The sequence below is a fragment of the Bacillus coreaensis genome, from assembly GCF_050586445.1.
Classification (GTDB): domain Bacteria; phylum Bacillota; class Bacilli; order Bacillales; family Cytobacillaceae; genus Robertmurraya_A; species Robertmurraya_A coreaensis.
The window spans coordinates 57,672-173,014 of the sequence record NZ_JBOCCY010000007.1; the positions used below are offsets into that span (position 1 = coordinate 57,672).

Genomic DNA, 115,343 nt, shown 5'->3' on the forward strand with positions numbered 1-115,343 from the left:
GATTATTGGAGGCACTTTAGGCCCAATCGTTGCAGGTGTTTTAGCAGACAAATACAGTTTGTACGCTCCATTATGGCTGGCAAGTGGAGCTGCCATTGTATTCTTCCTATTATCTTTTGGCTTAAAGGAAACAGCCCCTGTTAAAGTGTCGGGTAATAAGGAAATGAACGAGGTAAACGTACACATTTGATAAAAATCTATTATAAAAGGTCGTGATCCAATAAATCACGGTCTTTTCTTTTGGGGAAAAAAAGAGTTCGCTTAAAAAATATGTTGGAAATTGTTGATGGAAAAATTGAAAAAATTCTATAGTTTTGTTGACAACACTGAATATTTAAACTATTCTAAATTTAATAAGAATGTAATCGCTTTCAAACATCCTATAATCAAAACCTATCAATTACTACTCTACAGAGATTTTCATTTCCTCCTTACCTAAAATGGTATATACCAAAGTTACTTACAAAAGCAAAAGACAGAACATTGAATTTTACTATATAATGTAAATAGAACGATCAAAGTATTTAACCATTTGAAGCAGGTGAGGGAATGTATAAAGGGGAAGAAGAAACACCTTTTTATCAACAGTTAAAAAATAAAATCATTGATGATATTGAAAGTGGAAAACTAAAACATGGAGATAAGCTCCCATCTGAGAGGGAATTAGCTGAACAATATGGAATCAGTCGGATGACAGCAAGACATACGCTTTCCATTTTAGAAAGAGAAGGGGTAGTGGAACGAAGAGTTGGTGCAGGAACCTTTATTTCTAATTATAAAATTGAAATGGATTTCATTACTTTTAATAGCTTTACAAGGACGATGTTGGGTAAGGGGTTAACACCAAGTACCCAAGTGCTTTCAATTAAAAAGAGTGCAGCAAAACCAGGTATTGGAAATAAGCTACATATCCCAATTGGTGAAGAAATTGTTATCCTGAAGCGTTTGCGAAATGTGAATGGAATCCCTATTTCTATTGAAGAATCCTTTATACCTTATAAATACTGTCCAGACATTGATCACCGAATTACAAATAAACATTCGCTTTATCAAATGTTAGAAAATGATTATGGAATTACGTTAGTTAAGGCCAAAGAGTATATGAAGGTGAAACTAGCAGAAGAAAGTGATAGTAAATTACTTAGAATTCGATCTGAGAGTCCATGTGTATTACGTGAAGCGGTTGCCTACGATGATCAGGGCCATCCAATTGAATATTCAACATCACTTACTAGAAGTGATATTGTTAGGTTTTATTCTGAGTTACATCTGAAATGACGGTCATTTCAGATTAGTTAAAATGGTATATACCAATAGAAGGAAGAGGAGGGGAAAGTGATGAGAGTCATTGGGATTGGAGATAATGTGGTGGATAAGTATATGTACAAGAAAATTATGTATCCTGGAGGAAATGCACTTAACTTAAGCGTCTATGCTAAGCAACTAGGAGTAGATACTGCTTATTTAGGTGTTTTTGGTGATGATAAAGCAGCAAATCATATTATTGAAACGCTAAATCATTTGCAGATCGATATCTCTCATTGTCGACAGCATCCTGGGGAAAATGGATTTGCTGCCGTTGATCTTGTTGATGGGGACAGAGTATTTATCGGTGGGAATGATGGAGGTGTACAAAATACTCATCCTATCATTCTCACACAAGAAGATTTGAATTATATCCAAACATTTGAATTAGCACATAGTAGTATTTATAGCGGAATGGAAGGAGAACTACACAAGTTAAAGGAAACTGGTATTCTCGTTTCCTTCGATTTTTCAACCGATTATAATGAAAGCGTTTTAAAAGAGGTTTGCCCTCATGTAAATATTAGCCTTCTCTCGTGTGGTCAATTAAAAACAGATGAAATAAAAGACTTGTTATCATTCGTGTGTTCTTTAGGAAGTTCGATGGCTATTGGGACGATGGGTTCGAGAGGAGCAATGGTATTTAACGGGACAAACTTTTTTGAACAGAAGCCCCATTATGTCAAACCAGTGGATACTCTTGGCGCAGGAGATTCTTTTTTCACGGCTTTTATCCTTGAGTACATAAAAGGGAAAAAGATACAGGTGGAGGAGGAGCAGTTGATCAAACAAAGCCTTGAAGCAGGAGCGAAATTTGCTGCTCAAACTTGCTTAGTAGACGGAGCTTTTGGGTTTGGTATTGAATTCTAAATTCTTTTTAAAAGAATTTAAGAATCATAGATAGATAAGAGATGGGGGTGGTGAGGTTTTGGAAGACTAAAACCTTAAAGATTTTATGCTCAAAACAATAAGGAGGGTCAATGAATGAGAACAAAATTATTAATTGTATTTATGCTTATGTTAGCATTGGTCATTACGGGTTGTTCCAGTTCTATCTCATCAAATGAAGAAGAATCGGATAAGATTGTCTTAAAATTTTTGCATAAATGGCCTCAACCACAATATGCCCCTTATTTTGAGGAAGTAGTAAAAGAATTCGAAAATCAAAATCCAGATATTAAGATTAAGATGGAAGCGATCGCTGACGAACCGATCAAAGATAAACTACGGGTTATCCTTGGGGGAAGTGAGGTTCCAGATATTATGTTCTCTTGGTCAGGTGAATTTGCTAGGAAATTTGTTCGTGCCGATGCCGCCTTAGATCTCACCCCGTATTTAGAAGAAGACACAGCCTGGAAAGACAGTTTTATTCCGGCTTCCCTACAGCCATTTTCGTCTGATGGGAAAAATTACGGAATTCCTTTGAGATTCAATGGAAAGTTCTTTGTTTATAATAAGGAGATTTTTGATAAGCATGGTCTTCAAGCACCTAAAACATGGGATGAATTTTTAGATGTTCTTGATACCTTAAAAGAAGAAGGCGAAACACCACTGATGCTTGGGAATGAAAGCCCTTGGGCAGCGATTCATTACTTAACGGGACTGAACCAAAAAATGGTGGATCAAGAAGTTCGAATGAACGATTATAATCCTCGTTCAGGAGAGTTCACTGATCCTGGGTACGTAAAAGCGATGGAAATGCTAGCAGAATTGAACGAAAAAGGCTATTTTATGGAGAACGTAAACTCTAGTTCCCACGATATGGTGAAGCAAATGTTCTTTGCAGGAAAAGGGGCTATTTTCTACGTGGAATTGGAAGAATTTCAAGATGTTGAAAACGCATTGAAAGGGAACTGGGGATTCTTCCCTATGCCGTCTATAGCTGATGGAGATGGAAGTCAAAATTATATAACTGGTGCTCCAGATGGATTTATTGTTTCTTCGAAAACGAAACATCCAAAAGAAGCAGTGGAGTTTTTAAAGTTTTTAACAAGTAAAGAAAACTCATTAAAACTTGTGAAGGATATTGGTTGGCCGAGTCCAATTGAAGGAGCTACGAACCCAGACACGGCTCTAAAGCAAGTGGCTGAAGGTGTGGATTACATGAAGCAAGCGGAAGGAATGGCCGAGTGGTTGGATACAGATGTTCATGCGAAAGTCGCAGACGTGTATCTATCAAACATTCAACTACTTCTTGACGGCTCCAAATCTCCAGAGGATATTTTTAAAGAAGTTCAAGCTGTAGCTAAACAAGTGCAGAGTGAAGTGGAATAAATAGAACAGGGCAGGTAGTCATTCTTTATTACTTGCCCCCTCATAGGAGGGAGAAGGATGAAAGAAACATATAGAAACGGCCGAACGGCATTCCTTTTTATTTTACCAGCACTCCTTCTAATCCTGTTTATTGTATTTCTACCGATTGTCCTTAATTTATACAATAGTTTTTTTAGGTGGAATTCCTTTGAGGCAGGAAAAACGTTTGTCGGCTTCGAGTATTATGTAAGGCTTTTTAAAGATCCCGTGTTTTTTACCGCATTAAAAAATAATTCCCTTTACGCGATTGTTTCATTGATCTGCCAGGTCGGTGGGGGAATCATTATAGCAGCTATATTAGAAGATAAACTGATTAGAAGGTTTCAACCCTTTTTTAGAACCGTATTCTTTATTCCCTCTGTTATATCGATTGCGGTAGTAGGCTTAATGTGGCAGCTGATTTATAATCCGGAAATCGGATTAGTGAATGGTGTGTTAAACGCTATTGGACAATCAGAGTGGGTTCATTCCTGGTTAGGAGATAGTAAAACAGCGATATATGCAGTAGTAGCCGTGTCACAGTGGCAATATACAGGATATATGACCATGCTTTTTCTTATTGCTATGCAGAAAATCCCGATGGAATATTATGAGGCAGCGATGATTGATGGTGCATCAAAGATTAACTCATTTTTTCATATCACACTACCACAAATAAAGGAAATGATTTTGGTCGGTAGTGTCATTACTGTAATTGGAGCTTTCAAGGTTTTTGATGAGGTCTATGTGATGACGTTTGGTGGACCGGGAAGATCAACAGAAGTTCTAGGAACGATGTTGTACCGTTCAGCTTTTCGTAACGATGAAATGGGTTATGCATCCACGATTGGGACAATTATATTTATCATCACGCTGACCCTATCTCTCATCCAAATGAAGTTGGGAAAATCGGGACAGGAGGTGGAATAAGCGGATGACAATACTAAAAAATAGAATCTTTCAAGTGATTATCTTGGTGTGGTTTAGTTTGTTTTCCTTAGTAATTATCTTCCCGATTATTTGGCTAGCATTAAGCGGGTTAAAAACAAATAGTGATTTCTTTTTAAATACCTGGTCCCTTCCTGAAGAGTGGATATGGGAAAATTACAAGGCTGCATGGGATGCTGGAATCGGTAAGTACTTTTTTAATAGTGTGTTTATAACCGTGGTATCGGTCGTTACCGTATTACTGTTTGGATCAATGGCAGCTTATGGTTTAAGTAGATTTCGCTTTAAAGGACAGAATATACTATTAATCATCATTTTGAGTGGGTTAATGCTTGCGCCTCAAGTAAGTTTGATTCCTCTATACAAACTGCTTCAAGGGGTTGGACTTTACAATACGTATGGGGCGTTAATTATTCCATATGTGGCTTTCCAACTGCCATTTGCAATTTTTTTAATGAGATCGTATTTTTTATCGATTCCTAGAGAACTTGAAGAGGCAGCTATTATTGATGGATGTAATCGATGGAAAGTGTACTGGAATATTGTTATTCCAATGGGAAGACCAATTATTGCTTCTTGTGCGCTTTTAACTGCCATGAATGTTTGGAATGAGTTCATGTTCGCATTGGTTTTCATTGAGGATTCAAGCCTTAGAACCATTCCAGTTGGATTGATGAATTTAAGAAGTCAATTAAACACGAACTTCGGAATTCAATTGGCGGGATTAGCTATTTCAGCACTACCGATGATTATCGCCTATATTATCTTTCAAAAACAATTTGTCCGTGGGATATCGGCAGGTGGAGTGAAAGGATAAAAATTTATATTCGTCTATATTGGTATTTTTTACTAATATAGACGAATATAAATGGTATATACCAATAGGAGGGTTGCAAATGAAGAAGATTTCCAGAAAACAGATTACTGGTATGAACTTCCATTATCTACATTACCCTTTTGAATACTTTTTGGATGCTATGGTGCATTTTGAATTCCAGCAAATTGAAGTGTGGGGTGCCGCTCCGCATATGTATGTCGAGGATTTTTCGATACAGGATATTCGTCGAATTAGAGGGGAAATTCATCAACGAGAATTATCAGTCGTATGTTTTACTCCTGAACAATGTATGTATCCAATCAATCTAGCTGCAAAAGAAACAGAAATAAGAGAGAGAAGTATCCGTTATTTTCAAAAGTCAATTGATGCGGCAGTGGAATTAGAAGCTCCTATGGTATTAGTTACGGCTGGTTGGGGATATCGAAATGAAAGAAGTGAGGAGGCATTAAAAAGATCAAAAGCCTCTCTAGGCATTCTATCAAATTATGCTGAAAAAGAAGGAATCGTGTTAGCGTTAGAGCCATTACAAAAAGTGGAGTCGAATATCGTAAACACATTACCGGATTTAAAAGAATGCCTTAATGAGATTTCTTCTCCTTATTTAAAAGGGATGGTGGATACTATTCCTATGTCCGTTGAAGGGGAGAATTTAGCAACCTATTTTGATCAGTTGGAACTCGCCCATATTCATTTTATTGATGGAAAACCAACCGGGCATTTAGCCTGGGGAGATGGAAACCTTCCATTAGAAAGCTATATTCAAACATTAGTTCAGCATGAATACAAAGGTGCGCTTACTCTCGAATTTACTTCAACAGAGTATTTGCTGAATCCAAACGAAGCAATCGAAAAATCTCTTGAAACGTTAGCTCCTTATATAAATTAATTCATAAAAAATGTGGAGGGATTGTCATGTTAAAATTTGATTCAAATCTATTTTTACAGTTAGTCGGAGAGGAAGGAATGGCAAAGAAAGGTGAAATTGAAAGAATTGTAGATGATATTTCAAATAAGGGCTTTAAAAATATCTTTTTGATTGGATCTGGTGGAACCGTTGCGATGATGTATCCTTATGAATATATTTTTAAATCGAACTCGAGTTTGGATGTTCATGCGGAGATTGCAGCTGAATTAATAGTCATGAACAATCGTCATTTAACCAAGGACTCTGTTTGCATATTTGCTTCTGTCACTGGTACAACGAAAGAAACCGTAGCTGCAGCAGAATTTTGTAAAGCCAAAGGGGCGACGACCATTGGTTTAGTTGCCATTCCGGATACCCCCCTAGCAGATGCTGTGGATTATTGCATTTCGACAGGCAGGGAAAAGCATTCATTTGACACGTTCTTTGTTCACCTTCAGCTACTTACTGCTCGTTTCATTCATAATCATGGTGAATTCCCTGATTATGAACAATTTACTCAAGAGTTATCACTTCTTCCACAAGGAATCGTTCATGCTGTTGAAGCATTTGACCCTCGTGCAGAGCAATTTGCCATTAAGCACAAAGATACCGGATACCATATGTTAGTTGGAGCAGGAAATCTTTGGGGTAATACTTACTCCTATGCCATGTGTATCTTAGAAGAAATGCAGTGGATTAAATCAAAATCGATTCATGCGGCAGAGTTTTTCCACGGGACATTAGAGCTGGTCGAGGAAGATACAAGTGTCATTTTGTTTAAGGGGGAAGATGAAACAAGACCTCTGGTAGATCGAGTAGAAAGATTTGCTGAAAAAATTACAAAAGAATTATTTATCATTGATACAAAGGAATATCCGTTAGAAGGGATTAGTGAAAAGTTTCGAAAGTTTTTTGCTGTCAATGTAAACTGGGCATTAACTGGTCAGATTAGTGTGTATCTAGAAAGAGAAAGAAATCATCCTCTAGAGCTTAGAAGATATTACCGCAAAATGGAGTACTAAGGGGTGGAAGCGATGTTTAACTTTGACAGTGATCGATTTTTACGTATTCAAAATGGGGCGATCGGATTAAAAGACGAATTAGACGAAGTAATAGATGAGTTAGTCACAAAAGGTATAAAAAATGTATTCTTTGTTGGTACAGGTGGAGCTGCTATCTTAATGTATGCGGCAGAATACATTTTAAAGAATCACTCAACCTTACCGGCTTTTACAGAAATATCGTCTGAATTAATGGTTACGGATCACCAGCATTTAGGTGAACAATCTTTGGTTATTCTTCCGTCTTTATCAGGAACAACGAGAGAAACGGTGGAAGTGGCAAATTTTTGTAAGGAAAAGGGTGCCAAGACTATTTGCTTGGTAGGTCATGCGAATACACCTCTTACTAAAGCGACGGATTATTCTTTTGTCAATTTTGCAGAGGATGACACATCTTGTGAATCATTCTACCTTCAATCGTTCCTCATCGCTTTTCGGTTAATGTATAAGAGACAGGAGTTCCCTGAGTATCATCAATGGATGGAAGAGCTGAAAATGTTACCAGAAGCTTTATTGAAGGTAAAGGAAGCTACGGAAAATCGGGCAAAAGAGTTTGCACAAAAGCATAAAGACACTCCGTATCATATCCTTTCTGGAGCGGGAATTGATTGGGGGCAAACCTACTATTATGCCATGTGTATTTTAGAAGAAATGCAGTGGATTAAGACTCGCCCTGTTCACGCCTCTGATTTCTTCCATGGAACACTTGAGTTAGTAGAAGAAGATACAAGTATAGTATTGTTAAAAGGAGAAGGAAGAGTACGTTCTCTGACGGAAAGAGTGGAACGCTTTGCGAACCACTTTTCAAAGGAATTAACCGTGTTTGATACAAAAGATTATCCACTCGAAGGAATATCAGAGCAATTTAAACCGTTTTTATCGCCAATCGTATTGGCAACTCTACTAGAAAGAATAAGCTGTCATTTAGAAGAAGTCAGAAATCATCCTCTCACGACAAGAAGATACTATAAAAAAGTTCCTTTCTAATCATCCTAAAACTGTAAACATTCTTGTGTTTACAGTTTTTTATTATTCATATTTCTTTATCTTATCGAAAAATTCTGTTAAAATCATCTACTAAAGCTAGAAAGTAAAAAATGTAAGGGGTTAATCGATGTTAAATTCAGATTTGGATACACGTTTAGAACCAAGAATTAAGGAATTATATCAATTACATAAGGAACGGTCAGCTAATATTGACTGGAGTTACCATGAATTCATACCGTGGGACAAGGCGATGTCCTTTAAGAGAGTTCCTTGGGATAAAAGTCAAGTGACTCTTCCTGAAGCCGTTATTGTAGCAATTGAGACAGCATTACTAACAGAAGTGAATTTGCCTTGGTATACATCTCATTTGGATTATACTTTTAAAAACTCTATGGAAGTCATTAGTGATTTTGTTCGCACATGGACGGCAGAAGAAGACCAACACTCTAGTTTACTTGAAACCTATTTATTGGTGACGCGTAACGTAGATCCGAAACGGTTACATGAACTAAGAAAGCGAATGGTTGAAAGTGGTTGGTTCCCTGACTTCACGAACCCATTAGCAACGATGGCTTATACTTCTTTGCAAGAGTTAGCTACTTTAGTTTTTTACAATAATGTCGCAAAAATTGCTAGTCCTCATGATAAAGATTTGGCAACTTTGTTAAGAAGACTAGCGAAAGACGAAGCTCTTCATTATGCGTTCTATCGTGATACGGTGAAAGCACATCTGGAACTTGATCCTAATTTCCTTGTATTTTTCGAAGATGTGATTATCAATTTCTCTATGCCAGGTGCCGTTATGCCAGATTTTAGTGAGAGAATGAAAACAATCGCGCTAGAAGCGAATTACGGTCCATTACAGTATTTTGATCAAGTATTAGACGTGGTTGTAACGTATTGGGATATCGAAAACCTTCAGCCTACTACTGAGGAAGCGAAACAATCACAAGCAAATATTATGAAATATCATGGGCGCTTAAAGAGAATTAAAGAACGTCAATTAGCGAAAAAATAAAAGCAAGAGGTAAGGAAGGATAAAAAAATGACAACACAATGCGAGATTTGTAAAAAAGAAACAAATAACAGAGTTAGTTATTTGGAGTTAGAAACTTGGGAGTTTGAGTTTCTAAAGAAGGAGAAAAAAACCTTCTATTCAATCTGCTTCCCTTGCTTTGACAAACATACCAATCAATTTATTGATAAAGACACGGATCTAGAAATAAGAAAAAAACGTTTGTTATCCGTAAGTAAAGAAATTCAAGAAGAAATAGAAGAAATTCTCACTGTAGAAGTGTAATAGACGTAACCAGTTTCTATGACGAAACTGGTTTTTTTTGTGTTGTTTTTCCTCATGAACAATATGAACAAAATGATTAATAAGTTTTTAATGTTGTTTAAATGTATAATTCAAAAAATGTTCAAAAGTTATGTAAAATTAGGAAAACGCTTACAAAGGGGGATTCAAAATGTTTTCTATTAAAAAAATCTCAGCTTGTTTTTGTGCAGGAGTATTGGCGCTCAGCCTAGGTGCCTGCAGTAGTGGTGAACAAACAGCAGGATCTGACAAGAAGAAAAAAAGCTCAGGGTACCCTACAAAAGCTATTTCGGTGGTAGCACCATCAGGAGCAGGTGGTGGTTGGGACTTAACGGCCCGATCGTTGACAAAGGTGTTAGCAGAGACAAAGATTGTGGAACAACCGTTAACGGTTGAAAATAAACCGGGTGGTGGCGGAGCTGTTTTTATGGCAGAATATGCGACCCAACAAGTAGAAAATAATGACATGCTATTTGTTAATTCCCCACCGATTATCATTAATAACCTGAAAAAAGAAGGAAATAGTCCATTCGGGTACAAAAATACAACTCCTCTCGCACAGTTAACGAAGGATTATGGAGCGATTGTTGTAAAAGCAGACTCAAAGTTTACCGACTTAAAGTCAGTTTTGGAAGAAGTAAAGAAGGATCCTAGTAAACTAACATTTGCAGGCGGTTCTGCCCCAGGATCTATGGATCACTTAATTTCAATTCTCCCCGCTTATAAATATGGTGTGGATCCGACAAAAGTGAAGTACGTGTCCTATGATGGTGGGGGAGAAGCGATCACGGCATTGCTTGGTGGAAATGCAGATGTAATTGGAACGGACGCTTCTAGTGTAAAAGAATTTTTAAAGTCAGGAGATGTACGAGTGTTAGCTGTCACTTCAACCGAGCGTATTGGTGGTGACTTCAAGGATGTGCCAACAGCGATTGAACAAGGAGTCGAAGCTGAGTTTACCATTTGGCGTGGAGTATTTGGTCCTGAAAAAATGTCAGAGGAAGCGAAAGAATATTGGGAGTCATCCTTAGAAAAGCTTGTGAATGCTCCAGAATGGAAGAAGGAAGTAGAAACACAAGGCTGGGAAATGGAATACAAAAACAGCTCCGATTTCACAAAGTTCTTAGAGGAGCAGGAATCACAGGTTCAGCAATTATTAACAGCGTTAGGTATGGAGAAATAGATAGTTAAGGGGAGGAGGCTTCCTTCTCCCCTTAAGCTTTTTGAAAGGGGAGTACCAATGGATATTAAGTTCGATCGTATCGCTTCTGTCTTGTTTCTAGCAATTGGAGTTCTGTTTATTATCGGCAGTCGAAATCTCGCTAGCACTTCATATGGAAGTTCTGTAGGCCCTGATATTTTCCCTTCCATACTCGGTGCCTTACTTGTCCTATTAAGTATTCGTTTATTTTACGAAACGATTATGACAAGGAACCCTCAGGGTGAAAAGGAGAAGTTGCAATACAAGCCATTTTTTATCATCTTTGTTGCAACACTTTTTTATATTTTGACATTAGAAACAATAGGGTACGTCATTACTACCTTTATCTTTTTATTTGTCTGTTTTCAGACAATGGAACGTACAAAATGGGTGAAGTCTCTTATCATATCTGCTTGTTTTTCAGGAATTGTGTATTTTTTATATGTACAAGTGTTAAAAGGAACTCTTCCTGGCTGGCCAATTTGGTTTTAGCTATGAAAGGGGTATAGAGAGGAGAAGGGAAGCATGGACACACTTGACTATTTATTTCAAGGTTTTGGAACAGCACTAATCTGGTATAATATCGCGTTTGCATTTGTCGGCGTGCTAATAGGAACAGCTGTTGGTGTGCTGCCTGGAATTGGTCCAATGAGTGGGGTAGCACTGCTAATCCCAGTCACCGCATCCATTACAGGTGGACTTCCTCCAGAGCAAGCAGCTACGAGTGCAATTATTCTACTAGCTGGGGTATATTACGGAGCGATGTATGGTGGTTCGACCACATCAATTCTACTAAATACGCCAGGGGAATCATCATCAGTTGTTACGACATTAGATGGATATCAAATGGCGAAAAACGGAAGAGCAGGAAGTGCACTATCGATAGCAGCGATTGGTTCATTTGTTGCTGGTATTATCACACTTGTGGCCCTCATTGCATTGGCCAAACCACTGTCAGCTGTTGCACTAAAATTTGGACCTGCTGAATATTTTTCTCTCATGTTATTAGGTCTAGGTGCTGTTAGTGGTTTAGCCGGAAAATCTGTTACAAAGGCATTGATAATGACCATTTGTGGGTTACTTCTTGGAACGATCGGAATTGATAATGTCTCAGGTATTGCTAGATTTACGTTTGATGTTCCGTGGCTCTATCAAGGTATTGAATTTTTAACGATAGCTGTTGGATTGTTTGCTCTAGGAGAAGTTTTCAAGACGATCTTAGAAAAAGAAGAAGATGAGGTTCATATTGCAAAAATCAATAATTTACTGCCTTCCAAGGATGAATTCAAGGAATCAGCTGGACCGATTGCTAGAGGTTCGATACTCGGCTTTTTTGTAGGAATATTACCTGGAGCTGGTGCGACGCTCGCTTCCTTCTTTTCTTATATTCTGGAAAAAAAGATTTCTAAGAACCCTTCTAAGTTCGGTAAGGGATCCATTGCAGGGGTTGCAGCGCCGGAGTCTGCAAATAATGCAGCATCGGGTGGTGCAATGATCCCGCTATTAACGCTTGGTATTCCTGGCTCAGGTACCACTGCAATATTAATGGGAGCACTGATGATGTATAACGTCCAACCTGGGCCGCTATTATTTGAAGACCACCCACAGGTAGCCTGGGGACTAATTGCTAGTATGTTTATCGGGAATATTATGCTATTAATCTTAAATCTTCCATTGGTAAAAGTGTTTGCAAAAATTATTCAAACACCAAAGCAATTCTTAATACCAATTATTATCGCTATCTCCATTTTTGGTGTGTATGCCGTTCAAGTTTCCACATACGATTTATTGCTGTTATTAGGATGTGGAATTCTTGGGTACTTTTTGAACAAAAACGATTATCCGATCGCACCACTAGTACTAGGGTTGGTGTTAGGGCCGATGGTTGAAAATAATCTACGAAGAGCGTTAACCATTTCTAATGGAGATTTCAGTGTGTTTTTAACAAGACCAATTTCTCTAGCTTTTCTACTCATTACACTCCTTTGGCTAATCATTCCTTTCCTAATGAAGAGAAGAGGGAAAGAAGTCATTATTAATGTAGAAGGATAAATTATTTGAAATAGTTCGAAAACTCCTTTTAATAAGGAGTTTTTTTACTATAATGAGAATAGAGGTGTTTGGATGCGTTTACATACAAAGTTAATGCTAGGAATTTTTATTGTCATTATTGTGATTGGAGGGTTATTTGGGTATACCTTTAAACAAATCATGGAAACGAATCTAAAAAATGAAATGGGTTCAAAAGCCTTATCAGTGGCCCAATCTGTCGCAAATATACCGGAAATACAAGATGCTTTTCAGACAGAAGATCCGGCATCTATTATTCAACCCATTGCAGAAAAAATCCGAAATCAAGTAGGTGCGGAATTTATTGTTATCGGGAACCTAGCTGAGGTTAGATATTCCCATCCGAACCCTATTCGTTTAGGACAGAAGATGGTTGGGGGAGATAATACTCGTGTTTTTAAAGGGGAATCAATTATCTCAGAGTCAACGGGGACATTAGGGCCTTCACTCAGGGGGAAAACACCTATTTTTCACCATGGAGAAGTCATTGGTGTGGTATCAGTTGGGTATCTCCAGACGGATATAGAGATGAAGGTGGCAAAAATACAAAAAAAGATATTTGTGGTTACTTTCCTGATTTTAATAGGTGGCCTACTAGCGGCTCTTTTAATCTCTTTAAATATTAAAAAAGCCATGTTTGGATTAGAACCAAAAGAAATTGCCTGGATGTATCAGGAGAAACATGCCATTTTAGAATCAATTCATGAAGGAATTATTGCAATAGACACAGATGGTAGGATCACAGTTGTAAATGAAACCGCTCATAAAATTTTACGTGTACCCAATGAGGTCCTACTCCGGGGTAAGAAAATTGAAGAGGTTTTAGAGAACACAAAACTCCTAAGTGTGGTTCGGACAGGAATGGCGGAATATGACCAAGAAATGATGATTTTTGGTTCGGTCTATTTGACTAATCGAATTCCTATCCATAATACGAAAGGGAACGTTATTGGAGCGGTTGCTAGTTTAAGGAATAAATCTGAGCTAGCACATTTACTACAGGAATTATCCCATGTAAAGGCTTATGCAGAGGGATTACGAGCACAAACACATGAGTACTCCAACCGTCTTTATACTTTATTAGGTTTAATCCAATTAGGGTCATATAAAGAAGCAATTGATTTTATATCTCATGAAGTGGATGTTGCGCAAGGGTTCATTCAATTTCTGATGAAAGAAATTCCTGATCCTATAATTGCTGGATTTGTCCTAGGAAAGATTAGCTTGGCGAGTGAATGGAAAGTGAATTTCCTTTTAGATAGAGAGAGTAGTTTTAAAGATATTCCTGATGAGATGAATAGAGACTCGCTAGTCACGATAATTGGGAACTTAGTCAACAATGCTTTTGAAGCAGTAAGGGACAATGAAAAAGAAGAAAAAATGGTAACCCTGTTTCTAACCGATCTCGGGAAAGATCTAATTATTGAGGTCGAAGATAACGGAAATGGTATCGAAAGTAGCAAAAGTGATTTGATTTTTCGCGAAGGGTATTCAACCAAGAACAAAAAGAGTAATGCGGGTATCGGACTAAGTCTCGTTCATAAGGAAATTGAAGCTCTTGGTGGGACTATTACCTTTTCAACAAGATCAGGGGAGGGTACGATTTTTACTGTAGCGATACCGAAAAATAGGGGGAGTCAACAATGCGGAACCGTGAGATCGAAGTGTTAATTGTCGAAGATGATCTCAGAATTGCTGAGATACAACAGCGGTATATAGAACAAATACAAGGATTTCAAGTCGTTGGGATTGCCGCTAGTTATCTAGAGGCGAGAACATTGATTGATATCTTGAAGCCAGATTTGCTCCTGTTAGATGTTTATTTTCCGGATATGAATGGATTGGATTTACTGAAAGAAACGAAACAGCTTGAAAAGCATACAAATGTGATCATGATTACCGCTACAAAGGAGTTAGATAAAGTTCAAGAGGCAATTAGTATCGGTGTGTTCGATTATATGATTAAACCTGTCGTCTTTGACCGTTTTAAGCAAGCATTGCAACGATATCAAGATTTCCATAAAAAACTACAATTATTAGGAAAAGAAAATACGCTTATTACACAGCAAGAGGTTGACAGTCTTTTACGGAAAGAAGTAGAAGTAACTAGTAACAATGATCGCTCATATTTACCAAAGGGAATTGACCCATTAACCCTTGAAAAAGTACTCGAAGTTTTAGGAAAAGTAGGAGTGGGTCTAACAGCAGAAAGCGTGGCAAAGGAAATTGGAGTTAGTAGAACAACCGCTCGCCGTTATTTAGAGCATCTAGTATCGGTAGAAAAAATTGAAGCCGATTTAGCCTATGGGACAGTTGGCCGTCCTGAACGTGTTTATATTGTAGAAAGATAGGTTGCTATGATAGTTTTCGGGTGCATAAGTATAAAATGACACATAAAATAGCGTGAGAATTGACTCACGCTATTCTCTTTTATACAAAGGAATATTCTAGTTATTTAGTATAATTGGCATTCGAAGGCTGGATTCGGACAGCCAAGTGGAAAATCGTTCGTAACCTGTCCGAATACCGCCTGGATCCGGACACCCAAGTGGAAATTCCATCGAGTCCTGTCTGAATACCCTCTGGATTCGGACGCTCAAAGTCAAATTCTATCAAGCCCTGTCCGAATACCGCCTGGATTCGGACACCCAAAGTCAATTTCAATCAAAAACCTGTCCAAATCCCCCCTAGATTCAGACTCCTAAAATCAAATTCTATCAAATCTTGTCCAAATCTCCCTTGAAATCAGACAATCAAATAATGACTAAAGAGCACTATCACGGGTTTTTCCTAACATGGGAAGAGGTTTTTATGGGCAGGTTGAGACTTATGAACTAGTAGTTAGCAATATATCCAAGGTAAATGCCGGAATTTGTCGAACAATTCCCTTCGTATATCGAACTAAATCCCCTGTTTGTTTTCCGAATATTCTGTTACGTTAACTTGGTAGTCTATTATATACATAGAAGGGATGATTTTATGAAGAAACGATTTTCGGCTTTACTAGGATTTTTACTAGTTCTAGCCCTATTCACACAGGCAGCATTTCCTGTTTTAGCTAATGAAACAGTTGAAGCCTACGATGTGATAGAGTTAGAGACTAGTAGGTCTTTATTCTCATTAACAGAGGCTAGAACAGTAGAAGTTCAAGCGGATTTTGGGGATAATATTGATTTGAGTCAACTAGAGTTTCAATTTGGAGGAAAGAGCCTCTCCGAATGGAAAAAGTGGACAAGTGGGACAAATTATAATGGCGAACCTTTTATTAAGGTGATCGAAGAGCCACATTTTGTTGATGGCACAACAACCATCAAGGCAACATTAGAGTTTGGTCTTCTTTATAATAGAGACAATCTCTCAAACCGTACGATTCGTACGCAATATCAACAATACATTGGAGACTATGAGCTAGCGTTAATACATCCTGCAAGTCAAACAAAGGCATCCAAAACGGTCAAACTTAATGTGTATGATCAATTTCATTTCTATGAGGAATTAAAGCCAACGATTGATCAAGTATTCGAGGAAGCAAATGCGGCAAATGACCGTTATCTTGAGTACCAAAGTCTTGGTAAAACTGTACAAGGTCGGGACCTACATTTTGTTATTTTAGCAAGAGATCAAGCCGCAGTTGATAAGTATTTGAACGAAACTTTACCTACCGCATTAGAAAATCCTGAAAGTTTGTTAGAAAAGCTTCAAAATGGAACAATGGGAGATTATCAAGTTCCCGTGTGGATTAACAATATTCACCCTGATGAAGTGGAGGGGGTAGATGCACAAGTTGAGTTATTTAAGAAATTTGCCCTTGAAGAGGAAGTCACTTTTAATACGGTTGTTGACGATCTGGAAAAACCTGTAACATTGAATGTGGATGAAGTTCTTGATGATGTCATCTTCCTTTATATGTTTACGAATAACCCTGATGGCAGAGTTCTTAACACTAGAGCAAATGCTAATGGATTTGACTTAAACCGTGATAATCACTATCAAACTCAAATCGAAACACAGGAATTCACTCAAGAGATTGCGAAGTGGACTCCACTTTCCTTCCTTGATATGCATGGATATGTAAATGGGTTCTTAATTGAACCAACTACTCCTCCACATAACCCGAACTTTGAGTATGATTTACTTTATAGCAATATGATTGACCAAGCTCATGCGATGGGGAAAGCAGGGATTAGTAATTCTGCTTATAACTCTTATCAAATTCCAGCCTTAGATTATGGGGATGGTTGGGATGATATGACTCCAGCCTATACAGCGATGTATACGATGTTGCATGGTTCACTTGGCCATACCATTGAAACACCAGCATTAAGTCAAAATGGATATGATGCTATGTATGGTACGGGTCTTGGTGCTACGCTTTATGTTACTGAAAACAAAGATGAACTTTACAAAAACCAGCTTGAAATTTTTAAGCGTGGTGTAAATGGGGAAGATAATCGTGCTGTTGATGAATACTTTGTTAATGCTAACGGAGAATCAATTGGTCGTGTAAGAGGAGACAATGAAAACTTCTTCCCTGAATATTATGTAATACCAGCTGATGTGGCGGGGCAAAAAAATACTCTTGAAGCAACGAAAATGATAGATTATTTACTTCGTAACGGTGTAAAGGTAGAACAAACGACAACAAATACAGAAGTAAATGGTGTCACTTATCCAAAAGGAACATATGTAGTTCCAATGGACCAAGCTAAACGTGGATTGGCCAATGCGATGCTTTACAAAGGTGATGATGTATCGGACTGGGGAGCCATGTACGATCCGATCGTTGTTAACTTCCCGGCTTTAAGAGGGTTTGATATTGATGAAGTTCGTGTATCCAATGCTTTTGAAAACAAAACGACAGAGGTAGAAAATATTACATTACCTACAGGTAAAGTGGTTGGTAAAACACCAAAACAAGTATTATCAAACACTAATAATGACACAGTGAAACTAGTAAATGAGCTATTAAGAGACGGTAAAGTCGTTGAAAAAGCAGTGGAAACAAAGGGCAAGGTGAATAAAGGAGATTACATTGTAAATACAAAAGATTTAGCTGCTTATGCTGATTTTTATTACGAAGCTTCTCCAGTTGGTACGACGCAAAATGTAAAAACAGAAAAATTAACTCTTCCTAAAGTGGCTGTAACGGGGTCATCCCAATTAATTTTCTCGTTGAAGGAATTAGGTTTCGAACTAGTGAGCCAAGCGGAAGCAGATGTAATTGTAAGTGATAGTGGTACCTTTAATACTAGTGGTCTTTCAGGGAAATCGTATGTTGGTATGGGTGTTTATGCGCTTAATGCTGTGAAAAATAGCGGTTTGCTACCAGGATATGATTGGGATTACACAAGTGCAGGACACGAAGGGCTGTTAAAAGCAAAAGTAAATGATCATCTACTAACTTCTGGCTATCAGGCCGATGAGCTACTATATACAACCAATGGAGCGTGGATTACTTCCGTTCCTAAGGAGGCAGAGGTACTTGCAACTGTAAGTAGCAGTGATGACTTCTACGTTGCTGGCTGGTGGCCAGGACACGATGAGGCAAAGGGTCAAACACTTGCCTTTACTCAAAATCTTGAAGACACGAACATCACTTTATTTGCTAATGATTTAGCTTTTAGAGCACATACGCAACATAGCTATCGTCTACTAGCTAATAGCATCTTTGCTTCGGTTGGATCTGTAGTAGCGAAGAACGGCAAAGGCTCTGTGAAGGATAAAGTCATTAAGAAGAACAACCAAGTGGAACCGTCCTTCTTTGAAAAAGGAAGAGATAGAGAGTAGAAAAACAAACAGGAAGGTTCTCAATCTCAGGTTGAGAACCTTCTGTTTTTTATTAATAAAAATTTGCAATAATGTGATAATATAACGGTAACCTGAGGGAGTGAAGGGAGAAACAAGATGGTATTACATATGGAAGATGTTTCGTTAATAAAAGGGGAGAAGTGGATATTACAGCATATTAATTGGAGCGTTCATAAAGGGGACAATTGGGTTCTATTTGGTTTAAATGGTGCTGGAAAAACCGCTTTGCTCAATATAGTAAATGGCTATTATTATCCAACAAAAGGGAAAGTCAGCGTGCTAGGAAGAGAATTCGGGAGAGATCCTATTGGGGGTGAACTCCGAAAGCATATTGGGTTTGTATCTTATTCTTTACAACAAAAATTCCATCCTGGGGATAATGCTTTTGAGGTCGTATTAAGTGGTGCTTATGCTTCCATTGGTCTTTATGAAACACCCTCAGATGAAGTTAGAGAAAGAGCCATCACTTTATTAAAGGAGCTTGGCTGCATCCATTATGCGAATCGTAATTATGAGAATCTCTCACAAGGAGAAAAGCAAAGAGTTCTTATCGGACGTTCTTTAATGACAAACCCGTCTCTACTAATCCTGGATGAACCTACGAATGGGTTAGACTTCATTGCACGAGAAGAATTTTCAGAAACAATCGAGGAAATTGCTAAAAGAGGACATGCACCAACAATGGTTTATGTAACTCACCATGTAGAAGAAATTTTGCCTGTTTTTAATAAAACATTGCTATTAAAAGAAGGACATGTTTTTTCGGCAGGAGATACAAATGAAATGATTTCAAGTTCTAAATTGTCTCACTTCCTTACTATGGATGTAGAAGTGATATGGAAGAACGGTAGACCATTGGTTTCTAAACGTACAGCAAGTAAAGATTGCTCCTGATCCTTCTTATGATTTAGAAGTCCAGTGAAAAAGGGGATCGATTTCATAGATATAATTTTTACAGATTAATGTCCCCTTTGTTATTGATAAAAACATTACTTGTCAAAATTCCTAATAATCGATATATGCTTGGGTAATAAAAAACCAAAAGTTAGAAGGAAAACGAAAATGGAAATAGACCAATGCCATCCTTTGTATTTCATATATCCAGAATGGATCATCCCAAATTCTATTAAAAGTGATAGAAAAGTAAAAATAATTGTCAATTTCCACTTATTTTTCTTTGTTAGGTAATTTAAGTAAAGAATGGAAAGTGAGGTTGGTATAAAGGTATAACTGAGAATATCTCCAATGCCAGCCTTTTTTGGGTGACCAATATCAAAAACATCAATGACCCTAGCAATCATGCCGTCGCTAAACCAAGTAGCAAACCCTACAACTCCAAAAGTAATATAGATTTCCCTCCAAGAAATATTTTTCTTACGTACCAAAAGGGCTGTTACGGTTAATAAAATGCTTATAATTACCGGAAACCATAAGCCCTTTGCACCAAAATCTAAATTCTCGATGATATTCTGCATTTTATATACTCCTTTTTAAAGTTAGACTTATTTTTTCTCATGGCAAATTTTATATACTAGAAATCCAAGAAAGGTTGCTTTCCAAGAAGTCGCCTTTTTTTATTTACATGAACAATAGTTGTTAAAGATTTTTTCATAACTGTGATTTGGTTCACTACAGTGATTATCATTCTCAAATTATCATGGAAGTAAGAAAACTAAGGGGGAATCAATATGAGCAAAGACAAGGTTGAAAATCAAGTGGGAAATTTATCAACATCAAAGGTTGGAACATGGATTTCAGTAGGGATGGTTGCAGGTGTAATACTTGTTTCTTATTTTATTTTATTTGGACTTTATATGAGTCGAGTATAGGGGGGGAAAAGACATGCATTTGGATGAAAAAATTTGGCTGACACTAAGTTTCGGCATGATTATGATATTTATGTTAATCACGGGTTACCAGACCTTTGCACTTGAGATGGGCCCACCAAGTCATCAGGAAACGATCGATCCCCAGAAGGTAGATCAAACCGTACCTTTTAATGAACCAGGAATAAAGAAAATCGGTGAGAACGAATATGAAGTGGTCATGACGTTGCAAATATTTAGCTTTACTCCAAATTCGATTGAAGTTCCTGCAGGTTCAAAGGTTCACTTCATTCTAACTTCAAAGGATGTCGTACATGGATTTGAGGTAGCAAACACAAATATCAATGCCATGGTTATGCCAGGGCATATACAGAAAATTACTCAGACTTTTGATCAACCAGGAGAGTATTTAGTGTTATGTAATGAATATTGTGGGGCTGGTCATCAAATGATGAGCATGACCATTAACGTGAAATAATCAAAAGGAGGGACGTACATTGGAAACAGTAATACCATCAAAGGAAAAAGTGGCGGTTTTTAATAAAGCCAATCAAGTGCTTGGAGTTCATTTAGAGGATGCAAGAATCACCAAATCATATCTGTTGGTTGCTTTTATCGCATTATTACTTGGCGGATTCCTTGGTTTATTACAAGGACTGAACCGTGCGGGTGTGTTGGAACTACCTGTATGGCTAAATTATTATCAAATTCTTACAGCTCATGGCCTATTACTGGTAGTGGTGCTTTCGGCCTTTTTTACAATCGGCTATTTCTATGCAGGATTATCACATACATTAGGAGGACTACTTCCTAAAGTGAGAAAAATGGCTTGGATTGGTTTTTGGATGAAAATGTTTGGTTTTGTATTAGTTGTCATTCCTATTTTAATGAATGAAGCGTCTGTTATGTATACATTCTATCCACCTATGGCCGCTCACCCCATATTTTATTTTGGACTCGTTTTTATTGTACTTGGGGTATGGATGCTTTCGGCAGGAGCTTTTGTGAATGTTTCCCACTGGAGAAAGACTCATAAAGGACAGCATCTTCCTATTCTTGCTTTCTTTGCTACAGGTGTATTTGTTTTATTAGTTGGTGCAACGGCGTTTGTTGCGGTCGAAGTACTTTTTATGATAATTCCATGGTCACTAGGATGGGTGGATACGATTAATGTAATGGTGGCACGTACACTGTTCTGGGCTTTTGGACATACGGCGGTAAATATTTGGTATTTAACAGCCGTTTCTGCATGGTATGTCATTGTGCCAAAGATTATTGGAGGCACCCAATTTAATGATTATTTAACACGTGTAGTGGTCATTGCCTTGGTTATTATGAATATTACCGGTGGATTTCACCATCAAATTATTGACCCAGGCATTTCACTCCCGATTAAATTCATGCACGTATTTATGAGTTTAGCTATTGGTTTTCCTTCTTTAATGACGGCGTATGCGATGTTTAGAGTTTTCGAACGGACAGGTAGAAGAAAAGGAGGAAAGGGAGCCTTAGGCTGGTTGAAGAAACTACCTTGGGGTGATGTGCGCTTTCTATCTCCTTTCATTGCCATGGCAGCGTTCGCCCCTGCTGGAGCAGGAGGGATCGTTCAAAGCACGAACCAATTAAATCAAGTTGTTCATAATACGATGTGGATCGTAGGTCATTTTCATTTAACTCTTGGAATGACAGTAGTGATGACATTTTTCGGTATTAGCTATTGGTTAGTTCCTTTCGTTTCAAAACGTGTTTTGACTCCACAGATGAATAGAATTGGAGTGGTACAAACCATTATTTGGACCATTGGAATGGTCATCATGGCTGCTTCAATGCATATTGTTGGGTTGTTAGGCTCTCCACGAAGAACATCATATACCACATATGGCGAGCATGCTGCAGCCCAAGCTTGGGACCCGTATATGATGATGATTGGAATTGGCGCAACGTTTTTATTGATTGCTGTCATCATTCAAGTATACGCCATATTTAATATGATGTTCTTTGCTCCAAAAGGGGAAACAGAGTTCCCTATAGCCGAGGTTGAAGCAGGAGAATCTCCAACACCATATTTAACCGAGCGCTGGGGTGTTTGGGTAATTATCATGCTAATCGTTGTTGCTATGGCCTATGTATTGCCGTTAACAGATATGATCGTTAATGCACCACCAGGATCTCCACCATTTAAAACATGGTAACAATTTTGATAATAGATAGCTCGAAGGTGTGAGCTATCTATTTAAGCTCAGCTTAGGATATGGATGTGATCTCCGTGCTAAAAAACCGACATACTACTATCTCATATATCGTGGTAATTTTGTTTGGATTGGTTTTGTTTTACGTCGGTACAGATGGATTTAAAGCATTTACTGCAGAAACAGCCAGATTAAATGAGCTAAAGGAGGAAAAGCCTCTCTTTCCACAAGTAACATTGGAGGACAGCAAAGGGCGAACGTATTCCCTTTCCGAATTCGAAAATAAATATGTATTAATTACCTTTCTGTATACTTCTTGTGGAACTGTTTGTCCTCAGTTAGAAAAAAATATGGCTGAACTCTATGAGAGACTTCCTCAATATGTAGGAAAAGACATCTTATTTCTGAGTATTAGTTTTGATCCCACTAGAGATGACCCAGATAGATTGGAAACATATCGAAAGGCTTTTGGTAGTGATGGCGACACGTGGAGAATGGCAAGAATCGTGAATATGAACGAATTAGATTTGTTGCTGAAGCGATTTGGTGTCATTGTTATACCAGACGGAAACGGAAACTTTACACATAATTCCGCCTTCTATTTAGTAGATAAAACAGGGAGATTAAGTGAGGTAATGGATTATACAAAAATTGAGGAAACTGCTGATCAAATTGCCACTTTGATTGAAAGTGAAAAGGGGGATAAGTAATGACATCCTTCATATATGGCTTGTTGTTATATATATTTCTCATGATTCCTCCGGTAGCTAACTTAGTAGAATCCATAATGATTACACATATGCACATGCAAATGCCTTTCCTTGTTATAGCTGGCTTCTTAATGGGTAAACTCTTTCAACAAAGATTTCCGCTTTTCTTTGAAAAATGGAATAGTAATGGAATCCCTGGAATCACCTTATTTTTGATCATAATTATCTATTGGACGATCCCTCGAACAATGGACGAAGCACTAACCGTACAAAGTGTTGAAGTATTTAAATTTATTAGCTTGCCATTTCTAGCAGGAATTCCACTAAGAGACAGCTGGAGCAAACTTAGCTCCTTTGGAAGGAATGTGGTAATTGTCATTTTTATGATTAAATACTTTGGGATGGGAGCCCTGTATATTTGGTGGCCAAGTCAATTGTGCAACAACTATCTATTAATTGACCAACTCACCCTCGGATGGGGATTTATAACCACTGCTCTTTGCCTGTTATTCTACCTAATTTATGTGTTTATGATAGACCCTTCTGACTATGAGTAAACCGAAAAAAATACTAAAAAGCCCAACAATATTTGTTGGGCTTAGTTGCTTTTACATCATTTCAAATAATAAAAATTACCTAGTTGTTTCCCTATATTTAATATCTTTAATTTGTTCGGTTTTATTATCGAAAGTAATATCAACAAATACACCGAATTCTTTACTGTCTGTTTTTAACCAAAGTTTAAATTTTTCTGTTGAGTATTTTGTGCCTTTTTCTCTGCTGATGTGAAGATAATCAATAATATTAGCTTCGGGGTATTTTTCTTTTGTTTTCTTCATAGCTATCTGACCCCATTTGGCATAAGGAGGAGCTTGTTGTTGTGCAAAAGTCACATCATTAGTTTCAAGGAGTGGATATTCTCCAAACCAGATTAAGCCAAATAGCAAATGAACGGATAGTATAAATTTCATGACCAAAACCTCCTTTGTTATGCGAGATGCAGAAATTTTCATTTGTTTTCTAACTTATTATAACTATCCATCTTTGTAAGCCAAAAAGCCGTAAAGTAAAGTGTGAGAAAAATAATAAAATCATACAAAGTCGACCAACTTTTAGGGTTATAGAAATCAATTGCATCAAAGAAATTCATTCCCCCAAAAGCAGCAAGGGATGAGAAAAGAACACCCTTTAATAGTGGATTCATTTTTGGTTTTATTTGCAGTGCAAACATAATACCAACAGGCGCTAAAGAGAAGTGGTAGGGTAAGAATAAAAAAGGTGCTAATGGGAGGATGACCATTGGATATGACCAGAGGCCTAAAGATAAAGCAGCAAGATCAATTGTTAGTGACAATATGATCGTTATCAAACCACCTAAAAGCAGGCGGCCAGTACTATCTTTCTTCCTGAAAGCAAACCAAGCAATCCATGGAATAATAAATAGGGCGATACCAAGCCACCATTGCCAAGTAGAGATAAATTCTTCCGATACAATTTTTGCAAATAAAGAACTGATCTCAGTAAAATCGTTATAAGCTTTTTCTGATTGATCGAGCCCATTCTCAAATGCCATGCCCTAACATCTCCCGAAAGAAGTAATAATATATTTTTTTCCATTCTGTAGTAAATTATGTAGGGGTATTTTACGTGACCCTTTAATTCTTTCCCATTATGACGAACCCATTAAATTGATTATGATCCATTGACCTCTAACAATTGTGATAGTAAAAAAAGTTATTTATATGAATTTTTTGAAAAAGACAAAAAATCATATAAATTAAGATAAAAAAGTAAACGTTTTCAAAATTGAACCCCTCTATAATAAGGATAAATAACCCACTACTTAGTGGATTGAAAAAACTATTACGTTTTTTGGAGGGGAAGTTATGTACAAAAATCCACATTATTTTTCACATTTGGCTCATGTTGAATTAATTAGTCCGAAACTAGAGGAGTCAGCTGATTTCTTTAAAAATATTATTGGTCTAGAGGTATCTGACCGGACGGAATCCTCCGTGTATTTCCGGGCATGGGGAGAACATTATCACCACAGTTTAAAAATTACAGCAGGTGAAGAACCTGGATTAGGACATATCGGATGGCGTGCTGATAGTCCTGCCGCTCTTGAGGAAGCGGCGGCTCATATTGAGAAGATGGGACTTGGAAAAGGGTGGATTGAGGGAGATCTTGGTCATGGCCGAGCCTACCAATTCACTTCTCCAGATGGACATTTAGAAGAGATTTTTTGGGATGTGGAGATATACGAAGTACCTACGGTATTAAAAAGTAAGTGGAAAAATCGCCCACAAAAGAATCCCGGTCGAGGAATTTCACCACGTCGTATCGATCATATTACTCTACACAGCAACGATGTCACAAAGGATCGTGAATTTTATCAAAATCTTGGATTTCGTTATAATGAAGGAATTTTCCTGGATGCAAACGAACCTGCAAGTCCAGAAATTGGTGCGTGGCTTTCTGTTACTAATCTTTCTCATGATATAGCATTCTTGAAATCTCATACGGGAAAACCAGGTGGATTTAATCATGTTTGTTATGCAGTGGAAAGTAGAGAAGAGGTATTATTAGCTGCAGATCATATTATTGAAAACGGATACAACTTAGCGATGGGTGGACCAACTCGACATGCACTTGCAGAAGGTTTTTTCTTTTATGTAGATGAGCCGGGTGGCAACAGATTTGAATTATATGCAGGAGCACATCTCGTGTTTGCGCCTGATTTTGGTCCATATAGATGGAGTCTTTCAGAGAACCCAAACGATGCTTGGGGAAGAGAAATGCCGTGGGATGCAACGGGGAAAATTATTAAGTAAAAGCAAAAGTCAGGGGGATGATTTAAAAATGTGGCACTTTTTTCCAGATAATTATATGTGGTCTTACCAAGTGGTAAGAATGATTAGCCAATCCTATTTTGGTGGCGGAGAGGTAAATGAAATACTTGAAGCCGCTAGCCGAATGAAGGTAGGAGATTTTGAAAGCTTCCATCAAGAATGGTTGAGACTGGGAAATAAGTCATTAACAATAGCAAATGACGCGATGGATAAAGGATATAAGGAAACAGCTCGATCAGGTTATTTGCGTGCAGCAAACTATTATCGTTGTTCTGAATTTTTCCTGCAGCCGGATGATAATAGAAAACTACCAACCTATTTAAAAGCCGTCGATTCATTCCGAAAGGGAGGGGAGTTATTACCAAATCCCCCAAAAGCGATTAATATTCCATTTGAACATGCTGTACTTCCAGGATATTTTTTCGAAGCACCTGGACAGAAGAGAGGCCCATTAATGATTATGTTCGGGGGTCTGGATTCAACCGCTGAAGAGCTCTATTATGGACCAGGTCAATTTTTGAATGAAAGAGGAATTTCCCTGTTAGCAGTAGATGGACCTGGGCAAGGAGGAGCACTTCGTCTTCACCATATTCATTCTCGACATGACTATAATCTTGCAGGAACCGCAGCATATGAATGGGCCGTGGAAAACCTGGATGTAGACCCCAATCGAATTGGTATTATGGCGGTCTCTATGGGAGGTTACATGGCCGCAAGATGTGCAGCGTTTGAACCGAGATTTAAAGCATGCGCGATTTGGGGAGCGGTGTATGACTATAATGATGTCTGGGAAAAACGACCAGATCATCACCCATTAGCGAAAATTCTACAACACATATTTGGCGTAGAAGATATGCCTGCCGCAAGAGCAAAGCTTCAACACTACAACCTAAGGGGAGTAGCCGAGAAAATTCAGATGCCAACATATATCGTGCACGGGGAGGATGATCGACAAAATACCGTTGATAATGCTCATAATGTATTTAATGATCTAACATGCCCTCGCTGGTTAAAAATCATTCCAGCAAGTAGTACAGGCTCATCCCATTGTCAGGTGGACAATATTACAGAAACGTACGAAATGTATGACTGGCTGAAGGAGCAACTAGCAAAATAGTTAGGAGGAAAGGAATGAAATTTGTTACATTTACCAATACAGAACAACAACAAAGGGCAGGCATTCTAATGAATGACTCTGTGATTGATCTTCATCTTGCCTCTAATGGTGAACTTCCAGAAACCATGGCGGATTTCCTTAAAAATCATTCCCAATATATTCCGGTTGTTCAATCATTACTAGAGACAAAAGATATCCCTTCTATTAATCTGAAAAATATACAGCTAAAAGCACCACTTCCAAATCCAACTAGTTTTCGAGACTTTGTTGCCTTTGAAACACATGTGAAGAATGCAACCAAGCGTTCGGGTAATACGGTGGCAACGGAATGGTATGAAATGCCGATCTTCTACTTTTCTAATCCAAATGCCATGAAGGGTCCAAAGGAAGAAGTGAAACGACCTTCAAAATGTGTACGCCTCGACTATGAACTTGAGCTTGCTTGTGTGATTGGTAAAGAAGGGAAAAATATAAAAGCGAGCGAGGCGGAAGATTATATTTTTGGCTATACCATTTTAAATGACTGGTCTGCAAGAGATATACAAATGAAAGAAATGAAAGTGTTATTAGGACCTGCAAAAGGGAAGGACTTTGCCACATCCATTGGTCCCTACATTGTAACAATAGACGAACTTGAACCATACCGAGTGGGGCAACGTTTTGATTTAGAGATGACGGCAAAGGTGAATGGGGAAGTTCTATCTAAAGGAAATTTTAAAGATATTTATTATACCTTTGGCGATATGATTGAGCGAGCTTCCGAGGATGTGACTCTTTACCCTGGAGATATTATTGGTTCAGGTACAGTTGGATTTGGATGCCTGATGGAGCTTGGTACAGAGGTCCATCGCTGGCTGGAACCTGGTGATGAGGTAGAACTCGAAATTACTGGCCTTGGTTCTCTTACAAACAAAATCATTTGAATATGGTAAGGGGGAGCTTATGAGGAGAATAGTGGACCTGAGTGTATCAATTGAAGAGGATTTAAAGGATCCTCTTCCTTTTTCCATTCGTTACGAAACACATGAGGAAGGAGCAGAGTTCGGTGCCAAACTAGTGGGTGTTACTCCAGAGGATTTTCCTGAGAGGATGGGATTGGCTGGGGAGTTCCTTTCTCTAACAAGTCATGCTGGTACTCATGTGGATGCCCCTTGGCATTACTGGCCCACTTCAGAAGGGAAACCGGCCCGTACCATTGATGAAATGCCACTTGAATGGTTTTTTAATGATGGAGTGGTCCTTAACTTCACAGATAAACCAGCTGGATATGCAGTAACAGTTGCAGATTTACAAGAAAAGCTTAAGGAAATAGACTATCAGTTAAAGGCTTATGATATTGTAATGATTCGTTGTGATGCAGATAAAAAAAGATATGAACCTTCCTACAGCGAAATTCATGTTGGGGTAACGGCTGAGGCCACTCTTTGGTTGATTGAACAAGGAATAAAGGTAATGGGGACAGACGGATGGGGTTGGGACACTCCTTTATCCATTCAGGCTGCTGATTATCTGAACAACCCACGCCCTGGGGTGTTATGGGCAGCCCATTTCGCAGGTAAGGAAAAAGAATATTGTCAAATTGAAAAACTAGCAAACTTAGATCTGCTCCCATCCTTTGGTTTTAAAGTGTCAGTTTTCCCGGTGAAAATTAAAGGAGCTAGTGCTGGGTGGACTAGGGCGGTAGCGATTATTGATGAAACGAAATGAAGGTGAAAAAAAGTTACTAAATAAATATTGAGGAGGTCCTTAGCTATGACAAATCAATATGTAAAAAAAGTACTTATAGTTGGAGGTGGAATAAGCGGGTTAGCTGCTGCCATTGCGCTTCATAAAATTGGTATTGAGGCTGAAATAGCTGAAAAACAGATAGAATGGGATGTATACGGTGTTGGTATTATTCAACCGCCCAATGCTCTAAGGGCGCTGAATGAAATTGGATTAGCAGAAGCTTGCATGGAACAAGGAACGTCTTATTCTGGGTTTGATTACTATACTGGTTCAGGGCACTTCATGTTCTATGGACCATCGCCAACCATTGAGGGATATCCTGGAGTTAACGGGATTTCTAGAAAAAAATTACATCATATGTTGATTGAAGCTGTTCAAGAAATTGGAACAAAAATTTATATGGGAACTACGGTTAGTCATCTGGACAACCAGGCAGAAGGTGTTGCAGTTGAATTGAGCAATGGAATAACAGCAACCTATGATCTGGTAATAGGTTCGGATGGGAGTAACTCGAAGGTCCGGCAATTGTTGTTTGGAGAAATAACTCAGCAATACAGTGGTCAGGGAGTTTGGAGATATACACTTCCTAGACCTAAAGAAGTAGACAAAGGGTTATTTTATTATGGTCAAAAAGCCAAAGCAGGTTTGGTTCCCATGTCTGATGATGAAATGTATCTTCTAGTCACGACTCATGAACCCGATAATCCAAGACTTCCGAACGACCAATTACATGTCCTACTTCAGGAAAGACTTAATGAATTTGGTGGGGTTATAGCGGAAGCAAGAAACATGATAGTTGATCCATCACTTGTAGTTTACCGTCCTATTTTTAGTCACTTTGTTGAAGGACCATGGTATAAAGGAAACGTTGTCCTTGTTGGGGATGCTGCACATGGGACAGCTCCGCATCTTGGGCAGGGGGCTTCTATTGCGATTGAAGATGTGATTGTGTTAGCAGATATTTTAAAGCATGATTTAGATATTGAAGAGACCTTAAGAGTCTTTATGGAAAAACGTTATGACCGATGTAAATTAATTGTTGATCATTCCAATCAATTGGTGGAGTGGGAATTACTTACCTGGAGTGGAAAAATGAATGACGGTGGAAGAATTGGTGCCTTCGTTAACGAAACCTTGATGAAGATGAATGAACCCTTTTTAACAGAAATAAATCGTCCTATCGGTTAAAAAGTAAGCCTTTGCAAATATGCGAAGGCTTATTTTTAATGCTGTTGTCCTTTTATAACCAGTATCTTGAAATAATGATATGTTCAAATATTAACTATTTCTTTCCTGTATAAGTATGCGAATTAACTATATTGAAAGAAGCAAAATTAAGCTGGATTTTTGCGTGATGAAAGGCTTTAGGGGAACGAGTTCTCATTTTTTTTGCTTGAAATAATTTATAATTATCAGATAATACTAGATATTTTAATCTATAATTCATTATAATAGACTATAATAGGATTAGAAATTAGACAGAATAGGTGTGTTCATAAGTAGCGCTCACATCCTTTCTGCGAATTTAGGATATAGATAAGGAAGGTAAAAATGAGAAAAAGAGAAACTACATCAGACGTTTTCTTAATTGGTGCCGGAATCATGAGCGCTACGTTGGGAACACTTCTGAAAGAATTAGTACCAGAATGGAAAATTACAGTGTTTGAAAAGCTCTCGAAAACAGGAGAGGAAAGCTCGAACGAATGGAATAATGCGGGTACAGGACATGCCGCTCTGTGCGAGCTGAACTATACGGTGGAAAAACCGGATGGATCTGTAGATATTAGTAAAGCGATAAAAATTAATGAACAGTTTCAGATTTCAATGCAGTTTTGGTCTTATCTTGTAAACAACAGGTTGATAAATAATCCTCAGGATTTTATCATGCCACTGCCTCATATGAGTTTGGTTCAAGGAGAACAAAATATTGAGTTTTTAAAAAAGCGCTTTGATGCGCTGACAAAAAATCCATTATTTAAAGGAATGGAGTTTTCCGAGGATCCCCAAAAATTAATGGAGTGGATTCCTTTAATCATGCAAGACCGCTCAACCAAAGAGCCTATAGCTGCTACAAAAATCGACTCTGGAACGGATGTCAATTTTGGTGCGTTAACACGCATGTTGTTTACCCATTTAGAGAGTAAAGATGTGCAAATAAACCATAACCATAGTGTGCTTGATATTAAACGTACAAACGATGGATTGTGGGAATTAAAAGTTCGGAATCTTGAAAGTGGTACGGTTGAACATCATACAGCTAAATTTGTCTTTATTGGAGGAGGAGGAGGAAGCCTCCATTTACTTCAAAAATCCGGTATTCCTGAAGGCAAACATATTGGAGGTTTCCCTGTAAGTGGAATTTTTATGGTCTGTAAAAATCCAACTATTGTAGAGCAACATCATGCAAAAGTATACGGAAAAGCGAAGGTTGGGGCTCCGCCAATGTCTGTACCGCATTTAGATACTAGATTTATTGACAATAAAAAATCCCTATTATTTGGTCCGTTTGCTGGCTTCTCACCTAAGTTTTTAAAAACAGGTTCTGTATTTGATTTAGTAACTTCTGTAAAGCCGGATAATCTCTTAACGATGTTGGCTGCAGGGGCAAAAGAAATGTCTTTGACAAAGTACCTGATTCAACAAGTGATGTTATCAAAGGAACAACGTATGGAAGAGTTACGTGAGTTTATCCCGAATGCTAAGAGCGAAGATTGGGATTTAGTAGTAGCAGGCCAACGTGTGCAAGTGATAAAGGACACAGAAGATGGAGGCAAAGGAACGCTCCAATTTGGTACAGAAGTGATTACTGCTGATGATGGTTCCATTGCAGCATTACTAGGAGCTTCTCCGGGTGCATCAACGGCCGTTCACGTCATGCTAGAGATCATCAAAAAGTGCTTCCCACAACATATAAATGAATGGGAACCGAAAATTAAAGAAATGATCCCTTCTTATGGCCTGTCACTAATGGAAAACCCTGACCTATTAAGAAGAATTCATCACTCAACAGCAGAAACACTAGGTCTAACCGAGAAAGAACCTGTTTTTAGTTAATAAAAAATATACTGAACCCCTAATCTATTCTTGATAGGGGGTTCTTTTTTTAATAGTGGAAGGTAGATATCTCTTATTAATTTGAATAAATGGACCTACAAAAATTTTACAACACAGAAAGAAAACGTATGTTCGGTATGGTATAATAGAGAAGACAATAGCATAGTTGCAGGGTGGGGCGGTTGAGCCTTCCTTATGGGAGGTGACAAGCGTGGATTTAGATTCAGCAATGTTTGTATTAGCATTGGTAACTCTAATCGTACTTTTAATTGATAAAATAAAAAAGTAAAACCCACCCTGTATCTTTGGCCGGAACAGGTGGGCTTTACCTTGTAAAGAACCGTATTTTGATCGCCAATCGCACATTCTGCGATTATGCATTGTTAAAGGTAAGCGTGTGTTCAAAGCACATGCTTATTTTTAATATCTGGATGATCTACCCTTATTATAGACTAATTTTAGTGAAAAATAAATTAATTATAATATAATCTAATACTTTCTAATAAGAATATGTGAAGGAAGTTTAATGAGCTGGTAGTCACTACATATTTCCAATAATGATGCACATCCTACTAATAAATAATAGGACCTAGGAGGAGTTATAGTGAACCTAGATAACATCATTATTGCCCGGGAGAAGATGAAAGGCGTTGTACATGAAACTCCTTTGGATTATTCCAAAACGTTTAGTGACCTTGCTCAAAACGAAGTGTACTTAAAGTTAGAGAATCTTCAAAAGACTGGATCCTTTAAGGTGAGGGGCTCTTACAATAAGCTAATCTCTTTATCTGTAGAAGAATTAAAAAAAGGAGTAGTAGCTGCTTCTGCTGGTAACCACGCTCAAGGTGTTGCCTATTCAAGTCAAATGCTTGGGATTCGATGTACGATTGTAATGCCAAAGGGGGCACCGCTCAGTAAAGTTCTTGCAACAAGGCAATACGGAGCAGAGGTAATATTAGAGGGGGATGTGTTTGATGAAGCCCTTGCTCACGCTTTAGAGCTGAACAAAAAAAGAGGTGCGACATTTATTCACGCCTTTGATGATGAGTCAATAATCACAGGTCAAGGAACAGTGGGATTAGAGATTCTTGATCAACTTCCTGAAGTAGAGGCGGTTATTTGTCCAGTTGGCGGTGGGGGGCTTATTGCTGGTGTCGCTATGGCTGTGAAGGAAAAAAATCCAAACATTGCTGTATATGGTGTTCAAACGATAGCATGTCCTAGTATGAAACAATCATTAATGGAACAGAAGCCCGTTGCCGTAAAATCCGCACCAACAATGGCAGATGGAATTGCTGTACAAAAACCGGGAGAGAGCAATTTCGAAATTGTGAAAAAATATGTAGACGATATTGTCTGTGTAGATGAAATGGAAATTGCACGGACGATGCTCATGCTTTTAGAAAGAAATAAATTACTTGTCGAGGGGTCAGGGGCTAGTTCTCTTGCCGCATTATTGTATAAAAAAATAAATATATCAAATAAGAAGGTGGCATCTGTTTTAAGTGGCGGTAATGTCAATGTTCATTTTATATCTAGGATCATTGAACGTGGACTTGTTGAGTCAGGAAGGTACGCGAACCTATCTATCATTTTAAAGGATAAGCCTGGAGAGCTTCAACGGGTCGTCAGCTCGGTAACGGAATTAGATGCCAATATTCAAGATGTTCATCTCCATCATATGGGGAAGAATATCTATCCTGGCTACGCACAACTCGATCTATCGGTTGAAACAAAAAATAATGAGCATATCGAAGAGCTGTTTAGTGTTTTAAAAGAGAAAGAGATTCAAGTAACGATGGAATCTTAGGAATGTTTTTAGGTTACCAGCCAATTATTTGGTTGGTTTTTTATTGGATTCTAAAGAAAATAAACAATGGTTATGATTTTGTTATTGAATTGGTCAACAGAAAATGTTAACGTTAACAAAAAGAGGATGTGAACCTATGGAAAAGTTTATGGGAAGTAATTTTTTATTGAAAAATGATACAGCTGTTACGTTATTTCATGATTATGCCAAAGAGATGCCAATCATCGACTACCATTGTCACTTAAATCCAAAGGAAATCTATGAAAATAAGCAGTTCAAAAATATTACTGAAGCTTGGCTGTACGGTGATCATTATAAGTGGAGAGCAATGAGGGCCAATGGAATTGCTGAGGAGTATATAACCGGTGATAAATCGGACTATGAGAAATTTCTAGCGTGGGCAAAAACTGTACCCATGACGATCGGGAATCCGTTATATAATTGGACTCATTTAGAGCTTCAACGATTTTTCGGAATTTATGACATTTTAAATGAGCAGAGTGCAACTATTATATGGGAAAAAGTAAACACATTGCTGAACAAAGAAGATTATCGTGTTAGAGAGTTAATCGTTAAGTCTAAGGTAAGAGTGATTTGTACGACAGATGATCCAGTCGATACGTTAGAATATCATGTTTTGTTAAAGGAAAAAAAGGATTTTCCTGTGAGTGTCGTTCCGGGATTCCGTCCTGACAAGGGCTTGGAAATTCAGCGAGAAGGTTTTTTAGATTGGGTGGCTAAGCTTTCTGAAGTTTCTAGTATTGATATTGAAAACTATGAGGATTATCTAGCTGCACTTGAGTCTAGAGTTCAGTTCTTTCAAACAGTGGGATGTAGAGTGTCCGACCATGCGTTAGATTCTATGGTATATGAGGAAGCTACTTTTGAAGAGGTCGCCCAGGTTTTTGCCAAAAGAGTAGCAGGAAGTCAGATCTCTTTGGAAGAGGAAAAGAAATTCAAAACCTTTACGCTCCTGTTTTTTGGGAAACTTTATGCAGACCTAGATTGGGCCATGCAGTTTCATATCAATGCAAACCGTAATAATAACACGAGAATGATGAGTTCGCTTGGACCGGATACAGGTTATGATTCCATTAACGACGATCAAATTGCTAAGCCATTAGTGAAAATCCTAGATGAATTAGATCGTCATGATAAGCTACCGAAAACCATTCTTTACTCTTTAAATCCTGGCGATAATCATGTAATTGCAAGTATCATAAACAGTTTTCAAGATGGAAAGATACCTGGGAAAATTCAATTTGGGACGGCGTGGTGGTTCAATGATACAAAGGATGGTATGCTGGATCAAATGAAGGCTTTATCTAATATGGGGTTATTTAGTCGTTTTATCGGGATGCTAACAGATTCGAGAAGTTTTCTATCCTATACAAGGCATGAATACTTCCGAAGACTCGTCTGTAATTTAATTGGTGAGTGGGTCGAAAACGGAGAGATTCCCCGTGATATGGAATTATTAGGAGGAATTGTGCAGGGAATCTGCTACAACAATGCAGAAGCTTACTTTGCTTTTCAGGAGGTAGAAGTGAAAGCTTTTTAATGATACAAAAAGGAAGGTCAATATGATTACGATTAAAGATATTGCTAGATTGGCGAACGTATCGCATACAACTGTTTCGAGAGCATTGAATAATAGTCCATTAATTAAAGAGCCAACGAAACGAAAGATACTTGAAATTGCCTCCCAGCTCAACTACTCACCCAACGTGAATGCGAAAAGTTTAGTCATGCAAAAATCACATACGATTGGTCTGTTTTTAACAAGCATTAGTAACGGAACGTCGTCTAGCTTTCTCGCTGATACGATCAAGGGCGTTAACAGTATGATAACGAATGAGTACAATTTATTCATACGAGGAATTGATGATTACGCAGACTATACAAGTATCAATTCACAAAGATTTGACGGCATTATTTTGATGAGTCAGAGTGTTTCAGACAATTCCTTTATCTATCATGTGCTGCAAAAAGAAATTCCTTTAGTGGTTCTTAACAGAGAAGTAGAAGAGACTAGTATACCCAATGTGTTAAGTAATGACACAGAAGGAGCTCGTATGGCTGTGGAGTACTTAATCACAAATGGCCATCACGACATTGCCATTATTGAGGGAACACCAAGTTTTAAATCTTCACACATGCGGAAGGAAGGCTATCTTCAAGCGTTAATGGAAGCTGGGATACCGATTAAAAAGCAATACAGTATACAAGGGAATTATGATATGGAAAGTGGATCTCAAGCGATGGAACAATTGCTTTCCCTTACATCTCCGCCCACTGCTGTGTTTTGTTCGAATGACGATACGGCTATTGGTGCTATGAATACGGTTTTTGCTCGAGGGTTAAGTGTACCGAACGACATATCCATTGTAGGCTTTGATGATAGTGGTTTTTCTCAATATACAACGCCACGGTTGACCACAGTGAAGCGGCCGGTAGAAGAGATTAGTAGGGTTGGTGTTGAGAGACTTCTTTCACTTATTGGGAGAAAAGAGGAGGAAGTTGAGAGAACCTTTATGAAAACAGAGCTAATTGTTAGGGACTCCGTTAGGATGCTGTTATAGCATCCGGTAGTTTTAAGAAAAAATGTTAACGTGTGCATTGGTAAAAGGAGGGAGTTTTATTGCAAAGGTTAAATCGAAGCAGCTATCCTGAGTCCAAATCATATCCAGAAAGAGTTCTTCAATTTGGTGAAGGAAATTTTCTAAGAGGATTCGTAGACTGGCAAATTCAAGTTTTAAACGAGAAGGGTGACTTTAATGGAAGTGCAGTCGTTATACAACCGAGAGGGTTCGATAAAATTGAGAGACTGAATCGTCAGGATGGATTATACACTTTATATTTACAGGGCATGAAAGAGGGACGTCCTGTAAATGAATTTCAGGTGATAGATTCCATCAGTAGAGGGATTAATCTGTTTACTGATTATAATGAGTACGTCAAATTAGCAGCTAGCGAAGAGCTTCGATTTATTGTGAGCAACACAACCGAGGCTGGGGTTGCTTTTCAGCCGGAAGATCGGTTGGACGATCGACCACAGAAAAGTTTTCCTGCGAAATTGACGTCGTTTTTATACTATCGATTCAAAGCGTTTTCAGGTGATGTAAACCGAGGATGCATCATTATCCCTTGTGAACTGATTGAAAATAATGGAAAGGTTTTGAAAGAATTAGTCTTGAAATATGCTAAGCTTTGGAATTTGAATGATGAGTTTATTCAGTGGATTCATCAAGCAAATACGTTTTGCTCAAGTCTTGTTGACCGAATTGTACCAGGATATCCAAGTGACACCATTGAAGAGAAAACAAAGGAACTTGGGTTTATTGATGAATTAATGGTTGTTGGTGAGCAGTATCATCTTTGGGTCATTGAGGGTCCGCAATCTCTTTATGATGAGCTGCCGGTAAAGGATACAGGTTTGAATACTATAGTCGTGGATGATTTGACACCATATCGCACAAGAAAGGTAAGAATACTAAACGGTGCGCATACGGCCATGACACCTGTTGCTTATTTATCTCATCTCGAAACGGTTGAAGATGCTGTCAATGATCCTGAGGTTGGTGTATTTTTGAAAGAAATGATTACCGAGGAAATTATCCCTACTCTTGAAGGCGAGGAAAAAGAGCTTTCATTGTATGCTGAGGAAGTACTCAGCCGATTTGCCAATCCCTATATTAAGCATTATCTGATGAGTATTTCTTTAAACTCCATTTCAAAGTTTCATACAAGAAATATTCCAACATTACTAGATTATATGAATCATCAACATGAATTGCCAAAAAGGATGGTGTTTTCATTAAGTACGCTCATTTACTTTTATCGAGGGAAAAGGGGAATGGAAAATATTGACCTTCACGACCAGTCAGAGACACTGCAATTTTTTTATGAGGTCTGGAAACGGTATGAGGAGAAGATAGTCACCTTACATCAACTGACAGAAGAAGTGTTGTGTAATGATCAATTATGGGGAAGGAATCTCGCTGTATTTCCGAATCTTGCCCAGGTGGTAGCTAATCACCTTTTGCAAATAGAAGAAAACGGAGTACTGAACACGTTAAGAGTGTTGAATGAAAAAGTATGTAAGTGAGGAGGGGAATCAATGAAGAAAGTGTTAAAAATACATGAGAACGACAATATCATACTAGCTTTACAAAACATAAAAGCTGGTGAAGAGCTTTTAGTAGATGAGATATCAATTACTGTAAAAGAAGAGATTTATCGAGGACATAAAATCGCTCTTAGAGATATCCAAGAACAAGAGAATATCGTTAAATATGGTTACCCAATCGGTCATGCTCTGTCACCCATTTGCGAGGGTGAACTTGTTCATACCCATAATACTCGAACCAATTTATTAGGGACAGAGGACTACGAGTATGTTCCGAATCAGACGGTAAATCCGTATGGGAACGAAAACCGTACCTTTAAAGGGTATAAAAGAGAGAACGGAACAGTTGGGATTCGTAATGAGCTTTGGATTGTGCCGACCGTAGGATGTGTAAATGGAATTGCTGAAAAGATTATCAAGCGTTTTGAAAAACAAGTTGGTACAGAAAATCCATTTGATAATGTACTAGTTTTAAAGCATAGCTATGGATGTTCACAGCTTGGAGATGATCACGAAAATACTAAACAGATCCTTTTAAATGCAGTTAATCATCCAAATGCAGGGGGAATCCTTGTATTAGGGCTTGGTTGTGAAAATAATGAGCTTCCTGAATTTAAAAAATCGCTTGGAGAAATTAATGAACATCGGGTGAAATTTCTCGTTTCACAGGCTGTGACGGATGAAATTGAAGAAGGGTTAAAGCTCGTTATGGAAATCTATGAAGCTGCAAGACAGGATCATAGAGTTGATGTACCACTATCAGAATTGAAAATTGGCTTGAAATGCGGAGGTTCTGATGGATTCTCTGGTATTACCGCAAACCCACTTTTAGGAAGGTTATCTGATTATCTTATCGCACAAGGAGGTACAACCGTATTAACCGAAGTGCCAGAAATGTTCGGTGCAGAGAAAATATTAATGGAACGGGCTGAAAATGAAGACGTTTTTCATAAGGTTGTTCATTTAATCAACGATTTTAAAGGATATTTTCTTGCCCATAACCAACCGGTCTATGAAAATCCTTCCCCAGGGAATAAGGCGGGTGGCATCACGACACTTGAGGATAAATCTCTTGGTTGTACTCAGAAAGCAGGAACCTCTACAGTTGTTGATGTATTGAAGTATGGGGAGGTACTTAGAGTTAATGGGTTAAATCTTCTAAGTGCACCTGGAAATGATTTGATTGCTTCAACAGCATTAGCTGCTGCAGGCTGTCATATGGTTTTATTTACAACTGGAAGAGGGACTCCATTTGGTACCTTTGTTCCAACGATGAAAATATCTACGAATACTCAAATCTATGAAACCAAACCCCACTGGATCGACTTTAATGCAGGAATACTTCTAGATGAAGACGTAGCAGCTGAACAGGTACTACAAGATTTTGTTAGCTATATGATCGAAGTGGCTAGTGGGGAATGGGTTAATAACGAGAAGAATGATTTCAGGGAGATTTCCATTTTTAAAAGTGGAGTTACTTTGTAAATATAGGAGCCTGCTTTAACGGATGTTCACTAAAGCAGGCTTTTTAGTTTTCTTCTAAAACGATACTGCTAACCACTCTTTCTTCTGTATTCTTGGCAATTTTCGTTTTGTATTCTAGATTTTCGTGATAGTTCATTTTGAAAATACAAGAATAAAGGATATCCAAAATCAAGTGAATGGAGTTATTGGTTGAATAGTAGCCAATTTTTGAATATAGTTTTTCACGGGTAGAAATGTATAACGTACAATCTGAATAGTTTTTTAGACTGTTTTCGCTAAGACTCGTTAATGAAATAATAGGTGTTTTTCTGTCCTTCAATACCTTTGCAATTTTAATAACCTCGTCCGATTCACCAGAATACGAGATTAAAATCGCTGTGTTTCTAGGGGTAGAATTGTTTGCTACAAATATTTGCTCTTCAGGAACATTCATTAATTCCACATGACGATTAATACGAAGCATTTTGTGCTTGAAGTCATATGCCACTAACAGGGAATTGCTTATTCCATATATATTAATGATGTCAGCTTTAGCTAGAAGCTCCGTCGCTTTCCGTAATTCCTCATTTTTTAAAAGTGCCAAAGTATCGTCAATCGTTTCGGTTGCTAAATGACCAATTTTTGAAGCGATGCTCATAAAGCTATCTTCTGGTTCAAAAGGGAAATTTGGATCAATATTTGAAAAATGCTGGTTTAAATAGTGGATTTCCTCAAGATATTTCTCTTTTAACTCATTCCAGCCGCTAAATCCTAATTTTTGTGACAAACGAACGACAGTGGAAGGGGAAGTAAAGGTAGCTTGAGCTAAATCCTTTGTTGATAAATGCTGGATATTTTCCTTTTCTTTTAATATATATGTCGCCAGTACTTCTTCGGACTTTGATAAAGAGTCCATTGATTCAAGCTTATTTGAGATGATCATAATGTAATTACTTTACTCCTTTTTAAAAAGGTATTTCATTATTTGATTAAAAAAGGTAGATAAAAATAGAATGCCATTCTAATCTGCATGGAAAGTCTTTCACTATCAATATTCTTCCTATACTATATCACTATAAGTTAGTGAATGAAATAAACATAAAGCTTATAGGCTGTTTAGTTTCGGGCATGATAAGCGGAGTGATTTTAATAGTAAACGGAGGAACAGATCATGGCATTTCAAGAGAACTTTTTATGGGGCGGGGCAGTTGCTGCACATCAAGTAGAAGGTGGCTGGAATAAAGGTGGAAAAGGTCCGAGTGTGGCTGACGTAATGACTGCAGGTGCACACGGTGTCCCTAGACAAATTACGGATGGAGTTTTAGAAGGAAAGTTTTATCCTAACCATGAAGCCATTGATTTCCACGGCAATTATAAAGAAGATATTGCACTATTTGCAGAAATGGGTTTCAAATGCTTCCGAACAAGTATTGCTTGGACACGTATATTTCCTAAAGGTGACGAAGTAGAGCCAAACGAAGAAGGCTTACAATTTTATGATGATATGTTTGATGAGTTATTAAAACATGGCATTGAACCTGTCATTACGTTAAGTCACTTTGAAATGCCTTATCATCTAGTGAAGGAATATGGTGGTTGGCGTAACCGTAAAGTGATTGAATTCTTTGTACACTATTCGAAAACAGTGATGGAACGTTACAAAAACAAAGTGAAGTACTGGATGACCTTTAACGAAATCAATAACCAAAAAAATACAGCAAATCCATTGTTCGCTTGGACATGTTCCGGTCTTCAATTTAAGGAAGGCGAGAGTAGAGAAGAAGTCATGTACCAAGCGGTACATCATGAGCTCGTGGCTAGTGCATTAGTTGTAAAAGAAGGTCGCAAAATTAATCCAGACTTTCAAATTGGTTGCATGATTGCTATGGTACCGATTTATCCATATTCTTGCCACCCAGATGATATGATGCTTCAAGTAGAATCCATGCATGATCGCTGGTTCTTTGCCGATGTTCATGCAAGAGGCCATTACGGTACGTACGCATTAAAAGAGTGGCAAAGAAAAGGGTACAGCATTAAGATGGAACCTGAAGATGCCCAAATCCTAGCAGAAGGTACTGTTGATTATATTGGATTTAGCTACTACATGTCTGACGCAGTAAAAAGCGGAGTCAATCAAGTGGATGAAATTAATGTAGTCGGCTCTAGCTCAAGTGTGAAGAATCCATTTGTTAAAGCATCTGATTGGGGTTGGCAAATTGACCCAGTTGGTTTAAGATATTCTCTAAATCAATTATGGGAAAGATACGAACTTCCATTATTTATCGTTGAAAATGGCTTCGGTGCTATTGATGTGAAGGAAGAAGATGGAAGTGTAAATGATGACTATCGTATTGACTACCTACGATCACATATAAAAGAAATGGAGAAAGCCATCGAATTAGATGGAGTTGAGTTAATGGGTTACACTCCATGGGGTTGTATTGATTGTGTATCTTTTACAACAGGTGAAATGAAAAAGCGCTACGGATTTATCTATGTTGACAAAGACAACGAAGGGAACGGAACTCTAGAAAGATCCAAGAAGAAATCTTTTGACTGGTATAAAAATGTCATTGCAACGAACGGTAAAGAGCTATAATAAAGGCTGTTTTCTAAAACATTGTTGCTTTTAGCACTACTTTATTGAAATAAAACACTTATTTTCTAAAAAGTCATAAGTTCATTGAACGTTTTAGAAAACAGGGGCTCTATATTTAAAGAGTAAGATTGAATATACGGGTAAAAAGCCGGCATTAGGGCTTTTTACAAAACAACAAACTTTACGAAAACAGCCATAATAAATGAGAAAACTGACTTTGGTATAAGACCAAGGTCAGTTTTTAGTTAAAATAGAAATTTACTTTCTGATTCTTCTTGATAACAAGGCTGCGTGACCTAACAGAATTCCAGCGACAGCAGCAGCGATAAGAGTAATAAGTGCAGTTGGGATATTCTCGAAAATGGGTCTCGAAATATTGGTAAATCCTATAACAAAACCAAAGGCTCCTAATAAGGAAGTAAGAATCGTAAATTTGAAACTCTGTGTGGGAATACTTAGCATAGCACTACCGATTAACCCCATAAAAAAGATCGCAAAGATGAAATAGTCACCTGACAGTCCTACAATTAACCCGCCAATTCCAAAGCCTAAAGCGCTTAAATACCGAACATCCACCTTTTTCCCTCCCTGAATTTCCCCTTAGGATATATATATTCAGATTTATGGAAGAAGGTTTTTGAATAGTCTAACATTCCTGTAAATGCAAGGGTGAATAACTCTAATAAAGATTGTGCAATATAATCTATACTTGTTCAGCACACTTCATTCTTGGAGGGTCAAAAAAATGCAATCGTATATGAAAGTTTTAAAAAATTACGTTGGGTTTCAAGGAAGAGCTAGGAGAAAAGAGTACTGGATGTTTTTCCTGTTTAATTTTCTCTTTACCATGTTGTTCTCAATGATTGAAATGATGCTCGGTATGGGAGGAATACTTTCCGGGTTATACGGATTAGCTGTTTTGCTACCTTCACTAGCGGTTAGTGTACGCCGCCTGCATGATATAGGAAGGACAGGGTGGTGGATGTTGCTCTCCTTTATCCCTCTAATCGGATTAATTGTGATTCTAGTATTTGCAGTATTTGACAGCCAACCAGGTGAAAATAAATATGGACCCAATCCAAAGGGCTACTAACAAGTGTAACCACCTATATTAAATAGGTGGTTAGTTTTTATTTTCTAATGTACTTAAATTTCTATAATAACCGGCAAAATCATCGGTTTTCTCTTTGTTTGAGTAAACAAGTAATGACCAACTGATTTTTTGATATTTTGTTTCATAACATTCCACTGTCGAACGTTTTCTGCTTGTAAATCATTAACCGTCTTTTTTGTCAACCGATTAATTTCTCTAATTAAATCTTCGGAATCCTTCACATATACAAAACCTCTTGTGATCGTATCCGGACCTTGGATAATTTTTCGATCCGCTTTACTTAGGGTAATGACAATAACGACCATTCCGTCCTCAGACAGTTGTCTTCGATCTCTTAGGACAATTTCTCCTACATCTCCCACACTGACTCCATCGACATATGTGTCCCCGTTAGGGATGCTACGAGTTTGAACAGCCATTCCATTTTCAACATCAACAACATCACCATTTTTAATAATAAAGGTGTTTCCTTTTTCTACACCAACAGACTCTGCTAATAATCGATGATGGTGGAGCATTCGGTATTCCCCATGAATAGGGACAAAATAAGTAGGCTTCATTAATGTAAGCATGAGTTTAAGGTCCTCTTGATAACCATGTCCTGAAACGTGCATACCGGTTGTGCTTCCAGACCCATAAATCACCTTAGCACCGAGTTGGAACAGATTATCAATAATACGCGAGACATCCTTTTCGTTACCTGGAATGGGAGAAGCAGCTAATATAACAGTATCCCCAGGATAGATCACCATATCTCTGTAATTTCCAGTAGATAATCGGGAGAGGGCAGCCATTGGTTCACCTTGGCTACCGGTACAAAGAACAGCTACTTTTTCCGGAGCCAATTCGTTTGCCGATCTTGCGTCAATAATCATACCTTCAGGAATATTAACATAGCCCCGTTCCATTGCTACTTGTACGACATTTATCATACTGCGTCCAACTAAGGCGAGTTTTCGATTCGTTTTAATAGCTGCATCCACCACTTGTTGAACACGATTTACATTGGAGGCGAAGGTAGAGACGAAGATTTTTCCATCTGCACGCAGAAAAGCCTCGTCCATATGATTTCCTACCATTTCTTCAGAAGGAGTTAATCCTTTTCGCTCAGCATTTGTACTTTCGGAAATTAATACGAGTACACCTTTTTTACCGATCTCGGCCATTTTGTGTATGTCAGAATGCTGGTGGTTGGCAGGAGTTAAATCGAATTTGAAGTCACCAGTATGTACCACATTTCCCTCAGGAGTATGGAGAACAATTCCAAGACAATCGGGAATACTATGACTAACTTTAAAAAAGGAAACTCCGACTTCTCCAAAAGTAAGCTCTGATTCCGCGTGGACCTCGACAAGTTTGGTATCACCAGTTAAACGGTGTTCGTCTAACTTCAATTCAATTAACCCTAACGTAAAACGTGTTGCGTAAATAGGAACATTAAGTTTTTTGAGAAAATAAGGAATTCCACCAATATGATCTTCATGCCCGTGTGTAACAATTAGGGCGCGGATTTTTTCTTTGTTTTCCTCTAAATAAGATGTATCAGGGATGATTAAGTCAATTCCTAATAAACTTTCATCAGGGAATTTCCCTCCACAATCAATGACGATCATGTCATCTCCATATTGAACTACATACATATTCTTACCAATTTCATTTACTCCACCAAGAGCAAAAATGGATAGTTTATTTTGATTCATATGAAAACCTCCTTTTACCAATATAGTTTAGGAATAGTGTTCCCATATATAGGTGGGTTATTATTATCATTCAAAGAGAAGTTCGCGAGTGAGTGTCTCTTACATAAGCTGACGTTAAACATGTCAACGTTTAGTCTAATTAAGCCAATTATTTCTTATAGCAATTGGTTAGCGTTGGTCGTGTATCGAGATATAACGATGAGTGTAATTTTATTAATTTTTGTTAATGTCTATTACACAACAAAGGAAAAGAGGGGGAAATGGGGAATAACCATTCTTACATTTTTCCTACTATTGGCTGGTTCGCAGGTGTTACGAGCATTAAATATTATTCAATACACAGGTTGGACCATTTACTATGAAATACTTTGTATTGGATCATTAATAGGAATAACCCTTTTAACTGCTCGTATAACGGCAAGACTTGATGGTGGAAAAACAACATGACTAATATTATATATGATGACGCAATTAATTGGAATGAGTGGACTGTGTTAATCATTATCAGCTTAGGATTTACCCTTTTCTTTATTCTTCCTAAAAAATTTTCATCTTCTGTTACAGTTGTGAACCTGTTATATGGGGTAGTCATTGGACTTATATTTGATCATACAATAGCAATTGAACCGATTGACTTTTAAGATGTGGGAGATCAATCCAAATACCAGTTATTTGATCTCTTTTCCTATACGATGTATGAAAATACCTGTAAGAATTCCTATGTATTCCACACCAATCCCAACAGCAGACTAGAAAAGAATATATAAGAACTATCCTATCTACTTATTTGTTCAAGCATCACAAATCTGGTTATACCATTATCTATTTAAAAGAAAATAAAAGGGAAGCAGTGTTTTTGCTGCTTCCCTTTCGCACGATTTATTTGAAAATCCCAAATGGTTTTCCGACCGGAATGAACACTTTTCCAAAATGATTGTTTAGTACAGCAGCGGCTGATCCGTAAAAAGACATAATGGCAATAAACAATTCGGAGATCGCTGCTACCTCATGGAAAAATTCAGGTGCTACACCTAGAGTGGATAAAGAAAGACCGATAAATAAGAAATCAATAAGAACAAAAATAATAAATAATACTTTATGTGTTTCCATCGCACCAATCGTCATGTATAAGCTAAACAATAAATAGCCAATAAACGCAATCCCTAACTGCTTTGGATCAACAGCAAGTGCCGCATTTTCTCCAAACACACCAAGGTTGATTAACCATGAAGCACCTACACCGAACCAGAAAAGGGCAAATGCACCAAATGCGGTTGTGCCGAATGTATTATTATGTTTCGCATCATTGATCGCAGCGAATAGTTGTGCAAAACCACCAAGGAAAATGGCCCAAGGGAGAACAAAGGAAACTCCGTCTGTCCAGCCAAGTTTTTGTGATGATGCAACCAAGGTTACCATAGCAAGTCCAAATAAACCTAGGGCCGAGGGATCAGCCGTAACAACTTGGATTTTTTGTGTTTGATTTTGATTCATGTTGAAATGTTCCTCCTAATTTACAAACATACTTACATAAGATACAAAAATTAATGAGACACTTCAATGAAAAAAAATAGATGTAAGCGAAGTTTTCATCTTGACTTACAAGTAAAAGCATGGTAGATGAACCTTTTTTCGTTCCTCCACCATACCATTATTTTTGCCCTTTTTTCTTCTCTATAGCCAGTAATGGTAGAAACTTTATATCTCATATCGCAAACATTTATTTCCATGTATAATATGAGTGATAAGAAAAAGGTGAGGGAGATTAAAAATGATTAAGATTCGCTTACTTAATGAAAATGATGCAGTAGAATACAAAGAAAAAAGAATAGAAGCACTACAAAATCACCCAGAGGCGTTTAGTTCGAGTGTGGAAGAAGAATTGGAGTATTCAATAGAAGTTCATGCTTCTAGACTTCGTGCAGTCAACGCATATACATTTGGTGCTTTTGAAGAAGACAAACTTGTTGGTGTAGTTACCCTTGTTACTGAAATCAAAAGGAAGCTCAAACATCGCTCTGATATTTTTGCAATGTATGTCTCACCTCAAGTTAGAAGGCATGGGATAGGGAAACGATTAATGAATGCAGCGATTAAGAAGGCAAAAGAAATCGGTGGAGTGGAGCAGCTATATTTAACGGTCTCATCGAATAATACAGCTGCAAAAAAATTGTACGAATCTATTGGTTTTGAACTGATCGGAAGTGATCCTCGCTCCATGAAAATAGACAATACTTATATCGGAGAAGATATGATGGCTCTCTACTTCAAGTAAGAATGCGTTTATGTGTAATGGATCAAGACATTTCATCGTATAATGAGACTAAGATTCATAGTTTTTGACATAGGGATAGCGGAGTGATTAACATGCAGGTTAAGAAAATACATATAATCGGTTCTGTCGGGAGTGGCAAAACAACTCTTGCTAAAAAACTTTCAAAAGATCTTAACATTCCGCATTATGAATTAGATAATGTTGTATGGAAAAGGTTTCAAAAAGGCGATATTAGAAGGTCAGAAAAGGAAAGAGATGCATTTTTGAGAAATATTTTAAATAGTGATGCTTGGATCAACGAAGGTGTTCATTATCAGTGGGTGACAGAGAGCTTTGTCAATGCTGAACTAATTATATTTTTAGATACACGCTTTTCTAAGCGAACGTACAGAATTATTAAGAGATATTTTCTCCAGCAACTAGGTTTAGAAAAAAATTGCAAGTCTACTTTTTCTATGTTTTTGCGAATGTTTCGTTGGAATACATATTTTGAAAAAGTAAGTAAACGAGAGATTATCCAGCTGTTAAAAGAATTCGATGATAAAGTCATTATCATCCGTGACAACAATGAGCTAGATACATATTTAAGACAGAAGGAAGATGAGGAAAAGTATGGTGGCATTGTCGAAATAGGTGTAGAGGAGAAACTATAGTGGAATGAAAGACTTTGGATATACACCGACTGACAGTAAATCCCAATCATTTTCGGAAAGGAATTGCCAATCAACTTTTACGCTTTATAGAAGAGCAAGTGGAGGGCATTGAGAAACTCATAGTATCTACTGGATCTGAAAATAAACCAGCTGTCGATTTTTATTTAAATAGGGGATTTACTATTGAGAAGCTGGTACAAGTGAATGAGCAATTGTCACTTACTTGTTTTGAAAAAAAGATTGCCAGGTAGCAGTTTCTACCTGGCAGAGTTGTTTAAGTTAGTAAAAGTTAAATTGTGTTTCTTTAAGAAAATGTCTCTTTTTTAACACTGATGCTTGGTTTTTGCCCCTTTTTCGATGAAAAACTATGCAATAGCATGCCGAACATAACGATAAATAGTCCTATTGTAGCGAGTGTACTCGGTAATGGGGTGGATAAAAGGAGGACTTCTCCCACAATGACAAAAATGACTTGAGTCGACTGTGTTGCTTCAACGGCTGCTAGTTTATCGTGGTTATCTCTAACACGATCTGTAGCGATGAAGAATAATGTTGTGGCAATCACCCCAGAGGAAATAGCGACGATAAATGATTGGGTTATTTGCTCAGCCGAGGGTGGACCTACCTGAACAAATCCAATTCCAGCGAGTAGTAGCCAAAAAGGGAGGCTAGCAAGGGTCATACCAAATACCCGCTGAAAAGTATCCAATTTTCCCCCGCAAATCTCCATCATCTTTCTATTTCCAAGCGGGTAGCAAAATGCCGCCACAAGGACAGGAAAAGTGCTTGCTATCACGATTTCGAAGGTTAAACTTTGAGCGTGCTGCCATTGAATCAGTACAACACCTATTAGAATGAAAAACGAAATGAATAAGGCTTGGAACGGGATTTGCTGCCGAACCTTGATCGGCCCATTTTTTGATTCCACCGTTTTATAAAAAAGCGGCCCCAGAAGTACACCTGCCACAATGGTAAGTGGCCAAGTACCAGCGACGAGCCAACCTGGTCCGAATGCAGCGGCAAAGGTTATTGGTGCATAAAACAAAACAAATCCTACAAAGCTCCATAAAAGCCAAGGAAGTGGATTGGAACGCATTTCTATCCACATATGTTTTAGATTCTTTCTATACATGACGATCATAAATAAAAAGGGTACCATAAAAATGTAACGTAACGAGGAACTCCAAAGCCAACTGCCTCCTGATAGCTCCATTGAACGATTCAAAATAAAGGTAACAGCAAAAAACAAAGAAGCTAAAATTCCTAATGTAATTTCTCTCATATGAGCACATCCTCTCAAACATAACAACATTATAATATATAATTCTTATATAATACCATAAGATTCCAAATTTTTGGAGAATTCGCTTTAAAGAAAGGGGTTTTTAAGATGTACGAACAAAAGACAAAGGAAACAGACCGCAGTGTGCTTGAGTTTATTGAACAAGTGGAACAACCAAGAAAAAAGGAGGATGCCTATAAATTGTTAGACATTTTTACGACTACGAGCGGGTACGAAGCAAAGATGTGGGGACCAAGTATTATTGGTTTTGGGAAATACCATTACAAATATGAGTCAGGTCATGAGGGAGAAGCACCACTTGTCGGTTATTCTCCTAGAAAAGCAAAAATAAGCTTGTATTTTGCACCTGGTGATTCCAATCGACAACAGCTTCTTGAAAGCTTTGGAAAACATACGCAAGGAAAGGGTTGTGTCTATATCAATAAACTTGATGACGTGAATGTTGAGGTATTAAAACAATTAATTGTGCAGTCGATTTACTTTTTACAAGCTACATACCCTAATAACGAGGAGTAGAGAAGGATTATGAAGGGAATTTTGGTCTTTTGGGAACAAGGATGAAAATCTTCAGTATACGACGAGAATTGGTGTGTATAGCATCATCTTCAATAAAAAAAGAGATCAAATATTGGTGATTCGGACGACTCGAGGAGGGTACTTTTTACCTGGTGGAGGTTTGGAGGAAAAAGAAAATCACGAGGAATGCTTAAAAAGGGAAATGCTCGAAGAAACGGGGTTTCAGGTGTTTATGGGTGAGTATCTTGGTAAGGCGAAAAAATACCACCTGGCTATGGGGAAAAATCCAACCTTGAATCATGCACATTTTTACATGGCTACACTTGGTGAAAAGATGCAAGAACCTGTTGAAATTGATGAAGAACCTATTTGGGTGCATATATCAGAAGTTGAAAACTTATTGTTTCATGAGCATCAAGTGTGGGGAGTGAAGCAGGCGTTTGTGAAATTAGGGATTTAGAGAAGGTGAGAGAAAAAGACTGCATTTAACAGTCTTCTCCGTTTTGTTGATTATTAGCTTTGTTTTTGTTTAGTGCGAATGCGGACATTTTTTGGTGTTTTTGGAAAGCCGTTTTTCCCCTTATCAGGTCCTGTTAATGTGTTTCTTTCATCAAGAACTTTTCCACTATATTCTATTGGTCTTTCATCTGCCATCATCTTCACCTCCCATTAGTAGGGTGGGTGATTAGGTATGTTTAGATACATGACTTTTGAAGTTATTCATCTAAGTACTTTAAGTACTCGTAATGATCTGTTGGTACAGATTTAATTACTTCACCAGCTTCATTATTATAGATCTCGTATTCCCTATAAGTTTCGATGATATAGCCATCCACGAGTTCAGTTTTTTCTAGTTTTAGCTCTAATGATGCAATAACAGCCTCTTCCTCTTCGTTCTCTACATCAGAATTTACTTCTGTTGTTTCAGAAATGTCGGCTTCCTCAATAGAAGGAATCGAAGAATACCTATTTGTTCCTTCATTTGGATGAGTGAATGTAGAGTTTGGTGATTCCAAATAAGCTACAAGCGCTATGAGAGCAATTACGCTTAGTAAATACATATATTTTTTCATAAATGAATAACTCCTTCACACAATATCTATTAAAATATATGCAAAGTTGTTATAAATAGACCAAGCTGTTAGGCTTCTTATGTTGAGTTATTTTACATCAGAATAGTTAAGTGGGATAGGGAGAACTTTTTATAGAAGTTCTCTTTTTTTATATTTGCAAAATGATTGACTAACAAAGGTTATTGTTGGTTCATAATAGGGGAAGGTATTATATTGTATGTAATAAGGGAAGTGAAAGAGAAGAACATGCAAAAATCAATACAGATATCAACTTATGAAGAATACGAGGCACTTGAACAGGAATTGGAAGATTATATAGGAAACTACACAGCGGAGAAATTACATTTGGTAATGTACTCTATTCGAGAAGCGGTAAATAATGCGTTTGAACACGGCATAAAAAGCAATTCTTCATTGGTTATTACGGTTACAACACAAATAAGAGAAAGTGAAGTTATTATAGAAGTTGAACATAACGGAGATGGATTCAATCACGAAGAAAAGATCATGTCGGTTAAAGATCCAGATCAATATTTTATAGAATCATTATTAAGCACGAGGGGAAGAGGTATTGCCATTATGAAAAAGTGTGCAAAGCATATCTCTTACTCTGAAGGTGGAAGAAAACTAACATTACTATTCGAGTTGGAAAAATGAATATGAACTTTTATCAGTCATTAATTGAAGGTTCCCCAGATCTAATTTCAGTATTAGATACAGAAGGTATTTGTGTCTATGTGAATACATCTTATGAGAAGGTGCTTGGGTACAAGCGGGAAGAAATATTAGGTAAGCACTTTTCAAAGGTGATTTCACTTGACCCGAACTCGTTAGAATATACGCTATCAATTTTCACTGCCGTATTTTCTGGAGAAAAAACAGATGAATTTCAAGTGAAAATATATCATAAAGCAGGGTACCCATTAACATTCAATGTAAAGTACACCCTTTTAAAAGAAGAAGGATTTCTACAAATTGTTTTACGCGATATTACAGAGGAACAAAAATTAAAGAAACAAAAAAGTGAATTAACAGAAATGAATAAGCTATTGGCAGACGTTCTTGACCATACCGGAATAGGAATTACTATCACTGATCCACATCAAGAGGATAACCCTATTATTTACCACAATAAAGGATTCGAAAGTCTAACTGGATATAGTTCAGATGAGATTTCGGGGAAAAATTGTAGGTTTCTACAAGGCCCATTAACAAGTAAGGATACAAAAACGGTCATTAGAGAAAAAGTGGCGAATCAGGAAGAAGTTAAGGTAGAGATATTAAATTATCGGAAAGATGAATCTACTTTCTGGAATGAGGTCTGTATAAATCCCGTTCTTACTGAACAAGGAGAGGTAAGTCATTTTATTGGAATTCAAATGGATGTAACGAAGAAGAAGCTTTTAGAACTTGATTTAATGAGAGATTTTTCTTTATCTCGTGCCATTCAACAATTAATCTTAAGCAAGGATATTAATGATCAATCAATTTCGATCTGTGGTTCTTATTTTCCGTCGCATGAACTGGGTGGGGATTTTTATAAATGGCAGAAAATAGATGATGATCTGTATTTTGTTATGATTATGGATGTGATGGGGCACGGAATTGCTTCTTCTTTACTAACGATGTCGATTAATGCAGAGCTTACATCGATTTTAAAATATGACACATGCCATCCTTCTTTTATTTTAAATAGACTTAATCAACATATGCTTGAGTTATTCTCGGAAGCCGAAGATGAGAGAATGACAAGAATGTATTTTACTTGTATTGTGCTCTTGATTGATATGAAAAACAAAAGCATAGATTACATTAATTCGGGACATCCATCTTTTATCCTTGAGGAAGGGGAGAGGCTAAGAGAAATCTCATCCAATGAAATACCTGTAGGTTTTCTTCCAAATCATCAATTTCAAGCGGAAACTCTCTATTATAAAGATATGACAGAGTTGTTTCTTTACACTGACGGCCTCTTAGAGTATTTGAATACCTCATTGGCGGAATTAACGAAGAAAATAGAAAAGGATAAAAATCTCTTTCTCCATTTGTCCAAGGAATTGAAAACAAAAAAACTTCAAGATGATGTATGTTTTATTCAGGTGAAATTATTTTAGAGTAAGCACAAGACCCTCTTTCATAAAAAAGAGGGTCACTGTTTTATTTTTTTAATAGAAGATATAAGAAATAAGGTGCTCCAATAAGGGCCACCATGATACCAGCAGCAATCCCTTCAGGTTCAATAATATTACGCCCAATGGTATCAGCAAATAATAAAAGCCATCCTCCTACAAGAAGTGCAACGGGAATAAACAATTGATTTCTCGGTCCAACCATCGCTTTCGCCATATGAGGCGCCATTAAACCAATGAAGCTTATTCCGCCTGTTACGGAAACGGCAGACGCTGCCAATGCAACAGCTGTAATTAATAAAGTGATTCTTTCCTTCTCAATCGAAATCCCAACTCCGATAGAAATGGACTCACCTAAGGCTAAAATATTTAATCGATTCGCCTTGTATAAAGTAAAGGGAATCAACACAAGTAGCCAGGGAAGAATGGCCCATACAAATGGCCAATCAGTTCCCCATATATTTCCTGCCAACCACTTTGCAATAAAGTCTACCTTGGCTCGTTCTGCAGATGAAATAAGAACGATCATTGCACCGGAAAGTGCCATCGAGAAACCGACCCCAACTAATACCAATCGTACAGGCTGAAGGCCAACACTTTTTTTATAAGAAAAGATATAAATAAGTGCTGATGTAAGGATAGCTCCGAAAAATGCAAGGATCGGAATGGCGTAAGCAAATGTTGCTGCGTCGATTGGTGCAAATAGAAAAAAGACTGTTATTGCCACACCAGCCCCAGAATTAATTCCGATAATGCCTGGGTCAGCTAAATCATTCCGTGTAATTCCTTGAAGAATGGCACCGGATAATGCGAGAGCCATTCCTGCTAACAAGGTAATGACAATGCGGGGCAGACGGATGTCAAAAAGAATAAATTCTTCTTTAAAGGATCCATTCCCTAATAAGGTTGGTATTATTCGGTCATAGCTAACAGAAGAATAACCAAGACTTAAACTCACGATCATAGTTCCAAGGATAAGTACGAGCAGAGCAACCACTATGGCTCTTTGTTTTTTTATAAGGCTTTGACGAATCATGAGAATTCTTTCCCTCCTTTACGAATGATAAATAAAAAGAAGGGGAGCCCTATCATGGCGACAATGGCTGCAACTGGTGTTTCGTAAGGTGAATTTAATGTACGCCCAATCGTATCAGCGAGGAGCATAAAGGTTCCACCAAAAATGGTCGACATCGGAAGAATAAAGCGGTAGTCCGTTCCGACAATTGCCCGCACGATATGGGGCACCAGTAAACCAACAAAAGCTAGATTCCCAGCTAAAGATACAGCCGACCCTGCAAGAACAATGACAATCACAAATAAAAAGCCTTTTACACGAGTCGTATTCTGTCCCAAGCCTACCGCCACTTCTTCATTTAAACTTAGAATGGTTAGTTGCCTTGATAGAAAAATGGAAAGAATGATTCCGATACTAATGAATGGGACTACAATTTGAAGTTGGCCCCAGGTGGTTCCAATCACACCTCCAGCTGTCCACATCGATACATCCTTTGAGATTTTAAAGAAGATTGCAATACCTTCTGAAATGGCAAAAAGAAAGGCAGATATTGCTGATCCTGCTAGCACGATACGGAAAGGAGAGAATCCCCCTTTTTTTACTGCACTTATGCCGAAGACAAGCAGAGCTCCAATAGCCGCACCAATAAAACAAGCAAGCATGATTCCGTAGTAATTTGCTGATGGAAGCAGGGCAATGGTAATTGCTAGTCCTGCATTCGCACCAGCAGTAAGACCTAATAAACCTGGGTCAGCAAGCGGATTTCGTGTCATTCCTTGCATGATTGCCCCAGATACGGCCAGGGCTGCACCAACTACTATCGCAGCAACTTCCCGTGGCAATCGAATTTCTTGTAAGATTAATATTTTTTCACTTGTCTGATTGGATAATAAGGCCAGCCAAACATCCTTGAAAGTGGTATCGGCAGCCCCGAAAACCATTGCCATGCTAAACGTTAGTATAAATAAAAAAAGTGCAATGATGCATTTGAAAAAAAACGGTATAGGTTTGTTATTATGTAGCAATCTAGTCACCTCACTTAATACATTTTCAAAAGAAAGAGAGGAATTCGTTGATGAATTCCTCTACGTAAGTAAACTATTTTTCAAGAAAACTCTTAGTAAAGAACTCTATTTAATAGGCGTAGCGTTAGTAATTTACACTGACAGGAGTAAGAGTGGAAACCATATGTTTTCCTTGTAGGGAATTCCCTTTAAGAAGGTTATAGGTAATACACATTGGCTTATTCGTCCGCGGATCTCTGCCAATTTCTGCATCGATTTGAAACACTTCTTGTAACACCTCACGTTGAATCACTTCTTCGCAAGTTCCAGCTTTTACAATTTCCCCTGCTTTTAAGGCGATCAAATGATCGGCAAATCGAGCGGCTTGATTTAAGTCATGTAGAACCATGACAATCGTTCTTCCCTCATTTTGATTTAAATCTTGCAACAGCTCTAGAACCTCAAGCTGATGAGCCATATCCAAATACGTGGTAGGTTCATCCAGGAAAATAATATCGGTTTCCTGAGCAAGTGCCATGGCGATCCATACCCTTTGTCTTTGTCCACCAGAAAGGGCATCAACCGGTCGGAATTTAAAATCCATTGTTCCTGTTGCTTCAAGAGCCCAGTCAATGACTTCAAAATCTCGTTTTGTTAAGCGTCCAAACCCTTTTTGGTAAGGAAAACGTCCATAGCTGACAAGCTCTCCTACTGTAAGTCCACCAACACTTTCGGGTGACTGAGGGAGTATGGCCATTTTTCTAGCTAGTTCCTTTGTATGTTGCTTAGCAATATCCTCTCCATCTAATAGGACTGTCCCAGCTTGTTGAGCAATTATTCGTGTAATGGCTTTAAGCAACGTTGATTTTCCACAGCCATTTGAACCAATAATGGTCGTGATTTTATTATCTGGTATATGGATGCTGAGGTTTTTCACTATCGTTCGATCTCCATAAGCAACGGATAGTTGGTCAGTATATAAGCGAACCATTGGAAACCTCCTTATGTAAATAATTTGTTAATTGATAATGATTATCAGTATCGGATATATTAAATATAAAACGCATTCATCCCCTTGTCAATAAAATCTTTCACCTAATGCGGTGACTAATGCGGTGACAGACACCCTTCGTGGACAGAATGGGGGTTTCTGTCCGTGTGGAGTGGACACTTGGCGACAGATTGTCAAATAGAGGAATTTATTCTAAATATGGCGAATAATTCTTTGATAAAGATTGGTATGAAAGGATGTACGTATGGAGAGAGTGAAGAAACCATATTTAATTAGAAATTATGAGGAACAGGATGCCAATCAAATTGCCAAGTTTGATTTTATTTCCATGTTAGCGTATCGATACAATGGGGATTATACTTCAGATAATATATTCTGTGCCGTTAGTGAAACGGGAGAAGTTCTCGCTTCTGCACATATTGCTCCTGACCAATCTTGGGGTCTAATCGAAGATCCGAACAAACCTTCGGACTTTGAATTTAAGCTACAGATGGATTTAGCGATAAATGAGAACACTAAGGTTCCACAAGAAGCAGTGGATGATTTAACAGATGCTGTAATGATTAGGGCTAAAACGATTCGAAACCAATACCCCAATAAAAAAATCACTCTTCGACATACGATTGCTGCTGATGATTTAGAGGAGATGGATTTTTATTTATCAAAAGGATTTATAGTGAAACAAAATCATTTAGTGATGAAAAGAGATCTAACGGAACCTATCCCTCCATTTCCTCCACCAGCAAATATTAAGATAATGAATTGGAAAATGGGGACTCAAGAAGAACAGGAAATATATTTGCGTGCAGAGGCTGCTGGAGATCCAAACGGGATTTGTTGGAGCTTGAATCATTTAAGGTGGACAATGTCTGGTGCAGAATGGGATACTTTTACCGCATTTGACGGAAATAATGTAGTAGGCAGTGTTATGACATGGGGACTCGGAGAAGAGAGAAGTGCCACTGAAAATATCTTTGTATTACCTGATTGGAGACGAAAGGGAATAGCGAAGGCATTAATTTCTGAAGCATTAACTTTTTTAAAGGAAAAAGGGAAAACAGAAGCAACATTAGGAGTATTTGGAGATAATCGAAATGCGATTTCATTATATCAATCCCTTGGATATCGTATGTTTTATACCATTATTGAGTTTGGATATGACCTGTAGAATCGGCCTGATGGAGGTTGTTTTTTTATGGATATGTCACAAGAAAAATTATGTCTTTTTCCTGTGTATTCAAAGAGAAAGGGTGCATGTTAATAAATGATAAGGGAGGTGGTAAACTTGCCAAGAGGAAAAGAACTAGAGCAATTACCAACGGCAAATACATTACCTAGTGCCGGAAAAGACACTAGTAATATGAATCGAACGACATTAACAGGAATGACAGAAGGCGATATGCCGAAACCGGCACAAGTATCAAAAAAGAATAGCTAAGAAAACAAAAACCAAATCTTTTATGTCAGATTTGGTTTTTATTTTGTGGTAATATATGGTTTGTTGAGGGAGGAGAAAAGATGGAAATTAAAAATGGGAAACTAACAATTCGTCCCCTCGGGAAAGAAGATGTGGGTCATCTATCAAAATGGCTTTCAAACCCAACTGTATTAGAATACTACGAAGGTAGAGATCAACCTTTTACAGTAGAGAAAGTGATGGAGACTTTTTTTCTAGAAGAGGAAGGATTATCCCGATATATTTTTTCTTTTGTTTTGAAGAAAAGCCAATAGGATATATACAAACTTATACAGTGGAAGACGAGAAACAGAAGACGTTTGGTATGGATCAATTTATTGGAGAGACGGATTACTGGAATAAAGGAATAGGAACCCTTCTTATACATACTATGGTTAATTACTTAGTTACTCATAAGGGCACTGCAAAAATCATAATGGATCCACAGGCAAGTAATGAAAGGGCATTACGATGTTACGAGAAATGTGGATTTGAAAAAGTGAGATTACTCCCGAAGCATGAATTTCATGAGGGAGAGTATCGTGATTGCTGGTTGATTGAATTAATAATAGAGAGGTAAGCCCCTGCTTTTAAAAACAAGGAGGAGCAATTTACTCCTCCTCTTATTTCGTATAAATGGCAATCGCATCACGTAAAAACTCAGCTGTACCAGGTTGTTCTTTATCGTAGTAGGCAGTGAATCTTTCATCATCTACGTACATTTGGGCAAGACCAGCATGTGCTTCTTTACTGTATTTGGGCCAAAAATAACAAAGCCATTCCTTATGCAGCTCAGCTGCTTGTTGCGCAAGCGGACCTGAAGGATCACCACTTGTCAATGCTTGGGACAAAACGTCTCTTATGTGTTGCTCTAAAGCTGTCACCTTTTGATAGTCCTCCTCAGATAGGTTCATGAGCTTGGCATTGGATTGTTCAACGGTTTCTTTTCCATATTTATCACGAATTTCTTTTCCGTATTTCTTTTCATTTTCAGCAAGTAAGTTTTGTTTAAATCCTTCAAATTTCTCTTTATTTGTCATGGTTATTCTCCCTTCAGATGCTGCAATGGTCTTTTCTACATTACAAATTAATGTTTCTATTTGTTGCCGTTTTTCTATTAGCTTTAAACGGTGTTCTCTTAGCGCCGCTTCTCCGTCAAACGTAGAGGAGGAGAGTATTTCTTTAATCGTATCCAAGCTAACTCCAAGCTCTTTATAAAAAAGAATTTGCTGAAGACGATTCACCTCTGATTGCCCATAAATTCGATAGCCATTCGAATTTACTCTACATGGCTGCAGAAGCCCAATTTGGTCGTAATACCGTAATGTTCTCGTACTAACTCCTGCCAATTGGCCGAGCTTTTGAACCGTGTACTCCATATTTTTCACCTCCTGATAAAATCACTATAAACCTTTACGTAACGTTAATGTATATAGGAAAATGAAAAAAAATCAAGAAAATGGGCATTCTTAAGCCTTCAATCAATAGCGTATAAAAAAGTAAGTATCGTTAAAAATAATAAAAGTATGATCCAATATGTAATTAAATGTACTTGTTTTTTTTTATTACCAGGACTATAGTTATCTAGTAATGACAGATGTCAAGACAAGAGGAGGGTTACATAGTTGGAAAATAAAACAATTTCACAAAAGAAATTACTCGGCATTGCAGGTCTTGGTTGGATGTTTGATGCGATGGATGTCGGGATGCTTTCTTTCATTATCGCAGCTCTAAATGCTGATTGGGGATTAACGCCTGAACAAATGGGTTGGATTGGAAGCGTGAACTCGATAGGGATGGCTGTTGGGGCACTTGTATTTGGTATTTGGGCTGATCGAATTGGAAGAAAGAATATTTTTATCATTACACTTCTATTATTCTCATTAGCGAGCGGAGCTTCAGCCTTTACTACTACTTTAGCAGCATTTCTCGTTTTACGATTCTTTGTAGGAATGGGGCTGGGGGGAGAATTGCCTGTAGCCTCAACACTTGTATCTGAAAGTGTACCTGCTAAAGATCGTGGACGTGTCGTTGTCCTGCTTGAAAGTTTTTGGGCATTTGGATGGCTTTTATCTGCACTTATTTCTTATTTTGTTATACCTTCCTACGGTTGGAAAATTGCCTTGATTATTAGCGCAATTCCAGCGCTTTATGCTCTTTATTTGCGACTAAAATTACCGGATTCACCAGCATTCTCAAAAAAGAAGGTAGAAAAAAGAACCGTGATTCAAAATATCCAAAACGTATGGTCAAAAGATTATAAACGTTCGACCTTGGTATTATGGGTTGTGTGGTTTACAGTTGTATTCTCTTATTACGGTATGTTTTTATGGTTACCAAGTGTGATGGTGATGAAGGGCTTCAGCATGATCAAAAGCTTTGAATACGTACTAATCATGACGTTAGCCCAATTACCAGGCTACTATACAGCTGCATGGTTAATTGAAAAACTAGGTCGTAAATTTGTATTAGTTACTTATTTATTAGGTACAGCAGCTTCGGCGCTAGTGTTCGGAAATGCTGAAACAACTGCCGTCTTAATGACAGCAGGGATTTTATTATCGTTCTTTAATCTTGGTGCATGGGGAGCATTATATGCTTACACTCCAGAACAGTATCCAGCTGTGATTCGTGGGACAGGCTCTGGGATGGCCGCTTCGATTGGTCGTGTGGGTGGAATCCTTGGTCCATTATTAGTTGGATCACTTGTTGCTGCAGGCTATTCTATCGGCTTTATTTTTACGATATTCTGTATTAGTATTGTAGTGGGTGTAGTAGTATTAGCGTTCTTAGGAAAAGAGACAAAACAAATTGAATTAACATAAATCTTACATAAAACCTGTTTCCAAAGTAATGGAATCAGGTTTTCCTTTTGTTTAAAATAGCAATGGCCTTTAATGGTTACGCTAAAGGGGAACTTATCCTAGAAAGAGGTAGATGAATGTGGAGGTACTAAAGGACATTTTATTGGTTTATGGTAGAATCTTTATTATTATGCCCCTTTTATTAATGGCCACACTATTTATGGGGAAGCGATCAATCGGAGAACTTCCTGTGTTTGATTTTTTAGTCATCATCACACTTGGAGCTATTGTCGGAGCGGATATTGCCGACCCTACTATAAAGCAAATCCCCACTGCGGCAGCGGTAATTGCACTTGCGATACTTCAAAAGATTGTCACAGCCACAGTGATTAAGTATCGGAGAATAGGGAAGGCACTGACGTTTGAACCTACCATAGTAATAGAAAACGGGGAGCTAATTGTAATTAATTTAAAAAAAATCAATTACTCCATCGATAATATTTTGCAGATGCTTAGAGAGAAGGAAGTGTTTGATTTGTCCGTTGTACAACTAGGGATCATTGAAGCAAATGGACGTCTTTCATTATTTAAGTATGCTGGTGAGGCGCCGGTTATCAAAAAAGATCTAGGACTCACTGAAGTAGACCATCAAATTAGTCTGCCTGTTATTATTGAAGGGAAAATTGATACAACGACTCTTGAACACTTAAATAAAGATGAGATATGGCTAATAGAGGAACTCTCGAAAATGCAAATAAAGTTAAGTGACGTATTCTTCGCTTCCATAAATGAGAATCTTGCACTACATATATCTCTACATAATCAAAATCAGCCAAACTACATAAACCATTAGGAGCATTTTACTTCCCATCACGTTAGGGATATACTATGATCAATACATCACAAACTTTTAGGAGACGATACATATGACAGATCATTCGAACAAAAGAGAAGAAGTTCTAAAGGCTTTTCGTTTTAGACATGCGACAAAATCCTTCGACGCTTCCAAAAAAATCTGCGATGAGGACTTTCAGTACATTCTTGAAGCGGCGAGATTATCGCCAAGCTCTGTAGGATATGAGCCATGGAAATTTGTAGTTGTTCAGAATGCCGCCTTAAGAGAAAAATTAAAGGAAGTGTCATGGGGAGCACAAGGACAGCTCCCCACAGCAAGTCATTTTGTTGTAATTTTGGCAAGAACCATAAAAGATACGAAGTATGATTCTGCCTATGTTAGACATCAAATGTTAGAAGTGAAAAAATTTCCTGAAGAGCTTTTTGGGAAAATATTAGAAAGGTATAAGACCTTTCAGGAAGACGATCTTCACTTATTGGATAATGAACGAACGATGTTGGACTGGGCCGGAAAGCAAACGTATATTGCATTAGCAAATATGATGACAGCAGCAGCTTTAATTGGAATTGATTCTTGTCCGATTGAAGGATTCAGTTTTGACCAGGTACAAAAGATTTTGGAAGAGGAAGACTTACTTGAGAATGGACATTTGGCTGTTTCTGTTATGGTAGCGTTTGGATACAGGGAGAAAGAACCTCGACCAAAAATTAGAAAAGACTTGAAGGATATCGTTCAGTGGATTGAGTAGGATGTGTAATTTTGAAGTGGAGAAAGAACTCTTGTGTTCTTTCTCCATTTTTATGTTGTAATAAGATTATATTAGTGGAGAACAGTTTATTGAAAAATATGACATATGAGAAGGTGAGGAGAAGAATGAATCGAATTATGGTGATTGGGGTATCAGCTGGTGTTGGGAAATCGACGTTTGCTAGAAAGCTTGGGCAGATGTTACATATACCCGTGTATCATCTAGATACCTACTTCTGGAAATCTGGTTGGATCGAGGCATCAAATGAAGAATTTTCTGAAGCTCAAAGAAAGCTTGTGGAGAAAGAAAAGTGGATCATTGAAGGAAATTACACAAAAACAATTCATATCAGAGAATCCAGCTTCGATACAGTAATTTATTTAGAACTCCCCTTACGTACTTGTCTTTACCGTGTGGTAAAGCGCTTCCTTACCAACATCGGTAACACGAGACCTGATATGACGATTGGTTGTACAGAGAAACTAGATTGGAAATTTATCAAATTTATTATTTCCACCTATTTTGCTAGGAAGGAAAAGATGAAAGGGAGACTGAAACAGTACGAGTCAATGGGGAAAAAAGTAATTGTTTTAAAAACTAAGGAAGAAATTCGCTCCTATTTTCAATTAGCTGGAACACATCAGGGTGATTCACTATCTAATGACCAAATATGAAACAAATAGAGGGGACATGCATAGAATGTAGTAATATTTAGATTTTATTAATAAAGGGAACAAAAGGGGTTAGATGGTATATTTAAACGGGAAATTTCCGGCACCTAACGGTTTTTATAAGACAACTAAGGAATGGTATCAGGCTTATACAGAAATATTTGGAAGGGTAAACACTTTTATAAAGAATTAGAATATGAAGTAGAGCTATTTGATGAGTTGGTATTTCAGCCCAATCCAACTATTAGACCAGTTTGGTCAGGTGGGGCTTCTGTGTCGTTAATGCCAGATGGTCGTGTTTATGGAGAAAATGGAATTGTTATAACACCTGACAATAAATTATTATGGGATGTTTCATTTGAGTGGTTTACAGAACCTAGTGAACATTCAATTTTTTTTGAAGATGGATTACCTAGTCCGATCAAGGTAGATGAAACCTGTGCTGTTTTAACACATCTTGATAGTTTTAACTATTTTCATTGGATGTTTGAGGTATTACCTAGAATTCAATTAATTCAAAGATCAGGGATAAGTATAGATAAATATATTTTAAATTAGACTCTTCTACCATTTCAGATAGAAACACTGAAACTATTAAATATACCAAAGAACAAAATTATCCAAGTTAAGAAAGATACTCACATTCAAGCTAGTAGATTAGTTGTACCTTCGATACCGGATTACGCAATTAGTTGGTCTTGTGCTTATTTAAGGGATAAACTATTAAACGGTGTAGATCAAAAAAAGAATGAGGAATATGAAAGAATCTATATAAGTAGAATGGGACGAAGAGTCATTGTAAATGAAAATGATTTAATGAAAGTTTTAGAAAAGTATAATTTCAAAAGAATTTTATTAGAGAATTTGTCTGTTCAAGAACAAATAACTTTGTTTTCGTCAGCGAAAATTATTATAGGAGCTCACGGTGCTGGTCTAACTAACCTTGCTTTTTGTGAACAGGGAACAAAGGTAATTGAAATATTCCCAGCTGAATATCTAAACCCACTATATTGGCTCATAAGTAATTTTGTTAAAGCTGATTATTATCATATTGTTGGGGAAAGACAAAAACTAGAGGCTCCTAGATTTGATAATATATTTTTAAATATTAAGAAGTTTTCAGATAAAATTGAACAAATTATAAAATAAGGCTCCTTTCAAAGTAAGGGGCCTTATCTTATAGGAATTAATTGTTTAAGATGCTTCCATCCGTTTTCATACTCAATAAAGTCAGGTTTAAATTTATTTCCCCAGCGATTTAAGTTATCTCGAACAATCCATTCATATACCTCACCGTATAAAGATAGATTATTAGTTTGGTTGTGTTGATGTCTTCTATGATTCAATAAAGTGTCATTAGCCCAGCCAATTTGGTAATTATTTTCTAGCAGACGAGTGAGAATTCGGATATCTTCCGCATGACGACCGTCCCAGGGATCATCTACTGGCCATCCTCCAACATCTTTTAGTGCAGTCGTCCGATAAAATCTTGGCCAAACAGATTGGTTTGATATGAGAAAATCATATTGATCTGAAAAATCTCTGCCTTTAATAATTCTAGTTTTAACACGGTTTCTCCTTTGTGTCACTATATTAATATTACCTCCCATGACAGCTACTTTACTCGAGATGTTTTCCATCTTACCAACTAAAACTTCAAGAGTATTTTGGGGAAACCAATCATCTGCATCTAACGTAATAATAAAAGGAGTATTTACGAAGCTTAGTCCAATATTTAGTGATTTGGATTGTCCGAGATTTTTTTGATTATGTAAAAGGTTTATTTTTTCGTTATCTAAATAGGATTGAATGATTGATAAACTATTATCAGTAGATGCATCATTGATTAAAAGTAGGTTCCATTTATCAAAAGTTTGCGAAAAGATAGATTCTATTGCATCTTTTAAGTAATTTCCGGGGTTAAAAAACGGAATTATTACTGTCACTTTGCTCAAATCTTTCACCTTCTTTTAGGTGTCAGGCGCTATGCCTGACACCTTAATCTTTAAACAAGTTATTATAGTAACTAGAAGTTATTTCTAATCCATCTTTTAAATTAGTCTGGGGAAACCAGGATAATAATGATATGGCTTTTTGATTATCTAGTTGGCTATAAAGAATATCTCCCGATCGTACAGGAGAGTATATAGGTTCGATATCCATGGGTATGATTTCTGTAATGTATTTATATAGGGTATTGATACTTGTTTTACTATTACAGCTGATGTTAATTATTTCATTATTTCCACGTGTGAGTGCCATAACATTTGCTTTTGCCACATCTTTTACAAAAATGAAGTCTCTCGTTTGATTTCCATCACCATAAATTGTAGGTCTTTGATGTTGAAAAAGCTTAGAGTAAAAAATTGATATGACTCCGCCTTCACCCTTAGGAGTTTGCCTAGGACCATATACATTTGCATATCGTAAGATTGTATAGGATAAGTCATTATGGTCTGAGAATTGCTTTATATATAACTCAGGAGTGTATTTGGAAATGCCGTAATATGATAAAGGCCTTATTGGGAAATCTTCGTGAATGCTACAATCTCCAGATTCCCCATAGACTGCACAAGAAGAAGCGTAAATAAATTTTTTAACTCCGAATTGTTTACAACATTGTAATAGTTTAATCGTAGAAAGGATGTTGTTGGTAGCATCCATTAATGGATTCTCCATCGATGTTGCTACATCTACATTTGCTGCAAGATGAATCACAAAATCGGGTTGTTCACATTGGAAAATCTCTATTATCTTTGTAGATAATATGTCAGTTTCATATAGTTTAATGTTTTTTGAAAGCCACGTTTTATTTCCAGTACTTAAATTGTCAATAACAATGACCTCATAGTTCTTTTTAATTAATTCCTCAACGGTATGTGACCCAATAAATCCACAACCACCAGTTACAAGAACTTTCATACGGAATCACTTATCCCCAATACGGTTTGATAATAGGTAATCGTTTGTTTAAGTCCATTTTCTAAAGAAACTTTTGGATTGAAACCAAGTGTACTAGCTGCTTTGCTTATATCGGGTAACCGATCGGGTGTATCTTCATATCCTAATCCATATGCACGTTCGTATGGGATATGAATAATATCTGAGTTTGAATTTGTTAAGTCCTTAATCATATGGGCTAATGAATTTATCGTGATTTGTTCAGTCGTTCCGATATTAAAGGCTTCGTTATTTGCTTTTGGGTACATACATTCAACGGTACCATCGATCATATCACTAATAAAGGTGAAGCATCTTGTTTGATTACCGTCACCAAAAACAGTAATAGGTTCATTTTTAAGTGCAGCTACAATGAATTTAGGGATTACTCCTCCATATTGAGAAGAGGTTTGTCTTGGTCCGTAGGCATTAAAGTATCTAACGATCGATATAGGTAACCCTTTCATTCCATATGCAAAACACATATGTTCGTCTAGTGCTTTTGCAGTAGCATAACACCATCTACTTGTTTGTGCTGAACCAAGTATTCGTTCAGAATCCTCAGTAAACGGTAAATTCGGATTTTTCCCATACACTTCAGAAGTAGAAGCAAATACGACTTTTATTTTATTTTCAAAGGCTAGTTCAAGTACATTTCGGGTTCCATCGATATTTCCATGAATAATTTTTAATGGATCTTCAACGGTGTTTTTTACACCAAGTGTTGCAGCAAGATGAAAGACTAAATCACAATCTTTCAGTGTCTTCTCTAATAGGGAACGATCCATTACAGAACCTTCAATAAATTGGATCTTCGAAGGTGGAAGGGTTGCAAGGAAAGACTTTCTCCCATTTGATAAGTTATCAATCACTGTAAGATGATGACCCATCTTTGTTAACCGTTCACAAAGATGAGAACCTATAAAACCAGCTCCACCAGTAACTAGAATTTTCATGGACGACCACCACCAAGTTTAATAATTGTTGCATTTCCTGTTCGATCCTTGACAACATTTCTTGTATCAAAAACTAAGGAAGAGTGTTCAAGAATAGTATCTAATGGTATTTCTGAGTGGTCTGTTAGGATAACGACACAATCCACTTGTCCAAGTGTTTCTTGTGTTAAAGCAGTGCTATTGTAAGTTTTACCATCAATTTTTAACGTAGGAACATAAGGGTCGTGATAAAGTACACTTTTGTTTGTATCAAGAAGGCACTTAAATAGTTCAACTGATTGTGAATCTCGAATATCACTAATATCTTTTTTATAAGTCATCCCATATAGTAAAATAGAAGATTCATTCATTGGCTTTTGAAGGTTCTCTTTTATTTTTGCTTTAATATGTTGCAGAATGGTTTTGTTAACAGTACTAGCAGCAGTTATAAATAAACTCGACATTTCATAATTAGAGATTTTCCATTGTAGGTAAAATGGATCGACAGGAATACAATGACCACCGATTCCAGGACCAGGATAAAAGGCTGTAAATCCATATGGCTTTGTTTTTGCTGCATTAATTACTTCCCAAACATCTACACCGAGATTATCACAGATGGTTGCAAATTCATTGATAAAAGAGATATTGATAAATCGATAGGTGTTCTCTAAAAGTTTTGTTATTTCTGCTGTTTCTGGAGAGGAAACAGATACTACATTTCTATAAATCAATTTATAAAGGTTTAACATTTTTTCTAAGCAACCACTTGTAATACCGCTAACTATCTTAGGAATCTCATCGATTGGCATGCTTTTGTTACCTGGATCAATACGTTCTGGCGAGTAGCCTAAATACATATCTTTACCTACTTTTTTACCGCTTTTCTCAAGTATAGGTAAAATTACTTCTCGTGTTGTCCCAGGGTAAGTAGAACTTTCTAAAACGACAAGTTGATCTTCTTGTAAATATGGAGTTATAGAGTTAGCTGCGGCAGTTACATAACTTAAATCAGGGGTTTGATGGGTAGTAAGAGGTGTAGGAACACAGATAATGACTGCATTTGAAGTGGTAATATTGCTATAATCGCTTGATACATAAAATTTATTACTTTTTAATGCATCCTGAAGCTGAGAACTAGATATATCAGGTATATAGCTCTCGCCATTTGATAATTGGGATATTTTTCTTTTATCCACATCGATTCCCATTACATTCAGGTTTTTTTCAACTAATTTTATTGCTAATGGGAGGCCAACAAAACCAAGTCCGATAATAGTAACAGTAGGTTGATTAACTTCAAAATCTTGCAAACATACACAGTCCTTTCTATTCTTATAATCATACGATGTATCATATGTTGAAGTTAAGCTACTGCTTTAGGCACATATCTTATCTTCTTTTAAAATTGCTTGAAATTATAGATTTATACCATTTTGATTGATTATGAGTTACATATCCATTAACTTCTTAAGCCCTATTTCTTCATCAAGCCAATATTCACCTTCGATTTCACCTGTTATTAATGACTCCATTCCTTGACCAAGGTCAAGTGCAACCTTTCTTCTTTCAGTAGCGATATAGGAACTTAGAATAAGTGCGTTTGTACCAGCTGCAAGCAGGCAAAGATCAAAATCATAGGAATCAATTTCTTTTTTTACTTCAGGTATATCAGAAAACTGTTTTATTTTTATGGCTCCTACAATATCGAAACCTAACTTTTTCATTAAGTTTTTTTCAAGTGATCTTTTAACTTCATCAGCGTAATTACAGATGATTAAGATTTTCCTTCCCGCAAGCATTTGGTGGAATTTACTATGTTGGGAGAACATGATAACACGTCTAATATATGCCTCAAAAACATAGTCAGGAGAAATCTTATAATAATCAAAAACCCTTTTTGTTAGGTTTCCGGCTGTAGGAATATTTAAGTTTAAACCAATAATGTTAGCCTTTTTAACGGCTTCGACAGTCAAATCACGAGCTTGTATATTAGGGAAAATTAGTCCTCGGTGAAAATGTCCTCTGTCTAAGTTGCAATTTGAATTGGCTGCAATTGTTTCTGGATCATCCATGATTTCATCTTCAGATAAAATCGCATATTGTGCCATGACAAATGATTCTGTATAACCTACAGATACAACTGATAGTGGTTGTTTCCTGTTTAAGGCATCAATGATTTTATCCAAAAGTTCACTACTGGTTAGTTGGATAGAATTGCCCATTTTTACCTCCCTCTCTCAAAATTGTTTGAATCAACTTAAAAAACATGTTTTGTATGTTTGTTAGTTTAATAAGGTGATAAAGTGTCTTTATTCAATCATGTTATCCCGATATTCCTCAACAAGTTTATCAAAATCAAAAGCTTCTCCGTCAATCATGACATCTAGCGCATGACCAAAATCAATAACGACATTATTTGTAGCTTTGGCGAGCTGATTAGTCAATATCGTTGCAGGTACTCCAGCAGCTAAAATTGCAACATCCCATTCGTCCTTTTTATTGACTAGTTCGTTTTGTAGTGACCTTATCTGATTGATTCCTTCTAGTTGTTTCGTACCTACAATTTTCACTCCCATTTTTTCAAACAGTGGTTTTGCTTCAAGAGACCTTCTTCCAACCAATACAACTTTTAAAGGGCGTAATATGTTCCAAAAACCCATATCCTTTGACATAGGATGTGTGATAAAGGGGGAACAGACGTACTTTGGTTCGTAATCTAATGATGTTAAAAGCCTAATTGTTTCACTGTGAAAGAACTCATGTTCTTCCTTTGAAAGAAGTCCAACAATTTTTGTAGATAGAAGTGCTCTAATCACTAACTCCTTAATCTTTTCTGGTTCAGCAGTTGCACCATTGTATTGTGCGCAATAATCTAGTCCTTCTTGGAAAGCAGTTGAGGTTGGCCATAAAGAATAATAAATTTCAGCATGACCAAATCGTGCTAACGAAAAAGGTTTCTTATTATGGATAGCATCTTTCATCATCTGTAACACATCTTGTAAACGCAAAAAGCGTTGTTCAAACTCATGTTTAGTTGATTCCATGTAATCACTCCAAAGGATATCTATTTATTGAAAAGTGGGTTTATAGTGGCAGAATCAGGAATTTGGTAATTTCTAGGCATGTTTAGTGAATATTTTTTTAATATTCCAAGGTTATCTTTCACTAATGGAATTTGTTCTATGGATTTATGAGATTTATAGAAGGTACTTACTTTGTTATAAACCTCAAGAGTTGAATCGAGCATTTTCATATGATGCCAAGCAGTTAAGCCGTAGGTTTTTGCATTATTGGCTAAATAATCTCGTAATTTTTCATCTGAAAGGATTTTTTCTAAACGATTGCATAGTTCTTCACTGTTATCTCGAGGGTAAAGCAAACCTGTTTCTCCATGTTCTATCATTTCAGGAATCCCACCAGCGTCTGAAGCAACGATTGGTTTCCCAGCAATCTGTGCTTCAATAATTACAAATGGCAAATTTTCAAGCAAACTAGGGAGTACAAAAACATCTACTTTCGTTAATAACGCAGGAACATCGTCTCTTTTTCCTAAAAAGATCACATTATTTGTTAGGTTTTTTCTTTTAACTTCAGTCTTAAGAAAGTCCCCAAAGTCATCCCATTTATATGAGTCTCCAATAAATAAGCAAATCCAGTCGTTACGAATTTTCTTTAGTTTTTCCAAAGCCTGCAGTAATGAATATTGTCCCTTTTCAAAAATAAGCCTTGCTGAGCATGCGATTATTTTTTTATCCTTTGGAACATTTATGTCTGTAAGTATTGTTTGCTGGTTTTGGAATTCTAAAATATCGATGCCATATGGAATAACCATCATCTCTGACTGTATGGAGAAATGTGTCATCTGATCCTTCAACCAGTGTGAGGGGAGAATGGAATGATCAGATGCATTTGGGCCAAGCGATTCTAATTGTGATATATATTTCCATCGTTGACTGTTTGTAATTTGAGGATTCTTTTTCATTTCAGCTAGAAAAATTTCTTGAGTCAGTGACGAATGAATGGTACAAACCAATGGTGTATTGATTGCTTTAACACGGGATAGGGCATGAGCTGTCACAACATCTTGTGCGTGAATAAGATCATATGAACTTATACCGAGGTGAAAAGCAGCTATCTCTAGACTATGACGCTTACTTTCTTTTCTAATAATCCAATCATCTATCTCTAAGGTGTTTTTTTCGAAATATTCTTTTAGTTTCTTATATATTGTTCTTTCTAATTGATTCTTATTGAAGAATGTTCCTTTTTTAAGAAGATAGTAATAGTTATCATCAGGATGGAGAGCTAAAATATCAACATGATGACCTTGACCTTCTAAGCCATTTGCAAGTTGCTTAACATAGGTCCATACTCCTCCTGTTAATGGTAAATATGATCCGTATGCCAATAATATTTTCATATGTCAGTACCTTTCTTTTCACTATTTTCTTAGACTGTTACGAATAATGTTGCCTCTAATAGCTGGGTCGATAATTGATATTAGAAATCAATTATCCGTTGATTTAACCGATATCTAAATATTTTTTCAAGCGTAGTCTTTTTATTCTATGTAGTTTGAAATTGGAGGGAACTAGACATGCGTTCGTTTTTAAGACTTTTTATTTTTAATCTTGCTTTTAAACACTCACAAGTTTATCTTGTTTTCAATAAAATATGAGTAACTACCTTAGGAGGGGTTTGAATGACCGATAGTCAAGCCACTATTTTAGTTCCTTTTTATAATCGGCAGGATTATTTAAGGGAAACATTAGAAACTGTGTTTGCTCAAACGTATAAAGATTGGAAGTTAATTTTGATTGATGATGGTTCAACGGATAGGAGTATAGAAACGATTAAAGATCTTTTAAGTGATCCGAGAATTCAAATTATAAGTAATCATAAAAATCTGGGTAAATCAAAAAGCTTAAATAAAGCATTATCGCTTGTTGATACACCATATATACTAGAATTGGATAGTGATGATTGGTTATTTCCTAACACGCTTCAGACATTAATAGAAGAGTTTGAAAATCAGCCTAATGAAGTGGCTGTTGTTAGCGGGAATTTACAGATGGTTGTGGAAGATAGACAAGGACGAATTAAAAGGGTTATTGAAAGGAAAGGGAAAGCCTTTTCTGACAAAATTGAATTCCTTTTTGCTAATCAGGTAGTATGGCCTCGATTTTGTCGTACAACTGCGTTAAAGGAAATAGGTGGTTGGCCAATTGATGATCCATATGAGGGCTGCCATGGAATTGATGATTTACGTTTATTGTTAAGATTAATCGATCGGTACCGATTTCACTGGATTGATCAATGTCTTTATAAATGTCGAGAGCACGAAAATAATTTGTCAAATAAACAACGAAAAAGAACTGCTGAAATTCGTGAGTGGGCAATAAGAGATGCGCTGGATAGGTGGGGATATGAACTCGAGCCTGTCTTTTATTATGATGAAGATGGATGGAATTATCTTGTTGATCTAATTTAAAAAAATGGATGTTAAAAGTATGTTTATTCATCTCATGGAGGTGTTTCCGATGGTACCTGAAGTCACAGTATTAGTACCATTCTATAATCGAGAACAGTATCTGTGTTATGCATTAGAAAGTGTTTGTAAGCAAACTTATCAAAATTGGAAAATGATTTTAATCGATGATGGTTCAACGGATCAATCTGTTCAAAGCGTCGCTCCTTTTTTGAATGATTCGAGAATAACTCTTATCAAATCTCATAAAAACGAAGGTCAATCAAAAAGTTTAAATAAGGGGTTGGATTTAGTCGATACACCTTTTGTTATGACATTAGATAGTGATGATTGGCTGCATCCGGACGCGTTAAATATTTTCGTGAATGAGGCAAGGAGTTTACCAGATACTTTCGCAGTAGTACATGGAAATATTACGGCAGTGTTTCAAGATAAAAAAGGTACTATTTTAAAGGAGGTTATAAAGAAGGGGCAACCAATTAAAGACAGATATCATTTTGTACTTGAATATCCAGATACATTTATTTGTCCACGGTTTTATCGAACCTCTACTGTAAAAGAAATAGGTGGATGGCCTACGAATGATCCTTATGAGGGAAGATATATTGAGGATTTGCCAGTTATGTTACATCTTATAGAAAAATATCAATTTCATTATACTGATAAAACATTGTACTACTATCGACAGCATACAGAAATGTCCACCACAAATATTGAAATTGTTGCAGATAAAATGAAATGGGTAATTAGACAGGCGTTAAAACGATGGGGAGATACGTATGAACCTATATTTAAAACTATTGATGATGGTTGGGTTGTTGTAGAACAATTAAAAGAAAAAGACGGGGAAAAATAGAGTGGCTTCCATTATTACTTGTACAGTAAGAGATGAATGTATGGACAATGTATTTAAAAATTATCAAAAACAAGATTACAAGGAAAAAGAATTAATAATTATATTAAACAAAGATAGTATGGATGTTGATAAATGGAAAAGACGATCGGTTTTAGACAGAAACATTAAGATTGTTCAGCTTCCTCAATATACTAGCTTAGGAGATTGTTTGAATTATGGTGTTGAATGTTCAAAGTATAAAACAATAGCCAAATTCGATGATGATGATTTTTATGGTCCATATTATATTAATGAGGCTATGAATGTAATCGAAAACACAAAAGCGATGGTTGTAGGTAAGTCTACGTTCTATATTTATTTTCAACAAGAAAAGAGCTTATACTTATATAATTGTAATAACGAACAACGTTTTATCAATCCACATAAACATTACTCCACAAAGGATTTCTTAGCCGGAGCATCACTTGTAATTAACAAAGACGTATTCAAACACGTTACATTTCCTAGCCTGAATCTAGGAGAAGATTCCAATTTCCAACAAGAATGTTTAAAAAATGATATTTTAATGTATTCTACTTCGAGACATCATTTTGCATACATTCGCTACCCATATTCTCATTATCATAGTTCAGACGTAAAAGATTACTTGCTAAAAAAAAGAAGTCGACTAGTTTCGAAAGGCAGTTATTTTAAGAATTTACTCTCTCAAATTAGTCCTTCATAATAAAAAAGTTAGGCCCATTAACATGAGCCTAACTTTTGCTTTTATTTATCAGTTAACAACTCAACTGTGAAGCTTTCAATGTCTTTACAACGAACAACAGTTAGTCTTTCATTAACTTTTGGAGATAGCATACCCGGCTCAATAATTTTTACGCAGCAATCTTTTACTTCTTTTAATATTCCTTCAATAAAATCCCCCGATTTTGTTTTTATTGAAACTTCTTGGCCTTCAAACTTCTTTAAAAGATTACATAAGCAATCGTCTTTACAGTCGCAATCATGTTTATCTTTACATTTATCTTTATGTTTATGGCTATGATCTTTTATATCAACTTCCACTTCAACCTCGATTTCTAATTTACAAGGTTTATCTTTATGATCCTCATGACATTTTTTCATATCAAAATCAACATCAACTTTATAAGGTTTTTTCTTTTTGAAACCCATATTTTTCACCTTCCTCACTATTATATTTGTACTATATTCATACAAAATCAAAAATGTCAGGGCTACTCCCCAGAAATAGGTTAAACCTGGGAACTATCGAATGATTATTCGTTTAACAGATCTTAGAACACTAAAAAGAGTACATGCGTATGTACTCTTTTTTGCTACTTTTCCTGTTCTTCAATAAGATATTTAAGCATTGAAAGCTTATTATCCCAAAATTGATCAAAATAGCTTAACCAATCTTTGATTTCTGTAAAGGTTTCTGGGTGAAGCTTGTAAATTTTTTCTCGTCCTGTCTTGGTCATACCGACAAGATTGGATTCGGATAATATTCGGAGATGTTTAGATACCGCTGTTCGAGTGATCGGAAATTCTTCGCTGATCGCAGTTACTGATAAATCTTGCTTTGCGAGAAGCATTAATATTTTTCTTCTTGTAGGGTCAGCAATTGCCTGAAACACATCGTGTTTTTTGACAGCGGACATTACGCCTCAATAACCCCGCGCAGTTTCACATCAACAAGAGGTCCCCATCCGCCATTCATGCGATCACGAATAACTTGATGCGTTTCATTAGCTAATGGAATAACTTCCTCTGTGTCTCCCCAGCCAGAATGAACAAGGGTAAACTCAGTCTTTTCGTCCAACTCTTTTAACTCAAATGTAACCACCCATCCATCTGTCCCCCAAGAAAAAACGAGGCGGTGTGGCGGTTCTAGTTCTAACACTTTGCAAGGACTTGGACCAAATGGTGACTGAATGGTAAACTCACTCCCAACTACCTGTTGAAAGTCATTCGGCATAAACCAAGAAGAAATTCCATCTGCAGTTGCAACTGCATTCCATACTTTTTGAATTGGTGCCTGAAACACTGTTGTTTTTCGAATATCTTGAACTTTCATTTTTCCCCATCCTTTTAAATGATATGTAACCAAAAGGTTTCTTATTGTGATTATACGAAACCTTTTGGTTACATGTCAACTATCTTTTATTAAGTACCCTTATTATTTCCAAATCGTTTAAAATAAAGAATGAGTTAAGAAATTCTTAAGATTTTTAATGGTCGAATGTTAAGATTTACTGTTTACTATAAAAAGAGAAGAAAGCTGCTAGAAAGTAGGGGAACTGGCCTTGGATTAGCGATCGCCCAATCAATTGTTGATCTTCATGGAGGAAGCCTTTCGATTGACGTGGACGGAGACTTATTTAAAGTAACTATTGCTCTGCCTAAAGAAAAATTGTCTTTATGATCTAGAACAGCCCATTTATTTGTGTGAATAATAAGGGTGGAAGAACTTCTTTTTAAGAAGTTCTTTTTAAAATAAATAGTTGCATTTTGCAAATAATATGATATAAATAAAGAGAGGTGAAAATATTGGAAAATTTACGTGATTTATTCCAGTTGTTAACGAGACGATTTGGTATGTTAAATAAAAACTGTTGCTTAGTAGGAGGAATGGAAATTTCCATAGTCCAGAGTCATATCATCCACGAAATTGACAAGCAAAACAATCCGAGTGTTCAGCAAGTCGCTGACTCACTAGGGATCGATGTGACAACATTTAGTCGGCAGATACAGAACTTAACAAAGATAGGATTAGTAAAAAAGCAACAGTTGCCTGAAGACAAAAGAGTATATGTTTTATCCCTAACAACAGAAGGAAAGTTTGTTTCTACCTCAATTGATACGGAAATGAACGAATACTTACAAGAAATATTTTCTCATATGAATGAATTTGAAAAAGACACAGTGATTCGATCCATTAAATTATTAAATGAGGCCATGTCTAAATCCTCGGTATGTTGTAAGCCATACATATAAGCAGGTCAACGATCTTGCTTATATTTTTTAATGAAATATAGTTGCATTTTACAAATAAAAACGAGGTGGAGAATTGTGGAAGAATTAGTAAAGAGTTTTTTAAGTATTGCACTAGAATTAACCGTCTTATTTGTAGGGATTTCTTTTTTAATTAACGTCCTACAAGGCTATATCCCTTATGAAAAAATGGAGAAAATGATGGAGCGCAGCCACCCGCTAGTTAGTGCATTGATTGCCCTTGTGTTTGCCTTCGTCACTCCTTTTTGCTCTTGCTCGACCATTCCGGTTGTGGTGAATTTATTAAATAAAAAGGTGCGTTTTGGTACGGTCATGATCTTTTTATTTGCATCTCCCGTATTAGATCCAACAATTTTGACGTTAATGACAGCTACACTCGGTTGGAAGGTAGCCATTGTTTACACATTGTTAACAAGCATTTTATCAGTAGCGATTGGCTTCAGCCTAGAAAAACTTGGTTTTGAGAATCAGGTGAAAAATGTCATTATGACTGGATTTAAAGATCCGAATAAAAAACTAGACTGGAAAGGAGCGCTATTAGAAACCCTTCAGCTCATGAAGACGGTTTATCCATTCTTGTTAATTGGTGCTGCTATTGGGGCAGTTATTCACGGGCTTGTACCGACTGAATGGATCACCGCTTACATGGGGGCTGACGACTGGTGGTTAGTACCGATCGCTGCGATCATTGGAATTCCTTTATATATCCGACTTTCTACTATGATTCCTATTTCACAAGTCATGATATTGAAGGGGATGGCACTCGGCCCTGTCATGGCATTAATGATTAGCTCAGCAGGTGCAAGCTTGCCAGAATTGACCCTACTGAATAGTATTTTTCGAAAAAAGCTTGTTGCGGCGTTTATCGCATCCGTAATGTTGATGTCCACTTTATCTGGTTTTTTATTTTATTTAATTTAGGGTGAGTATAAAGATGATCGTATTAAAAAGCTTATTTGGAAAAAAGGATCAAACAAGTTGAGTCATGTTGTAAAGAAGAAAAGGAAAAAAGTGAAGAGAAAAATTGAACTTTATGCCTCCTAGATTATAGGAGGTTTTTTCTTGGTATTAAATAAAGGACTTATCTTTATGCACCTAGAATATCGGTAGAATACTAATCAAGGAGGGAAATAACATGAGTGAACATTCCATAGACTTTATCGTTTCTTGCATGGCAACAAGCACTCTTTACAAGGAAATACAAAAAATACAAACAGAACATCGTCTGAAATTAGCAGAAATTTGGAGGATTAAAGAAGGGGAGCATGTTCTTGAAATTGGTTGTGGTCAAGGAGACACAACGGCCGTATTAGCGTATATGGTAGGTGAGAAGGGTCAGGTTCATGGAGTTGATCTAGCCTCACCTAGTTATGGTGAACCGATCACGCTAGGTGACTCCATGGCCTATTTAAAAAAATCAAAATTAGGCAAGCAAGTAAAAGTAGATTTTGAGTTCGATATATTATCTGCAAACTATAAAGTTGAAGAATTTGATGCTATTGTTATTTCCCATTGTAGCTGGTACATGAGCTCGCCTGATATATTGATTGATATATTGAAAAAGGTTAGACCTTGGGGGAAAAAGTTGTGCTTTGCAGAATGGGATACGAGAGTGGAGCAAGCCGAACAAGTACCACATTTTTTAGCCGCTTTGATTCAGGCGCAGTACGAGTGTTTTAAAGAAGTTAGCATAAGTAACATTCGTACACTGCTTTCCCGAAAGGATATCGAACATGCTTTTAAAGAGGGAGGTTGGGATGTGATGGACGAGGTCTCGATCTATTCCCCGAATCTCCAGGATGCTGAATGGGAGGTTCAACAAACCTTACATGCCTTTGAAACGGAATTCGATTCTTTGAAAATGCCAAGAAAAATGAATTCTCTACTTCGTACAGAAATTTCTTTATTGGAGGAGGCTGTAAAGGGGAGAAAAATCAAACCATTGAATGTGTTTGCGTTGGTGGGAGAGTAAAATTAAAAGTCAGCTCCTTTTCAATTGGTTGAATAGGAGCTGACATTTTTACTATCGAAAGGATGGTTTTGATAGCGAGCAAGTAGGATAATTAATATCAGGTACATAGTACGACAGCTTTTTTAAGAAATAACAAGCTTCCGGAAAGTGATGTTCAAGAAAACGTAAAGTGGACTGATTTAATACTTCCTCACCCTTATATAACTGGACCATTTTTTCTACTAAACTGGTAAACCCGATAACAGCGATCACGACATCTCTTGCAAATTGGAGTTGTATCGGAAAGCCTTCTGGCGTAAATCGTAAATATCCTTTAATAGCCTCGTTTTTCACAATGAACGACTGGAATATTTGCATGTATTCTCTTGTTTGTGTAACTAGTGCCAGTTCAACTCCATCAAGTGCTCGAGCGAGTAAGGCCGCATGCCCCGCTTGGTCTTCAAGCCATAAATCCATTAAGTCGACAAGTGGAAGGATGGAAGGGGTTTGCCCGTTTACATAAAACCTTAGCATTCGTAAATATTCTTGATTTTCCCCTAGTGTACCATTTAAATAGGTTGGAGTTAAATTCAAGTTCACTTTATTTTCAATGCGTAGGCGCTGAAGATGACCCTCAAAATGAAAATATCGATTGGCAATCGGATAGATTTCTCTTGCGAATGTGATCATTTCAGAGGATGAAACTGATCCTGACGCTGGGAGGCTAGATAGTTTTGAAAGCAAGCCACGAAATAATTGAATATATTGCTTTGCTGTGGTTACATACTCGACTTCACTAGGAGATAAGAAATCGTGAATAAAGTGGGCGTGATCTTCTAATACCTCAAGCCAAAAAGCGTGTTCGTCAAAAACTGAAATGGGTTCATAGCTCATGTTCATACCCCCTACAAAAATAAACTCAAGTATTACAGTTTATGAGTAACAAGAATGGGTAAGAACGATTAATTCCCAAATGAAATAACCCGGGAAAGCACCCGGGTTGGACCTATCTATAACGTGTTACATATTTTTCGTATATGACTTGAAAACCGTACATTGCCATTGTCTTAAGTAAGAAAATAAAGGATAGTTGTAGTCTATTTAATCGTACAAGAGTAACATATCCCATTTTTCGAAACCCTCGCATCATTCCATAAGTAAACAATGAATCAACAATGATATTAACAATAAAGTACAGTTTGAATTTCCCGAAAGTATATTTTAATATCCAAATGGAACCAACGAAAAATGGTCCGAGAATGAGTGGCAATTCATTAAGTACATTGGGTTTGAGATTAGATGGAAACCACCACCATTTTCTTCTCTGTGCAACCATTCCTTCGATTATGAGATAAAGTGAGATAAAACTGGCACCCGGAAGAAACCTTTTTACTGTCTTTCCGCCAATCAAAGGGACTGACAACCAAGGTAGTATAAAAAGAAGAGCTATATACAAATTAAATTTCTTCAAAGCCATCAGCATCCTTCTTTACTTATAATAATTTAGTGTGGCACAAGAAATGGAAACGTATGTGTTTCTTTTAGAAAAAATTTGAAAAATAATATGCAAAAAATGGTATAGTGAAATAAGAATTACAGATTTCTCAAGGGAGATTCACGATATGAAAAAAATATATTTAACACGACATGGAGAAACAGAATGGAATAGAGTAGGCCGATTACAAGGATGGTGTGACTCTTTGTTAACTGAAAAGGGGAAAGGGACGCGACCTTACTCGGTCAAAGGATTAACTATAGTAAATTGGGATGGTGAACAGTTCCGAGTTGAGTTAGTGGGCGATACATCTCATTTAGAGGAGGAACAGCAAGTATGATTAAAGGGAATTCCATATTTATTAGACCGATTGTGCTTGATGATGCGGAGGAATGTTTAGACTTTCAGGGTAAAGCTACACCGCATAGAAGCGGGAGTCATGCCGCATAATATCGCCTCCATACGAGTGTTAGAAAAAGAATCAATGGAAAATGGGAAGACCATCAAGTATTAGCGATTATAAACCCACTGAATGGAGTGGACGCATTAATTTCTGATTTGAAAACTCACCGCCAAAAGTAAACTTCATATTAAGAATGAAAGAAAAAAGAGTCATGATAACAAAAGAAATAATGGAAGAGATTATAGGCTCCTTACCTATTCGCTCAACCAATATAAACATTGAAAGAAAATAGATACATGTGCAGATGCAGCCAACTAAGCTATACATCATAAATTTTTGAACAATGGGTTTCCTAACAAGCATATAGGCATCCTTTCTAAATGGCTGTTAGTTCTTTTATATCATGTACGATGCATAATGAAAATATTTTTTCTATAATCATTAACTATTTACATAGTAATTGGATATACTATACAATGGAAATGTAACCCATTATATTTTGATAAGGGAGTATGTTTTATGTTAGGTGTCGTTCTTAACTAATCCAATCAATTGGATACCAGCATTCCGGTTTGTTTTCTAAACTTGAAAATTTCAATGTTTTAGGAAGCTTATTTATCTATGGCCGCGAATGTAGTTAAGAACAATGGTCAAAAACAAGCATACTATCCTTAGCCGAGAGTGTAGCTGTGTACCACTGTGTAACAGCTTTTTATTTTGGTTAAATAGTCTGAACAGAATGCTTATTACAAGGATTCTGTTTTCATGCCGCGTTGACTCGTTCAACGCGGCTATTTTTATTTTTAGGAGGAAAAAAAGTTGAACAATCATACGTTTGAAACATTGCAGTTTGAAGTGATTAAAGAGGAAATTGCTCATTATGCGTTAACCAGCCAAGGAAAAGCAAAGGTGTTGCAAATCGCACCTTCCGTTCATATTAAACAAATCCAATCATGGATCGATGAGGTAACTGAAGCAGTAGAGATCATGAAAAAGAGTTCAAGTGTACCTGTCCATGGACTAGAAGGAATTGATACTTTATTAAATAGTATCAATAAGGGAGTTGCTCTTCGTGCTGATATATTAATAAAGCTTCATGACTTTTTAGATTGCTGTGGGAAAATGAGACGCTTTATGAAGGATAAGGAGTATATAGCCCCTCGAGTCACAAGCTATATTTACTCCATTGAAGAATTGCCTGGATTGGCGGAGGAAATTAATCGTTGTATCCGAAATGGCGTTGTGGACGATTACGCAAGTAAGGAATTACTTAAAATTAGAAAACAATTGGCAATACAAGAAGAGCGACTAAAAGAAAAACTTCAACAAATCGTACGTTCATCCAAACTAAAAATCTATTTGCAGGAAAGTGTTATCAGTCAAAGAGATGGAAGATACGTGATTCCAGTTAAAAAGGAATATCGTCAAAAAGTAAAAGGGGCAGTTCTAGATACTTCTGCGTCTGGATCTACCTTATTTATTGAACCTGAAGAAATTATGTCTTACCAAAATCAACTTACCTGGATAAAGATGGATGAAGAAGCAGAAACACAAAAAATTTTAATCTATCTCACCGGGTTAGTCGAAGAAAAAGAACAGCAAATTCGTTTGGCAGTGGAAACAATGGTCCACTATGACTTTTTGTTTGCCAAGGCAAAGTTTAGCCGAGCAATCGATGGGCGAAGTGTGTCCATAAACGAATCACACTATATTGAATTAATTGAAGCAAGACATCCTTTATTAGGTAAGAATGTTGTCCCACTATACTTTAAGCTCGGTTCACCTGAACATGCGCTAGTCATTACAGGTCCTAATACGGGTGGAAAAACCGTCGTTATTAAAACGGTTGGACTTTTAACGCTGATGGCCCAAGCGGGTTTACACTTACCGGTTGCTGAAGGCAGTTCTGTCAGTATCTTTCAAAATATCTTAGTGGATATAGGGGATGGACAGAGTATTTTAGAAAACCTAAGTACATTTAGTTCACGCATCGTAAATATTATTGACATTCTAAAAGAAGCCAATGATCGTACGTTGGTATTATTGGATGAATTAGGTTCAGGAACCGATCCTGCTGAAGGAATGGGGCTTGCAACTGCAATCTTGGAGCAACTTTATAAGAAGGGATCGACATTATTAGCAACCACTCATTACAGTGAAATCAAAGAGTTTGCGGATCACCAGGAAGGATTCATTAACGGATCAATGGAATTTGATTTGGACACTCTTCGTCCAACTTATCGTTTAATTATAGGAAAGGGTGGAGAAAGCCAAGCGTTTGCGATTGCGTTAAAGCTAGGCATTCACCCGAAAATCATTGAACGAGCTCATCAAATTACCTATAAAGAAGAAATGGTATATCCAGAACCACATGTTTCACTTCAGGAAAAAAGAGAACTCGAAAAGCAAATCATCATCAATAAATATCAAACTAGAGAAAAAGGAGTGAAGATATCATCTCTCTCTGTTCCAAAATTTAATCAAGGTGATAATGTCATCGTCTCTCCTGAGGATGTTTTTGGTATAGTGTACAAAGGACCAGACGAGAAAGGGAACTACATTGTTCAAATAAAAGGGAAAAAGGGCTCATATAACCATAAGCGTTTAACCCTTCATATTGAGGCAAGTGAGTTGTATCCGCCAGATTACGATTTCGATATTATTTTTGAAACCAAGGAAAATCGAAAGGTAGATAAAATGTTATCAAAGAGACATATGGAAGGTCTTAGTATTAATCATGAAAGTGAAACATGATTATTCCTGATTTGGTTACAATACAGGGAAAGAGAGTCAGGAAGGGAGAAATCATGGAACATACCTATCACAATGTAAAATTAACTGCTCCAGAGGTGGGGAGCTTGTGGATGCAGTATATCAGTGACAGTTTGTCCAAATGTGTTCTTCGACATTTTATTTATCATGTAAAAGATGAAGCAATTGAAAAAGTGCTTCGTTATGCCCTTAGCTTATCAGAAACTCATCTCGAGAAAATAAAAGAGTTTTTTACTGTAGATGAGCTTCCAATCCCGATAGGTTTTACAGATGAAGATGTGTTGGTTGACGCACCACCTTTGTTCACCGATACTTTTATGATCGTATACATTCATACAATGTCCATACATGGTTTGACAAGATATGCAGGTGCAATCGGAACATGTGTAAGAGAAGATGTAAGGAGGTATTTTATTCAGTGTAGTGCTGAAACTACGGAATTATATGATTCAGCGACGGAAGTGGTTTTAGACAAGGGAATCATCAGTAAACCTCCTACTATGACAAACAAGCATACCGTAGATTATGTAACAAAACAAAGCTTTTTGACCGGGTGGTTTGGAGATCGTCGTCCTATTAATTCGATTGAAATCAGTGGAACGTATATTAATATGCATAAGAATGTAGTAAAAGTTGTATTGGAAATGGGGTTCAGACAGGTAACTCAGGTAAAAGAAGTTGAACAATATATGACGCGAGCCGAAAAACTTTGTAAGAGGCATATGGATATTTTATCTAAAATGCTAACTGACGATAATCTACATGCGCCAAGATCATATGAACAAGAAGTCACCGATACAACTGTTGCACCATTTTCAGAAAAGCTTATGATGTATCATATAACAACGCTTCTTTCAGCTGCGATAGGGTATTATGGGGAAGCTTTGTCGATAAGTCAAAGAAGAGATTTATCCGGTAGTTATGTAAGAATGATAACTGAAATAGGGTTACTTGCAGAGGATGGTGCACAGTTACTCATTGACCATGGATGGCTAGAACAACCACCAGGAGCTCCAGACAGAAATAAATTAAAGAACGTAAAATAGAAGGAGTTGCTTTTATAGCAGCTCTTTTCTTTTTGGGAGGAAAAGGGAAGCATGTATCGAATTAATATATAGATCTAAAAACAGGAGGAGTAATATTTAATGAAAGCAGTAGGTTTATATAAATACTTACCAATCGAGCATGAAGAAAGCCTTATAGATATTAATATAAAAAAACCTTCACCTAAAGGGAGGGATCTCCTTGTAGAAATAAAGACTATAGCTGTTAATCCTGTCGATACCAAGGTGCGTTCACCGAAGGACGTGGTGGAATTAGAACCGAAAATCCTTGGTTGGGATGCATGTGGAATGGTGGTTGAAGTTGGTGAAGAATGCACATTGTTTCAACCTGGAGAAGAGGTTTTTTATTCGGGAAGTTTGAATAGGCCAGGTACGTATAGCGAGTATCATTTGGTTGATGAAAGAATTGTCGGGAAAAAGCCAAAAACACTTAACTTTGCTGAATCTGCTGCAATGCCTCTAACGGCTCTAACCGCATGGGAAGCGTTGTTTGAACGTCTCGGAATTGATTCAACAAACAAAAACGAAAATCGTTCTAAAACCGTCCTGATGATAGGTGGTGCTGGTGGAGTAGGGTCCATTGCCATTCAATTAGCAAAATGGGCAGGATTACAAGTGGTTGTTACGGCCTCTCGGGCAGAAACAGTGATGTGGGTCAAGGATTGTGGTGCTGATTTTGTCATTAACCATTACCGTTCCCTAAAGGATCAATTGGTAAATTTGCAAATAATAGAGGTTGATTATATTTTATGCTTAAACGATACGGACCAGCATTGGAAAGCGATGGGGGAGGTTATTAAGCCACTTGGGAAGATTTGTTCCATCGTTGACAATAAATACCCCATTGAATTAAATACATTAAAAAGTAAAAGCGTCACCTTTGTTTGGGAATTTATGTTTACTAAGACGATGTTTACAACTGAGGATATGATTTCACAGCATCACATTCTAAATAAAGTAAGTGAATTGATTGATGAAGGAAGCTTAAAAACAACCCTTAAGAAAACACTATCACCGATACATGCTAAGAACTTACGAAAGGCTCATGAAATGCTGGAGTCTGGAAGGACAATCGGAAAAATTGTATTAGAATCATTTGAATAAAAGACAGCAGCTGCTTTAAGAAGATAGTTGCTTAGCCATTTGAACCATCCCTTTAGGTTTGAAATTATCACACCACGGTCAGGGAAGATATTTTATAAAATTTATCGTTAGATTAGGAGCTAGAAAAGTGAGCTTTGGTGTTCTATTTATCATTGGAAATGTTTTAGCTGTTGTCATTATTAGTTGGTTATTAAAAAATAAACAACTGTCCCGTTCTTTTGTTTTTGTTCGAAAATTAATTATTTTAAGTTATGTGTTATTTTTACTCTCATTTATTAGTGTTGAGGGGCTAATTTTAAAAGAGGCTTATTCAAAGGAAAAATATAATAAGAAAGAAATAGATTTTGTTGTTATCCTTGGAGCTGGTCTACGAGGAGAAGAACCTTCAAAAACATTGCAAGGAAGATTGGATGCTGGCTTGGAATATTTGTTAGATAATCGAGAGGTCCCAGTCATAGTTTCGGGTGGTCAAGGTCCTGGGGAGACTATTACAGAAGCTGAGGCAATGGGAGCATTTTTGGTGGAGAATGGCGTTGAAAAGGGACGAGTGTATTATGAAAGTCTATCCACTGACACGAACGAAAATCTGAAGTTTTCTAGTGAGATGATGGCCCAACTTGGTTTGGAAAAACCGAAGATTCTTATCATTACGAGTGATTATCACTTGTTTCGAGCAAAGGCTTTAGCAGAAGAATACGGTTTAACTCCTTATGGGCTTGGTGGAAATTCCCCATTTTTTGTGAAAGTAAATTATTATATTCGTGAGTATTTTGGTGTGGTTAAGGATTTCATTTTATGAGTTTCATCTGATTTTTAATGGAATTGGATGTATGTCCTGTACCAATCTTTTCATCCTTAAATACAATATTATGTGTATTAGTTTGAAGGGAGGAGTGACAGAATGTCTTTGTTTATGGAGAAGTTTAACAAAAGGTATAAAGAAGCTGCTAAAGCAGAAAAAACAAAGGATAAAAAGAAAAAAAAGAAAGGTAAAAAAAAGAAATAGGAAAAGTTAAAAAAGTTAAATCCACCAAAAAAAATAAGTAGCAATCTAAAAATCAATCACCAAGTTTTGAATATATGAAACGTTGGTAATTGATTTTTTTGTCTATTTTCCGAAAATGAGTGGAAGGTGCAGTTATTCCTAAATTAAAACAGAATAATAAAAATGTTCTAAATAAAACATTCTCTAAAGGTGACTTCATTGTTCTAGCTATAAACCTAACGATTTATCTTGATGATTGTTATTCTAATAAAATATTGTTAATATTATCAAATTCTAGGAACAATAATTAATACAATAATCTCAACTTTTCCACTTCCTCATGATACTATTGTAGTAGTATAATATAGGGTAAAAGTAATTCAAATGTCATAGCAACAGTTCTGGACCACGCAAATTATTCGAACTAGTGGAGGATAAGATGTATAAAAAAGTTGAGACATTGGCAGATCTTAATACATTTAATGAAATCTGGATGGAGTGTTGGCTCGAGAAGGGCTATATGCTAGATCCAACCTTTGATGAGACAGATCGATTTATTATTCTTGAACAAGAGAATCGAGAAATAGGTACAATTGAGTTCAAATCCTACTTCCCAACGGTGCAAAATTACATTAACACTGTTTTCCCCTTTCACGAGATACAGATGTTAGAAACAAATCCGATAAAGGTTATTGAAATAGATAAGGTATCTATTTTAAAGGAATATAGGGGGAAAAATCTCGAACGATTATTATCCCTGTTTCTTCATTACACAGAATTCTACCAAATGAACTATTGCGTGGTTCTTTTGGAGAGAGTATTCTATAGAGCATTAAGAAATGTATACAAAATACCGATCGAACCTGTTGGAGACCAAATGTATTACAAAGGTGATTACGTGATACCAGCAATTATTCACTCCCATGAAGTGTATACAAAGAAGGAAGACTATCCATGGATAATTCCCTCTAATCAAGCGTTCGAAAGGAAACCGATTTATACTTAAAAGGAGAAAATAATGTTCGCCCTGAAAAACAAAAAGTTTGCTTATCTTTTTATAGCTTTTTTTATCCTTACGAACTTCTTATGGAATTACTTCTTTCAGCATAAGCAAGCTTTTTTGGACTGGGGTGGAGTTACATTCCAAACCATTGCCTGCTTAACATCTTTTGGCTGGCTATTTGCAACATATAAAAATGACAACGGAAAGGCCAAGAAGTTTTGGTTGTATTTAGGACTAGGAATCCTAAGTTATATTATAGGGATTCTTATTTGGGTGTTTTACGAGTTTATCTTAGGTGTTCATGGAGATACTCTTCTGTTGCCAAAAATCTTTTGGATTGGACAGAACGGGTTTTATTTTGTTGCCCTTTTATACATAATGAACGTTGTGAAAAGTAAGTTACTTACCATACGATTTTCCTTTGATATGTTAATCATCATGGCTGTTGCAACCACATTTAATTGGGTGTTCATTATCGCACCGTTATTAAAAATGGAGGGAAATCCATTTCATCTCGTAGAACTCATGTACCCGATATTAGATCTTGGGGTTTTAGGAGGAGTCATCAGCCTTTTTATCGCTTCAAACTCGGTTTTTAATAAAAAGACTTTATATTTATTAGTAGTAGGTTTATTAGTGCAAATCATGGCTGATACTATTTTTTCGTTTCTAACCGTAAAAAATTTGTACACGGTTGGAAGTATATCAGAGCCATTATGGATTCTATCATTATTTATACTTGCTTTGGCTGGACTTTATCATGAAGCTCCATCCAATGTGAAACGCGAGTACCGATACGAATCTGAGAGCAGGAACAAATTCTTTATTAGGCATAGCTTGCCTTATGTGGGAGTTGTGTTGCTATCATTGTATGTGATATCTCAAATTTACCATACTGCTCCAGTTGTTGTTGGATTGTTTTTAACGATTTTATTAGTGGTTTTAAGACAACTATTTACATTGTTGGAAAATGATAAATTGGTTTCTGAATTGAATGATTTAAATGAACAACTCGAGGAAAAGGTGAAAGAAAGAACGGACCGTTTAGTTGAAACGATTAATCAGATGGAGTATTTAGCCTATCATGATGTTGTGACGGGCTTACCCAATAGAAGATTTATTGAAAAGCGGCTTTCAAGAGCAATCTGTAACCATAATGTACGGAGTAAAAAGAAGGTTGCTTTCTTATTACTAGATTTAGATCGCTTTAAGCATATCAATGATAGTCTGGGTCATTCATACGGGGATTTATTATTAAAAGAGGTTGGAGACAGATTAAGTTCGTGCCTTAAACCAAATGAGCTAGTGTGCCGTATCGGTGGAGACGAATACGGGATATTACTCGAAAATACGAATGAAATACAAATTGAGAAGACTGCGGAAAAAATTCTTACCGTCCTTCGTAAAACTTACGATATTAGAGGGGAAGAACTCTATGTAACACCTAGTATAGGGGTGTCGATATACCCAGAACATGGTAACGATTTTGAGTCCCTATTAATGAAGGCTGACACAGCAATGTATAAAGTGAAGGAAGCCGGAAAAAACCACTATAAAATATATCATGCTGAAATGGACATAGAGCCTCAAGTAACAATGGAAAACGCGTTACGAAAAGGGATTGTGCGGAATGAACTAGAGCTATACTACCAGCCTCAGGTTTCTCTTGAAAACAATAATATTGTTGGTGTAGAGGCGCTGTTGCGGTGGATTAGACCTGATCAAGGGATGATTCCACCCTGCGAATTTATCCCTCTGGCAGAGGAAACTGGACTTATTCTTCCTTTAGGAGAATGGGTATTGAAAGAAGCTTGTTTGCAATCTGTACAATGGGAAAAACAGGGTCTTTTACCGATTCGTATTGCTGTTAATATATCAGCCATTCAATTTCAACAAAATAACTTTATTGAAAAGGTAACCGAGACTTTATTCGAAACTAAAGCAAATCCAGAGAATATTGAACTTGAAATCACGGAAAGTGTGGCTATGGGTTCAATAGAAGAAACACTTTCTAAACTGCACTCTTTAAAGGAAATGGGCTTCCATATTGCTATGGATGATTTTGGGACAGGCTATTCTTCCTTGCAATACTTGAACCAGTATCCTATTGACCACTTGAAAATTGATCGATCTTTTATTTCTTCACTGAATACAAGTGAGAAAAATGTTGCCATTGTTAAATTGATTGTTTTGATGGCTAAAGGATTAAATTACAAGGTGATTGCTGAGGGAGTGGAAGACGATAGTCAAAAGATGTTCTTACAATCCATTGAATGCGATGAATATCAAGGTTATCTGTTCAGTCCTCCATTAGACAAGCTAGATACAGAGGTGCTTTTGCAGCAGCAACTTACCAATAAATAAAAAAGTGGAGCATTTCTTCATGAAGAAATGCTTTTTTTGTAGTGCATAATAACTATTTAGAGAAGATATGAAAGTAGCAATTTTTAATTATAATGATTAAGATAATGTTATATATCCAAGTGGTATAGGTTGTCTAAGGTATACATATATAACTACATAAGATATAGGAGGATTCACTTTGGAAATAGGTGTAAGTACATTTGTAGAAACAACACCGGATGTAGTGACGGGTGAGGTAGCTAGTCATGCACAACGGATCCAGGAAGTGGTAGAAGAAATCGTTCTAGCTGATCAAGTTGGTTTAGATGTGTTTGGGGTAGGGGAGCATCATAGAGAGGATTTTGCTGCTTCTTCTCCAGCAGTCATTTTAGCAGCAGCAGCTTCACAAACAAAGTATATTCGTCTTACGAGTGCGGTTACCGTTCTATCGTCTGCCGATCCCGTACGTGTGTTTCAAGATTTTGCAACCCTTGATGCGATTTCGAATGGGCGAGCTGAAATTATGGCAGGACGAGGATCATTTATTGAGTCATTTCCATTGTTCGGGTACGATTTATCGGATTATGATGAATTGTTTGAAGAGAAGTTGGATTTATTACTGAAGATTAGGGAGTCTGAGGTTGTTTCTTGGTCAGGTAACCATCGACCGGCCATTCATCAAAAAGGAGTGTATCCACGTCCGGTCCAACAGCCACTGCCAGTATGGATTGGAAGTGGGGGGAATTCCGAATCGGTCATCCGTGCTGGAATTCTTGGGCTTCCACTCGTATTAGCGATTATTGGGGGAAGACCCGTACAATTTGCACCACTTGTTGAGCTTTATAAAAAGGCAGCTGCTCATGCCGGTCATGATGTATCAAAGCTAACAGTAGCTTCTCACTCACATGGATTTATTGCAGAAGAAACGGAATTAGCTGCAGACAAGTTTTTCCCATCAACCCAGCAGGTCATGAATGTACTTGGGCGGGAGCGCGGTTGGGGGCATTATGGTCGTGCAAGCTTTGATGCGGCACGTAGCTTTGAAGGTGCTTTGTACGTAGGAGATTCAAAGACAGTGGCAGAAAAAATCATTCATTTGCGAAAAAATGTAGGGATTACACGTTTTATGCTTCACGTACCAGTTGGGTCTATGCCTCATGTGGATGTGATGAAGGCAATAGAATTGCTTGGCAAGGAAGTGGCTCCTATTGTAAAGGAAGAAGTAGCAAAATGGGAAGCGTCTTTAGGTAACGAGTAATGCCAAATCATTTGACTTCTTGGCTTGCTTACGCGTATGATAATTAGGTAGATAATTAAATACCAAAGGGGAGTAGCTATAACAGTAAAGTCGTCACTACGAGATGAAATCTCCGGCTTTGTTGGGCAATCTTTGTTGCTAGCGAGACCTTTGCCAAAGTTTTTGGTAAAGGTCTGCCCCTTTTCGTAAGATCATTACCACAGAGGTAGTGGTCTTTTTTATTTTTCAATAATAAGAGTATGGAGGAATGAAGAATGAAGAGAAAGTGGATGGCAGTAACATTAACGGCGGCTATAACATTAAGTGGTTGTTCGTTCTTAGAAGAAGTGAACGGAACACTTAACTATGTAAATCAAGCAACAGAATATGTCAATGAAGCGTCGGATTTTGCTAACGAAGTACCAGCTATGGCTGAGCAAGCAATTTCAGATACACAAGCATTGGCAGAATTAGAAACAACATTACTAGAGATGAAACAAGAGATTGAAGCATTTAGTAAAATCGAAGCTCCGAGCATTGCGGAGGAACTTCATCAACAAGTTATTGAGCAGAACGACAAGGCATTGGAAGAGATAAATGTATTTTTATCAAATATTGAAAACGGTGAACTAGATCCTACTTTTTTGGAAAATACTGAATTAATTACAACCATACAAGAACTAACGGAACTTTCTAACCAAATTCAGCAGCTTGGTGAATAATAAAGTCGAACAACTCAAGAATGAGGAAACTTGGCATAAGGCTCAAGAAGAATTGTAAAAGAAAAGGTAAGCGGTGTCGCTTACCTTTTTTCTCAATGGGATCATAGATACTGCTTATGCTTTACTAAAGGCTGGCATCCTTAAGATTGATACTAGCATAAAGCTGAGTTTTTCTAGCCTATATAATATCTTTACCATCATCATAAAGGAGCGAATTAGCATATTCAAAGTATCACCCTCCACATTGAATTGTGTTGTTTTCAACACGTTATTATTTTGCTTTAATAATTTAAGCGTATTCATTAAGGCAATCTCGTGAATTAATGAAGTAAGCTCTTTTTTTTGAATTCGAAAAGAATATAATGGAGAAAAATGTTGCTGTCACTCATGGAGGAATGTGTCGTGGATTGGGTTGTGGCGTTATTAAAGGAACCATTGCTATTATTATTTGTTATCTTATTTTTAGGATCCGTTCTAGGTCAAATGGAAATTAGAGGGTTAAGTTTAGGATCTTCAGGTGTTCTTCTTGTTGCCATGTTTTTTGGTCATTGGGGCTATGATATTCCCCATACTGTTCAGAATCTCGGGTTAAGCTTATTTATTGTGGCGATTGGTCTCCAGGCTGGACCACGTTTTTTCCGGATGATGAGATCAAGTGGAATGATTTTTGGGTTTATTGGATTAATTATTGTATTTGTCGCAGCGTTTACCACCGTAGTGGTTGCAAAGGTATTTGATTTATCTCCTGCACTTAGTATAGGAATTATGACAGGCGCATTGACGAGTACTCCTGGTCTTGCGGCTGCTTTACATGCTACAAATGATCCGCTCGCGTCGGTTGGATATGGGATTGCTTACCCTTTTGGTGTATTAGCAGTGGTGCTTTTTGTACAATTATTGCCTAAGATACTAAAAGTGGATATGGAAAAGGACCTGAATGAATCGAGTGGTCCTGTTAGAAATGAAGAGTCTCCTGAAGGGACAACTATCGAGGTCATGGATCCAACTTTAAATAAAAAAACGTTAAAAGAGTTACGTTTTAACCAGTATGGTTCTGTAGTTATCAGTCGAGTGATTCGTGGAGACAGAAATATTATTGCTTTGAATGATACAGTTATCTTGAATGGAGATCGATTGGTGGCAGTTGGCTTAAGGGAAGATTTAAATCGAATTATTGAAGAAGTAGGAAAAGAGGTTTCTACGAATTTAAAGAACCATGACCATGTAAAGATCCGTAAAGTAACGGTAGATTCGGAAGAGATTATTGGGAAAAATATTAAAGAACTAGAGCTAAGAAGGAAATATGGAGTAACGGTTACAAGAATTGAACGAGGTGGATTCGAGTATAACCAAAGTGCAAGATGGCCGCTCGAAAGAGGAGATATTTTAACATTGGTTAGTAGTGAAGACCGTTTAAACGATGCGGAAAAGCTATTTACTAGAAGGACTTTAGTAGTAACGAACATCCATATTCTATCTCTAAGCTTAATTTTATTGATAGGAATTGCGGTAGGAATGATTCCTATTCATCTTCCAGGGCTAGGTACCATCACACTAGGTGTTGCAGGGGGGCCACTTTTTATTGCATTATTTATTGGTCATTTTGGGAAAATTGGCCCGATCCGAGCTCGTTTTTTTCAACCCTCTAATCAAGTAATTCGTGATATTGGACTTGTTTTATTTTTAGCTGGTGCCGGAACAACAGCTGGTCAAGGGTTAGTTGAGGTTATTCAAGAAGAAGGGTTCCGCCTGGTGTTTGGTGGAGCATTAATCACAGTCATTCCGATGATGGTTGGCTTCTTTTTATCAAGAAAGCTATTTAAGATGAGTGTTATCCATTCTCTCGGAGCATTATGTGGGGGCATGACGAGTACACCTGGTTTAGGGGCGGTGAATCAACAAATCAATTCAGATGATGCATCGATTGCCTATGCTGCTGCATATCCTTTTGCCCTTATCTTTGTTGCAGTTATTTCGCAAGTACTCATTTTCTTCCTTTAATTTAACAGGAACAAAGCTTAGGATATGAGACCTAAGCTTTGTTTTATTTTAACATGACTTCTTTTTTCTCCATGCTATCTGATTCTGAAGAGAGACTTTTTTTAGTATAAAGGAACACTCAAGTGTTTCTTGTACGCTCGAAGCGGAATAAATTCCTTTAAAACTAGTTCCCGTTTTATCACATGATTTGAGTGTACCAACGCCACCATATAATTGGTGATCGAATAGTTGATAATTAAGGGAATATTCTAAGACACCATGATGATTAATTAACCCGACTAACTCTCCTATTTTTATGTTTTCCCCTTTAATACGCGCATGGATGAGACGGTCGTATTGATTAAATGAAAAAATCGTTCCACTAGGGAAAAATGGTGTAGCATCAATGGTTGTACATATGAATAATTTATTGTTGTAATCACTCATTTTTCTCTATCCCCCAACTGTTTTCTGCTATAGTCAATAAAATAATCATCGAATGTACGAATCGGCACTACACGAATGGGTGTTCCTTCAGCCTTAATCGTTAAAAAAGTTAAAAAATAAATGGTGAAGCATAGTGCAATTAGTCCTAACATTGTACTTCCCCCTTTTTTGTGTATGGAGAAAAGGTAAAAGATGATAAGATTACTAGTAAGAAATACCATTTAAAAGAAAAACCATTTCTCCCTGTTTAATACATTTTTAGCTTAAATGGTGAAACGCGTTTCAGAGCAAGAAAAAGTTTTTTGAAGGGTGAGTGTATGGCAAATATTCGAGAAATAGCAAAAATGGCTGGCGTTTCTGTTACAACTGTCTCCCGTGTACTAAATGATCACCCATATGTGAGTGAAGAAAAAAAGGCAGCTGTACAACAAGCGATGGCGGAAGTGGATTATCAGCGTAATATCAATGCTGTTCACTTAAGTAAAGGGAAGACGTATTTAATAGGAGTGGTTATTCCTTTCTCGAATTCTCCCTATTTCGGATTTTTAGTAGAGGGAATAGCAAACGAAGCAGTTAAAAATAATTACAAGCTTGTTCTTTTTCAAACAAACTATGAGTTGAATAGAGAAATAGAAGCATTAAATATGCTTAAGCAGAAACAGATCGATGCCTTAATCATTTGTTCAAGAATTAGTAGCTGGGATGTAATTGCTGAATATAAAACATATGGGCCAATTATTTTAAGTGAAGAAGTAGAAGACAAAATCGTATCTTCTACATATATTGATCATTATAAAAGCTTCTTAATTGCATTGAATTACTTACATAAAAAGGGCCATCATCGAATCGGTTATTGCATAGGGAGAAAATCAGGAACGAATAGTGAAATGCGAGAGGCAGCTTATAAGAATTTTCTTTTGGAAAAGGGGCATCCATTTATAAAAGACTATATATTTTATGAGAGCTTTCGTTTTGAAGATGGAGAGGGAATCGTTGCCCGTTTAAAAGAAATGTCTTCTCCCCCTACGGCTTTATTGGTTACAAGTGATCAAGTAGCAGCAGGCATTATTACATGTGCGAGAGAACTAGGTATACTTGTTCCTAATGAGTTAGCGATTATGGGTTTTGATAATCAACCAATTGCCAAAATTATGAATATCACCACACTTGAAATTCCACTAGTTGAGGTTGGAAGAAAATTATTTATTCAAGCTATGAACTACCCAACGATCTTTCAGGAGGAGATTGAAGTGAAGTTAATCGAGCGATTAACAGTGTAGTTCATATAGACTGGAAAAGCGAAAAAGGGGCGTTTGTAATTGTTTGTTGGCTTTGGCTTCAAGGTATAGAAAAATGCTTTGAAAAGATAAATCACCCCACACCTACCTAGAAATAGAAGGGTGTGGGGTTTGTTTTACAGGTCAGATTTAGGGTTTGTATTGAATTTTCCATTTTTGTTTTCTTTTTCATGCCCATGAATTTGGTCTCCGCCGTTACCCTTTTCTTTGGCAAATCTTTCCACCTAGTTTTACATTTGGGTTATCTTTTTCAGTCATGATTTTTCACCTCCATCCTCTTTACTATCCAAAAAGGGGACGGATTCTATTCAATATACAAATAATTTTTATAATCAAAATGGAATCAAACTTGTTGGTACACAGCCAAACTTTGGATGTAGCTCATAAAAAAAGGAGCGCTGTCCGCCTGAGACGGACAAAACACCCCGAACTGTCCACGAAAGGTGACAGACACCGTAATCGATTTTGATCTTTATGGTAGAAAAGTAGTGTTTCTTATTTTGCATTGTTGAAAAATATGGTATGTTACTTTATGGTGATAAAATTGTTGATGATTAGAGATTTGTTTACGAATTTAGCTATTGTTGTTTCTTTACTATTCCTATACTCACATATCTTTTCGACGAGCCCTCTAACCAAAGACTCTACCTTTATGAGAAAAATTTTGTTGGGTGTAGTTGGTGGGGTGTTTTCTAATATTCTCATGCAATACAGCATTCGAATAGATACAACAATCGTTGATCTAAGACATATTCCAATTATTTTGCTCGCGTTTTTTGGTGGTTATTTGCCGGCTTTCATTGGGATGGTATTAGTCATTATAGGTCGTTTTTTTATTGGCGTGAATACCTCTGCATATGCATCTGTCATTCTTATGGTTCTTATTACTTTATTTTCTATTTTGATCTCTTCACAAAGGATATCCAAGAAAAACAAGGTAATATGGATGCTTACGTTTTCCAATATTATTTTTACCTTTGTGATCATTTATTTAGTAAATGACCTTTCTTTACTAGTCAAATTGATCCCCCTATATTGGATCATTTCATATATAGCAGGTTTTCTTTCTTTCTATATTCTAGATTTTATTAGAAAAAGTCAGTTTTTACTGGAAAAATATAAATCAGAGTCTACAACGGATGGATTAACGGGGTTAAATAATGTTCGGAAATTTGATGAAGTATTTAACGGGTTACTTAACGAATTGAATAAAAGTATTCAAAGTTTGTCTCTTCTTTATATCGATATTGATTTCTTTAAAAAAATTAATGATACGTATGGTCACTCGGAAGGGGACCTGGTTTTAAAGCGATTAGGAACGTTATTAACCGAAGGTACGAGGAACTTTGACATCGTTAGCCGGAATGGGGGAGAGGAGTTTACGGTCCTTCTTCCAGACACTTCAGTCGAAAGAGCACTAGATATTGCAGAGCATATTAGAACAACAGTTGAAAATACAGGGTTTTCCTTATCAGGCGGTGGAGTAATAAAGGTAACGGTATCCGTTGGGGTCGCCTCTTATAAAGATACTACAGAAAACCCAAGTATGCTTATAGAGGATGCAGATAAAGCTTTGTATGTAGCGAAAAAAACTGGACGGAACAAAGTTTGTTGCCATAATTCAATAGATTAAATAATTTGAGCTCGGGATAAGTTTGTCTCGGGCCTTTTTTATGTTAAAATTTACTTCTTACTCATGATGTAGTAACGGAAATTTTACCATGAGAAACAATCTTGGATTGTCAACATTTATATAAAGAGATGAAAAAAGGTTGCTGTAGACCCACCCAACTTTCGATTGTTATTCTATTAAAGGAGGTTTTGGGCTCGGAGGTGTGAATATGGACAAAGAAAGATATGAACAGTTAAGGCTAGGCGAGCGTGGGGCGATAATCAGTATCGCTGCTTATATTTGCCTTTCTATAATCAAATTACTGATTGGATTTTCTGCCCAGTCTGAAGCGTTAAAGGCGGATGGGTTTAATAATTTGACCGATATCATCGCTTCAATCGCTGTATGGATAGGATTAAGAATGTCTCAAAAACCACCAGATGAAGATCATCCTTATGGCCATTGGAAGGCGGAAAATATTGCGTCACTGGTTGCTTCTTTTATTATGGTGGCAGTAGGTTTAAGTGTATTACATAAAGCAGTTGTTTCAATTTTCTCAGATGAAAAAGTGGTTCCGGACATGCTAGCCGCGTGGACGGGTCTTCTATGTGCGGTGGTTATGTATTTTGTCTATCGATATAATAAAGCGCTTTCGGAAAAAGTAAAAAGCCAATCTGTATTAGCGGCAGCGAAGGATAATCTATCAGATGCGTGGGTGAGTATTGGAGCAGCAGTTGGGATCATAGGTTCACAATTTCATCTGCCTTGGCTTGATCCGCTAGCTGCAATAATTGTCGGGATAATAATATGTAAAACTGCCTATGATATTTTTTACGATTCCTCTCATCAATTAACAGATGGATTTGATGAACAGTTAATTGAAGAATATAAGGAAAGTATATTAAAAACTACAGGTGTAACTGGCATTAAGGATATTCGTGCAAGAAATTACGGAAATAACACAGTTGTTGATATTATTATCGAAGTAAACGAAGACTTAAGTATTCGAACAGCACATGATATCTCTAGTAAAGTAGAAGAAAAACTAATTAGTGAATATGATGTTTATAATGTGCACGTTCACGTTGAACCAAGCTAAGTAAAGAAAAGGGTGTCCCATGTGTGAAAATTAGGAACACCCTTATCTTTTACATAAAAAGTCTTTTGAACATATGATTCCCACTATAAATAAAAATAGGGCAAAATAGGCAGGAATCAAGTGAAGAAATGTGGTATAGCCGATGACAAAAAATGAGAGAAATAGGAGGGCAAAATGATGAGTGGTACAAAGACTGATTTTCCTATACTTGCCAAACCGGCTATCAGAGCATTAGAAGGTGCTGGTTTTTACCGATTAGAACAATTGACTGAGGTTGAAGAAGAAGAACTTGTAAAGCTACATGGAATGGGCCCGAAAGCAATTGAACAGCTTCGATTAGCCCTATTAGAAAAAGGGTGGAAGTTTAGGACAAAATAGAGATGTTAAAATGGAATGTTTTACCATGAGAATATTTTCAAGGAATTTAATTTTCCCAAATAATTTCTATGATATGATAACAGTAAAAATCCATTTATTGAGGCTAGCTTATGAAAATCTGGGGTCAAATCATATTTGTATTATTCACATTAGGAATTACCACTTACCATAATTTCTCTCATGGAGAGACCGTCTTCACCAGTGAGCTCCTCTTCTATGGAGCACTAGCATGGTTCCTTGGAAGGCAGTACGACAAGGCGAAGTATTATGAAAAGATTGCTAGATTAAGTGAGAAGAGTTATAAGAATTTAATAGATTCTCTGCCGAGCACTATTATTATACATAAAGATCAGCAGGTCATTTACGTAAACGATCTGGCGGTCACCATGTTTCGTGCTCCTAATCGGGAAGCGTTAATTGGAAAACCAACTTTAGAACTTGTTACTCCTAAGTATGCAGATCAACTGAAAAAGAGGACAAAAGCTGCATCAAGTGGAAATAAACCTTTGAAAAGCATTGAATACAAGTTGAAACGACAAGATGGAACGACGATGGATTTTGAGGTTTCGTCACTAAAAATTATTTTTGAAGGTGTAGAGGCTGTTCTTTCTATCGGTAAGGATATTACGGAGAAAAATGAGCAGACAGATCAATTACTACAAAAATCAGAAAAACTTGCCCTTTTGGGACAAATGGCAGCGGGAATTGCTCATGAAATTAGAAATCCTTCGTGGGTTCGTTCAATTGTTTAAAGGGGATCAAGATCAAAATGTGTATTATGATATCGTTCTATCAGAATTAGATCGGATCAATGGTATTGTAGGAGAGTTTTTATTTCTCTCGAAACCTACCACAACAGCGATGCAGGAGCGTGACGTCAGGAAGCTGTTAAGTGATGTTGTAACATTAATTCAAACTCAAACAATCCTTAGCAATATCCAAATAGGTATGGAATATGAAAGTAATCTCCCATATGTTTACTGTGATGAAAATCAATTAAAGCAAGTATTTCTAAATATACTTAAGAATGCTACTGAGGCGATGCCTAATGGAGGAACCATTGAGTTAAAGGTTAAAAAGGATAAAGCAAAAGGTGTACTCATTCAAATCGCTGATCAAGGTGTGGGGATACCGAAAGAACGAATTCCTACGCTCGGTGAACCTTTTTACACAACAAAGGAAAAGGGGACAGGGCTAGGTTTAATGACTTGTTATAAGATTATAGATAACCATAAAGGTCAACTTCAAATTGAAAGTGAAGTAAATCAAGGGACTACAGTTCAAATTTTCTTACCTTCTGCAAGTGATGCATTCAAAGAAACAGGCACAGCCTTTAAATGTTCAAGATAACGTTATAACCTGTCATATAAAAAGTAAAGTTTTGGGGTGGAATATGATTGTCGTTAGTGCGTGTTTAGCAGGATTGCCAGTTCGATATAATGGGCTTAGCTCCTTAGAAGAAAAAATACATAAACTAGTAAGTGAAAAGAAAGCCATCACTGCATGCCCTGAATTGCTAGGCGGACTTGAAACTCCTAGGGAGCCAGCTGAAATTGTTGGTGGTACTGGAGAAGATGTGCTGGATGGAAAGGCTAAGGTCATAGATTGCAAGGGAACGGACGTGACAGACGCTTTTATTAGAGGGGCCAATGAAACACTTGATGTTATCAGAAAAATCCAAGCAACAGTAGTCGTATTGAAGGAGAACAGTCCATCGTGTGGAAGCGGGAAAGTCTATGATGGTACCTTTACAGGTGAAAAAGTTGAAGGGCACGGTGTAACAGCAGCTTTGTTGATCAGAAACGGAGTACGAGTCATTTCGGAGAGGCAATTTCTAAAAGAATATTAGAGGATGAAGAAGCGCATGGGTTACTCCTGCGCTTTTTTGCATGTTAAAAACCAAGTTCTTCTCTTTTTACGTCTAAAGTCTTAGATAAAACTACTGCGGGGGCTCGTGTGCTCTCCTTCTTTTTCCAAGTATGATAAATACAGATCATATGAGATGGAAGGTGTAACGTAGATGACAGGTATCGTTCAGTTACAAAATGTGACGAAGATTATTAAAGGGAAAACAATTATTGACTCTCTAAGCTTTGAAGTCAATAAAGGGGAAGTGTTTGGTTTTCTTGGACCAAACGGTGCGGGTAAAACGACCACAATCCGTATGATGGTTGGGTTAATCGGGATGACCTCAGGTGATATAAAAATCGGAGGCCATAGCATTCAATCTAATTTTGAGCAAGCGGTGAGTCAAGTAGGTGCTATTGTTGAGAATCCAGAGATGTACAAATTTTTAACAGGATATGAAAATCTTATCCATTTTGCCAGATTGTCCAATCAAGTCAATAAAGAGAAGATTGATGAGGTCGTTAAGCTCGTTAACTTATCTGATCGAATTCATGACAAAGTTAAGAATTATTCACTTGGGATGCGTCAAAGATTAGGAGTTGCACAGGCACTTTTACATGAACCAGAAGTCTTAATACTTGATGAACCAACAAATGGACTTGATCCTGCAGGAATTCGCGAAATGAGAGACCATCTTAAAATGTTAACAAGAGAAAAGGGATTAGCCGTAATCGTTTCTAGTCACTTGCTTTCTGAGATGGAGATGATGTGCGATCGAATTGCTATTCTTCAAAAGGGAAAGCTTGTTGACGTCCAAACCATTCAAGATTTTAGAAATGGTGTTGACCAGGAGATTGAATTTGACGTTGCTCCAATTGAAAAAGCTCTAGCCATTTTTCAGACAATGGGTATTGCGTCACGAAGAGGTGAAACAGGTTTTACTTGCAGTATTAAGAAAGAGGAGATTCCATCCGTTGTAAATAGGTTAGCCAGCGAAAATATAGACATATTTGGAATAAAGGAAGTAACCAAATCATTAGAGGAACGTTTCCTTGAAGTAACAGAAGAAAGAGAGGTATCCCTAAATGCTTAAGTTATTACAAAATGAGTGGATGAAAATTTTTAAACGTCCAGGAACATTTGTGATGATGGGTCTTTTAATAGTAACCATTGTCCTTATGGGTGGAATCATTAAATACGAGAATCAAGATGTGAAGTTAAATCCGAACTGGCAGCAGGAAATTCAAACTTCTATTGCTGAACAGAAGCAAAGTCTTGCACAGATGGAGAATGCTGCACAGGGGCAAAGAAAATATTTGGAGAAAAATATTGCCATTAATGAATATCGATTGGATCATAATCTCGCTCCGAATGGGGAATATGCTATATGGAGCTTTGTTCAAGATGCATCAAGTTTAATCCAACTAGCAGGATTATTTACAATTATTGTAGCAGCGGGAATCGTGGCGTCTGAATTTAACTGGGGCACAATCAAATTGCTTCTTATTCGACCAACCAGCCGGGCAAAAATCCTTTTAGCAAAGTATACAACTGTAATTTCTTTTGCACTACTTATGCTGACTTTACTATTTGCCTTTTCCACTCTAGTCGGATGGATCGCATTTGGAATGCCAGAACACGCAGCACCTTATTTAAATTACTTTGATGGCAAAGTAACGGAAGAATCGATGATTTTTCACCTAATTAAATTTTATGGATTAAACTCGATTAGCATGATTATGCTTTCGACCATGGCATTTATGATTTCTGCAGTATTCAGAAACAGCTCACTTGCTATCGGATTATCGATCTTCCTTATGTTTACCGGGGCTCAATTTACGAATTTAATTGCCATGAAGTTTGAGTGGGCAAGGTATATTTTGTTTGCGAACACAGATCTTATGCAGTATTTTGAAGGAACGCCATTAGTAGATGGGATGACATTAACTTTTTCTGTTCTTATGCTTGTCGTTTATTTTGTCCTTTTCCATAGTTTAGCCTTTTTCGTTTTCAAGAAAAGAGACGTGGCTGCATAGAGAAAATGACCACCATTTTGGGTGGTCATTTTCTTATCTTAATAAATCGAATTACTTCAACGATTAGGATAACTAGCACTAAGAAAAATAAAGCAGTATATATGGGGAATAGCAACAAGGCATTGAACCAAAGGTTTTTTGTCCACATTTTATGAATAAGAAGGGGTTCAATTCCTCTTTTCCTGCTGAAACGTGGAAACATAAAAAAGAGAAATACTGTTGCTAAAGCAAAGACCCCTATTCCTGTGGAACCACTGCTTTGCTCTCTACCAAGCGGTTGTGCTTGCTCCGAATTCTCCTCGGTGGAAGCCTCCTTTTTTTCCGAACTGGTTGTTGCCACTACTTCCTTAGAAGTATTCTCTTGAATATTCTCTGATTCCTTATTTACGAAGTACAATCCAATACCATCGGCTTTGGCTTCTAGCATTGCTTCTTCAATGCGGGTTTCGTACTTATAGGTACCATAATCGTAAAAGTCCTCGACTAAGCCAGCTCTCGTAATTTCCTCTTGGTGAAGTTTTTCATCAACAAACACCCATGCTAACAAACGGTCATATTTGTCAAAAAGAGAAGGCCCGTCGGTTTCAATGGTTATTTGTCCATTTTGTAACAGGGAACACGAATAGTCGCTTGCTTCTTTTCCATAGGGTTCCTGTTGGTTTGTGCTTTCTGGTGTATCGATGTATAAAAATCTGGTTTTATAGGACAATCCGTTAATAGAAAATATCGCGGTGTCCCCATCTGTGCATTTTTCTAATGTTGCCTCGTATGTCTTTCCTAATTCTAATGGATTATTTGTTGAAGATGATGTGGAAGCAACATCACTTTTTGCAAAAGCATATCCTTCAAGGTCCACTTTGCTTTCGGTTAATCCATTCGCACATGAGTTACTATTATACTTTTTAATTAATGTGATGAGCTCTGACATATTTGTAGCGTTTTTAGCAAGCTCCGTTGGCTCATGTAATAGGTACACGCAATCTGCTCTTCGGAAATGTCCTCCAAGCTCATCTCTTGACCCGTTATGCGCCAATGCTTGGAAAGGAAGGATGGACATAAGTACAAGGGTAATCATGATGGTAATAATCGGGGTCTTTCTAGTCAATAACGTTTCCTCCTAAATCTAGTTGCTAACTGCTAATATATCATAATGAAAGAAATGCTGAAATAGTAATAAACCTGAAGCGGAGGTAATAAGAATGAATTGACTTCAAGGTTTCATTAATGAAAGGGGGCTGCATTTCAATGAAAGCTTCTTTTTTAACAAATGATCATGATATGTTTAGAAAGGCTCTACGCAAAATGCTTGAAAAGGAAGCCTATCCATATTTTAAACTATGGGAGGACAAACGCCACATACCAAAGGAATTTTGGCTCAAGCTTGGTGAAAATGGTTTTTTGTGTCCGTGTATTGATGAGAAATATAGTGGATTAGGCTTGGATTTTTCATATGCAATGATCTTAATTGAAGAGTTAGAAAAGGTAGGACAGGGAGTTGCTAGCGGTATATGTTTACACTCTGAAATCGTAAGCCCTTACATTGAGAAATTAGGAACGGAAGAGCAAAAGGAAAAATGGTTACCTGGCTTTATCAGTGGACGAATAATATCAGCCATTGCAATGACAGAGCCAGGTGCAGGTTCAGATTTAGCTGCCATACGAACGACGGCGACAAGGGACGGAGACTTTTTCATCGTTAATGGAGAAAAAACATTTATTACGAATGGAACAGAAGCAGACCTTGTGGTGATTGTGTGTAAGACAGACCCGAAAGCTTCACCTGCTCATAAAGGGATTAGCTTACTTGTCGTGGAAGAGGGGACACCTGGTTTTAAAAGAGGTAAGAAACTAGATAAAATTGGTATCCATAGTGGAGATACTGGTGAGCTAATTTTTGAGGATGCAAAAGTCCCAGTAAGTAATTTACTTGGTGAGGAAGGAAAAGGCTTTTATTATTTAATGGAAAATCTCCAGCAGGAGCGCTTAGTTGTCGCTCTACAATGCCAGATTGAAGCGGAAGTAATGCTTGAATTAACCATCAACTATGTAAAAAATCGCCAAGCATTTGGTCAATCGATAAGTAAATTTCAGAATACTCAGTTCAAAATTGCAGAAATGGCCACGGAAATTGATCTAGGAAGAGTATATGTGAATCAGCTGATCGAACGCCATGTGAATGGAGATTCGATTGTTAAAGAAGTGTCGATGGCCAAGTGGTGGATTAGTGAAATGGCCAAGCGCGTGGCAGCTGAATGTTTGCAGCTTCACGGCGGATATGGATATATGGAAGAATACGAGATTGCTAGGCGATATCGTGACATTCCTGTTGCCAGTATTTACGCTGGTTCCACGGAGATTATGAAGAATATTATCGCCAAACAGCTAAAGCTATAGTAGAGGCTTGAGGAAATCCTTAAGCTTTTTTTGTGATAATATGAAAATATGATTTCACTCAAGAGGAGAGTTGTTATGGAGACAGAATTGTTACGAATCTTTAATGAAGACCATGAGCCAATTGGAGTTGCCACACGGGCTGAAATACATGAAAAAGGATATTGGCACGAGACGTTTCATTATTGGTTGATGGAGAAGGAACAAGGGATGGATTATATATTTCTTCAGCTTCGAAGTCCAAAGAAAAAAGATTATCCGCACCTTTTAGATATTACTGCCGCCGGCCATTTACTTGCCAATGAAACAGTTGAAGATGGAATTCGAGAGGTGAAAGAGGAAATAGGGTTGACTGTCCATATGGAGGAGTTGGTGTCACTAGGAATCCTAAAGTATTCTGTTAAGATGAAACCCTTACTAGATAATGAGTTGGCATATGTATTTTTACATAGAAGTAATGTCCTATTCGATTCTTTTGTACTACAAGAAGAAGAGGTCGTAGGCATATACCGAATGAAGTTTAAGGATTTTTCTGCTCTTTGGAGAGATGAAATCCAGCACATTCCAATGCAGGGCTTTGAAGTGGAAGATGGAGAGAAATATTTTTATGAAAAATCTGTTGGCAAGCAACAATTTGTCCCTCATGATCAATCGTTCTATCAGGCTATAATTAACAAAATCCAGCAGGAGCTAAAATAGCTCCCAAGCTGTTTGTAGTAGGTTAATCCCGGTATGAATTTCGCTTTCTGTTACTCCACCATATCCGACCAATACCTTTGGCGTAAGCGACAGGCTATTGCTATCATAATAAACAGAAGTAGGATACACCCTAACGCCGACTTTTTCAGCATTGCTAATTAATTCGCTTTCGGTCATGTTGTTATGTACCTCGAGTAAAATATGTAATCCAGAATCAACTCCAATCACTGTTACGTGTTTTCCAAATTTCTCTGTAATAAGATAGAGCAAGGTGGTTTGTTTTCTTCTATAGGTAGTGCGCATTTTCTGTAAATGACGACTCCAGTGACCTTCTTTCATAAACAGATACAAAGTTTGTTGATGCAGTCTTGATACGGTCTGCTTATAAATGGAAAAACGATTTTGATATCTTGAAAGAAGGGTAGATGGAAGTACCATAAAGCTAATTCTTAAAGAAGGAATCAATGATTTTGAAAAGGTACCAAGATAGATAACCCGTCCCTGATGATCAAGACCTTGTAACGAAGGAATAGGTCTTCCTGTATGACGAAATTCCCCGTCGTAATCATCCTCAATAATATAACTCTCCGTTTCCTTGGCCCATTTTAATAGTTCCATTCTTCGTGAGATTGGCATCACCATTCCCAATGGAAACTGATGCGAGGGGGTCACATACGCTACGGTTGCCTCACTGTCTCTTAAATCTTCCATTTTAATACCATTTTGATCTAAATTAATCCCGAGAAGTTTAACACCTTGGTCCTTAAATGCTTCCCGTGAGCGGTGAAAGCCCGGATTCTCCATTGCATAGACTCTTTCTCGTCCAATGAGCATCGTTAGAAAGGTAACCATATATTGTGTGCCAGCACCAATAATGATTTGTTCAGGTTCACATCTGACTCCACGCGATTGGTATAAATACTTGGCGATTTCGATGCGGAGAGGGAAGTCCCCTTGCCGATCGCCACTTAATAAGAGATGGCTCTCATCTTCATAAAGGCTTTGTACAGTCAATTTACGCCAAGTAGTAAACGGAAACTCATTTAATGCAATGTTTCCGTGGCCAAAATCCACTTTTATGTGATTTGCTTGAGGTACCTGTTGAAGGTTGTCGCTCTCTGAGGCGTGTTCTTTTTCAATTGATAACATATCCATTTCCAGTTCAGTGACAAATAATCCCTTTCGCGGTTCACTTTTGACATACCCTTCCGCGATTAACTGTTGATAAGCTGTCTCAACGGTTGTTTGGCTGATTCCCAAATGTATAGAAAGTTTTCTTTTTGAAGGCAATTTTGTGTCTGGAGTGAGTCTCCCTTCAACCATTTCTTTTTTTAAAAAAGAATAAAGCTGTAAGTAAAGTGGCTCCGCATGATCTGGATCTAAAGGAACTGTAATTTCAAGAATATTTATCTCCTCCTTCTATTCAATCTGGCATGGTTAATTATAACATATCTGACACTTTAGAGGTGGTCAGTTGATGAGTAATATAATAAAAAAGGAGGATGTAAACATGATTACAATACACTATGAAGAAAATAAAAAAATTACTGCAGAGGACCTGGCAGAGGTTTTTAGCCAATCTGGCATAAAAAGACCTATTGAGGACCTGCCTCGGCTACAAAAAATGATCAACCAAGCAGATATTACTGTTACAGCATGGGACGGAATGAGGCTTGTTGGTATTGCAAGAGCCATTACCGATTTTAGTTACTGCTGCTATTTATCAGATTTAGCCGTTGATAGAGATTACCAGGATCAAGGAATTGGAAAAGAACTTGTGAGACGCGTTCACGAAAGGTTAGGAGAAGAAATATCTTTAATCCTTTTAGCATCACCGATAGCCATGGATTATTACCCGAAAATTGGATTTCAAAAAATCCAAAACGGCTATATCATCCCAAGAAAATAGAAAAAAACCAAATTTAATGGGAAATTTGTATGATTTCATGAAGATTTTTGTCGAAATTTGGAATACTATATAGTAAGAGAATAGAGAAGGAGTGGTCACTTATGAATTATCATTCCGTCTGGTATATTGCGTTAGTGGCCGCAAGTAGCTTGCTTTTCTTGTATACTTACTATAAAAAGAGGGATGAGCCAGTTTTCTTATTATTGTTAGCGGCTATTGGGTTTGGTTATATCATTGAGGGAGTTATTTATAACTTTCTGCAAAGTTACGAGTATTACCCACGTTTTATTACTAGAAATCCGACGTATGATAGTAATCTTGGAGCTATTGCTTCTAATGCATTTGTCTTACCAGTTATCGCAGTTTTTCTAGCAACCTTCAGAAAGAATTGGAGATGGTCACTGGTCTTTTCGTTATTGCTCATAGGTATTGAGTGGTTGTTCGAAGAGCTTTCTATCTATAAACATAATTGGTGGAGAAATGAGTATACCTTTTTCGGGTTATTATTAGTTTACTTTCCATTTATCAAATTATTGTACCGGTGGTTATTGGTTAAACATGAGGGAATTCGCCACTTTTTATTATTGTTTTTAATTGTTAGTCCGATTTTAGGAACGATTCACATGCTTCCCCTTATGTTTTTATCCAATCGTTATTATGATTTGGGTTGGTATGAAAATGTGTTTCAGGATACTAATGCATTTGCAGCTATTTACTATATATGTTCAGGTCTAACTATTACGGCCTTAGCAAAATGGAAGATAAGGTATAGATGGCTTAAATTTTTCTTTTTAATAATCAGCGTGTTTTTTATTACCCGTGTCTTGTTGTTTACCGGTATCCTACACATTTTTGCGTGGTGGGACCCATATCTTTATATAACATTCCCTGCAACGGTTTTAATTTTAGCAGAAAAGATCAGTAAGATATTGGGGAAGCGTACCGAATTTATATCCGAATAATAGCACAGTGAGCCAACTGTGCTATTTGCCGTGTAAAAATCCCTTATTATGGAGAAACTCGAAATATGGGGGTAACCTCCTAAAAAATGTATGCAAATAGGAGATGCTCGGTCATGGTAAATCTACTCTATGCGTCCGTTTGGATTTTTGCGATGTGGAAATGGGGAGATTGGAAAAATTGGCAAAAATACTACCCAACCATTCTTTTTTTTATCATAGGGGATTTTCTCTATTTGTATTTATTGTCAGATCTCTATCCTATGTGGCGGTACCATCCACCTGAAATCGACAAACAAGCAGGACTCACGAATACACATATTTCATTTTCCATTATGATAATTAAATATCCAGCCACAGCACTCATCTATTTATCCAAATTCCCGGGTTCACGTAGCAAACAGATTCTTTACATATTAGGATGGACATCTTTGTACATGATCAACGAAGGGATCGATTATAAAACAGGTCTCATTCAATACTCTAATGGTTGGAGTATCAAGTGGTCTATTGCATTCAATATGATGATGTTTACTATATTATGGGTCCATCATCGTAGACCAATTTTAGCATGGGCTATTTCTATATTATTCATCCTCTCATTGTGGCAAATCTTTGATGTACCATCCAAGGTTTTCCGGTAAAAAATACTTAAGATTTCACAGGTTAGACATGAAAATTATCGAATTTTGTCCGATATAGAAACTGACACAGAAAATATTACATCTATGCGGAGAAACAGATGAATAAAAGAAAAATCACTTTACAATCAATCATATTATTATTAATAGCCTTTGCAATGTTCGGAACGTATCTTGGAGTGATGATTTCGAGTATCATCGTTAGTAAAGAAAATAGAGAAAAAGGTTATTTAAGTGAAAATCAGGTGTACGCAGAAAAGCTGGCAGACACAACAGACTTACTTTTTCGAAATATGTTGCAAACGCTTGAGGTGAGTGCCGGTTCGATTTACCCGTTTACTCAGGATGGTGATCAACTATATGGAGAGTTAAATCAAGTACTAACCTCAACCAACTTTTTTAATTCAGTTTTTTTAGTCGATAAAGAAGGAGAAATTGTCCACTCTGCTCCACATCTTGATTTAGAAGGAGTAAAGATTGATACTATTGGTGTTAGCGATGCGATTAACAAGAAAATGCCGCTGATCTCCCAGCCATATATCAGCGAGGTGACGAATAAACTAATAATTCTCATCTCTATACCGGTATTCGATGATAAAGGAGCATACTTCGGATTTCTTGGTGGAACGATTTACTTAAGTGAAGACAATAGCATCAAAGATACTTTAAGTCTTCATCCGAAACATGCAGTCGATTCTTATGTGTATGTAGTGGATTCAGAAGGAAATATCATCTATCATCCAGAGAGAAATCGGATTGGTGATAATGTTATAGAAAATGGTGCCGTTAAACGTGTTGTATAGGGCAAAGTTGGTAAGATTGAAATAACAAACTCGAAAGGAATTAGAATGCTTGCAGGCTATGCACATGTAAAAACAAGTAATTGGGGAATTGTGAGCCAGACTCCTAAAAATTCTTATATTCAACCTTCTATCGAGTTAATAAAGCAGGTTGGAAAGTTTACTCTTCCGTTCGTAATCTTAGTTTTGGTCATTTCTATTTATCTATTGAGGAAATTTGTACATCCACTTCGAGAGTTAGCACAGTATGCTCATCAAGTGGCGGAAAAAACAACGATTACAAGGCCAGATATTACTGAAGGCTATTACGAAGTGAATGAGTTAAAGCACACGATGTTTTTAATGGTAGACCACTATCGAACACAAATTCAAATGTTTGAAAATGAAGCTACACTTGATCCATTAACTGGATTGTTAAATCGTCGCACTCTACAAAAGCGTATTCATCAATTTAAGGAGTATTCAATCATTCTGTTCGATATTGATCATTTTAAAATGGTCAATGATACCTATGGGCATTTAATGGGGGATGAAGTTTTAAGATTCTTATCAGAACTTATTCGGAAGCAAACAATAGAATGTGACATTAGTTTCCGTTACGGTGGAGAAGAGTTTTTGATTCTCTTACCGAATACTAATATAGAAGAAGCGTACCAAATTGCTGAACGAATAAGGAAAACAACAGAAGAAACAAGCAGTCCCAATGGTAAGGCAGTCACGATTTCAGTTGGTGTCGGAAATATGCCAAACACTGCCAGCCATCACAATGAGTTATTTAATTTAATTGACCAAGCCTTATATCGAGCAAAAGGAAATGGAAGAAATCAAACAGTGACGGCGGACGAAGTAAAATAAATGATTAAAAGTAACGCTTGTCTCATATAAGGGACAAGCTTCCTTGATGTAGACTTCCCACTCTTTTTAGGGAACAGGTAGAGATTACAGAAAACAAATTTGGGGATTTACAGAAACCCATTTTTTCGTTAGACTGTGCAGAGTGACAATGAAAGGAGGAATATGTATGGTTAAAGATATTATTCTTGTACTAGTTCTTCAGTTAATTTACGTTCCAACCTTTACACTGAGAACCATTTTCCTAGTAAAAGGGTTGAGAATGCAGGCAGCATTTCTAGGGTTACTTGAGGCACTCATATACATATTCGGACTATCGATTGTATTTAATGGGGAGCAAAATGTAGTTGTGATGATTGTGTATGCCATTGGATTTGGATTAGGTATCATCATTGGATCCATGATTGAAGAAGCATTAGCAATTGGATATACAACGATTCAAGTGATTTTAACCAATAAAAATATGAATCTGGTTGAGCAGCTTCGTAAAGATGGTTATGGCGTGACTGTTTACGAAGGTGAGGGAATCGAAGCCATTCGATATAAGTTAGAGGTATTAACAAAGAGAAACCAAGAAGAAGGTTTATACGACATGATTCAGCAATATGAACCGAATGCATTTATAATTGCCTATGAACCGAAAACATTTAAAGGTGGTTTCTTGCTAAAGGCAATGAAGAAAAGGAAGAAAATGAAAAAACAGATAGAGGAAAACCACGCTTAATGAAAGAACACATCTGACCTCAATCAGATGTGTTTTTAATTGTATTAAAGTTAAACACCTTTTCGTTTCGAACGATTTCTGTAATATAATTCATCGTGATCGTTGCAGCTTCATCGAAATTATATGTTCTACGATTGTTTAAGATATTCGTAAACATTCCTTGCCAAATAAGAATGGTAATTTCATTAATTGCGTCAATATTTTCTTCTTTGATATAGCCTGCTTTACTTGCAAGTTCAAGGACGGACCTTCCTCTTTTAGAGACATTTCTTTCAAATAAAATGGGTTTAAGTTCTTCAGGGATGTTTATCAAGTCACTTGGATAAGTTTTATAATATTCTTCTAGTAACTTTTCTGGGTTTTCCCCTAAATCCATGATAAATACAGCATTAAAAATTTCTGGTGTCTCAAAGGAGTGTTTACAAAAGCACTCCCATGCCAATAAGTACTTTTCGAGCGGATCTTTCGCCCTCTGCATGTAGATGGCGACTTCATCCGTATATGATTTTAGAAACTTCATAGATGCAAAGAAGATCAGATGAGAAACTTCCGTAAAATAATTATAAATAGTTGCACTGTTATATCCTGCACGGTCAGCAACTTTACGTATGGTAATTTTGTCTATACCTTCCTCTTCAATAATATCAGCTGTTGAGTCTACAAAGTATTTCCACATTCTACTCTTTTTGATGTCCTTCTTGTTCAAATATCATTCTCCTCACAAGTGTATAATTATATTCTACAACAATTATCTGAATATTTAATATTGTTTTGAAATTTTTTCTATGCTATTATAATCATAGTTAAAAAATAATCACGATTATCTTTTTATTTTAGCACGAATAAAGCAGTTTTTGGAAAAAAATTAAAAAGAAAAAAAGGGGTTGGATTAATGGAAAAGGTAAAAGTTGATCCAGTGGTATTTTGGTCTTCGTTATTAGTCATTGTTGCGGCAACATTATTACTAGTCCTGAATCAAGAAGCTGCAGAACCTGTATTAAATAACCTAATGACACAAATTACTTATAAACTAGATTGGACTTTTCAACTTTTAACAGTTGGATTATTTGTCTTACTAGTTTGGTTGATTTTCGGGCGATATGGGAAGGTAAAGCTAGGGGAAGGGAAACCTGAATTTTCAAATTTCAGCTGGGGTGCTATGTTATTTTGTGCAGGGATGGGAACAAGCATCATGTTCTGGTCTATTATGGAGCCAATCTACTATTATATTGGTCCTCCCTTCGGTATTGAGCCAAATAGCAATGAAGCAGCAGAGTGGGCCGTTACATATGGGTTATTTCATTGGGGAATTTCCGCTTGGTCATTATATGCGTTACCAACGGTCACGATTGCATACTCTTTCTTTGTCAAAAAGCAATCATCATTAAAAATTAGTACAGCATGTCGTGGTGCATTAGGTAAATATGCAGACGGATGGATTGGTAAAATTATAGATATTTTAGTGATTTGGAGTCTTGTGGGTGGTTTAGGAACCTCCCTAGGTCTTGGTGTTCCAATGATCTCAGCAGTAATAGGTGAAATTTTGGGTATGAAGCAATCACTTGGACTCAGTATTGTCATCATTTTAATTTGGACAGTTATTTATTGCTCTAGTGCTTATCTAGGACTTTATAAAGGAATCCGTAAGCTAAGTGATATCAATGTTTATCTAGCTTTGGGTCTTGCTGTTTTTGTTCTCCTAGTAGGACCAACTTTATTTATCCTCTCTTATTTCACAAATAGCCTTGGTTTAATGCTACAAAATATCGTTCAAATGAGTTTTTATACAGACCCAATAAATAAAGGTGGATTTCCACAGGCATGGACGGTTTTTTATTGGGCATGGTTTGCTGCTACAGCACCTTTTATGGGTTTATTTGTTGCGCGTATCTCTAAAGGAAGAACAATAAAAGAACTAATAAGCTCGATTCTACTTTGGGGGTCATTAGGAAGTTGGCTCTATTTTGCCGTTTTTGGTGGATACGCCATGCATCTTGAGCTCAATAATATCCTTCCGATCACTCAAATTTTAAGTGATCAAGGTGGGCCATCTGTTGTTGTAGAATTATTGAACACTTTACCTCTTAGCAAGTTAGTTCTCATTTTCTTTGTTGTACTTGGTTTTATTTTCCTAGCTACATCACTTGATTCTGCCACATACATCTTATCAGCAATTGCAACAAAAGAATTAAAGGAACAGCAAGAACCTGCACGCTGGCACCGATTGTTATGGGGGGCAATTCTTGCAATCATGGCAGTCGCGCTATTAATGGTAGGTGGTCTTAAAGTAATTCAAACTTCATCTGTTATTGTTTCTGTTCCTGTTATTATAATTTATTTGTTATTAGCAACCTCATTAGTTCGATGGTTAAAGCAGGACTTCGGAACTGATCAACCCATTTTAAATCCCGAAAGAAAAGTAACTGGAAGACAGTCTGCTTTGACAGACAAGGAGGAAAGTTTTTAATAGAAAAAGAATGTTACTAAGGAGGTTTTTTCGTGGTATTTAATGTGCGTGATACGAATCTGTCTATTAAAACAGAGTATACTCACGAAATTCAAGAGATAGAGCATGTTTGGATTCCTATGTCAGATGGTACTAAATTATCTGCACGGATTTGGATGCCGACTGATGCTGAACAAAATCCAGTACCAGCTATACTAGAATATATTCCTTATAGAAAAAATGATTTTACGGCGTTGAGGGACTCCATTCGTCATCCTTATTTTGCAGGACATGGATATGCTAGTATACGAGTAGATATGAGAGGGTCTGGGGATTCGGAAGGAATTCTTTATGATGAATACTTACCTCAAGAGCAAGAAGATGCGTTGGATGTATTAAGCTGGATTTCCGAGCAGCCATGGGCAATAGGAAGTGTTGGAATGATTGGAAAGTCTTGGGGAGGGTTTAATGGACTTCAGGTTGCAGCTCGACAACATCCTGCATTAAAAGCGATTATAACTTTATGCTCAACAGATGATCGCTACGCAGATGATGTCCACTATATGGGTGGGTGTCTTCTTGCATCAGATATGTTATGGTGGGCTTCGACAATGCTTGTATACAATGGACGCCCGGCAGACCCTCGGATTGTTGGGGAAGGATGGAGGACTTCTTGGCTTGAGCGTCTAGAAAAGACACCTCCATTTGTAGAGAAGTGGGTCGAACATCAGCGTCGTGACGATTATTGGAAGCATGGGTCCGTTTGTGAGGATTATTCAAAGATTACTATTCCTGTCTTTGCAGTCGGTGGCTGGGCTGATGGTTATACAAATGCAATTTTTCGATTGCTTGAAGGGTTGAAAGGTCCTCGAAAGGGATTAATTGGTCCATGGGCACATGAATATCCGGAGGTAGCAATACCCGGTCCTGCAATTGGATTTCTTCAGGAATGTATTCGCTGGTGGGATCACTGGTTAAAAGGGAAAGACACCGGTGTGATTGATGAGCCTTTACTTAGAACTTGGATTCAAGATAGTGTTCCTCCACAAGTAAATTACAAAGAAAGACCGGGGAAATGGGTGGCGGAGACAGAGTGGCCATCACAAAATATACAATTTGAGGAGTACTGGTTAGGTGAGGGAAAGTTTACTGAAAGGGCATTAGAGGAAAAGATTGTTACCGTTCCTAGTGTGCAAAGTCATGGATTATATTCGGGTGTATGGTGTCCTTTCGGGCAAGAAGGTGATTTAGCCTCTGATCAGCGATTCGAGAATGGTTCAGCCTTATGTTTCTCTTCTGAACCTTTACAACATGATATAGAAATTCTCGGATTTCCAGAAGTGTCCGTGGAAGTGTCTTCTAATAAGCCCAATGCTTTACTCTCAGTTCGGCTATGTGATGTGGACGAAGATGGGGCATCGACATTAGTAAGCTGGGGATTACTGAATCTAACCCACCGTGATAGCCACGAGCACCCTACTCCTTTGGAACCAGGGAAGCGCTACACTGTAAACGTTCAATTAAATGCAGTAGGTCATAAGTTGAAAGCTGGTCATCGATGGCAAGTGGCTTTGTCACCAACATACTGGCCTCATGCATGGCCTTCAGGAGAACCAGTTACATTACAATTATACTGTGGGAAAAATACAAAATTGAGTCTTCCATTACGAAATCCTTCTTCATTAGATAACACTCTCCATGAATTCGATATACCGGAAACTGCACCTGTGATGGAAAGAAAGATTCTAAGAGACGAGAGCCGATCACGTAACATCTCTCACAATCCACTTACTGGTGAATGGGTACTTGAGGATTATTCTGATGAAGGAGCACGTCACTTAATAAGTAACGATATTGAGTATGGAAGTGAAAATAGAAATATCTATCGGATTAAGGATGGGGATCCACTATCTGCAAAAGTAACCTGTGAATGGAAATTGAATGTAGGTCGAGGAGATTGGCAGACTAGGCTTGAAAGTTTCAGTACGATGTGTGCAGATAAAAGCACTTTTTTTATACAAAATGAATTACATGCGTTTGAGGGGGAGAAACAGGTGTTTAGTAAAACATGGACATCTGAGATTCCTCGTGATTTGTTATAGTGTTAGTAGCCCTTGCATTTTCATATGTAAGGGTATTTTTTTACAATTGCAAATTATACAATTACACTATAGATAAAAGGGGGTTAATACGTGAAAAAAATATATTATAAAGATACAATTCGTACAGAGGATGAACTTCGATCGATGATGGGATTTCCAAGTGAGCTCGTCAAAAACAAGACCATTTCTATTATTGATAACCATTGTAGAAATTTTATTTCGAAGTCACCATTTCTAGTATTATCCACGTCTGACAAGGAAGGGTAT

123 protein-coding genes and 2 pseudogenes (2 of these 125 cut by a window edge) are annotated in these 115,343 nt (G+C 37.1%); 93 read left to right on the forward strand and 32 right to left on the reverse strand.

What is annotated here, in order from left to right:
* The 18 genes from ACQ5H4_RS12665 to ACQ5H4_RS12750 form a co-directional block, all read left to right on the forward strand.
* Positions 1–190, forward strand: the 3' end of a protein-coding gene (locus ACQ5H4_RS12665) for an MFS transporter (RefSeq protein WP_430775283.1). Its footprint begins 1,070 nt before the window's first position; the window shows 190 of its 1,260 coding nt (coding positions 1,071–1,260); its start codon lies off the left edge, out of view; the stop codon is at positions 188–190.
* A 359-nt stretch (positions 191–549) separates the two neighbouring features.
* Positions 550–1,278, forward strand: a complete 729-nt coding sequence (locus ACQ5H4_RS12670) for a GntR family transcriptional regulator (protein WP_430775284.1) — start codon at positions 550–552, stop codon at positions 1,276–1,278.
* 60 nt (positions 1,279–1,338) lie between these two features.
* Entirely contained in the window at positions 1,339–2,175 is an 837-nt protein-coding gene (locus ACQ5H4_RS12675; RefSeq protein WP_430775285.1) for a PfkB family carbohydrate kinase, read from the forward strand.
* 114 nt (positions 2,176–2,289) lie between these two features.
* Complete coding sequence (locus ACQ5H4_RS12680; protein WP_430775286.1) at positions 2,290–3,579, forward strand: ABC transporter substrate-binding protein; 1,290 nt, start codon at positions 2,290–2,292, stop codon at positions 3,577–3,579.
* Positions 3,580–3,636: 57 nt separating this feature from the next.
* Positions 3,637–4,527 carry a carbohydrate ABC transporter permease gene (locus tag ACQ5H4_RS12685; protein WP_430775287.1) on the forward strand — a complete coding sequence of 297 codons (891 nt, stop codon included), beginning with the start codon at positions 3,637–3,639 and terminating at the stop codon, positions 4,525–4,527.
* Positions 4,528–4,531: 4 nt separating this feature from the next.
* Complete coding sequence (locus ACQ5H4_RS12690; RefSeq protein WP_430775288.1) at positions 4,532–5,362, forward strand: carbohydrate ABC transporter permease; 831 nt, start codon at positions 4,532–4,534, stop codon at positions 5,360–5,362.
* Between the two features lie 79 nt (positions 5,363–5,441).
* Positions 5,442–6,269: a sugar phosphate isomerase/epimerase family protein gene (locus tag ACQ5H4_RS12695; RefSeq protein ID WP_430775289.1), complete on the forward strand. Its 828-nt coding sequence runs from the start codon at positions 5,442–5,444 to the stop codon at positions 6,267–6,269.
* Between the two features lie 26 nt (positions 6,270–6,295).
* Complete coding sequence (locus tag ACQ5H4_RS12700; RefSeq protein ID WP_430775290.1) at positions 6,296–7,309, forward strand: SIS domain-containing protein; 1,014 nt, start codon at positions 6,296–6,298, stop codon at positions 7,307–7,309.
* A gap of 12 nt (positions 7,310–7,321) precedes the next feature.
* On the forward strand, positions 7,322–8,335 hold the full coding sequence (locus tag ACQ5H4_RS12705; RefSeq protein WP_430775291.1) for an SIS domain-containing protein: 1,014 nt from the start codon (positions 7,322–7,324) through the stop codon (positions 8,333–8,335).
* 127 nt (positions 8,336–8,462) lie between these two features.
* On the forward strand, positions 8,463–9,353 hold the full coding sequence (locus tag ACQ5H4_RS12710) for an acyl-ACP desaturase (RefSeq protein ID WP_430775292.1): 891 nt from the start codon (positions 8,463–8,465) through the stop codon (positions 9,351–9,353).
* A gap of 27 nt (positions 9,354–9,380) precedes the next feature.
* On the forward strand, positions 9,381–9,635 hold the full coding sequence (locus ACQ5H4_RS12715) for a hypothetical protein (protein WP_430775293.1): 255 nt from the start codon (positions 9,381–9,383) through the stop codon (positions 9,633–9,635).
* A 169-nt stretch (positions 9,636–9,804) separates the two neighbouring features.
* The gene (locus tag ACQ5H4_RS12720; RefSeq protein ID WP_430775294.1) at positions 9,805–10,836 is read left to right on the forward strand and encodes a Bug family tripartite tricarboxylate transporter substrate binding protein; all 1,032 of its coding nucleotides are present in this window, start codon (positions 9,805–9,807) and stop codon (positions 10,834–10,836) included.
* Between the two features lie 57 nt (positions 10,837–10,893).
* The gene (locus ACQ5H4_RS12725; protein WP_430775295.1) at positions 10,894–11,346 is read left to right on the forward strand and encodes a tripartite tricarboxylate transporter TctB family protein; all 453 of its coding nucleotides are present in this window, start codon (positions 10,894–10,896) and stop codon (positions 11,344–11,346) included.
* Positions 11,347–11,379: 33 nt separating this feature from the next.
* Complete coding sequence (locus tag ACQ5H4_RS12730; protein ID WP_430775296.1) at positions 11,380–12,906, forward strand: tripartite tricarboxylate transporter permease; 1,527 nt, start codon at positions 11,380–11,382, stop codon at positions 12,904–12,906.
* A gap of 72 nt (positions 12,907–12,978) precedes the next feature.
* Complete coding sequence (locus ACQ5H4_RS12735; protein WP_430775297.1) at positions 12,979–14,595, forward strand: ATP-binding protein; 1,617 nt, start codon at positions 12,979–12,981, stop codon at positions 14,593–14,595.
* The gene (locus ACQ5H4_RS12740) at positions 14,568–15,275 is read left to right on the forward strand and encodes a response regulator (RefSeq protein ID WP_430775298.1); all 708 of its coding nucleotides are present in this window, start codon (positions 14,568–14,570) and stop codon (positions 15,273–15,275) included. Before ACQ5H4_RS12735 ends, ACQ5H4_RS12740 begins: the two co-directional genes overlap by 28 nt.
* A 628-nt stretch (positions 15,276–15,903) precedes the next feature.
* Entirely contained in the window at positions 15,904–18,711 is a 2,808-nt protein-coding gene (locus tag ACQ5H4_RS12745) for a M14 family metallopeptidase (protein ID WP_430775299.1), read from the forward strand.
* 117 nt (positions 18,712–18,828) lie between these two features.
* Positions 18,829–19,626 (forward strand): ABC transporter ATP-binding protein, encoded by a 798-nt coding sequence (locus ACQ5H4_RS12750; protein WP_430775300.1) that lies wholly within the window; start codon positions 18,829–18,831, stop codon positions 19,624–19,626.
* A 95-nt stretch (positions 19,627–19,721) separates the two neighbouring features.
* Here the strand turns inward: ACQ5H4_RS12750 and ACQ5H4_RS12755 are convergent, their stop codons facing one another.
* Positions 19,722–20,207, reverse strand: coding sequence for a hypothetical protein (locus ACQ5H4_RS12755; RefSeq protein WP_430775301.1), 486 nt, complete (start codon positions 20,205–20,207; stop codon positions 19,722–19,724).
* Between the two features lie 213 nt (positions 20,208–20,420).
* On the opposite strand from ACQ5H4_RS12755, the gene ACQ5H4_RS12760 reads away from it, so the two are divergent.
* From ACQ5H4_RS12760 to ACQ5H4_RS12780, 5 genes are all read left to right on the forward strand, one after another.
* On the forward strand, positions 20,421–20,561 hold the full coding sequence (locus ACQ5H4_RS12760; RefSeq protein WP_430775302.1) for a hypothetical protein: 141 nt from the start codon (positions 20,421–20,423) through the stop codon (positions 20,559–20,561).
* A gap of 13 nt (positions 20,562–20,574) precedes the next feature.
* Positions 20,575–21,036 (forward strand): cytochrome c oxidase subunit II, encoded by a 462-nt coding sequence (locus ACQ5H4_RS12765; RefSeq protein WP_430775303.1) that lies wholly within the window; start codon positions 20,575–20,577, stop codon positions 21,034–21,036.
* A 19-nt stretch (positions 21,037–21,055) separates the two neighbouring features.
* Positions 21,056–22,750, forward strand: coding sequence for a cbb3-type cytochrome c oxidase subunit I (locus ACQ5H4_RS12770; RefSeq protein WP_430775304.1), 1,695 nt, complete (start codon positions 21,056–21,058; stop codon positions 22,748–22,750).
* 74 nt (positions 22,751–22,824) lie between these two features.
* Positions 22,825–23,457: an SCO family protein gene (locus ACQ5H4_RS12775; protein ID WP_430775305.1), complete on the forward strand. Its 633-nt coding sequence runs from the start codon at positions 22,825–22,827 to the stop codon at positions 23,455–23,457.
* Positions 23,457–24,014 carry a hypothetical protein gene (locus ACQ5H4_RS12780; protein ID WP_391560366.1) on the forward strand — a complete coding sequence of 186 codons (558 nt, stop codon included), beginning with the start codon at positions 23,457–23,459 and terminating at the stop codon, positions 24,012–24,014. Before ACQ5H4_RS12775 ends, ACQ5H4_RS12780 begins: the two co-directional genes overlap by 1 nt.
* Before the next feature lie 75 nt (positions 24,015–24,089).
* On the opposite strand, the gene ACQ5H4_RS12785 is transcribed toward ACQ5H4_RS12780, so the two are convergent.
* Positions 24,090–24,428 (reverse strand): DUF3889 domain-containing protein, encoded by a 339-nt coding sequence (locus tag ACQ5H4_RS12785; protein WP_430775306.1) that lies wholly within the window; start codon positions 24,426–24,428, stop codon positions 24,090–24,092.
* Between the two features lie 38 nt (positions 24,429–24,466).
* The gene (locus ACQ5H4_RS12790; RefSeq protein WP_430775307.1) at positions 24,467–25,030 is read right to left on the reverse strand and encodes a CBO0543 family protein; all 564 of its coding nucleotides are present in this window, start codon (positions 25,028–25,030) and stop codon (positions 24,467–24,469) included.
* Between the two features lie 313 nt (positions 25,031–25,343).
* Between ACQ5H4_RS12790 and ACQ5H4_RS12795 the strand changes: the two genes are divergently transcribed.
* The 11 genes from ACQ5H4_RS12795 (at position 25,344) to ACQ5H4_RS12845 (ending at position 39,632) form a co-directional block, all read left to right on the forward strand.
* Positions 25,344–26,291 (forward strand): VOC family protein, encoded by a 948-nt coding sequence (locus ACQ5H4_RS12795; protein WP_430775308.1) that lies wholly within the window; start codon positions 25,344–25,346, stop codon positions 26,289–26,291.
* Between the two features lie 28 nt (positions 26,292–26,319).
* Positions 26,320–27,426 carry an alpha/beta hydrolase family protein gene (locus tag ACQ5H4_RS12800; protein ID WP_430775309.1) on the forward strand — a complete coding sequence of 369 codons (1,107 nt, stop codon included), beginning with the start codon at positions 26,320–26,322 and terminating at the stop codon, positions 27,424–27,426.
* A 14-nt stretch (positions 27,427–27,440) separates the two neighbouring features.
* On the forward strand, positions 27,441–28,349 hold the full coding sequence (locus tag ACQ5H4_RS12805; RefSeq protein ID WP_430775310.1) for a fumarylacetoacetate hydrolase family protein: 909 nt from the start codon (positions 27,441–27,443) through the stop codon (positions 28,347–28,349).
* Positions 28,350–28,368: 19 nt separating this feature from the next.
* Positions 28,369–29,133, forward strand: coding sequence for a cyclase family protein (locus ACQ5H4_RS12810; protein ID WP_430775311.1), 765 nt, complete (start codon positions 28,369–28,371; stop codon positions 29,131–29,133).
* 45 nt (positions 29,134–29,178) lie between these two features.
* The gene (locus tag ACQ5H4_RS12815; protein ID WP_430775312.1) at positions 29,179–30,342 is read left to right on the forward strand and encodes an FAD-dependent oxidoreductase; all 1,164 of its coding nucleotides are present in this window, start codon (positions 29,179–29,181) and stop codon (positions 30,340–30,342) included.
* Positions 30,343–30,705: 363 nt separating this feature from the next.
* Positions 30,706–32,208 carry a malate:quinone oxidoreductase gene (locus tag ACQ5H4_RS12820; RefSeq protein WP_430775313.1) on the forward strand — a complete coding sequence of 501 codons (1,503 nt, stop codon included), beginning with the start codon at positions 30,706–30,708 and terminating at the stop codon, positions 32,206–32,208.
* Positions 32,209–32,809: 601 nt separating this feature from the next.
* Positions 32,810–34,018 (forward strand): threonine ammonia-lyase, encoded by a 1,209-nt coding sequence (gene ilvA, locus ACQ5H4_RS12825; protein WP_430775503.1) that lies wholly within the window; start codon positions 32,810–32,812, stop codon positions 34,016–34,018.
* Positions 34,019–34,154: 136 nt separating this feature from the next.
* Positions 34,155–35,579: a glucuronate isomerase gene (gene uxaC, locus ACQ5H4_RS12830; RefSeq protein ID WP_430775314.1), complete on the forward strand. Its 1,425-nt coding sequence runs from the start codon at positions 34,155–34,157 to the stop codon at positions 35,577–35,579.
* A gap of 22 nt (positions 35,580–35,601) precedes the next feature.
* Entirely contained in the window at positions 35,602–36,600 is a 999-nt protein-coding gene (locus tag ACQ5H4_RS12835) for a LacI family DNA-binding transcriptional regulator (protein ID WP_430775315.1), read from the forward strand.
* Positions 36,601–36,659: 59 nt separating this feature from the next.
* Entirely contained in the window at positions 36,660–38,126 is a 1,467-nt protein-coding gene (locus tag ACQ5H4_RS12840; RefSeq protein WP_430775316.1) for a tagaturonate reductase, read from the forward strand.
* A gap of 12 nt (positions 38,127–38,138) precedes the next feature.
* Entirely contained in the window at positions 38,139–39,632 is a 1,494-nt protein-coding gene (locus ACQ5H4_RS12845; RefSeq protein WP_430775317.1) for a UxaA family hydrolase, read from the forward strand.
* A gap of 43 nt (positions 39,633–39,675) precedes the next feature.
* Here the strand turns inward: ACQ5H4_RS12845 and ACQ5H4_RS12850 are convergent, their stop codons facing one another.
* Complete coding sequence (locus ACQ5H4_RS12850; RefSeq protein WP_430775319.1) at positions 39,676–40,554, reverse strand: MurR/RpiR family transcriptional regulator; 879 nt, start codon at positions 40,552–40,554, stop codon at positions 39,676–39,678.
* 228 nt (positions 40,555–40,782) lie between these two features.
* Here ACQ5H4_RS12850 and ACQ5H4_RS12855 point away from each other — a divergent pair, with 228 nt between their 5' ends.
* Positions 40,783–42,213, forward strand: coding sequence for a 6-phospho-beta-glucosidase (locus ACQ5H4_RS12855; protein ID WP_430775320.1), 1,431 nt, complete (start codon positions 40,783–40,785; stop codon positions 42,211–42,213).
* A 258-nt stretch (positions 42,214–42,471) separates the two neighbouring features.
* On the opposite strand, the gene ACQ5H4_RS12860 is transcribed toward ACQ5H4_RS12855, so the two are convergent.
* Entirely contained in the window at positions 42,472–42,789 is a 318-nt protein-coding gene (locus ACQ5H4_RS12860; RefSeq protein ID WP_430775322.1) for a hypothetical protein, read from the reverse strand.
* 169 nt (positions 42,790–42,958) lie between these two features.
* On the opposite strand from ACQ5H4_RS12860, the gene ACQ5H4_RS12865 reads away from it, so the two are divergent.
* Entirely contained in the window at positions 42,959–43,306 is a 348-nt protein-coding gene (locus ACQ5H4_RS12865) for a DUF805 domain-containing protein (protein WP_430775323.1), read from the forward strand.
* A 53-nt stretch (positions 43,307–43,359) separates the two neighbouring features.
* Here the strand turns inward: ACQ5H4_RS12865 and ACQ5H4_RS12870 are convergent, their stop codons facing one another.
* On the reverse strand, positions 43,360–45,027 hold the full coding sequence (locus tag ACQ5H4_RS12870) for a ribonuclease J (protein WP_430775324.1): 1,668 nt from the start codon (positions 45,025–45,027) through the stop codon (positions 43,360–43,362).
* Between the two features lie 120 nt (positions 45,028–45,147).
* Here ACQ5H4_RS12870 and ACQ5H4_RS12875 point away from each other — a divergent pair, with 120 nt between their 5' ends.
* The gene (locus tag ACQ5H4_RS12875; protein ID WP_430775326.1) at positions 45,148–45,474 is read left to right on the forward strand and encodes a hypothetical protein; all 327 of its coding nucleotides are present in this window, start codon (positions 45,148–45,150) and stop codon (positions 45,472–45,474) included.
* On the forward strand, positions 45,471–45,668 hold the full coding sequence (locus ACQ5H4_RS12880; protein WP_430775328.1) for a hypothetical protein: 198 nt from the start codon (positions 45,471–45,473) through the stop codon (positions 45,666–45,668). The genes ACQ5H4_RS12875 and ACQ5H4_RS12880 overlap by 4 nt, the downstream gene beginning before the upstream one ends.
* A gap of 238 nt (positions 45,669–45,906) precedes the next feature.
* Here the strand turns inward: ACQ5H4_RS12880 and ACQ5H4_RS12885 are convergent, their stop codons facing one another.
* Positions 45,907–46,521 (reverse strand): acetate uptake transporter, encoded by a 615-nt coding sequence (locus ACQ5H4_RS12885; RefSeq protein WP_430775329.1) that lies wholly within the window; start codon positions 46,519–46,521, stop codon positions 45,907–45,909.
* Between the two features lie 277 nt (positions 46,522–46,798).
* Between ACQ5H4_RS12885 and ACQ5H4_RS12890 the strand changes: the two genes are divergently transcribed.
* The 3 genes from ACQ5H4_RS12890 to ACQ5H4_RS12900 all read left to right on the forward strand — a co-directional run bounded on the left by ACQ5H4_RS12890 (position 46,799) and on the right by ACQ5H4_RS12900 (position 48,206).
* Entirely contained in the window at positions 46,799–47,302 is a 504-nt protein-coding gene (locus ACQ5H4_RS12890; protein ID WP_430775330.1) for a GNAT family N-acetyltransferase, read from the forward strand.
* 92 nt (positions 47,303–47,394) lie between these two features.
* Positions 47,395–47,955 carry a P-loop NTPase family protein gene (locus ACQ5H4_RS12895; RefSeq protein ID WP_430775331.1) on the forward strand — a complete coding sequence of 187 codons (561 nt, stop codon included), beginning with the start codon at positions 47,395–47,397 and terminating at the stop codon, positions 47,953–47,955.
* A gap of 14 nt (positions 47,956–47,969) precedes the next feature.
* On the forward strand, positions 47,970–48,206 hold the full coding sequence (locus ACQ5H4_RS12900) for a GNAT family N-acetyltransferase (RefSeq protein ID WP_430775332.1): 237 nt from the start codon (positions 47,970–47,972) through the stop codon (positions 48,204–48,206).
* A gap of 53 nt (positions 48,207–48,259) precedes the next feature.
* Here the strand turns inward: ACQ5H4_RS12900 and ACQ5H4_RS12905 are convergent, their stop codons facing one another.
* Positions 48,260–49,237: a DMT family transporter gene (locus ACQ5H4_RS12905; protein ID WP_430775333.1), complete on the reverse strand. Its 978-nt coding sequence runs from the start codon at positions 49,235–49,237 to the stop codon at positions 48,260–48,262.
* 108 nt (positions 49,238–49,345) lie between these two features.
* Between ACQ5H4_RS12905 and ACQ5H4_RS12910 the strand changes: the two genes are divergently transcribed.
* On the forward strand, positions 49,346–49,774 hold the full coding sequence (locus ACQ5H4_RS12910; protein ID WP_430775334.1) for a DUF1801 domain-containing protein: 429 nt from the start codon (positions 49,346–49,348) through the stop codon (positions 49,772–49,774).
* A gap of 73 nt (positions 49,775–49,847) precedes the next feature.
* A complete protein-coding gene (locus ACQ5H4_RS12915; RefSeq protein WP_430775335.1) occupies positions 49,848–50,234 on the forward strand; it encodes an NUDIX domain-containing protein in 387 nt (128 codons plus the stop codon).
* Between the two features lie 53 nt (positions 50,235–50,287).
* Here ACQ5H4_RS12915 and ACQ5H4_RS12920 read toward each other — a convergent pair whose 3' ends face one another.
* Both ACQ5H4_RS12920 and ACQ5H4_RS12925 read right to left on the reverse strand, forming a co-directional pair.
* Complete coding sequence (locus tag ACQ5H4_RS12920; RefSeq protein ID WP_430775336.1) at positions 50,288–50,428, reverse strand: hypothetical protein; 141 nt, start codon at positions 50,426–50,428, stop codon at positions 50,288–50,290.
* Positions 50,429–50,490: 62 nt separating this feature from the next.
* On the reverse strand, positions 50,491–50,847 hold the full coding sequence (locus tag ACQ5H4_RS12925; protein WP_430775337.1) for a hypothetical protein: 357 nt from the start codon (positions 50,845–50,847) through the stop codon (positions 50,491–50,493).
* Between the two features lie 246 nt (positions 50,848–51,093).
* On the opposite strand from ACQ5H4_RS12925, the gene ACQ5H4_RS12930 reads away from it, so the two are divergent.
* Complete coding sequence (locus tag ACQ5H4_RS12930) at positions 51,094–51,504, forward strand: ATP-binding protein (RefSeq protein WP_430775338.1); 411 nt, start codon at positions 51,094–51,096, stop codon at positions 51,502–51,504.
* A gap of 2 nt (positions 51,505–51,506) precedes the next feature.
* Complete coding sequence (locus ACQ5H4_RS12935; RefSeq protein ID WP_430775339.1) at positions 51,507–52,961, forward strand: PP2C family protein-serine/threonine phosphatase; 1,455 nt, start codon at positions 51,507–51,509, stop codon at positions 52,959–52,961.
* A 43-nt stretch (positions 52,962–53,004) separates the two neighbouring features.
* On the opposite strand, the gene ACQ5H4_RS12940 is transcribed toward ACQ5H4_RS12935, so the two are convergent.
* The 3 genes from ACQ5H4_RS12940 to ACQ5H4_RS12950 all read right to left on the reverse strand — a co-directional run bounded on the left by ACQ5H4_RS12940 (position 53,005) and on the right by ACQ5H4_RS12950 (position 55,986).
* Positions 53,005–54,012 (reverse strand): FecCD family ABC transporter permease, encoded by a 1,008-nt coding sequence (locus ACQ5H4_RS12940; RefSeq protein WP_430775340.1) that lies wholly within the window; start codon positions 54,010–54,012, stop codon positions 53,005–53,007.
* Positions 54,009–55,016, reverse strand: a complete 1,008-nt coding sequence (locus ACQ5H4_RS12945) for a FecCD family ABC transporter permease (protein WP_430775341.1) — start codon at positions 55,014–55,016, stop codon at positions 54,009–54,011. Before ACQ5H4_RS12945 ends, ACQ5H4_RS12940 begins: the two co-directional genes overlap by 4 nt.
* Before the next feature lie 124 nt (positions 55,017–55,140).
* Positions 55,141–55,986, reverse strand: a complete 846-nt coding sequence (locus ACQ5H4_RS12950; RefSeq protein WP_430775342.1) for an ABC transporter ATP-binding protein — start codon at positions 55,984–55,986, stop codon at positions 55,141–55,143.
* Positions 55,987–56,251: 265 nt separating this feature from the next.
* Between ACQ5H4_RS12950 and ACQ5H4_RS12955 the strand changes: the two genes are divergently transcribed.
* The 4 genes from ACQ5H4_RS12955 (at position 56,252) to ACQ5H4_RS12970 (ending at position 58,043) form a co-directional block, all read left to right on the forward strand.
* Entirely contained in the window at positions 56,252–57,175 is a 924-nt protein-coding gene (locus ACQ5H4_RS12955) for a GNAT family N-acetyltransferase (RefSeq protein ID WP_430775343.1), read from the forward strand.
* 117 nt (positions 57,176–57,292) lie between these two features.
* On the forward strand, positions 57,293–57,445 hold the full coding sequence (locus tag ACQ5H4_RS12960) for a hypothetical protein (RefSeq protein WP_430775522.1): 153 nt from the start codon (positions 57,293–57,295) through the stop codon (positions 57,443–57,445).
* Positions 57,446–57,525: 80 nt separating this feature from the next.
* Complete coding sequence (locus tag ACQ5H4_RS12965; protein WP_430775345.1) at positions 57,526–57,738, forward strand: GNAT family protein; 213 nt, start codon at positions 57,526–57,528, stop codon at positions 57,736–57,738.
* A gap of 20 nt (positions 57,739–57,758) precedes the next feature.
* Positions 57,759–58,043: a GNAT family N-acetyltransferase gene (locus ACQ5H4_RS12970; RefSeq protein ID WP_430775346.1), complete on the forward strand. Its 285-nt coding sequence runs from the start codon at positions 57,759–57,761 to the stop codon at positions 58,041–58,043.
* Positions 58,044–58,086: 43 nt separating this feature from the next.
* Here the strand turns inward: ACQ5H4_RS12970 and ACQ5H4_RS12975 are convergent, their stop codons facing one another.
* Positions 58,087–58,842 carry a MerR family transcriptional regulator gene (locus tag ACQ5H4_RS12975; protein WP_430775347.1) on the reverse strand — a complete coding sequence of 252 codons (756 nt, stop codon included), beginning with the start codon at positions 58,840–58,842 and terminating at the stop codon, positions 58,087–58,089.
* Between the two features lie 303 nt (positions 58,843–59,145).
* On the opposite strand from ACQ5H4_RS12975, the gene ACQ5H4_RS12980 reads away from it, so the two are divergent.
* The 6 genes from ACQ5H4_RS12980 to ACQ5H4_RS13005 all read left to right on the forward strand — a co-directional run bounded on the left by ACQ5H4_RS12980 (position 59,146) and on the right by ACQ5H4_RS13005 (position 63,691).
* Positions 59,146–60,288, forward strand: coding sequence for an MFS transporter (locus tag ACQ5H4_RS12980; RefSeq protein WP_430775504.1), 1,143 nt, complete (start codon positions 59,146–59,148; stop codon positions 60,286–60,288).
* A gap of 118 nt (positions 60,289–60,406) precedes the next feature.
* Positions 60,407–61,120 carry a DUF421 domain-containing protein gene (locus ACQ5H4_RS12985; RefSeq protein WP_430775349.1) on the forward strand — a complete coding sequence of 238 codons (714 nt, stop codon included), beginning with the start codon at positions 60,407–60,409 and terminating at the stop codon, positions 61,118–61,120.
* Between the two features lie 73 nt (positions 61,121–61,193).
* Complete coding sequence (locus tag ACQ5H4_RS12990; RefSeq protein WP_430775350.1) at positions 61,194–61,871, forward strand: NAD(P)H-dependent oxidoreductase; 678 nt, start codon at positions 61,194–61,196, stop codon at positions 61,869–61,871.
* A 125-nt stretch (positions 61,872–61,996) separates the two neighbouring features.
* On the forward strand, positions 61,997–62,545 hold the full coding sequence (locus ACQ5H4_RS12995) for a P-loop NTPase family protein (protein WP_430775351.1): 549 nt from the start codon (positions 61,997–61,999) through the stop codon (positions 62,543–62,545).
* Between the two features lie 132 nt (positions 62,546–62,677).
* Complete coding sequence (locus ACQ5H4_RS13000) at positions 62,678–63,100, forward strand: hypothetical protein (protein ID WP_430775352.1); 423 nt, start codon at positions 62,678–62,680, stop codon at positions 63,098–63,100.
* A gap of 42 nt (positions 63,101–63,142) precedes the next feature.
* Positions 63,143–63,691 carry a glycosyltransferase family 61 protein gene (locus ACQ5H4_RS13005; RefSeq protein ID WP_430775505.1) on the forward strand — a complete coding sequence of 183 codons (549 nt, stop codon included), beginning with the start codon at positions 63,143–63,145 and terminating at the stop codon, positions 63,689–63,691.
* A 23-nt stretch (positions 63,692–63,714) separates the two neighbouring features.
* On the opposite strand, the gene ACQ5H4_RS13010 is transcribed toward ACQ5H4_RS13005, so the two are convergent.
* The 7 genes from ACQ5H4_RS13010 to ACQ5H4_RS13040 all read right to left on the reverse strand — a co-directional run bounded on the left by ACQ5H4_RS13010 (position 63,715) and on the right by ACQ5H4_RS13040 (position 70,840).
* Positions 63,715–64,488, reverse strand: a complete 774-nt coding sequence (locus tag ACQ5H4_RS13010) for a glycosyltransferase family 2 protein (RefSeq protein WP_430775506.1) — start codon at positions 64,486–64,488, stop codon at positions 63,715–63,717.
* 52 nt (positions 64,489–64,540) lie between these two features.
* Positions 64,541–65,464, reverse strand: a complete 924-nt coding sequence (locus ACQ5H4_RS13015) for an NAD-dependent epimerase/dehydratase family protein (protein ID WP_430775353.1) — start codon at positions 65,462–65,464, stop codon at positions 64,541–64,543.
* Positions 65,461–66,438 carry an NAD-dependent epimerase/dehydratase family protein gene (locus tag ACQ5H4_RS13020; protein WP_430775354.1) on the reverse strand — a complete coding sequence of 326 codons (978 nt, stop codon included), beginning with the start codon at positions 66,436–66,438 and terminating at the stop codon, positions 65,461–65,463. The genes ACQ5H4_RS13015 and ACQ5H4_RS13020 overlap by 4 nt, the downstream gene beginning before the upstream one ends.
* Positions 66,435–67,730: a nucleotide sugar dehydrogenase gene (locus tag ACQ5H4_RS13025; protein ID WP_430775355.1), complete on the reverse strand. Its 1,296-nt coding sequence runs from the start codon at positions 67,728–67,730 to the stop codon at positions 66,435–66,437. The genes ACQ5H4_RS13020 and ACQ5H4_RS13025 overlap by 4 nt, the downstream gene beginning before the upstream one ends.
* A 138-nt stretch (positions 67,731–67,868) precedes the next feature.
* Positions 67,869–68,642 (reverse strand): GT-D fold domain-containing glycosyltransferase, encoded by a 774-nt coding sequence (locus tag ACQ5H4_RS13030; RefSeq protein ID WP_430775356.1) that lies wholly within the window; start codon positions 68,640–68,642, stop codon positions 67,869–67,871.
* Positions 68,643–68,729: 87 nt separating this feature from the next.
* Entirely contained in the window at positions 68,730–69,464 is a 735-nt protein-coding gene (locus ACQ5H4_RS13035) for a GT-D fold domain-containing protein (RefSeq protein ID WP_430775357.1), read from the reverse strand.
* Between the two features lie 20 nt (positions 69,465–69,484).
* Entirely contained in the window at positions 69,485–70,840 is a 1,356-nt protein-coding gene (locus tag ACQ5H4_RS13040) for a glycosyltransferase family 4 protein (RefSeq protein ID WP_430775358.1), read from the reverse strand.
* A gap of 282 nt (positions 70,841–71,122) precedes the next feature.
* On the opposite strand from ACQ5H4_RS13040, the gene ACQ5H4_RS13045 reads away from it, so the two are divergent.
* From ACQ5H4_RS13045 to ACQ5H4_RS13055, 3 genes are read left to right on the forward strand one after another with little or no spacing between them, the layout of a single operon-like run.
* Complete coding sequence (locus ACQ5H4_RS13045; RefSeq protein WP_430775359.1) at positions 71,123–71,911, forward strand: glycosyltransferase family 2 protein; 789 nt, start codon at positions 71,123–71,125, stop codon at positions 71,909–71,911.
* A gap of 49 nt (positions 71,912–71,960) precedes the next feature.
* Complete coding sequence (locus ACQ5H4_RS13050; protein ID WP_430775360.1) at positions 71,961–72,764, forward strand: glycosyltransferase family 2 protein; 804 nt, start codon at positions 71,961–71,963, stop codon at positions 72,762–72,764.
* Position 72,765: 1 nt separating this feature from the next.
* Positions 72,766–73,488, forward strand: coding sequence for a glycosyltransferase family 2 protein (locus ACQ5H4_RS13055; protein ID WP_430775362.1), 723 nt, complete (start codon positions 72,766–72,768; stop codon positions 73,486–73,488).
* A gap of 41 nt (positions 73,489–73,529) precedes the next feature.
* Here ACQ5H4_RS13055 and ACQ5H4_RS13060 read toward each other — a convergent pair whose 3' ends face one another.
* From ACQ5H4_RS13060 to ACQ5H4_RS13070, 3 genes are all read right to left on the reverse strand, one after another.
* Positions 73,530–73,934: a hypothetical protein gene (locus ACQ5H4_RS13060; protein ID WP_430775363.1), complete on the reverse strand. Its 405-nt coding sequence runs from the start codon at positions 73,932–73,934 to the stop codon at positions 73,530–73,532.
* A 164-nt stretch (positions 73,935–74,098) separates the two neighbouring features.
* On the reverse strand, positions 74,099–74,422 hold the full coding sequence (locus ACQ5H4_RS13065) for an ArsR/SmtB family transcription factor (protein ID WP_430775364.1): 324 nt from the start codon (positions 74,420–74,422) through the stop codon (positions 74,099–74,101).
* Entirely contained in the window at positions 74,422–74,838 is a 417-nt protein-coding gene (locus ACQ5H4_RS13070; protein ID WP_430775365.1) for an SRPBCC family protein, read from the reverse strand. The genes ACQ5H4_RS13065 and ACQ5H4_RS13070 overlap by 1 nt, the downstream gene beginning before the upstream one ends.
* Before the next feature lie 186 nt (positions 74,839–75,024).
* Between ACQ5H4_RS13070 and ACQ5H4_RS13075 the strand changes: the two are divergent.
* The 4 genes and pseudogenes from ACQ5H4_RS13075 to ACQ5H4_RS13090 form a co-directional block, all read left to right on the forward strand.
* Positions 75,025–75,186, forward strand: a pseudogene (locus ACQ5H4_RS13075) (ATP-binding protein); the annotation flags it as partial.
* 125 nt (positions 75,187–75,311) lie between these two features.
* The gene (locus ACQ5H4_RS13080) at positions 75,312–75,758 is read left to right on the forward strand and encodes a MarR family winged helix-turn-helix transcriptional regulator (RefSeq protein ID WP_430775366.1); all 447 of its coding nucleotides are present in this window, start codon (positions 75,312–75,314) and stop codon (positions 75,756–75,758) included.
* 30 nt (positions 75,759–75,788) lie between these two features.
* Positions 75,789–76,697, forward strand: a complete 909-nt coding sequence (locus ACQ5H4_RS13085; RefSeq protein WP_430775368.1) for a permease — start codon at positions 75,789–75,791, stop codon at positions 76,695–76,697.
* A 214-nt stretch (positions 76,698–76,911) separates the two neighbouring features.
* Positions 76,912–77,748, forward strand: coding sequence for a class I SAM-dependent methyltransferase (locus ACQ5H4_RS13090; RefSeq protein ID WP_430775369.1), 837 nt, complete (start codon positions 76,912–76,914; stop codon positions 77,746–77,748).
* A gap of 51 nt (positions 77,749–77,799) precedes the next feature.
* Here ACQ5H4_RS13090 and ACQ5H4_RS13095 read toward each other — a convergent pair whose 3' ends face one another.
* Together ACQ5H4_RS13095 and ACQ5H4_RS13100 are read right to left on the reverse strand one after the other, a co-directional pair.
* On the reverse strand, positions 77,800–78,621 hold the full coding sequence (locus ACQ5H4_RS13095) for a DUF2935 domain-containing protein (protein WP_430775371.1): 822 nt from the start codon (positions 78,619–78,621) through the stop codon (positions 77,800–77,802).
* A gap of 112 nt (positions 78,622–78,733) precedes the next feature.
* A complete protein-coding gene (locus tag ACQ5H4_RS13100; protein WP_430775372.1) occupies positions 78,734–79,204 on the reverse strand; it encodes a hypothetical protein in 471 nt (156 codons plus the stop codon).
* Between the two features lie 145 nt (positions 79,205–79,349).
* On the opposite strand from ACQ5H4_RS13100, the gene ACQ5H4_RS13105 reads away from it, so the two are divergent.
* Positions 79,350–79,562 carry a histidine phosphatase family protein gene (locus ACQ5H4_RS13105; RefSeq protein WP_430775373.1) on the forward strand — a complete coding sequence of 71 codons (213 nt, stop codon included), beginning with the start codon at positions 79,350–79,352 and terminating at the stop codon, positions 79,560–79,562.
* 69 nt (positions 79,563–79,631) lie between these two features.
* Positions 79,632–79,804 (forward strand): annotated as a pseudogene (locus tag ACQ5H4_RS13110) (GNAT family N-acetyltransferase); the annotation flags it as partial.
* On the opposite strand, the gene ACQ5H4_RS13115 reads toward ACQ5H4_RS13110, so the two are convergent.
* Positions 79,740–79,988, reverse strand: coding sequence for a GtrA family protein (locus ACQ5H4_RS13115; protein ID WP_430775374.1), 249 nt, complete (start codon positions 79,986–79,988; stop codon positions 79,740–79,742). The pseudogene ACQ5H4_RS13110 and the gene ACQ5H4_RS13115 overlap by 65 nt on opposite strands.
* A 456-nt stretch (positions 79,989–80,444) precedes the next feature.
* Here ACQ5H4_RS13115 and ACQ5H4_RS13120 point away from each other — a divergent pair, with 456 nt between their 5' ends.
* The 9 genes from ACQ5H4_RS13120 to ACQ5H4_RS13160 all read left to right on the forward strand — a co-directional run bounded on the left by ACQ5H4_RS13120 (position 80,445) and on the right by ACQ5H4_RS13160 (position 92,856).
* Positions 80,445–82,379: an endonuclease MutS2 gene (locus ACQ5H4_RS13120; protein WP_430775375.1), complete on the forward strand. Its 1,935-nt coding sequence runs from the start codon at positions 80,445–80,447 to the stop codon at positions 82,377–82,379.
* Between the two features lie 53 nt (positions 82,380–82,432).
* Positions 82,433–83,443 carry a DUF3231 family protein gene (locus ACQ5H4_RS13125; RefSeq protein ID WP_430775377.1) on the forward strand — a complete coding sequence of 337 codons (1,011 nt, stop codon included), beginning with the start codon at positions 82,433–82,435 and terminating at the stop codon, positions 83,441–83,443.
* Positions 83,444–83,542: 99 nt separating this feature from the next.
* Positions 83,543–84,565, forward strand: a complete 1,023-nt coding sequence (locus tag ACQ5H4_RS13130) for a zinc-binding alcohol dehydrogenase family protein (protein ID WP_430775379.1) — start codon at positions 83,543–83,545, stop codon at positions 84,563–84,565.
* A 127-nt stretch (positions 84,566–84,692) separates the two neighbouring features.
* A complete protein-coding gene (locus ACQ5H4_RS13135; protein WP_430775381.1) occupies positions 84,693–85,364 on the forward strand; it encodes a YdcF family protein in 672 nt (223 codons plus the stop codon).
* Between the two features lie 625 nt (positions 85,365–85,989).
* Complete coding sequence (locus ACQ5H4_RS13140) at positions 85,990–86,556, forward strand: hypothetical protein (RefSeq protein WP_430775383.1); 567 nt, start codon at positions 85,990–85,992, stop codon at positions 86,554–86,556.
* 12 nt (positions 86,557–86,568) lie between these two features.
* A complete protein-coding gene (locus tag ACQ5H4_RS13145) occupies positions 86,569–88,917 on the forward strand; it encodes a putative bifunctional diguanylate cyclase/phosphodiesterase (protein WP_430775384.1) in 2,349 nt (782 codons plus the stop codon).
* 178 nt (positions 88,918–89,095) lie between these two features.
* Entirely contained in the window at positions 89,096–90,154 is a 1,059-nt protein-coding gene (locus tag ACQ5H4_RS13150) for an LLM class flavin-dependent oxidoreductase (RefSeq protein ID WP_430775385.1), read from the forward strand.
* A 254-nt stretch (positions 90,155–90,408) separates the two neighbouring features.
* Positions 90,409–90,855 (forward strand): DUF6376 family protein, encoded by a 447-nt coding sequence (locus ACQ5H4_RS13155; RefSeq protein WP_430775386.1) that lies wholly within the window; start codon positions 90,409–90,411, stop codon positions 90,853–90,855.
* A 402-nt stretch (positions 90,856–91,257) separates the two neighbouring features.
* Positions 91,258–92,856, forward strand: coding sequence for an aspartate:alanine exchanger family transporter (locus tag ACQ5H4_RS13160; protein ID WP_430775387.1), 1,599 nt, complete (start codon positions 91,258–91,260; stop codon positions 92,854–92,856).
* Positions 92,857–92,904: 48 nt separating this feature from the next.
* Here the strand turns inward: ACQ5H4_RS13160 and ACQ5H4_RS13165 are convergent, their stop codons facing one another.
* Positions 92,905–93,282 (reverse strand): avidin-fold protein, encoded by a 378-nt coding sequence (locus tag ACQ5H4_RS13165; protein WP_430775389.1) that lies wholly within the window; start codon positions 93,280–93,282, stop codon positions 92,905–92,907.
* Entirely contained in the window at positions 93,279–93,434 is a 156-nt protein-coding gene (locus ACQ5H4_RS13170; RefSeq protein ID WP_430775390.1) for a hypothetical protein, read from the reverse strand. Before ACQ5H4_RS13170 ends, ACQ5H4_RS13165 begins: the two co-directional genes overlap by 4 nt.
* 165 nt (positions 93,435–93,599) lie before the next feature.
* Here ACQ5H4_RS13170 and ACQ5H4_RS13175 point away from each other — a divergent pair, with 165 nt between their 5' ends.
* From ACQ5H4_RS13175 to ACQ5H4_RS13215, 9 genes are all read left to right on the forward strand, one after another.
* Positions 93,600–94,562 (forward strand): LacI family DNA-binding transcriptional regulator, encoded by a 963-nt coding sequence (locus ACQ5H4_RS13175; protein ID WP_430775391.1) that lies wholly within the window; start codon positions 93,600–93,602, stop codon positions 94,560–94,562.
* 568 nt (positions 94,563–95,130) lie between these two features.
* Positions 95,131–96,213, forward strand: a complete 1,083-nt coding sequence (locus ACQ5H4_RS13180; protein ID WP_430775508.1) for a GGDEF domain-containing protein — start codon at positions 95,131–95,133, stop codon at positions 96,211–96,213.
* Positions 96,214–96,421: 208 nt separating this feature from the next.
* Positions 96,422–97,291 (forward strand): cation diffusion facilitator family transporter, encoded by an 870-nt coding sequence (locus ACQ5H4_RS13185; protein ID WP_430775392.1) that lies wholly within the window; start codon positions 96,422–96,424, stop codon positions 97,289–97,291.
* A 177-nt stretch (positions 97,292–97,468) separates the two neighbouring features.
* Positions 97,469–97,669 (forward strand): helix-hairpin-helix domain-containing protein, encoded by a 201-nt coding sequence (locus ACQ5H4_RS13190; RefSeq protein ID WP_430775393.1) that lies wholly within the window; start codon positions 97,469–97,471, stop codon positions 97,667–97,669.
* A 110-nt stretch (positions 97,670–97,779) separates the two neighbouring features.
* On the forward strand, positions 97,780–98,421 hold the full coding sequence (locus ACQ5H4_RS13195) for a PAS domain S-box protein (RefSeq protein WP_430775394.1): 642 nt from the start codon (positions 97,780–97,782) through the stop codon (positions 98,419–98,421).
* The gene (locus ACQ5H4_RS13200) at positions 98,381–99,019 is read left to right on the forward strand and encodes an ATP-binding protein (RefSeq protein ID WP_430775395.1); all 639 of its coding nucleotides are present in this window, start codon (positions 98,381–98,383) and stop codon (positions 99,017–99,019) included. Before ACQ5H4_RS13195 ends, ACQ5H4_RS13200 begins: the two co-directional genes overlap by 41 nt.
* A gap of 43 nt (positions 99,020–99,062) precedes the next feature.
* Positions 99,063–99,518 carry a 2-thiouracil desulfurase family protein gene (locus ACQ5H4_RS13205; protein WP_430775396.1) on the forward strand — a complete coding sequence of 152 codons (456 nt, stop codon included), beginning with the start codon at positions 99,063–99,065 and terminating at the stop codon, positions 99,516–99,518.
* 171 nt (positions 99,519–99,689) lie between these two features.
* A complete protein-coding gene (locus ACQ5H4_RS13210; protein WP_430775397.1) occupies positions 99,690–100,610 on the forward strand; it encodes an ABC transporter ATP-binding protein in 921 nt (306 codons plus the stop codon).
* A complete protein-coding gene (locus ACQ5H4_RS13215; protein WP_430775398.1) occupies positions 100,603–101,553 on the forward strand; it encodes an ABC transporter permease in 951 nt (316 codons plus the stop codon). The genes ACQ5H4_RS13210 and ACQ5H4_RS13215 overlap by 8 nt, the downstream gene beginning before the upstream one ends.
* Before the next feature lie 25 nt (positions 101,554–101,578).
* On the opposite strand, the gene ACQ5H4_RS13220 is transcribed toward ACQ5H4_RS13215, so the two are convergent.
* On the reverse strand, positions 101,579–102,658 hold the full coding sequence (locus ACQ5H4_RS13220) for a thermonuclease family protein (RefSeq protein WP_430775399.1): 1,080 nt from the start codon (positions 102,656–102,658) through the stop codon (positions 101,579–101,581).
* Positions 102,659–102,798: 140 nt separating this feature from the next.
* Between ACQ5H4_RS13220 and ACQ5H4_RS13225 the strand changes: the two genes are divergently transcribed.
* The gene (locus ACQ5H4_RS13225; protein ID WP_430775400.1) at positions 102,799–103,947 is read left to right on the forward strand and encodes an acyl-CoA dehydrogenase family protein; all 1,149 of its coding nucleotides are present in this window, start codon (positions 102,799–102,801) and stop codon (positions 103,945–103,947) included.
* A gap of 75 nt (positions 103,948–104,022) precedes the next feature.
* Positions 104,023–104,643 (forward strand): NUDIX hydrolase, encoded by a 621-nt coding sequence (locus tag ACQ5H4_RS13230; protein ID WP_430775401.1) that lies wholly within the window; start codon positions 104,023–104,025, stop codon positions 104,641–104,643.
* Here the strand turns inward: ACQ5H4_RS13230 and pdxR are convergent.
* Positions 104,635–106,053: a MocR-like pyridoxine biosynthesis transcription factor PdxR gene (gene pdxR, locus ACQ5H4_RS13235; protein ID WP_430775510.1), complete on the reverse strand. Its 1,419-nt coding sequence runs from the start codon at positions 106,051–106,053 to the stop codon at positions 104,635–104,637. The genes ACQ5H4_RS13230 and pdxR overlap by 9 nt on opposite strands.
* A 103-nt stretch (positions 106,054–106,156) precedes the next feature.
* On the opposite strand from pdxR, the gene ACQ5H4_RS13240 reads away from it, so the two are divergent.
* From ACQ5H4_RS13240 to ACQ5H4_RS13265, 6 genes are all read left to right on the forward strand, one after another.
* On the forward strand, positions 106,157–106,552 hold the full coding sequence (locus ACQ5H4_RS13240; protein ID WP_430775512.1) for a GNAT family N-acetyltransferase: 396 nt from the start codon (positions 106,157–106,159) through the stop codon (positions 106,550–106,552).
* A 101-nt stretch (positions 106,553–106,653) separates the two neighbouring features.
* Positions 106,654–107,514, forward strand: a complete 861-nt coding sequence (locus ACQ5H4_RS13245) for a hypothetical protein (protein ID WP_430775402.1) — start codon at positions 106,654–106,656, stop codon at positions 107,512–107,514.
* Between the two features lie 113 nt (positions 107,515–107,627).
* Positions 107,628–108,155: a CBO0543 family protein gene (locus ACQ5H4_RS13250; protein ID WP_430775403.1), complete on the forward strand. Its 528-nt coding sequence runs from the start codon at positions 107,628–107,630 to the stop codon at positions 108,153–108,155.
* A gap of 98 nt (positions 108,156–108,253) precedes the next feature.
* A complete protein-coding gene (locus tag ACQ5H4_RS13255; protein ID WP_430775404.1) occupies positions 108,254–108,955 on the forward strand; it encodes a cache domain-containing protein in 702 nt (233 codons plus the stop codon).
* A gap of 45 nt (positions 108,956–109,000) precedes the next feature.
* Positions 109,001–109,807 carry a GGDEF domain-containing protein gene (locus ACQ5H4_RS13260; protein ID WP_430775406.1) on the forward strand — a complete coding sequence of 269 codons (807 nt, stop codon included), beginning with the start codon at positions 109,001–109,003 and terminating at the stop codon, positions 109,805–109,807.
* 166 nt (positions 109,808–109,973) lie between these two features.
* On the forward strand, positions 109,974–110,528 hold the full coding sequence (locus ACQ5H4_RS13265; protein WP_430775407.1) for a DUF2179 domain-containing protein: 555 nt from the start codon (positions 109,974–109,976) through the stop codon (positions 110,526–110,528).
* 19 nt (positions 110,529–110,547) lie between these two features.
* Here ACQ5H4_RS13265 and ACQ5H4_RS13270 read toward each other — a convergent pair whose 3' ends face one another.
* The gene (locus tag ACQ5H4_RS13270; protein ID WP_430775408.1) at positions 110,548–111,234 is read right to left on the reverse strand and encodes a TetR family transcriptional regulator; all 687 of its coding nucleotides are present in this window, start codon (positions 111,232–111,234) and stop codon (positions 110,548–110,550) included.
* Positions 111,235–111,420: 186 nt separating this feature from the next.
* Here ACQ5H4_RS13270 and ACQ5H4_RS13275 point away from each other — a divergent pair, with 186 nt between their 5' ends.
* The 3 genes from ACQ5H4_RS13275 to ACQ5H4_RS13285 all read left to right on the forward strand — a co-directional run.
* Positions 111,421–112,995, forward strand: coding sequence for a BCCT family transporter (locus ACQ5H4_RS13275; protein WP_430775409.1), 1,575 nt, complete (start codon positions 111,421–111,423; stop codon positions 112,993–112,995).
* A gap of 32 nt (positions 112,996–113,027) precedes the next feature.
* Positions 113,028–115,076: a CocE/NonD family hydrolase gene (locus ACQ5H4_RS13280; RefSeq protein ID WP_430775410.1), complete on the forward strand. Its 2,049-nt coding sequence runs from the start codon at positions 113,028–113,030 to the stop codon at positions 115,074–115,076.
* A gap of 90 nt (positions 115,077–115,166) precedes the next feature.
* A protein-coding gene (locus tag ACQ5H4_RS13285; RefSeq protein ID WP_430775411.1) for a pyridoxamine 5'-phosphate oxidase family protein crosses the window boundary here: on the forward strand, positions 115,167–115,343 show its start. The gene runs 459 nt beyond the window's last position; only the first 177 of its 636 coding nucleotides appear in the window; the start codon lies at positions 115,167–115,169; its stop codon lies off the right edge, out of view.

What these genes read in the sequence shown, in the direction of transcription:
- ACQ5H4_RS12885 (WP_430775329.1), bottom strand. Translation starts at nt 46,521, where the DNA reads ATGAATCAAAATCAAACACAAAAAATCCAAGTTGTTACGGCTGATCCC.
- ACQ5H4_RS12800 (WP_430775309.1), top strand. Translation starts at nt 26,320, where the DNA reads ATGTGGCACTTTTTTCCAGATAATTATATGTGGTCTTACCAAGTGGTA.
- ACQ5H4_RS12675 (WP_430775285.1), top strand. Translation starts at nt 1,339, where the DNA reads ATGAGAGTCATTGGGATTGGAGATAATGTGGTGGATAAGTATATGTAC.
- ACQ5H4_RS12965 (WP_430775345.1), top strand. Translation starts at nt 57,526, where the DNA reads ATGGAAATTAAAAATGGGAAACTAACAATTCGTCCCCTCGGGAAAGAA.
- ACQ5H4_RS13165 (WP_430775389.1), bottom strand. Translation starts at nt 93,282, where the DNA reads ATGAGTGATTACAACAATAAATTATTCATATGTACAACCATTGATGCT.
- ACQ5H4_RS12740 (WP_430775298.1), top strand. Translation starts at nt 14,568, where the DNA reads ATGCGGAACCGTGAGATCGAAGTGTTAATTGTCGAAGATGATCTCAGA.
- ACQ5H4_RS13065 (WP_430775364.1), bottom strand. Translation starts at nt 74,422, where the DNA reads ATGTCCGCTGTCAAAAAACACGATGTGTTTCAGGCAATTGCTGACCCT.
- ACQ5H4_RS12725 (WP_430775295.1), top strand. Translation starts at nt 10,894, where the DNA reads ATGGATATTAAGTTCGATCGTATCGCTTCTGTCTTGTTTCTAGCAATT.
- ACQ5H4_RS13145 (WP_430775384.1), top strand. Translation starts at nt 86,569, where the DNA reads ATGTTCGCCCTGAAAAACAAAAAGTTTGCTTATCTTTTTATAGCTTTT.
- ACQ5H4_RS13195 (WP_430775394.1), top strand. Translation starts at nt 97,780, where the DNA reads ATGAAAATCTGGGGTCAAATCATATTTGTATTATTCACATTAGGAATT.
- ACQ5H4_RS13040 (WP_430775358.1), bottom strand. Translation starts at nt 70,840, where the DNA reads ATGAAAATATTATTGGCATACGGATCATATTTACCATTAACAGGAGGA.
- ACQ5H4_RS13030 (WP_430775356.1), bottom strand. Translation starts at nt 68,642, where the DNA reads ATGGGCAATTCTATCCAACTAACCAGTAGTGAACTTTTGGATAAAATC.
- ACQ5H4_RS12810 (WP_430775311.1), top strand. Translation starts at nt 28,369, where the DNA reads ATGAGGAGAATAGTGGACCTGAGTGTATCAATTGAAGAGGATTTAAAG.
- ACQ5H4_RS12690 (WP_430775288.1), top strand. Translation starts at nt 4,532, where the DNA reads ATGACAATACTAAAAAATAGAATCTTTCAAGTGATTATCTTGGTGTGG.
- ACQ5H4_RS12670 (WP_430775284.1), top strand. Translation starts at nt 550, where the DNA reads ATGTATAAAGGGGAAGAAGAAACACCTTTTTATCAACAGTTAAAAAAT.
- ACQ5H4_RS12710 (WP_430775292.1), top strand. Translation starts at nt 8,463, where the DNA reads ATGTTAAATTCAGATTTGGATACACGTTTAGAACCAAGAATTAAGGAA.
- ACQ5H4_RS12680 (WP_430775286.1), top strand. Translation starts at nt 2,290, where the DNA reads ATGAGAACAAAATTATTAATTGTATTTATGCTTATGTTAGCATTGGTC.
- ACQ5H4_RS13015 (WP_430775353.1), bottom strand. Translation starts at nt 65,464, where the DNA reads ATGAAAGTTCTTGTAACTGGTGGTTGTGGATTTATTGGGTCACATACC.
- ACQ5H4_RS13245 (WP_430775402.1), top strand. Translation starts at nt 106,654, where the DNA reads ATGAATTATCATTCCGTCTGGTATATTGCGTTAGTGGCCGCAAGTAGC.
- ACQ5H4_RS12940 (WP_430775340.1), bottom strand. Translation starts at nt 54,012, where the DNA reads ATGATTCGTCAAAGCCTTATAAAAAAACAAAGAGCCATAGTGGTTGCT.
- ACQ5H4_RS12875 (WP_430775326.1), top strand. Translation starts at nt 45,148, where the DNA reads ATGTCAACGTTTAGTCTAATTAAGCCAATTATTTCTTATAGCAATTGG.
- ACQ5H4_RS12870 (WP_430775324.1), bottom strand. Translation starts at nt 45,027, where the DNA reads ATGAATCAAAATAAACTATCCATTTTTGCTCTTGGTGGAGTAAATGAA.
- ACQ5H4_RS12855 (WP_430775320.1), top strand. Translation starts at nt 40,783, where the DNA reads ATGGCATTTCAAGAGAACTTTTTATGGGGCGGGGCAGTTGCTGCACAT.
- ACQ5H4_RS13070 (WP_430775365.1), bottom strand. Translation starts at nt 74,838, where the DNA reads ATGAAAGTTCAAGATATTCGAAAAACAACAGTGTTTCAGGCACCAATT.
- ACQ5H4_RS12780 (WP_391560366.1), top strand. Translation starts at nt 23,457, where the DNA reads ATGACATCCTTCATATATGGCTTGTTGTTATATATATTTCTCATGATT.
- ACQ5H4_RS13275 (WP_430775409.1), top strand. Translation starts at nt 111,421, where the DNA reads ATGGAAAAGGTAAAAGTTGATCCAGTGGTATTTTGGTCTTCGTTATTA.
- ACQ5H4_RS13060 (WP_430775363.1), bottom strand. Translation starts at nt 73,934, where the DNA reads ATGGGTTTCAAAAAGAAAAAACCTTATAAAGTTGATGTTGATTTTGAT.
- ACQ5H4_RS13085 (WP_430775368.1), top strand. Translation starts at nt 75,789, where the DNA reads ATGAAATATAGTTGCATTTTACAAATAAAAACGAGGTGGAGAATTGTG.
- ACQ5H4_RS12765 (WP_430775303.1), top strand. Translation starts at nt 20,575, where the DNA reads ATGCATTTGGATGAAAAAATTTGGCTGACACTAAGTTTCGGCATGATT.
- ACQ5H4_RS13105 (WP_430775373.1), top strand. Translation starts at nt 79,350, where the DNA reads ATGAAAAAAATATATTTAACACGACATGGAGAAACAGAATGGAATAGA.
- ACQ5H4_RS12990 (WP_430775350.1), top strand. Translation starts at nt 61,194, where the DNA reads ATGACAGATCATTCGAACAAAAGAGAAGAAGTTCTAAAGGCTTTTCGT.
- ACQ5H4_RS12795 (WP_430775308.1), top strand. Translation starts at nt 25,344, where the DNA reads ATGTACAAAAATCCACATTATTTTTCACATTTGGCTCATGTTGAATTA.
- ACQ5H4_RS13000 (WP_430775352.1), top strand. Translation starts at nt 62,678, where the DNA reads ATGGTATCAGGCTTATACAGAAATATTTGGAAGGGTAAACACTTTTAT.
- ACQ5H4_RS12820 (WP_430775313.1), top strand. Translation starts at nt 30,706, where the DNA reads ATGAGAAAAAGAGAAACTACATCAGACGTTTTCTTAATTGGTGCCGGA.
- ACQ5H4_RS12910 (WP_430775334.1), top strand. Translation starts at nt 49,346, where the DNA reads ATGTACGAACAAAAGACAAAGGAAACAGACCGCAGTGTGCTTGAGTTT.
- ACQ5H4_RS12745 (WP_430775299.1), top strand. Translation starts at nt 15,904, where the DNA reads ATGAAGAAACGATTTTCGGCTTTACTAGGATTTTTACTAGTTCTAGCC.
- ACQ5H4_RS13090 (WP_430775369.1), top strand. Translation starts at nt 76,912, where the DNA reads ATGAGTGAACATTCCATAGACTTTATCGTTTCTTGCATGGCAACAAGC.
- ACQ5H4_RS12950 (WP_430775342.1), bottom strand. Translation starts at nt 55,986, where the DNA reads ATGGTTCGCTTATATACTGACCAACTATCCGTTGCTTATGGAGATCGA.
- ACQ5H4_RS13175 (WP_430775391.1), top strand. Translation starts at nt 93,600, where the DNA reads ATGGCAAATATTCGAGAAATAGCAAAAATGGCTGGCGTTTCTGTTACA.
- ACQ5H4_RS12995 (WP_430775351.1), top strand. Translation starts at nt 61,997, where the DNA reads ATGAATCGAATTATGGTGATTGGGGTATCAGCTGGTGTTGGGAAATCG.
- ACQ5H4_RS12920 (WP_430775336.1), bottom strand. Translation starts at nt 50,428, where the DNA reads ATGGCAGATGAAAGACCAATAGAATATAGTGGAAAAGTTCTTGATGAA.
- ACQ5H4_RS13125 (WP_430775377.1), top strand. Translation starts at nt 82,433, where the DNA reads ATGGAACATACCTATCACAATGTAAAATTAACTGCTCCAGAGGTGGGG.
- ACQ5H4_RS12785 (WP_430775306.1), bottom strand. Translation starts at nt 24,428, where the DNA reads ATGAAATTTATACTATCCGTTCATTTGCTATTTGGCTTAATCTGGTTT.
- ACQ5H4_RS13045 (WP_430775359.1), top strand. Translation starts at nt 71,123, where the DNA reads ATGACCGATAGTCAAGCCACTATTTTAGTTCCTTTTTATAATCGGCAG.
- ACQ5H4_RS13265 (WP_430775407.1), top strand. Translation starts at nt 109,974, where the DNA reads ATGGTTAAAGATATTATTCTTGTACTAGTTCTTCAGTTAATTTACGTT.
- ACQ5H4_RS12700 (WP_430775290.1), top strand. Translation starts at nt 6,296, where the DNA reads ATGTTAAAATTTGATTCAAATCTATTTTTACAGTTAGTCGGAGAGGAA.
- ACQ5H4_RS12750 (WP_430775300.1), top strand. Translation starts at nt 18,829, where the DNA reads ATGGTATTACATATGGAAGATGTTTCGTTAATAAAAGGGGAGAAGTGG.
- ACQ5H4_RS12815 (WP_430775312.1), top strand. Translation starts at nt 29,179, where the DNA reads ATGACAAATCAATATGTAAAAAAAGTACTTATAGTTGGAGGTGGAATA.
- ACQ5H4_RS13020 (WP_430775354.1), bottom strand. Translation starts at nt 66,438, where the DNA reads ATGAAAATTCTAGTTACTGGTGGAGCTGGTTTTATAGGTTCTCATCTT.
- ACQ5H4_RS13050 (WP_430775360.1), top strand. Translation starts at nt 71,961, where the DNA reads ATGGTACCTGAAGTCACAGTATTAGTACCATTCTATAATCGAGAACAG.
- ACQ5H4_RS12685 (WP_430775287.1), top strand. Translation starts at nt 3,637, where the DNA reads ATGAAAGAAACATATAGAAACGGCCGAACGGCATTCCTTTTTATTTTA.
- ACQ5H4_RS12705 (WP_430775291.1), top strand. Translation starts at nt 7,322, where the DNA reads ATGTTTAACTTTGACAGTGATCGATTTTTACGTATTCAAAATGGGGCG.
- ACQ5H4_RS12850 (WP_430775319.1), bottom strand. Translation starts at nt 40,554, where the DNA reads ATGATCATCTCAAATAAGCTTGAATCAATGGACTCTTTATCAAAGTCC.
- ACQ5H4_RS12755 (WP_430775301.1), bottom strand. Translation starts at nt 20,207, where the DNA reads ATGCAGAATATCATCGAGAATTTAGATTTTGGTGCAAAGGGCTTATGG.
- ACQ5H4_RS12865 (WP_430775323.1), top strand. Translation starts at nt 42,959, where the DNA reads ATGCAATCGTATATGAAAGTTTTAAAAAATTACGTTGGGTTTCAAGGA.
- ACQ5H4_RS13170 (WP_430775390.1), bottom strand. Translation starts at nt 93,434, where the DNA reads ATGTTAGGACTAATTGCACTATGCTTCACCATTTATTTTTTAACTTTT.
- ACQ5H4_RS12715 (WP_430775293.1), top strand. Translation starts at nt 9,381, where the DNA reads ATGACAACACAATGCGAGATTTGTAAAAAAGAAACAAATAACAGAGTT.
- ACQ5H4_RS12935 (WP_430775339.1), top strand. Translation starts at nt 51,507, where the DNA reads ATGAACTTTTATCAGTCATTAATTGAAGGTTCCCCAGATCTAATTTCA.
- ACQ5H4_RS13210 (WP_430775397.1), top strand. Translation starts at nt 99,690, where the DNA reads ATGACAGGTATCGTTCAGTTACAAAATGTGACGAAGATTATTAAAGGG.
- ACQ5H4_RS12880 (WP_430775328.1), top strand. Translation starts at nt 45,471, where the DNA reads ATGACTAATATTATATATGATGACGCAATTAATTGGAATGAGTGGACT.
- ACQ5H4_RS12975 (WP_430775347.1), bottom strand. Translation starts at nt 58,842, where the DNA reads ATGGAGTACACGGTTCAAAAGCTCGGCCAATTGGCAGGAGTTAGTACG.
- ACQ5H4_RS12890 (WP_430775330.1), top strand. Translation starts at nt 46,799, where the DNA reads ATGATTAAGATTCGCTTACTTAATGAAAATGATGCAGTAGAATACAAA.
- ACQ5H4_RS13155 (WP_430775386.1), top strand. Translation starts at nt 90,409, where the DNA reads ATGAAGAGAAAGTGGATGGCAGTAACATTAACGGCGGCTATAACATTA.
- ACQ5H4_RS13115 (WP_430775374.1), bottom strand. Translation starts at nt 79,988, where the DNA reads ATGCTTGTTAGGAAACCCATTGTTCAAAAATTTATGATGTATAGCTTA.
- ACQ5H4_RS12695 (WP_430775289.1), top strand. Translation starts at nt 5,442, where the DNA reads ATGAAGAAGATTTCCAGAAAACAGATTACTGGTATGAACTTCCATTAT.
- ACQ5H4_RS13180 (WP_430775508.1), top strand. Translation starts at nt 95,131, where the DNA reads ATGATTAGAGATTTGTTTACGAATTTAGCTATTGTTGTTTCTTTACTA.
- ACQ5H4_RS13230 (WP_430775401.1), top strand. Translation starts at nt 104,023, where the DNA reads ATGGAGACAGAATTGTTACGAATCTTTAATGAAGACCATGAGCCAATT.
- ACQ5H4_RS13250 (WP_430775403.1), top strand. Translation starts at nt 107,628, where the DNA reads ATGGTAAATCTACTCTATGCGTCCGTTTGGATTTTTGCGATGTGGAAA.
- ACQ5H4_RS12790 (WP_430775307.1), bottom strand. Translation starts at nt 25,030, where the DNA reads ATGGCATTTGAGAATGGGCTCGATCAATCAGAAAAAGCTTATAACGAT.
- ACQ5H4_RS13205 (WP_430775396.1), top strand. Translation starts at nt 99,063, where the DNA reads ATGATTGTCGTTAGTGCGTGTTTAGCAGGATTGCCAGTTCGATATAAT.
- uxaC (WP_430775314.1), top strand. Translation starts at nt 34,155, where the DNA reads ATGGAAAAGTTTATGGGAAGTAATTTTTTATTGAAAAATGATACAGCT.
- ACQ5H4_RS13260 (WP_430775406.1), top strand. Translation starts at nt 109,001, where the DNA reads ATGCTTGCAGGCTATGCACATGTAAAAACAAGTAATTGGGGAATTGTG.
- ACQ5H4_RS12805 (WP_430775310.1), top strand. Translation starts at nt 27,441, where the DNA reads ATGAAATTTGTTACATTTACCAATACAGAACAACAACAAAGGGCAGGC.
- ACQ5H4_RS13035 (WP_430775357.1), bottom strand. Translation starts at nt 69,464, where the DNA reads ATGGAATCAACTAAACATGAGTTTGAACAACGCTTTTTGCGTTTACAA.
- ACQ5H4_RS12925 (WP_430775337.1), bottom strand. Translation starts at nt 50,847, where the DNA reads ATGAAAAAATATATGTATTTACTAAGCGTAATTGCTCTCATAGCGCTT.
- ACQ5H4_RS13215 (WP_430775398.1), top strand. Translation starts at nt 100,603, where the DNA reads ATGCTTAAGTTATTACAAAATGAGTGGATGAAAATTTTTAAACGTCCA.
- ACQ5H4_RS12760 (WP_430775302.1), top strand. Translation starts at nt 20,421, where the DNA reads ATGAGCAAAGACAAGGTTGAAAATCAAGTGGGAAATTTATCAACATCA.
- ACQ5H4_RS12730 (WP_430775296.1), top strand. Translation starts at nt 11,380, where the DNA reads ATGGACACACTTGACTATTTATTTCAAGGTTTTGGAACAGCACTAATC.
- ACQ5H4_RS13225 (WP_430775400.1), top strand. Translation starts at nt 102,799, where the DNA reads ATGAAAGCTTCTTTTTTAACAAATGATCATGATATGTTTAGAAAGGCT.
- ACQ5H4_RS13130 (WP_430775379.1), top strand. Translation starts at nt 83,543, where the DNA reads ATGAAAGCAGTAGGTTTATATAAATACTTACCAATCGAGCATGAAGAA.
- ACQ5H4_RS13185 (WP_430775392.1), top strand. Translation starts at nt 96,422, where the DNA reads ATGGACAAAGAAAGATATGAACAGTTAAGGCTAGGCGAGCGTGGGGCG.
- ACQ5H4_RS12835 (WP_430775315.1), top strand. Translation starts at nt 35,602, where the DNA reads ATGATTACGATTAAAGATATTGCTAGATTGGCGAACGTATCGCATACA.
- ACQ5H4_RS13190 (WP_430775393.1), top strand. Translation starts at nt 97,469, where the DNA reads ATGAGTGGTACAAAGACTGATTTTCCTATACTTGCCAAACCGGCTATC.
- ACQ5H4_RS12930 (WP_430775338.1), top strand. Translation starts at nt 51,094, where the DNA reads ATGCAAAAATCAATACAGATATCAACTTATGAAGAATACGAGGCACTT.
- ACQ5H4_RS12980 (WP_430775504.1), top strand. Translation starts at nt 59,146, where the DNA reads ATGTTTGATGCGATGGATGTCGGGATGCTTTCTTTCATTATCGCAGCT.
- ACQ5H4_RS13140 (WP_430775383.1), top strand. Translation starts at nt 85,990, where the DNA reads ATGTATAAAAAAGTTGAGACATTGGCAGATCTTAATACATTTAATGAA.
- ACQ5H4_RS13255 (WP_430775404.1), top strand. Translation starts at nt 108,254, where the DNA reads ATGAATAAAAGAAAAATCACTTTACAATCAATCATATTATTATTAATA.
- ACQ5H4_RS13200 (WP_430775395.1), top strand. Translation starts at nt 98,381, where the DNA reads ATGAAATTAGAAATCCTTCGTGGGTTCGTTCAATTGTTTAAAGGGGAT.
- ACQ5H4_RS12955 (WP_430775343.1), top strand. Translation starts at nt 56,252, where the DNA reads ATGGAGAGAGTGAAGAAACCATATTTAATTAGAAATTATGAGGAACAG.
- ACQ5H4_RS12905 (WP_430775333.1), bottom strand. Translation starts at nt 49,237, where the DNA reads ATGAGAGAAATTACATTAGGAATTTTAGCTTCTTTGTTTTTTGCTGTT.
- ACQ5H4_RS12845 (WP_430775317.1), top strand. Translation starts at nt 38,139, where the DNA reads ATGAAGAAAGTGTTAAAAATACATGAGAACGACAATATCATACTAGCT.
- ACQ5H4_RS12720 (WP_430775294.1), top strand. Translation starts at nt 9,805, where the DNA reads ATGTTTTCTATTAAAAAAATCTCAGCTTGTTTTTGTGCAGGAGTATTG.
- ACQ5H4_RS13100 (WP_430775372.1), bottom strand. Translation starts at nt 79,204, where the DNA reads ATGGCTTTGAAGAAATTTAATTTGTATATAGCTCTTCTTTTTATACTA.
- ACQ5H4_RS12735 (WP_430775297.1), top strand. Translation starts at nt 12,979, where the DNA reads ATGCGTTTACATACAAAGTTAATGCTAGGAATTTTTATTGTCATTATT.
- ACQ5H4_RS13095 (WP_430775371.1), bottom strand. Translation starts at nt 78,621, where the DNA reads ATGAGCTATGAACCCATTTCAGTTTTTGACGAACACGCTTTTTGGCTT.
- ACQ5H4_RS12895 (WP_430775331.1), top strand. Translation starts at nt 47,395, where the DNA reads ATGCAGGTTAAGAAAATACATATAATCGGTTCTGTCGGGAGTGGCAAA.